Annotated in this window: 104 protein-coding genes, 1 tRNA gene and 2 pseudogenes (1 of these 107 only partly in view); 66 read left to right on the top strand and 41 right to left on the bottom strand. The window is 73.0% G+C overall.

Features of this window, described 5'->3' with window-relative positions; genetic code table 11:
• A pseudogene (locus tag ACIQGV_RS02855) lies at window positions 1-91 on the top strand (lytic transglycosylase domain-containing protein); the annotation flags it as partial.
• A 114-nt stretch (window positions 92-205) separates the two neighbouring features.
• Here the strand turns inward: ACIQGV_RS02855 and ACIQGV_RS02860 are convergent.
• Window positions 206-1,441 carry a cytochrome P450 gene (locus ACIQGV_RS02860; protein ID WP_402489535.1) on the bottom strand — a complete coding sequence of 412 codons (1,236 nt, stop codon included), beginning with the start codon at window positions 1,439-1,441 and terminating at the stop codon, window positions 206-208.
• Between the two features lie 205 nt (window positions 1,442-1,646).
• On the opposite strand from ACIQGV_RS02860, the gene ACIQGV_RS02865 reads away from it, so the two are divergent.
• Window positions 1,647-2,816 (top strand): steroid 3-ketoacyl-CoA thiolase, encoded by a 1,170-nt coding sequence (locus ACIQGV_RS02865; RefSeq protein WP_402489538.1) that lies wholly within the window; start codon window positions 1,647-1,649, stop codon window positions 2,814-2,816.
• Here ACIQGV_RS02865 and ACIQGV_RS02870 read toward each other — a convergent pair.
• Together ACIQGV_RS02870 and ACIQGV_RS02875 are read right to left on the bottom strand one after the other, a co-directional pair.
• The gene (locus tag ACIQGV_RS02870; protein WP_402489541.1) at window positions 2,804-3,067 is read right to left on the bottom strand and encodes a DUF397 domain-containing protein; all 264 of its coding nucleotides are present in this window, start codon (window positions 3,065-3,067) and stop codon (window positions 2,804-2,806) included. The genes ACIQGV_RS02865 and ACIQGV_RS02870 overlap by 13 nt on opposite strands.
• Window positions 3,039-3,875, bottom strand: a complete 837-nt coding sequence (locus ACIQGV_RS02875) for a helix-turn-helix domain-containing protein (protein WP_402489544.1) — start codon at window positions 3,873-3,875, stop codon at window positions 3,039-3,041. The genes ACIQGV_RS02870 and ACIQGV_RS02875 overlap by 29 nt, the downstream gene beginning before the upstream one ends.
• A gap of 93 nt (window positions 3,876-3,968) precedes the next feature.
• Here ACIQGV_RS02875 and ACIQGV_RS02880 point away from each other — a divergent pair, with 93 nt between their 5' ends.
• Entirely contained in the window at window positions 3,969-4,391 is a 423-nt protein-coding gene (locus ACIQGV_RS02880) for an ATP-binding protein (RefSeq protein ID WP_402489547.1), read from the top strand.
• Here ACIQGV_RS02880 and ACIQGV_RS02885 read toward each other — a convergent pair.
• Window positions 4,388-6,424, bottom strand: coding sequence for a bifunctional glycosyltransferase 87/phosphatase PAP2 family protein (locus tag ACIQGV_RS02885; RefSeq protein ID WP_402489550.1), 2,037 nt, complete (start codon window positions 6,422-6,424; stop codon window positions 4,388-4,390). The two genes, ACIQGV_RS02880 and ACIQGV_RS02885, sit on opposite strands and share 4 nt — an antisense overlap.
• A gap of 271 nt (window positions 6,425-6,695) precedes the next feature.
• Here ACIQGV_RS02885 and ACIQGV_RS02890 point away from each other — a divergent pair, with 271 nt between their 5' ends.
• Window positions 6,696-7,922 (top strand): DUF2330 domain-containing protein, encoded by a 1,227-nt coding sequence (locus tag ACIQGV_RS02890; RefSeq protein WP_402489553.1) that lies wholly within the window; start codon window positions 6,696-6,698, stop codon window positions 7,920-7,922.
• A gap of 97 nt (window positions 7,923-8,019) precedes the next feature.
• Complete coding sequence (locus ACIQGV_RS02895; protein WP_402489554.1) at window positions 8,020-8,691, top strand: O-methyltransferase; 672 nt, start codon at window positions 8,020-8,022, stop codon at window positions 8,689-8,691.
• Between the two features lie 14 nt (window positions 8,692-8,705).
• Here ACIQGV_RS02895 and ACIQGV_RS02900 read toward each other — a convergent pair whose 3' ends face one another.
• Window positions 8,706-9,098, bottom strand: coding sequence for a hypothetical protein (locus ACIQGV_RS02900; RefSeq protein WP_402489557.1), 393 nt, complete (start codon window positions 9,096-9,098; stop codon window positions 8,706-8,708).
• Window positions 9,099-9,197: 99 nt separating this feature from the next.
• Between ACIQGV_RS02900 and ACIQGV_RS02905 the strand changes: the two genes are divergently transcribed.
• Window positions 9,198-9,617 (top strand): DUF1992 domain-containing protein, encoded by a 420-nt coding sequence (locus ACIQGV_RS02905; RefSeq protein ID WP_402489560.1) that lies wholly within the window; start codon window positions 9,198-9,200, stop codon window positions 9,615-9,617.
• Here the strand turns inward: ACIQGV_RS02905 and ACIQGV_RS02910 are convergent.
• Together ACIQGV_RS02910 and ACIQGV_RS02915 are read right to left on the bottom strand one after the other, a co-directional pair.
• Window positions 9,614-10,147 (bottom strand): hypothetical protein, encoded by a 534-nt coding sequence (locus tag ACIQGV_RS02910; protein ID WP_402489563.1) that lies wholly within the window; start codon window positions 10,145-10,147, stop codon window positions 9,614-9,616. The genes ACIQGV_RS02905 and ACIQGV_RS02910 overlap by 4 nt on opposite strands.
• A complete protein-coding gene (locus tag ACIQGV_RS02915; protein ID WP_402489566.1) occupies window positions 10,144-10,737 on the bottom strand; it encodes a hypothetical protein in 594 nt (197 codons plus the stop codon). Before ACIQGV_RS02915 ends, ACIQGV_RS02910 begins: the two co-directional genes overlap by 4 nt.
• Before the next feature lie 137 nt (window positions 10,738-10,874).
• Here ACIQGV_RS02915 and ACIQGV_RS02920 point away from each other — a divergent pair, with 137 nt between their 5' ends.
• The gene (locus tag ACIQGV_RS02920; RefSeq protein ID WP_402489568.1) at window positions 10,875-11,375 is read left to right on the top strand and encodes a GNAT family N-acetyltransferase; all 501 of its coding nucleotides are present in this window, start codon (window positions 10,875-10,877) and stop codon (window positions 11,373-11,375) included.
• A 54-nt stretch (window positions 11,376-11,429) separates the two neighbouring features.
• On the opposite strand, the gene ACIQGV_RS02925 is transcribed toward ACIQGV_RS02920, so the two are convergent.
• A complete protein-coding gene (locus ACIQGV_RS02925) occupies window positions 11,430-13,472 on the bottom strand; it encodes a DHA2 family efflux MFS transporter permease subunit (RefSeq protein ID WP_402489571.1) in 2,043 nt (680 codons plus the stop codon).
• A 164-nt stretch (window positions 13,473-13,636) separates the two neighbouring features.
• Here ACIQGV_RS02925 and ACIQGV_RS02930 point away from each other — a divergent pair, with 164 nt between their 5' ends.
• On the top strand, window positions 13,637-15,469 hold the full coding sequence (locus ACIQGV_RS02930; protein ID WP_402489575.1) for a peptidoglycan-binding protein: 1,833 nt from the start codon (window positions 13,637-13,639) through the stop codon (window positions 15,467-15,469).
• 319 nt (window positions 15,470-15,788) lie between these two features.
• Here ACIQGV_RS02930 and ACIQGV_RS02935 read toward each other — a convergent pair whose 3' ends face one another.
• Both ACIQGV_RS02935 and ACIQGV_RS02940 read right to left on the bottom strand, forming a co-directional pair.
• Window positions 15,789-16,460, bottom strand: coding sequence for an HAD-IA family hydrolase (locus ACIQGV_RS02935; protein ID WP_402489578.1), 672 nt, complete (start codon window positions 16,458-16,460; stop codon window positions 15,789-15,791).
• A gap of 184 nt (window positions 16,461-16,644) precedes the next feature.
• Window positions 16,645-17,226, bottom strand: coding sequence for a TMEM165/GDT1 family protein (locus ACIQGV_RS02940; protein ID WP_402489581.1), 582 nt, complete (start codon window positions 17,224-17,226; stop codon window positions 16,645-16,647).
• A 375-nt stretch (window positions 17,227-17,601) separates the two neighbouring features.
• On the opposite strand from ACIQGV_RS02940, the gene ACIQGV_RS02945 reads away from it, so the two are divergent.
• The 3 genes from ACIQGV_RS02945 to ACIQGV_RS02955 all read left to right on the top strand — a co-directional run bounded on the left by ACIQGV_RS02945 (window position 17,602) and on the right by ACIQGV_RS02955 (window position 20,585).
• Window positions 17,602-18,246: an HNH endonuclease family protein gene (locus ACIQGV_RS02945; protein ID WP_402489584.1), complete on the top strand. Its 645-nt coding sequence runs from the start codon at window positions 17,602-17,604 to the stop codon at window positions 18,244-18,246.
• Window positions 18,247-18,322: 76 nt separating this feature from the next.
• Complete coding sequence (locus ACIQGV_RS02950; protein WP_402489586.1) at window positions 18,323-19,972, top strand: alkaline phosphatase D family protein; 1,650 nt, start codon at window positions 18,323-18,325, stop codon at window positions 19,970-19,972.
• Between the two features lie 157 nt (window positions 19,973-20,129).
• Entirely contained in the window at window positions 20,130-20,585 is a 456-nt protein-coding gene (locus tag ACIQGV_RS02955) for a DoxX family protein (protein WP_402489589.1), read from the top strand.
• Window positions 20,586-20,648: 63 nt separating this feature from the next.
• On the opposite strand, the gene ACIQGV_RS02960 is transcribed toward ACIQGV_RS02955, so the two are convergent.
• The gene (locus tag ACIQGV_RS02960) at window positions 20,649-21,197 is read right to left on the bottom strand and encodes a superoxide dismutase family protein (RefSeq protein WP_402489591.1); all 549 of its coding nucleotides are present in this window, start codon (window positions 21,195-21,197) and stop codon (window positions 20,649-20,651) included.
• A gap of 388 nt (window positions 21,198-21,585) precedes the next feature.
• On the opposite strand from ACIQGV_RS02960, the gene ACIQGV_RS02965 reads away from it, so the two are divergent.
• A complete protein-coding gene (locus tag ACIQGV_RS02965) occupies window positions 21,586-22,200 on the top strand; it encodes a DedA family protein (RefSeq protein ID WP_402489594.1) in 615 nt (204 codons plus the stop codon).
• Window positions 22,201-22,255: 55 nt separating this feature from the next.
• Here the strand turns inward: ACIQGV_RS02965 and ACIQGV_RS02970 are convergent, their stop codons facing one another.
• Window positions 22,256-22,486: a DUF2277 domain-containing protein gene (locus tag ACIQGV_RS02970; protein ID WP_402489597.1), complete on the bottom strand. Its 231-nt coding sequence runs from the start codon at window positions 22,484-22,486 to the stop codon at window positions 22,256-22,258.
• 627 nt (window positions 22,487-23,113) lie between these two features.
• On the opposite strand from ACIQGV_RS02970, the gene ACIQGV_RS02975 reads away from it, so the two are divergent.
• From ACIQGV_RS02975 to ACIQGV_RS02985, 3 genes are all read left to right on the top strand, one after another.
• On the top strand, window positions 23,114-23,899 hold the full coding sequence (locus tag ACIQGV_RS02975) for an MBL fold metallo-hydrolase (protein ID WP_402489599.1): 786 nt from the start codon (window positions 23,114-23,116) through the stop codon (window positions 23,897-23,899).
• Between the two features lie 59 nt (window positions 23,900-23,958).
• Window positions 23,959-24,858 (top strand): ketopantoate reductase family protein, encoded by a 900-nt coding sequence (locus tag ACIQGV_RS02980; protein WP_402489601.1) that lies wholly within the window; start codon window positions 23,959-23,961, stop codon window positions 24,856-24,858.
• A gap of 121 nt (window positions 24,859-24,979) precedes the next feature.
• Complete coding sequence (locus ACIQGV_RS02985) at window positions 24,980-25,309, top strand: hypothetical protein (protein ID WP_402489604.1); 330 nt, start codon at window positions 24,980-24,982, stop codon at window positions 25,307-25,309.
• Between the two features lie 74 nt (window positions 25,310-25,383).
• Here the strand turns inward: ACIQGV_RS02985 and ACIQGV_RS02990 are convergent.
• Window positions 25,384-25,455 (bottom strand) — tRNA-Val (locus ACIQGV_RS02990).
• 222 nt (window positions 25,456-25,677) lie between these two features.
• Between ACIQGV_RS02990 and ACIQGV_RS02995 the strand changes: the two genes are divergently transcribed.
• The 4 genes from ACIQGV_RS02995 to ACIQGV_RS03010 all read left to right on the top strand — a co-directional run bounded on the left by ACIQGV_RS02995 (window position 25,678) and on the right by ACIQGV_RS03010 (window position 28,911).
• Entirely contained in the window at window positions 25,678-26,490 is an 813-nt protein-coding gene (locus tag ACIQGV_RS02995) for a DUF4097 family beta strand repeat-containing protein (RefSeq protein ID WP_402491006.1), read from the top strand.
• A gap of 96 nt (window positions 26,491-26,586) precedes the next feature.
• A complete protein-coding gene (locus ACIQGV_RS03000) occupies window positions 26,587-28,005 on the top strand; it encodes a hypothetical protein (protein ID WP_402489607.1) in 1,419 nt (472 codons plus the stop codon).
• Between the two features lie 93 nt (window positions 28,006-28,098).
• The gene (locus ACIQGV_RS03005; protein ID WP_402489609.1) at window positions 28,099-28,692 is read left to right on the top strand and encodes a DUF4383 domain-containing protein; all 594 of its coding nucleotides are present in this window, start codon (window positions 28,099-28,101) and stop codon (window positions 28,690-28,692) included.
• 9 nt (window positions 28,693-28,701) lie between these two features.
• Window positions 28,702-28,911 carry a zinc ribbon domain-containing protein gene (locus ACIQGV_RS03010; RefSeq protein WP_402489611.1) on the top strand — a complete coding sequence of 70 codons (210 nt, stop codon included), beginning with the start codon at window positions 28,702-28,704 and terminating at the stop codon, window positions 28,909-28,911.
• A 28-nt stretch (window positions 28,912-28,939) separates the two neighbouring features.
• Here the strand turns inward: ACIQGV_RS03010 and ACIQGV_RS03015 are convergent, their stop codons facing one another.
• From ACIQGV_RS03015 to ACIQGV_RS03025, 3 genes are read right to left on the bottom strand one after another with little or no spacing between them, the layout of a single operon-like run.
• Window positions 28,940-29,749 carry an HAD family hydrolase gene (locus tag ACIQGV_RS03015; RefSeq protein ID WP_402489614.1) on the bottom strand — a complete coding sequence of 270 codons (810 nt, stop codon included), beginning with the start codon at window positions 29,747-29,749 and terminating at the stop codon, window positions 28,940-28,942.
• A complete protein-coding gene (locus ACIQGV_RS03020) occupies window positions 29,749-32,238 on the bottom strand; it encodes a phosphoribosyltransferase (protein WP_402489616.1) in 2,490 nt (829 codons plus the stop codon). Before ACIQGV_RS03020 ends, ACIQGV_RS03015 begins: the two co-directional genes overlap by 1 nt.
• 14 nt (window positions 32,239-32,252) lie before the next feature.
• Complete coding sequence (locus ACIQGV_RS03025; RefSeq protein ID WP_402489619.1) at window positions 32,253-33,425, bottom strand: HpcH/HpaI aldolase/citrate lyase family protein; 1,173 nt, start codon at window positions 33,423-33,425, stop codon at window positions 32,253-32,255.
• Window positions 33,426-33,612: 187 nt separating this feature from the next.
• Here ACIQGV_RS03025 and ACIQGV_RS03030 point away from each other — a divergent pair, with 187 nt between their 5' ends.
• Entirely contained in the window at window positions 33,613-34,386 is a 774-nt protein-coding gene (locus ACIQGV_RS03030) for a TerD family protein (protein WP_402489620.1), read from the top strand.
• A 113-nt stretch (window positions 34,387-34,499) separates the two neighbouring features.
• On the opposite strand, the gene ACIQGV_RS03035 is transcribed toward ACIQGV_RS03030, so the two are convergent.
• From ACIQGV_RS03035 to ACIQGV_RS03060, 6 genes are all read right to left on the bottom strand, one after another.
• Window positions 34,500-35,237 (bottom strand): Tellurium resistance, encoded by a 738-nt coding sequence (locus tag ACIQGV_RS03035; RefSeq protein WP_402489622.1) that lies wholly within the window; start codon window positions 35,235-35,237, stop codon window positions 34,500-34,502.
• 117 nt (window positions 35,238-35,354) lie between these two features.
• Complete coding sequence (locus ACIQGV_RS03040; RefSeq protein WP_402489624.1) at window positions 35,355-36,500, bottom strand: DUF475 domain-containing protein; 1,146 nt, start codon at window positions 36,498-36,500, stop codon at window positions 35,355-35,357.
• Window positions 36,501-36,550: 50 nt separating this feature from the next.
• Window positions 36,551-37,126, bottom strand: coding sequence for a TerD family protein (locus ACIQGV_RS03045; RefSeq protein WP_402489626.1), 576 nt, complete (start codon window positions 37,124-37,126; stop codon window positions 36,551-36,553).
• Window positions 37,127-37,234: 108 nt separating this feature from the next.
• On the bottom strand, window positions 37,235-37,810 hold the full coding sequence (locus tag ACIQGV_RS03050) for a calcium homeostasis/redox stress adaptation protein (RefSeq protein WP_402489629.1): 576 nt from the start codon (window positions 37,808-37,810) through the stop codon (window positions 37,235-37,237).
• 111 nt (window positions 37,811-37,921) lie between these two features.
• Window positions 37,922-38,380 (bottom strand): peroxiredoxin, encoded by a 459-nt coding sequence (locus tag ACIQGV_RS03055; protein WP_402489632.1) that lies wholly within the window; start codon window positions 38,378-38,380, stop codon window positions 37,922-37,924.
• Window positions 38,381-38,503: 123 nt separating this feature from the next.
• Window positions 38,504-38,941 carry a DUF3052 domain-containing protein gene (locus ACIQGV_RS03060; RefSeq protein WP_402489635.1) on the bottom strand — a complete coding sequence of 146 codons (438 nt, stop codon included), beginning with the start codon at window positions 38,939-38,941 and terminating at the stop codon, window positions 38,504-38,506.
• A gap of 369 nt (window positions 38,942-39,310) precedes the next feature.
• Between ACIQGV_RS03060 and aceE the strand changes: the two genes are divergently transcribed.
• A complete protein-coding gene (aceE, locus tag ACIQGV_RS03065) occupies window positions 39,311-42,058 on the top strand; it encodes a pyruvate dehydrogenase (acetyl-transferring), homodimeric type (protein ID WP_402489638.1) in 2,748 nt (915 codons plus the stop codon).
• Window positions 42,059-42,166: 108 nt separating this feature from the next.
• Window positions 42,167-42,958 (top strand): potassium channel family protein, encoded by a 792-nt coding sequence (locus ACIQGV_RS03070; protein WP_402489641.1) that lies wholly within the window; start codon window positions 42,167-42,169, stop codon window positions 42,956-42,958.
• A 46-nt stretch (window positions 42,959-43,004) separates the two neighbouring features.
• On the opposite strand, the gene ACIQGV_RS03075 is transcribed toward ACIQGV_RS03070, so the two are convergent.
• Complete coding sequence (locus ACIQGV_RS03075) at window positions 43,005-43,289, bottom strand: small hydrophobic protein (RefSeq protein ID WP_402489644.1); 285 nt, start codon at window positions 43,287-43,289, stop codon at window positions 43,005-43,007.
• 247 nt (window positions 43,290-43,536) lie between these two features.
• Window positions 43,537-45,156 (bottom strand): MFS transporter, encoded by a 1,620-nt coding sequence (locus ACIQGV_RS03080; protein WP_402489647.1) that lies wholly within the window; start codon window positions 45,154-45,156, stop codon window positions 43,537-43,539.
• Between the two features lie 65 nt (window positions 45,157-45,221).
• Here ACIQGV_RS03080 and ACIQGV_RS03085 point away from each other — a divergent pair, with 65 nt between their 5' ends.
• From ACIQGV_RS03085 to ACIQGV_RS03095, 3 genes are all read left to right on the top strand, one after another.
• Entirely contained in the window at window positions 45,222-45,848 is a 627-nt protein-coding gene (locus tag ACIQGV_RS03085) for a TetR family transcriptional regulator (RefSeq protein WP_402489650.1), read from the top strand.
• 81 nt (window positions 45,849-45,929) lie between these two features.
• Window positions 45,930-47,147: an alpha/beta hydrolase gene (locus ACIQGV_RS03090; protein WP_402489653.1), complete on the top strand. Its 1,218-nt coding sequence runs from the start codon at window positions 45,930-45,932 to the stop codon at window positions 47,145-47,147.
• Between the two features lie 57 nt (window positions 47,148-47,204).
• Window positions 47,205-48,062: a DUF4429 domain-containing protein gene (locus ACIQGV_RS03095; RefSeq protein WP_402491009.1), complete on the top strand. Its 858-nt coding sequence runs from the start codon at window positions 47,205-47,207 to the stop codon at window positions 48,060-48,062.
• A gap of 171 nt (window positions 48,063-48,233) precedes the next feature.
• On the opposite strand, the gene ACIQGV_RS03100 is transcribed toward ACIQGV_RS03095, so the two are convergent.
• On the bottom strand, window positions 48,234-48,731 hold the full coding sequence (locus tag ACIQGV_RS03100) for a MerR family transcriptional regulator (protein WP_402489656.1): 498 nt from the start codon (window positions 48,729-48,731) through the stop codon (window positions 48,234-48,236).
• A 237-nt stretch (window positions 48,732-48,968) separates the two neighbouring features.
• On the opposite strand from ACIQGV_RS03100, the gene ACIQGV_RS03105 reads away from it, so the two are divergent.
• Complete coding sequence (locus ACIQGV_RS03105) at window positions 48,969-49,790, top strand: serine hydrolase domain-containing protein (protein ID WP_402489657.1); 822 nt, start codon at window positions 48,969-48,971, stop codon at window positions 49,788-49,790.
• On the opposite strand, the gene ACIQGV_RS03110 is transcribed toward ACIQGV_RS03105, so the two are convergent.
• Entirely contained in the window at window positions 49,756-52,029 is a 2,274-nt protein-coding gene (locus ACIQGV_RS03110; RefSeq protein WP_402489659.1) for an MMPL family transporter, read from the bottom strand. The two genes, ACIQGV_RS03105 and ACIQGV_RS03110, sit on opposite strands and share 35 nt — an antisense overlap.
• 96 nt (window positions 52,030-52,125) lie before the next feature.
• On the bottom strand, window positions 52,126-52,779 hold the full coding sequence (locus ACIQGV_RS03115) for a pirin family protein (RefSeq protein WP_402491011.1): 654 nt from the start codon (window positions 52,777-52,779) through the stop codon (window positions 52,126-52,128).
• 62 nt (window positions 52,780-52,841) lie between these two features.
• Here ACIQGV_RS03115 and ACIQGV_RS03120 point away from each other — a divergent pair, with 62 nt between their 5' ends.
• The 5 genes from ACIQGV_RS03120 (at window position 52,842) to ACIQGV_RS03140 (ending at window position 57,739) form a co-directional block, all read left to right on the top strand.
• Window positions 52,842-54,047: a PucR family transcriptional regulator gene (locus ACIQGV_RS03120; RefSeq protein ID WP_402489661.1), complete on the top strand. Its 1,206-nt coding sequence runs from the start codon at window positions 52,842-52,844 to the stop codon at window positions 54,045-54,047.
• An 89-nt stretch (window positions 54,048-54,136) separates the two neighbouring features.
• Window positions 54,137-55,048, top strand: coding sequence for an ACP S-malonyltransferase (locus ACIQGV_RS03125; RefSeq protein ID WP_402489664.1), 912 nt, complete (start codon window positions 54,137-54,139; stop codon window positions 55,046-55,048).
• 25 nt (window positions 55,049-55,073) lie between these two features.
• Window positions 55,074-56,075 carry a ketoacyl-ACP synthase III gene (locus ACIQGV_RS03130; RefSeq protein ID WP_402489667.1) on the top strand — a complete coding sequence of 334 codons (1,002 nt, stop codon included), beginning with the start codon at window positions 55,074-55,076 and terminating at the stop codon, window positions 56,073-56,075.
• A gap of 61 nt (window positions 56,076-56,136) precedes the next feature.
• A complete protein-coding gene (locus ACIQGV_RS03135) occupies window positions 56,137-56,385 on the top strand; it encodes an acyl carrier protein (RefSeq protein WP_103543242.1) in 249 nt (82 codons plus the stop codon).
• An 82-nt stretch (window positions 56,386-56,467) separates the two neighbouring features.
• On the top strand, window positions 56,468-57,739 hold the full coding sequence (locus ACIQGV_RS03140) for a beta-ketoacyl-[acyl-carrier-protein] synthase family protein (RefSeq protein ID WP_402489670.1): 1,272 nt from the start codon (window positions 56,468-56,470) through the stop codon (window positions 57,737-57,739).
• Window positions 57,740-57,872: 133 nt separating this feature from the next.
• Here ACIQGV_RS03140 and ACIQGV_RS03145 read toward each other — a convergent pair whose 3' ends face one another.
• Entirely contained in the window at window positions 57,873-58,367 is a 495-nt protein-coding gene (locus ACIQGV_RS03145; RefSeq protein ID WP_402489673.1) for a DUF3145 domain-containing protein, read from the bottom strand.
• Between the two features lie 265 nt (window positions 58,368-58,632).
• On the opposite strand from ACIQGV_RS03145, the gene ACIQGV_RS03150 reads away from it, so the two are divergent.
• From ACIQGV_RS03150 to ACIQGV_RS03160, 3 genes are all read left to right on the top strand, one after another.
• Window positions 58,633-59,511 carry an SGNH/GDSL hydrolase family protein gene (locus ACIQGV_RS03150; protein WP_402489676.1) on the top strand — a complete coding sequence of 293 codons (879 nt, stop codon included), beginning with the start codon at window positions 58,633-58,635 and terminating at the stop codon, window positions 59,509-59,511.
• 14 nt (window positions 59,512-59,525) lie between these two features.
• A complete protein-coding gene (locus ACIQGV_RS03155; RefSeq protein ID WP_402489678.1) occupies window positions 59,526-60,497 on the top strand; it encodes an aldose epimerase family protein in 972 nt (323 codons plus the stop codon).
• A gap of 308 nt (window positions 60,498-60,805) precedes the next feature.
• Entirely contained in the window at window positions 60,806-62,074 is a 1,269-nt protein-coding gene (locus ACIQGV_RS03160) for a pyroglutamyl peptidase (RefSeq protein WP_402489681.1), read from the top strand.
• Here the strand turns inward: ACIQGV_RS03160 and ACIQGV_RS03165 are convergent.
• Both ACIQGV_RS03165 and ACIQGV_RS03170 read right to left on the bottom strand, forming a co-directional pair.
• Window positions 62,046-62,660 carry a LysE family translocator gene (locus tag ACIQGV_RS03165; protein WP_402489683.1) on the bottom strand — a complete coding sequence of 205 codons (615 nt, stop codon included), beginning with the start codon at window positions 62,658-62,660 and terminating at the stop codon, window positions 62,046-62,048. The genes ACIQGV_RS03160 and ACIQGV_RS03165 overlap by 29 nt on opposite strands.
• Window positions 62,657-63,457 carry an EI24 domain-containing protein gene (locus ACIQGV_RS03170; protein WP_402489685.1) on the bottom strand — a complete coding sequence of 267 codons (801 nt, stop codon included), beginning with the start codon at window positions 63,455-63,457 and terminating at the stop codon, window positions 62,657-62,659. The genes ACIQGV_RS03165 and ACIQGV_RS03170 overlap by 4 nt, the downstream gene beginning before the upstream one ends.
• A 195-nt stretch (window positions 63,458-63,652) precedes the next feature.
• Here ACIQGV_RS03170 and ACIQGV_RS03175 point away from each other — a divergent pair, with 195 nt between their 5' ends.
• Together ACIQGV_RS03175 and ACIQGV_RS03180 are read left to right on the top strand one after the other, a co-directional pair.
• Window positions 63,653-66,235, top strand: a complete 2,583-nt coding sequence (locus tag ACIQGV_RS03175) for a M14 family zinc carboxypeptidase (protein ID WP_402489688.1) — start codon at window positions 63,653-63,655, stop codon at window positions 66,233-66,235.
• A gap of 20 nt (window positions 66,236-66,255) precedes the next feature.
• A complete protein-coding gene (locus tag ACIQGV_RS03180) occupies window positions 66,256-67,407 on the top strand; it encodes a serine hydrolase domain-containing protein (protein ID WP_402489691.1) in 1,152 nt (383 codons plus the stop codon).
• 64 nt (window positions 67,408-67,471) lie between these two features.
• Here the strand turns inward: ACIQGV_RS03180 and ACIQGV_RS03185 are convergent, their stop codons facing one another.
• The gene (locus ACIQGV_RS03185) at window positions 67,472-67,891 is read right to left on the bottom strand and encodes an organic hydroperoxide resistance protein (protein ID WP_402489694.1); all 420 of its coding nucleotides are present in this window, start codon (window positions 67,889-67,891) and stop codon (window positions 67,472-67,474) included.
• 95 nt (window positions 67,892-67,986) lie between these two features.
• Entirely contained in the window at window positions 67,987-68,985 is a 999-nt protein-coding gene (locus tag ACIQGV_RS03190) for an NADP-dependent oxidoreductase (RefSeq protein WP_402489696.1), read from the bottom strand.
• 88 nt (window positions 68,986-69,073) lie between these two features.
• Between ACIQGV_RS03190 and ACIQGV_RS03195 the strand changes: the two genes are divergently transcribed.
• Entirely contained in the window at window positions 69,074-69,517 is a 444-nt protein-coding gene (locus ACIQGV_RS03195; protein ID WP_402489699.1) for a MarR family winged helix-turn-helix transcriptional regulator, read from the top strand.
• 37 nt (window positions 69,518-69,554) lie between these two features.
• Here ACIQGV_RS03195 and ACIQGV_RS03200 read toward each other — a convergent pair whose 3' ends face one another.
• Entirely contained in the window at window positions 69,555-70,217 is a 663-nt protein-coding gene (locus ACIQGV_RS03200) for a hypothetical protein (RefSeq protein ID WP_402489702.1), read from the bottom strand.
• 299 nt (window positions 70,218-70,516) lie between these two features.
• Here ACIQGV_RS03200 and ACIQGV_RS03205 point away from each other — a divergent pair, with 299 nt between their 5' ends.
• The 8 genes from ACIQGV_RS03205 to ACIQGV_RS03240 all read left to right on the top strand — a co-directional run bounded on the left by ACIQGV_RS03205 (window position 70,517) and on the right by ACIQGV_RS03240 (window position 80,776).
• Window positions 70,517-71,674, top strand: coding sequence for a mandelate racemase/muconate lactonizing enzyme family protein (locus ACIQGV_RS03205; protein WP_402489704.1), 1,158 nt, complete (start codon window positions 70,517-70,519; stop codon window positions 71,672-71,674).
• Window positions 71,671-72,675, top strand: a complete 1,005-nt coding sequence (locus ACIQGV_RS03210) for a zinc-binding dehydrogenase (RefSeq protein WP_402489706.1) — start codon at window positions 71,671-71,673, stop codon at window positions 72,673-72,675. Before ACIQGV_RS03205 ends, ACIQGV_RS03210 begins: the two co-directional genes overlap by 4 nt.
• Window positions 72,676-72,803: 128 nt before the next feature.
• Window positions 72,804-73,781: a hypothetical protein gene (locus ACIQGV_RS03215; protein ID WP_402489708.1), complete on the top strand. Its 978-nt coding sequence runs from the start codon at window positions 72,804-72,806 to the stop codon at window positions 73,779-73,781.
• A 36-nt stretch (window positions 73,782-73,817) separates the two neighbouring features.
• Complete coding sequence (gene chvE, locus ACIQGV_RS03220) at window positions 73,818-74,930, top strand: multiple monosaccharide ABC transporter substrate-binding protein (protein WP_402489711.1); 1,113 nt, start codon at window positions 73,818-73,820, stop codon at window positions 74,928-74,930.
• A 32-nt stretch (window positions 74,931-74,962) separates the two neighbouring features.
• On the top strand, window positions 74,963-76,513 hold the full coding sequence (gene mmsA / locus ACIQGV_RS03225; RefSeq protein ID WP_402489713.1) for a multiple monosaccharide ABC transporter ATP-binding protein: 1,551 nt from the start codon (window positions 74,963-74,965) through the stop codon (window positions 76,511-76,513).
• Window positions 76,510-77,751 carry a multiple monosaccharide ABC transporter permease gene (gene mmsB, locus ACIQGV_RS03230; RefSeq protein ID WP_402489716.1) on the top strand — a complete coding sequence of 414 codons (1,242 nt, stop codon included), beginning with the start codon at window positions 76,510-76,512 and terminating at the stop codon, window positions 77,749-77,751. Before mmsA ends, mmsB begins: the two co-directional genes overlap by 4 nt.
• 54 nt (window positions 77,752-77,805) lie before the next feature.
• The gene (locus ACIQGV_RS03235; RefSeq protein ID WP_402489719.1) at window positions 77,806-78,951 is read left to right on the top strand and encodes an aldose epimerase family protein; all 1,146 of its coding nucleotides are present in this window, start codon (window positions 77,806-77,808) and stop codon (window positions 78,949-78,951) included.
• A 157-nt stretch (window positions 78,952-79,108) separates the two neighbouring features.
• Window positions 79,109-80,776: an aminotransferase class I/II-fold pyridoxal phosphate-dependent enzyme gene (locus tag ACIQGV_RS03240; protein WP_402489722.1), complete on the top strand. Its 1,668-nt coding sequence runs from the start codon at window positions 79,109-79,111 to the stop codon at window positions 80,774-80,776.
• A gap of 81 nt (window positions 80,777-80,857) precedes the next feature.
• Here the strand turns inward: ACIQGV_RS03240 and ACIQGV_RS03245 are convergent, their stop codons facing one another.
• Together ACIQGV_RS03245 and ACIQGV_RS03250 are read right to left on the bottom strand one after the other, a co-directional pair.
• Entirely contained in the window at window positions 80,858-81,505 is a 648-nt protein-coding gene (locus ACIQGV_RS03245; protein ID WP_402489724.1) for a DUF4360 domain-containing protein, read from the bottom strand.
• A 180-nt stretch (window positions 81,506-81,685) separates the two neighbouring features.
• A complete protein-coding gene (locus ACIQGV_RS03250) occupies window positions 81,686-83,302 on the bottom strand; it encodes an ADP-ribosyltransferase domain-containing protein (RefSeq protein WP_402489727.1) in 1,617 nt (538 codons plus the stop codon).
• Between the two features lie 139 nt (window positions 83,303-83,441).
• On the opposite strand from ACIQGV_RS03250, the gene ACIQGV_RS03255 reads away from it, so the two are divergent.
• Entirely contained in the window at window positions 83,442-84,119 is a 678-nt protein-coding gene (locus tag ACIQGV_RS03255) for a macro domain-containing protein (protein ID WP_402489729.1), read from the top strand.
• Window positions 84,120-84,177: 58 nt separating this feature from the next.
• Here ACIQGV_RS03255 and ACIQGV_RS03260 read toward each other — a convergent pair whose 3' ends face one another.
• A complete protein-coding gene (locus tag ACIQGV_RS03260; protein WP_402489732.1) occupies window positions 84,178-84,636 on the bottom strand; it encodes an RrF2 family transcriptional regulator in 459 nt (152 codons plus the stop codon).
• 37 nt (window positions 84,637-84,673) lie between these two features.
• Window positions 84,674-85,059, bottom strand: a pseudogene (locus ACIQGV_RS03265) (alpha-L-arabinofuranosidase C-terminal domain-containing protein); the annotation flags it as partial.
• A gap of 305 nt (window positions 85,060-85,364) precedes the next feature.
• Here ACIQGV_RS03265 and ACIQGV_RS03270 point away from each other — a divergent pair.
• The 3 genes from ACIQGV_RS03270 to ACIQGV_RS03280 all read left to right on the top strand — a co-directional run bounded on the left by ACIQGV_RS03270 (window position 85,365) and on the right by ACIQGV_RS03280 (window position 88,635).
• Window positions 85,365-85,964: a toxin-antitoxin system, toxin component family protein gene (locus ACIQGV_RS03270; RefSeq protein WP_402489734.1), complete on the top strand. Its 600-nt coding sequence runs from the start codon at window positions 85,365-85,367 to the stop codon at window positions 85,962-85,964.
• A 62-nt stretch (window positions 85,965-86,026) separates the two neighbouring features.
• Entirely contained in the window at window positions 86,027-87,229 is a 1,203-nt protein-coding gene (locus tag ACIQGV_RS03275; RefSeq protein WP_402491013.1) for an MAB_1171c family putative transporter, read from the top strand.
• On the top strand, window positions 87,226-88,635 hold the full coding sequence (locus tag ACIQGV_RS03280) for an FAD-dependent oxidoreductase (RefSeq protein WP_402489736.1): 1,410 nt from the start codon (window positions 87,226-87,228) through the stop codon (window positions 88,633-88,635). The genes ACIQGV_RS03275 and ACIQGV_RS03280 overlap by 4 nt, the downstream gene beginning before the upstream one ends.
• A gap of 24 nt (window positions 88,636-88,659) precedes the next feature.
• Here the strand turns inward: ACIQGV_RS03280 and ACIQGV_RS03285 are convergent, their stop codons facing one another.
• The 4 genes from ACIQGV_RS03285 to ACIQGV_RS03300 form a co-directional block, all read right to left on the bottom strand.
• Window positions 88,660-89,505 carry an SMP-30/gluconolactonase/LRE family protein gene (locus ACIQGV_RS03285; protein WP_402489738.1) on the bottom strand — a complete coding sequence of 282 codons (846 nt, stop codon included), beginning with the start codon at window positions 89,503-89,505 and terminating at the stop codon, window positions 88,660-88,662.
• Window positions 89,502-90,275 (bottom strand): IclR family transcriptional regulator, encoded by a 774-nt coding sequence (locus ACIQGV_RS03290; protein ID WP_402489740.1) that lies wholly within the window; start codon window positions 90,273-90,275, stop codon window positions 89,502-89,504. Before ACIQGV_RS03290 ends, ACIQGV_RS03285 begins: the two co-directional genes overlap by 4 nt.
• A gap of 175 nt (window positions 90,276-90,450) precedes the next feature.
• The gene (locus ACIQGV_RS03295) at window positions 90,451-91,683 is read right to left on the bottom strand and encodes a PucR family transcriptional regulator (RefSeq protein WP_402489743.1); all 1,233 of its coding nucleotides are present in this window, start codon (window positions 91,681-91,683) and stop codon (window positions 90,451-90,453) included.
• The gene (locus ACIQGV_RS03300) at window positions 91,680-91,838 is read right to left on the bottom strand and encodes a hypothetical protein (protein WP_402489744.1); all 159 of its coding nucleotides are present in this window, start codon (window positions 91,836-91,838) and stop codon (window positions 91,680-91,682) included. The genes ACIQGV_RS03295 and ACIQGV_RS03300 overlap by 4 nt, the downstream gene beginning before the upstream one ends.
• 373 nt (window positions 91,839-92,211) lie before the next feature.
• On the opposite strand from ACIQGV_RS03300, the gene ACIQGV_RS03305 reads away from it, so the two are divergent.
• The 17 genes from ACIQGV_RS03305 to ACIQGV_RS03385 form a co-directional block, all read left to right on the top strand.
• Window positions 92,212-93,360 (top strand): glycosyltransferase family 4 protein, encoded by a 1,149-nt coding sequence (locus ACIQGV_RS03305; RefSeq protein WP_402489747.1) that lies wholly within the window; start codon window positions 92,212-92,214, stop codon window positions 93,358-93,360.
• Window positions 93,357-94,097: a class I SAM-dependent methyltransferase gene (locus ACIQGV_RS03310; protein ID WP_402489750.1), complete on the top strand. Its 741-nt coding sequence runs from the start codon at window positions 93,357-93,359 to the stop codon at window positions 94,095-94,097. The genes ACIQGV_RS03305 and ACIQGV_RS03310 overlap by 4 nt, the downstream gene beginning before the upstream one ends.
• Window positions 94,094-98,371 carry an alpha-(1->3)-arabinofuranosyltransferase family protein gene (locus ACIQGV_RS03315; RefSeq protein WP_402489753.1) on the top strand — a complete coding sequence of 1,426 codons (4,278 nt, stop codon included), beginning with the start codon at window positions 94,094-94,096 and terminating at the stop codon, window positions 98,369-98,371. Before ACIQGV_RS03310 ends, ACIQGV_RS03315 begins: the two co-directional genes overlap by 4 nt.
• Window positions 98,368-99,615, top strand: coding sequence for a condensation protein (locus ACIQGV_RS03320; protein ID WP_402489757.1), 1,248 nt, complete (start codon window positions 98,368-98,370; stop codon window positions 99,613-99,615). Before ACIQGV_RS03315 ends, ACIQGV_RS03320 begins: the two co-directional genes overlap by 4 nt.
• Window positions 99,612-100,352 (top strand): methyltransferase domain-containing protein, encoded by a 741-nt coding sequence (locus ACIQGV_RS03325; RefSeq protein ID WP_402489759.1) that lies wholly within the window; start codon window positions 99,612-99,614, stop codon window positions 100,350-100,352. Before ACIQGV_RS03320 ends, ACIQGV_RS03325 begins: the two co-directional genes overlap by 4 nt.
• Window positions 100,353-100,368: 16 nt before the next feature.
• On the top strand, window positions 100,369-101,283 hold the full coding sequence (locus ACIQGV_RS03330; RefSeq protein ID WP_402491016.1) for a DMT family transporter: 915 nt from the start codon (window positions 100,369-100,371) through the stop codon (window positions 101,281-101,283).
• Window positions 101,280-101,528 (top strand): Trm112 family protein, encoded by a 249-nt coding sequence (locus ACIQGV_RS03335; RefSeq protein WP_402489761.1) that lies wholly within the window; start codon window positions 101,280-101,282, stop codon window positions 101,526-101,528. The genes ACIQGV_RS03330 and ACIQGV_RS03335 overlap by 4 nt, the downstream gene beginning before the upstream one ends.
• A 14-nt stretch (window positions 101,529-101,542) precedes the next feature.
• Complete coding sequence (locus tag ACIQGV_RS03340; protein ID WP_402491019.1) at window positions 101,543-102,343, top strand: FkbM family methyltransferase; 801 nt, start codon at window positions 101,543-101,545, stop codon at window positions 102,341-102,343.
• 156 nt (window positions 102,344-102,499) lie between these two features.
• Window positions 102,500-103,099, top strand: coding sequence for a hypothetical protein (locus ACIQGV_RS03345; RefSeq protein WP_402489763.1), 600 nt, complete (start codon window positions 102,500-102,502; stop codon window positions 103,097-103,099).
• Window positions 103,100-103,199: 100 nt separating this feature from the next.
• Entirely contained in the window at window positions 103,200-104,279 is a 1,080-nt protein-coding gene (locus ACIQGV_RS03350; protein ID WP_402489765.1) for a MerR family transcriptional regulator, read from the top strand.
• 160 nt (window positions 104,280-104,439) lie between these two features.
• On the top strand, window positions 104,440-105,900 hold the full coding sequence (locus tag ACIQGV_RS03355; protein WP_402489768.1) for an acyl-CoA synthetase: 1,461 nt from the start codon (window positions 104,440-104,442) through the stop codon (window positions 105,898-105,900).
• Window positions 105,897-107,237 (top strand): carboxyl transferase domain-containing protein, encoded by a 1,341-nt coding sequence (locus ACIQGV_RS03360; RefSeq protein ID WP_402489771.1) that lies wholly within the window; start codon window positions 105,897-105,899, stop codon window positions 107,235-107,237. The genes ACIQGV_RS03355 and ACIQGV_RS03360 overlap by 4 nt, the downstream gene beginning before the upstream one ends.
• 745 nt (window positions 107,238-107,982) lie before the next feature.
• Window positions 107,983-108,180, top strand: a complete 198-nt coding sequence (locus ACIQGV_RS03365; protein WP_402489774.1) for a hypothetical protein — start codon at window positions 107,983-107,985, stop codon at window positions 108,178-108,180.
• Between the two features lie 388 nt (window positions 108,181-108,568).
• Entirely contained in the window at window positions 108,569-108,904 is a 336-nt protein-coding gene (locus tag ACIQGV_RS03370) for a CU044_2847 family protein (protein ID WP_402489776.1), read from the top strand.
• Window positions 108,901-110,640: a trypsin-like peptidase domain-containing protein gene (locus tag ACIQGV_RS03375; RefSeq protein WP_402489779.1), complete on the top strand. Its 1,740-nt coding sequence runs from the start codon at window positions 108,901-108,903 to the stop codon at window positions 110,638-110,640. The genes ACIQGV_RS03370 and ACIQGV_RS03375 overlap by 4 nt, the downstream gene beginning before the upstream one ends.
• Window positions 110,641-110,661: 21 nt before the next feature.
• Window positions 110,662-111,669 (top strand): AAA family ATPase, encoded by a 1,008-nt coding sequence (locus ACIQGV_RS03380; protein ID WP_402489782.1) that lies wholly within the window; start codon window positions 110,662-110,664, stop codon window positions 111,667-111,669.
• Window positions 111,659-112,272, top strand: the 5' end (the start) of a protein-coding gene (locus ACIQGV_RS03385; RefSeq protein ID WP_402489785.1) for an SAV_2336 N-terminal domain-related protein. It continues 4,168 nt past the right edge of the window; 614 of the gene's 4,782 nt are visible here — the first part of the coding sequence; its start codon is at window positions 111,659-111,661; its stop codon lies beyond the right edge, outside the window. The genes ACIQGV_RS03380 and ACIQGV_RS03385 overlap by 11 nt, the downstream gene beginning before the upstream one ends.

Genomic DNA, 112,272 nt, shown 5'->3' on the forward strand with positions numbered 1-112,272 from the left:
CCAGATCAAGTGGGGCCTGGACTACATGAACTCCCGCTACGGCTCCCCCGTCGGCGCCTGGAACTTCTGGCAGGCCAACGGCTGGTACTGAGCCGGACCCGGCCGGCCACCGGCCTCCCCTCCGCTCACCTGACGGCGGCGGCCCCCGATCCCCGGGGGCCGCCGCTTCGGCGTTCTCCGGGACCTGCCGGACGGGCCCCGGGCGTCAGCGCGCGCTCACCCGCAGCTCCTTCACCCCGTTGATCCAGGCCGAGCGCAGCCGGCGGGGCTCGCCGGCCAGGCGCAGGTCCGGCATCGCGTCGGCGATCGCGTCGAAGATCAGGCCGATCTCCAGCACGGCGAGGGACTTGCCCAGGCAGAAGTGCGGTCCGCCGCCCCCGAAGCCCAGGTGCGGGTTCGGATCACGGGTGACGTCGAAGACCTCCGGGCGCGCGAAGACCTCCGGGTCGTGGTTCGCGGAGGAGTAGAAGATCCCGACCCGCTCGCCCTTCCTGATCACCTTCCCGCCCAGCTCCGTGTCCTGGACGGCCGTGCGCTGGAAGGCCACCACCGGTGTCGCCCAGCGCACGATCTCCTCGGCCGCCGTCACCGGCCGCTCCCGCTTGAACAGCTCCCACTGGTCCGGGTGCGTCAGGAACGCGTGCATCCCGTGCGTGATCGCGTTGCGGGTGGTCTCGTTGCCCGCGACCGCCAGCATGAGGACGAAGAAGCCGAACTCGTCGGAGGCCAGGTTGCCCTCGTCCTCGGCCGCGACCAGTGTCGTGACGATGTCCCTCGCGGGGCACTCCTTGCGCTCCGCCGCCATGTTCATCGCGTACGCGATGATCTCCGCGGCCGACTGCGCCCCGACCTCCTCCGTCACGGCGTACTCCGGATCGTCGTAGGCGATCATCCGGTTCGACCAGTCGAAGATCCTCGCGCGGTCGTCCTGCGGCACGCCGATCAGCTCGGCGATGGCCTGGAGGGGCAGCTCGCAGGCGACCTCCGTGACGAAGTCGAAGTCCCCCTCCCGCGCCGCGGCCGCCGCCACGATCGACCGCGCCCGCTCCCGCAGCCGCCCCTCCAGCGCCCTGATCGACCGCGGGGTGAACCCCCGCTGCACGATCTGCCGGACCCGGGTGTGCTCCGGCGGGTCCATGTTGAGCAGGATCAGCCGCTGGGCGTCGATCCGGTCGCGCTCGATGCGTTCGTTGAAGCGGATGATCGCGGTGTTGAGGGTCGACGAGAAGAGCTCCGGGTGCGTCGACACATGCCTGACGTCGGCGTGCCGGGTCACCGCCCAGTAGCCCTCGTCCTGGAAGCCCGCCACGTTCCCCGGCTGCGGGATCCAGCGGACCGGTTCGGCCCGGCGCAGCTCGGCGAACTCCGGCAGGGGCACTCGGTGGTGCAGCACGTCGGGGTCGGTGAAGTCGAACCCGTCGGGAAGCGCTGGACAGGGCATCGGCGGCTCCAGCCGTACGACCGCTTGTCTGACGGTTCATCAGATACAGGGCGTGGAGAAGGTAGTTCGGCGCCCTCGAACCTGCAAGACCCTTGCGGTGACCGGCATCACATCCGAGACTGCACACAGAACTAGAACACGTACTAGTTCCCAAGGAGAGCACGCCCAGCCACCCCCCGCCCCCTCTCCGAGAGGACCGCACCCCATGGCCGCCGAACCCGTGATCGTGGAAGCCGTCCGCACCCCCATCGGCAAGCGCGGCGGCGCGCTCGCCAACCTCCACCCCGCCTATCTGCTCGGCGAGACCTACCGCGAACTCCTCGCCCGCACCGGCATCCCCGCCGACTGCGTCGAGCAGATCGTCGGCGGCACGGTGACCCACGCCGGCGAACAGACCATGAACCCGGCGCGCACGGCCTGGCTGACGATGGGCCTGCCCTACGAGACCGCCGCGACGACCGTCGACGCGCAGTGCGGCTCCTCCCAGCAGGCGTCGCACATGACCGCCAACATGATCGCGGCGGGCGTCATCGACGTCGGCATCTCCTGCGGCGTGGAGTCCATGTCCCGCGTCCCGCTCGGCTCGGCCTCCAAGCACGGTCCGGGCAAGCCGTTCCCCGACGAGTGGAACGTCGACCTGCCCAACCAGTTCCAGGCCGCCGAGCGCATCGCCCACCGCCGCGGCCTCACCCGCGCCGACGTCGACCGCCTCGGCCTCCTCTCCCAGCAGCGGGCGGCCACCGCCTGGGCCGAGGAGCGCTTCAAGCGCGAGACGTTCGCCGTGCAGGTCCCCACCACCGAGGAGGAGCAGTTCGCCGGGCAGGGCATGTGGCGCCTGGCCGACCGGGACGAGGGCCTGCGCGACACGTCCATGGAGGCGCTGGCCGGACTGAAGCCGGTGATGCCGAGCGCCGTCCACACGGCCGGGAACTCCTCGCAGATCTCCGACGGGGCCGCGGCGATCATGTGGGCGTCCAAGAGGACGGTCCGCGCCCTCAAGCTCCGGCCGAGGGCCCGGATCGTCGCCCAGGCCCTCGTCGGCGCCGACCCCCACTTCCACCTGGACGGCCCCGTCGACGCGACCAAGGCCGTCCTGGGCAAGGCGGGCATGTCCCTGCACGACATCGACCTCGTCGAGATCAACGAGGCGTTCGCCTCCGTCGTCCTGAGCTGGGCCCAGGTCTTCGACCAGGATCTCGACAAGGTCAACGTCAACGGCGGTGCGATCGCCCTCGGTCACCCCGTCGGCGCGACGGGCGCCCGTCTGATCACGACCGCGCTGCACGAACTGGAGCGCACGGACAAGGAGTTCGCGCTGATCACCATGTGCGCGGGCGGCGCGCTGGCCACCGGCACGATCATTCAGCGGCTGTAGCCGCTGCTCCACCTCACGAACGCCGTGAACGCCGTGGGCCCGAGCGTGAGCACCGGGCCCGCGGGGTTCTTGGAGTCGCGGACGGCGACGGCGGTGGAGCATTCGGAGACTTCGAGGCAGCTGCCGCCCTGGTCACCGCTGTACGAGGACTTGCGCCAGGACAGGGTGCCGATCGGCGCGCATTCGACGCACTCGCCGCCCTGATCGCCGCTGTAGCTGGACTTACGCCAGTGAATCGCCTGGTTCCGCATAGCGTTCCTCCATCACTCGCCGGATCAGCTCCGCCGACTCCTTCAAGGAGAGGGCGGCGGCCCGGAGATGATCGTAACGGAGTGAGCAGTCCTTGACGGTGTCTGGATTCGCACTCGGATGGCCGCTGCCGTACCCCTCCGTGTAGACGATGGCCGGGTCGCTGGAGAAGCGGAAGAGGTCGAAAGAGCCTTGCAATCCGGCATGGACGCCCGCCTCGTGCGGCAGGATCTGAACGTTGATCAGAGGGTTTTTCTCAAGAGCCAACAGGGCGGCCAGTTGATCACGCATGACTTTCGACCCACCCAGCCTCGGAAGCAATGCTCCCTCACTGATGACCGCCCAAAAGACCGGCGGCTCCTCCTTCTCGAAGATGCGCTGGCGTGACAGCCGTGCGGCGGTGCGGTCGTCGAGGAACGACTGATCCAGTGCACCAAGAACTGCGCGGGCGTACGCCTCGGTCTGAAGCAGACCGTGCACCAGGTGCGTGTGGAACGTGCAGATCTCCACCGCCCGCCGCTCCAGCTCCGCAACCTGCTGAAACCAAACCGGCAGTTGCGACCGCAGCACCAGGTCCACGAGCCGTGACAGCAGGCCCCCCGTCCCCAGGGCCACGTCCACCCGCTCGCTGAACTCCGGTGTCGGCACCTTCCGGGCGGTCTCGATCTGGCCGATCAGGGACCCCGTGTAGCTGACGATCTCCCCGAGCTGTCTCTGCGTGAGCCCGGCCGCCTCACGGTGTCTGCGCAGCTCGAAGCCGTAGTAGTCGAGCGGCGAGGCCCCCGGGTCGAGGACGTTGATGTGGGTCACGCGAACAGCCCCTCTCACCCCACTCGGTCCACTGCGGGACCCGTTGTGTCCGTTCGGTAGCCCAGAGTAGTCACGCCAGGCCAGCCTCGTCCCGTGAACGAATACATTCCCCCCACGCTCCTGGCCCCCTACAGCCCGCAGTACCGCATGCATCTCACGGCGGGAGCGCACTCCGCGGGCCACGTCCGCCGTATCGCCCGCTCGCTGCTGACGGAGTGGGGCATGGCGGAGCTGGCGGACGCCACGGAACTGGCGCTGACGGAGCTGGTCGCGAACGTCGTACGGCATGTCCCGGGCCGCCGCTGCACCCTGTTGATCCAGCGGCGGCGGGACGGCGTCCGTGTGGAGGTCACGGACGACGGCCCGCACCTGGCCCGGCCGCTCCCCCGCTTCCCGCTGGACGCGGAGTGCGGCCGGGGCCTGCACCTGGTCGGCGCGGTCACGGACAGGTGGGGCGTCGTCTCCGCCCCCGGAACGGGCAAGACGGTGTGGTTCGAGTGCGGACCGCAGGTCTAACGCTCCACGGGAACCCGTCTCTCCTCGTCGTCCGTCCTCCGGGCCGCCCCGGCCGGCCGTGCCCGGGGGCCCTGGAAGACGTACACCAGCGCGAAGCCGGCGGCGACGACGGCCGCGCCGCCCACCGCGTCCAGGACCCAGTGGTTGCCGGTCGCGACGATCGCGCAGACCGTGAACAGGGGATGCAGGAGCCCGAGCGCCTTCATCCAGGCTCTGGGGGCGACGATCGCGATGACCAGGCCGCACCACAGGGACCAGCCGAAGTGCAGGGACGGCATGGCGGCGTACTGGTTGGTGAGCGCCGTCAGGGTGCCGTAGTCCGGCCGGGCGAAGTCCTGGACGCCGTGCACGGTGTCGACGACGCCGAGGTCCGGCATCAGCCGGGGCGGGGCGAGCGGGTAGAGCCAGAAGCCGACCAGGGCGAGCAGGGTGGTCAGGCCGAGCGTGGAGCGGGCCCAGCGGTAGTCGACCGGGCGGCGCCAGTACAGGACGCCGAGGACGGTCAGCGGGATCCCGAAGTGGAACGACGTGTAGTAGAAGTCGAAGAACTCCCGCAGCCAGCCGGTCTTCACGACGGCGTGGTTGACGGCGTGCTCGATGTCGAGGTGCAGGAAGCGTTCGATCGCCAGGATCTGCTCGCCGTGCTCCTCCGCCCGGGCCCGGCCCGCCGAGTTGCTGCCGCCCGCCGCCGCGAGGCGGACCTGCTGGTAGGCGGCGTACGTGACCCGGATGAGCAGCAGTTCGAGGAAGAGGTTGGGGCGGGTCAGCACCCTGCGCAGGACGGGCCGCAGGGGGACGCGCCCGGACCGGGCCGGGACCGCCGGGGCGTAAGAGGTCGGGACGGGCCGGTCGTGGAGGGGCGAGGTGCGGGACAGGAACGGGACGGACGTGGCCGCCGCCAGGGCCGCCAGGAGGATCACGTTGTCCCGCAGCGGGTGCAGCGCGGGCACGTCCGGCAGCATCATCCTCGCGGGCAGGGTCATCACGAGGACGACCGCGACCGGCCACACGAACCGGTCCGAGGCCCGCGTGCCGGCCCGGCCGACGACCGCGAGCAGCACCCACAGCAGCTGGTGCTGCCAGGCCGTGGGCGCCACCACGATCGCCGTGCAGCCCGTGACGGCCACGGCGAGCAGCAGCTGGCCGTCACGGGCGTAGCGCACGGCCCGGCGCACGCCGAGGACGGCCACGGCCGCGCCCAGCGCCAGGAACAGCGCGATCTCCGGCGGTCCGGACAGGCCGAGCCGCAGCAGGGCACCGTGCAGGGACTGGTTGGCCAGGGCGTCCGCCGCGCCGCCCAGGCCCGTGCCGGCCACGTGGTGGACCCAGTAGGTGAGGGAGTCCTGGGGCATCGCCGCCCAGGCCAGGGCGGTGGCGGCGGCGAAGGTGGCTCCGGCGGACTCGGCCGCCCTGCGCCGGCCGGTGCACCACAGCAGCGGCGCGAACAGCAGCAGCGTCGGCTGGAGGGCGGCGGCCAGGCCGGCCAGGACGCCGCTCGCCCGTTCACCGCGTACGGCGAAGCAGCCGAGCAGGACGAGCAGGACCGGGATGATGCTGGTCTGGCCGAGCCAGAGGGTGTTGCGCACCGGCAGCGACAGCATCAGCAGGCTGATCGCGACGGGCGCGGCGAACGGGGAGGCGCGCCGCCCGGCCGGCAGGGCCCGCGCGGCCACCAGGCCCAGCGCGACGACCAGCAGCAGTGTCCCGAAGGTCCAGCCCCAGCCCAGGGTCTGTTCAGCCGAACGAGTGAGGGGCTTGAGGACGAGACCACCGAACGGGGTGCCGGTGAACAGGGTCGAGTCGTAGAGCGAGCCCTCCACGTGGAGCACGCCGTGCGGGCCCACCCAGGTCTCCAGGTCGGTCAGCCGCTCGCCGCGCGGCGAGCCGAGGACGACGGCCATCTGGCGTGCGGCGAGTATCGCGGCGATCAGCCACAGGCCGAGCCGGACCATCCGCCGGCGGTGGCCGGCCGGGCCGACCGCTGTCGCCCCGAAGCCTTCCGCCGGTCGTCCACCGCGCTCCGCATCCGCCACGCCTCGTCGGCCTCCCGCCCCGTACGTCCCACGCACCGCGTTCCCGGGGTGCCTCTCCCGGCCCGCGCGGGCGGCGACACCCCTGCGGGACAGAAACAGGCAACCTGGGACTCACCTGACATCAAGTCTTCATTCGCCCCGAAGACGATAGTCGCGGACAAGTCGTCCCGCTTCTCCGGAAGGGCGGGTACCTCGGGGGCGGGACCGGGAACCGGATCTTCCGTGGCGTCGTCGCAAGCTCGTAGTCGGCTCTACGGAGGGCTCGGGGGAAATGATCGGATCTGTGTTCGGACGGTCACGTGCGCGTGCGCTGGCGACACTGCTGGTGCTGCTCGGCGTCCAGCTCGGCGCACAGCTGGCCGCGCCCGCGTATGCGTGCGGGTGCGGCGCGATGGTGCCGGACGCACGGCAGCGGGTGCGGGTGGACCGCGAGGAGTCCGTGGTGCGCTGGGACGGGCGCCGGGAGCAGATCGTGATGCGGCTGACCGTGGGCGGCGACGCCCGGAAGGCCGCCTGGATCATGCCGGTGCCGCACCGGGCGACGGTACGGCTGGGCGACCCCGGTCTGTTCGACGAGCTGGCCGCCGTCACCGCGCCCGTCCACCGCGACCGGACCTACTTCTGGCCGAGGGACGGGGACTGGCCGTTCGTCTCCGACGGCGACACGGCCGGCGCTCCGCCGCCCGGCGCGGCCGGCGGAGCCGGGGTGGACGTGGTCGGCCGCCGGCGTCTCGGCCCCTTCGACGTGGCCCAGCTGACGGCGACGGACCCGGACGCCCTGGAGCGATGGCTGCGCGACAACGGCTTCACGCTCCCGGACCGCCTCCGTGAGGCGCTGCGGCCGTACGTCGAGCTGCGCTGGGAGTACGTGGCGATCCGGCTGGCACCGGACGCGGCCGGGACGCCCGCGCCCTCCGGCTCCGCCCCCGCTTCCGCCTCTCCTTCTGCCTCCGCCTCCGCCTCGCCGGATCCGTACGGCACGCCGGCGCCCGGCTCGTCGTCCGCCCCGGGAGCCGCGCTCACCGGCGCGCTCGACCCGCTGCACCTCAGCTTCGCCGCCGAGGAGCCGGTGTACCCGATGCGGCTGTCCCGGCTGGCGGCCACCCCGCAGTCCCTGGGGCTGTACGTGCTCGCCGGGCACCGGATGGAACCGCGCTCGCGGATCGGCGGTGAGCGGCCGCGGGTGACCTTCGCCGGGCAGGTCGGCACGGAGGCCACGGGCCCGCTGGCACGGCTGGCGCAGGGCACGCCGTACCTGACCGCTCTCGCGCAGGAGTTCCCGCAGCCGTCCCGGATCTCCGGCGACCACGAGCTGACCCGGGCCGCCGCGGACACCCCGTTCCGCCAGGTGATCCACGACGACCGGCTGCTCAGCGTCGCGGGGGTCCCGGTCTGGCTGCTCACGCTCGGCGGCACGGCGGTGGCGGCCGCCGGAGGCTCCGTGCTGTTCCTCCGCTCCCGCAGGCGCGCGGCCCTCGCGGAAACGCCGGGTGGCTGAAATCAACGGCGCTCGAACGGTGCTGGCACTACGTTCGCCTGAGGTAACCGGTCAGCGCTCCTGACGAACGAGACGCAGCCACGAAAGGCACAGGTGCATGAGCCAGTCAGAGTCCTGGGAAGCGGTCGACGCCTACTTCGCCGCCCAGCTCGCACCGGACGACGAGGCCCTCCTGGCGGCCCTGCGGGACAGCGAGGCCGAGGGCCTGCCGCCCATCGCGGTCTCCGCTCCGCAGGGCAAGCTGCTCCAGCTCCTCGCCCAGGTCCAGGGCGCCCGCACCATCCTGGAGATCGGCACCCTGGGGGGCTACAGCACCATCTGGATGGCCCGCGCGCTCCCGGAGGACGGCAGGCTGGTCTCCCTGGAGTACGACCCGCACCACGCCGAGGTCGCCACCCGCAACCTCGCCCGCGCGGGCCTCGACAAGATCGCCGAGGTCCGGGTCGGCGCGGCCCTGGACTCCCTGCCCCTCCTCGCCGACGAGAACCCGCCGCCCTTCGACCTGGTCTTCATCGACGCCGACAAGGGCAACAACCCGCACTACGTGGAGTGGGCGCTCAGGCTCACCCGCGCGGGCAGTCTGATCGTCCTCGACAACGTCGTACGGGGCGGACGTGTCCTGGACGCCGGCAGCACCGCCTCCGACGTCCTGGGCACACGTGCCGCCCTCGACCTCATCGCCTCCCACCCGCGGCTGAGCGGCACGGCGGTGCAGACCGTCGGCTCGAAGGGCTGGGACGGCTTCGCGCTGGCCCGGGTGCTGGCGTAGGGGGTCCTCCCGGCTCAGACCTCGTGGTAGAAGCCGACGTTGACGCTGCGCGGCGCGGTGCGGTCCTGGACGACGATCTCGCCGTTGCCGCCGCGCGGCAGCCGCACCGTGCCGCCGTACGCGATGGTCTGGGCGTACTCGCCGACCGCGAGCCGGACCTCGGAGGACGGCTCCGCCTGCGAGCCGCGCAGCCAGGTCACCTGCCACACGCCGTCGGCGCCGCAGCCGAACTCCAGGTGCACCCGGGAGACGAACAGCCAGTCCTCCGGCGTCACCAGTCTGCACAGGGACGCGTCCCGGCCGACCCGCAGCACGGCGCCGGGCTCGCTGGGCGCGTCCGCCATGAGCATTCCGGCCGTGGCTCCCGCTTCCGCCCCGGAGACGGTGGCCATGGTCAGTTCGAGCACGTGCGCTCCCCTTGGAAGGTCCTTGAGCAGCGGGCCGGTCGGTACGCCGCGGCCGCATACTAAAACGCCCGGCCGTATCCCGTCCGGCACAATGGGTTCATGACCGAGCGAAAGCCACCGGGGGTCAGCTTCGAGTCCTGGACCGACAGGCAGATCCGCGACGCGGAGGCGCGGGGCGAGTTCGCCCGGCTTCCGGGGGTCGGCAAGCCGTTGCCGGCCGACGTCGAGCAGCCGTACGACGAACTGTGGTGGGTCAAGCGCAAGATGGCCCGCGAGGGCCTGGCGGTCCTGCCTCCCGCTCTCGCCCTGCGCAAGGAGGCCGAGGACGCGCTCGTCGCGGCCATGAAGGCTCCGTCCGAGCAGAGCGTGCGCCACATCGTCGAGGCCGTCAACGCCAAGATCCGCGACATGATGTTCCGCCCGCCGCCCGGCCCTCCCCTGGGCCTGAAGCCGTACGACGTCGAGGACGTCGTACGGCAGTGGCGGGAGGGCCGGGCCCGGGAGACCTCGGGCGATTAGCTCTCGAACCGGCGCGACGGGTCCGTGTGCTGCGGGGGTTCCGCCGTGGGCGGTGCGGGTGTCACCGCCGGTGGCTCCTCCCGGCGTTCCTGGGGCTTCGCGAGCGTCTGCCGGTCCGCCGCCTCGGGGGCGGGGTCCGTGCGGCCGCCGGCACCCGTGCCCGTGAGCGCGGTGCGGCCGTCGCCGTGACCGTTTCCGCGGCCGTCGCCGCCGCCTTCGTGCAGGAGGATCTCCGCGAGTTCGCGGTAGTCCCGCAGGGCGAGGCGGAGCCGCTCGGTGTCGTCGGCCCCGGCGCCCGGCGCGTCACCGGACTGCCAGGAGCTGCGCAGGGTCCGCCGCCGCCGGGTGACGGCGTCGGTGAAGCGCGCGGCGATCTCCTCCAGCGTGCGGTCGGCCTCCTCGACGGCGTGCCGGGGTCCGTCCACGAACTCGGCGACGGCGTGCCGCAGCCGCTGTCCGAGCCTGTCGCGGTCCTCGCTCGCCAGCAGCGGGGCGGTGGTGCCGCCGGCCTGTCCTGTCACCTCGGTCATACCCGGCTCCCCTTCCTGTGCGTCGTCCGGGCCCCCGCCCCCACCAGGTCCTCGAACAGCTCACGCGCCTCGACCATGGCCTCGCGCATCTCCTCGGTGGACCGGCCGTCCCTGCCCTGCCCCTCGGAGGTCTGGGCGAGCCGGTGGACGTGCCGGTAGCCCTCCACGTGCGCCGCGTGGTGCACGGACAGCGCGGAGAGCTGTTCGTCGTAGTGGTGGCTGTCCGGGAAGCCCTTCGCCTCCGCGGCCTCGGCGAGCAGATGGTCCGCCTCGGACACGGCCGCGCGCGGCGCGTCGACGAACAGCTCCTGGGCGGCCGTCCAGCGGGCCTCGAAGCGTTCGCGCCGGGCCGCCTCCAGCGGTTCCGGGTGCAGGTCGCCGTGGCGTTCGACGCGTTCGGCGAGTTCGCGTTCGGCGGCCGCGGTGTCCCCGTCGTGCCGGGCCACCGCCCGGTCGTACTCGGGTCCGAAGCGGCGCCGCAGACTGCGTCCGCCGTGCGGGCGACGGGCCCGCAGGGCCGCGAGGGCGGCGACGGCGACGACCACGACCGCCACGACCACGATCAAAGCGATGATCAGTCCTGTGGACATGTAAGCCTTCCGGGTTGTCGATGCCCGACGGCCCTCCAACGGGGCCGGTTCGATTACCGGGTTGCCCGTGAAGGCGCTGTGAAACGGCCGCCACCCCCGGTGACCGGCCGGTCCCGGCCACCGCCGACAATGACCGTATGACCACGACCGCCTGGACGATCGCCCCGGAACCCGTCGGCTCCCCGGCCGCAGCCCTGCTGTGGCGGGCGTACTACACCGAGGTCAGCGACCGCTGGTACCTGCTGCACGAGGGCCGCCGCACCGACCCCGACGATCTGGAGCGGGAGATGGCGGCCGGGTCGACGGACGGGCTGGTCCCGCCCGCGGGACAGCTGCTGGTGGCACGCCTCGGCGGCGAGCCGGCCGGCATGGCGGGCGTGCGTCTGGCGGATCCGCGCACGGCCGAACTCAAGCGGGTGTTCCTCCTGGAGGGCATGCGCGGCAAGGGCGGGGCGGCGCTGCTGCTGGCCGCGGCCGAGGACGCGGCACGGGCGCTGGGCGCCGGGCGGATGATCCTCGACACCCGCAGCGACCTCGTCGAGGCGCGGGCGCTGTACACGCGGTCCGGCTACGAGGAGACGGAACGGCACAACGACGAGCCGTACGCGGAGCACTGGTTCACGAAGAACCTCCTGTGAGCGCCGCTTCCGCCGGCTCCACCGCCCTCGCCGTTCTCACCGCCCCGGCCGGCTTCACGCGAAACGCGGCTGCGGGTTGTCCTCGTGGGGCTCCTCCCTCTCGGAGCCACACAGTTCGCCGTTCAACTCCTTGACCAGTTGGACCAGATCGGTGGGCCGGTCCGGGCCCCACCAGTCGCCGAGGAGCTCGGCGAGGGACTCCTCCCGGGCCAGGGCCAGCCGCTCGGCGACCTCGCGGCCCGCATCGGTGAGCAGGAGATCGAGCCCCTCGCGCCGGGCCAGTCCACGCTCCTCGACCTGGCGCGCGGCCTCGATGACCACCGTCAGCGGCACCGGGCTGCGCTCCGCCAGCACGGCCGGCTCCACGGACCCGTACCGCTTGATCCGCAGCAGCATCCAGCTCGCCGCGGGCAGCAGGTCGTACCCGGCCCGCTCGGTGATCTTCCGGTACACCTCGCGCCGCCCCTCGCGGGTGCCGAGCACCGACAGCGCCCGGCACACCTCGTCGTACGACGACCGCTCGACGGGATTGCTGGCCAGCGTCTCCGTGACGTCCGGCGCGGTGACCGAGGCCCGCAGCCGGTCCTCCTTGAGGAACCACGCCAGCACGAAGCCCACGAGCGCGACCGGGGCGGCGTAGAGGAACACGTCGGTGATGGCGGTGGAGTACGCGTGCAGGGCGTCGGTCTGCTCCTGCGACGGCAGCGACCGGATGGCGCGCGGGTCGGCGGAGAGCGACTCGGGCGTGACGCCCGCCGGGAGCTGCACACCGCGGAAGGCGTCGGTGAGCTGGTCGGCGAGCCGGCTGGAGAAGACCGTGCCGAACACGGCGACACCGAACGACGCGCCGATCGAGCGGAAGAAGGTCGCGCCGGAGGTGGCGACGCCGAGATCCTCGTAGCCGACGGCGTTCTGCACGATCAGCACCAGCACCTGCATCACGAGGCCCAGCCCGAGACCGAACACGAAGAAATAAGCGCTCATCTCGCCGGTGGAGCTGTGCTCGTCGAGTTCGTGGAGCAGCAGCAGACCGAGCGCGGTGACGCCGGTGCCGGCGATCGGGAACACCTTCCAGCGGCCGGTGCGGCTGACGATCTGGCCGGACACGGTCGAGGACAGCAGCAGCCCGACGACCATCGGCAGCATGTGCACACCGGACATGGTCGGGGTGATGTCATGCACGACCTGGAGGAACGTCGGCAGGAACGTCATCGCGCCGAACATCGCGAAGCCGATGATGAAGCTGATGACGGCCGACAGCGTGAAGGTGCGGATCCGGAACAGCTTCAGCGGCAGCACCGGTTCGGCCGCCCTGCGCTCCACGGCGACGAACGCCACGGCCAGCAGGACGCCGAGCACCGCGAGCCCGATGATCTGGGGCGAGTCCCAGTCCCAGGTGGTGCCGCCGAGGGAGGCGACGAGGACGAGGCAGGTCGCGACGGAGGCGATGAGGAAGGTGCCGAGGTAGTCGATGACGTGCCGGGTCGACTTCGGCGGCAGCCGCAGGACGGTGGCGATCACCACGAGTGCGACGACGCCGACGGGCAGGTTGATGTAGAAGACCCAGCGCCAGCTCAGGTGCTGGGTGAACAGTCCGCCGAGCAGCGGCCCGAGGACGCTGGTGGCGCCGAACACCGCGCCGAACAGCCCCTGGTAGCGGCCGCGGTCACGGGGCGGGACGAGATCGCCGACGATCGCCATGGACAGCACCATCAGCCCGCCGCCGCCCAGACCCTGCACGGCCCGGAAGGCGATCAGCTCCGGCATGTTCTGGGCGAGTCCGCACAGCGCCGAGCCGATCAGGAAGATCACGATCGCGGTCTGGAACAGCCGCTTGCGCCCGTACTGGTCGCCGAGCTTGCCCCACAGGGGGGTCGCGGCGGTGGCGGCCAGCATGTACGCCGTGACGACCCAGGAGAGGTGCTCCAGTCCGCCGAGGTCGCTGACGATGGTCGGCAGCGCGGTGGAGACGATGGTCTGGTCCAGGGCGGCCAGCAGCATCCCCAGGAGCAGGGCGCCGATCGAGACGAGGACATTGCCGGGGACATGCTCCTGATCGGCGGCCGGCCCCCGCTCCGCCCGCAGCGCGTCGGTCATACGGTCCTCCAGGGACTCGCTCGCGTTACCCCTCCCATCGTGGTGGGTGTGTCCCGTTATGGCCTGTCGAGTCCTGTCGGAGCCGGGAATTCCGGGGGCTTGGGGCGGATGCGGTGGAGGGTGTCTGCATAATCACCTGTGTTCGCAAGGGGAGGGACGGACGCGTGTCGGATCAGCAGGGCCATCCGTGCCCCGAGTGCGGGGCGCTCCGTGCCCCGGACAACACCCCGTCCTGCGGCTGCGGCCGCCGGGCCGCAGACGCCCTGCGGGACACCCGCACGGCGGAGGCCGCCGCGGCGGAGGACTTCGACCCCCTCCGCATACGCCCGTACGTCGATCTGAGCCGGACCGGCCGCTCCAGGGGCCCGGGTGCCTCCGGCGGCGGCGCGGACGCGGCACCGGACTCCACGGGTCCGGCTGCGGGCGGCACGAGCGCCTCCGCGCCGGGCACGAGCGGGCCGTCGGGCCCTGCGGGTGCCGCGGGCCCGGTCCCGGGCGCCACGCCCTCCGGCGCGGGTGCCGCCATGAACGGCCCGGGGCAGTTCGCCCCGGGTACCGCCGGACCGGACCCGGCCCCCGCAGGGCCGCTCCCGAGCACCGCCGGCCCGCACCCCGGTGCCGCCGGAACGGGCCCGGGTGCCACGGGGCCGTTCCCCGGGGCCGCCGGGCAGCCGCCGGGCACCGCCGAGGCGGACGCGGAACGGACCATGACCCTCGCCGCCCTGCCCCCGGAGGCCGCCGGACCGAATCCGGGAACCGCAGGCCGGAACACGCACGCCCCCGGACCGGACCCGGCCCCCGCCGGACCGCTCCCGAGCACCGCTGGCCCGCACCCCGGGGCCGCCGGAACGGGCCCGGGTGCCACGGGGCCGCTCCCCGGGGCCGCCGGGCAGCCGCCGGGTGCCGCCGAGGCGGACGCGGAACGGACCATGGCCCTCGCCGCCCTGCCCCCGGAGGCCGCCACCGGACCGAATCCGGGAACCGCAGGCCGGAACACGCATGCCCCCGGACCGGACCCGGCCCCCGCAGGGCCGCTTCCGAGCACCGCCGGCCCGCACCCCGGGGCCGCCGGAACGCACCCCGAGGCCGCCGGCCCGCACTCCGGCACCGCCGGAACAGGCCCGGGCACCGCCGGGGCGGACGCCGAGCGGACCATGTCGCTGGCCGCCCTGCCGCCGGAGGCCGCCGTGAGGCCCGGCCCCGCGAGCGCGCCCCACACGTCCTCGGCCCCTGCCGCACCGCCGGAGGCCACCACCGCCCTGCCCACCCCGCTCGCGCCCTCGGCCGCCGCGCCCAGCCAGCGGGACCTGAGCCTGTTCGAGGCGGCCGGCGGCGAGCCGGGTGCGCCCGCCGCCAGGTCGGGCGGCGGTTCCGGACGGGGCCGCCGACGCCGGACGATCATGCTGGCCTCCGCCGGGGCGGTCGTCGCCGTGGTGGCCGCGGCGGGCCTGGCGAGCGGGATGTTCGCCTACGAGACGCCCTCACGGGACACCGCGCTGCCCGCGGACGTCCGGGACACCGCGCCCGAGACGTCCACCAGCGAGGCGGCCGCGCCGGAACCGTCCCCGAGCCTCACGTCCGCGGGCCCGGCGTCGGCCTCCCCGTCACCGTCGGCGTCGCCCAGCGAGAGCGAGAGTGAGAGCGAGAGCCCCTCTCCGTCGGCGTCCGAGTCCAGCGGTTCGCCCACGCCGTCGCCGTCCGAGTCCAGCGAGTCGCCGAGCCCGTCGGCCTCGTCCGCCTCGGCGGAGCCGGTCGCCAGCCCGGACACCGGCGGCGCGGTGCTCCGCCGCGGCGACAAGGGGCCGGAGGTGACCGAGCTCCAGCAGCGTCTGCGTCAGCTGTGGCTGTACAACGGCGACATCAACGGCAAGTTCAACGAGCCGGTGGAGCAGGCGCTGCGCACCTACCAGTGGGCCCGCGGCCTGCGCGAGTCCGAGCTGGGTGTCTACGACCAGCCGACCCGCGCGATGCTGGAATCGGAGACGTCCGAGCCGTAGAACCGGCCCGCGGCTCGGCCGGGACCCGCCACCGGCTCCCGGCCGGGGTCCGGTGGCACGACGCGCGGTTCCCGCCGGGCCGGCGCCCCACGCCGGAGTCCGAGCACCGCGTCCCCGGCCCCGCACCGGGTCCCGTACGGGAGAAACCGCAGCGGGACCCGCAGCTCGGGCCCGGCATCGGGCCCGGCCCGACCGACGTACCCGCAAGACCCGCACCGGGCCGGATCCGCACCGGATCCACACCCCGGGCCCGGGGCATTGCGCACCGGCCCCGCACCGGTCCCGCACCGGGCACCGGCCCGCCCCCGGACCGAAGGGCCTACGCCCGGGTCTCCGTCACCGTCAGCCGGATCAGACCTCCCGGCCCGGTCTCCACCCGGACCTGCGTGAGGTCGAGGGCGAGTGCGTCGGGGCCGTGGACGCCCGCGCGGGGGCCGATGCCGAGGACGCGCATGCCGGCGGCGTGACCGGCCGCGATGCCCGCGCCGGAGTCCTCCAGGACCACGCAGTCCTCAGGGGCGACCCCGAGCTCGGCGGCGCCCTTGAGGAACCCCTCCGGGTCGGGCTTGCCGGCGCCGACGGACTCGGCCGTGACCCGGACCTCGGGCAGCGCCAGCCCCGCGACGGCCATGCGCGCGGTGGACAGGCCGACGTCGGCCGAGGTCACGAGCGCGTGCGGCAGCCCCCGCAGGGCGGCGAGGAACTCGCGCGCGCCCGGAACCGGCACGACGCCGTCCAGGTCGGCCGTCTCCTGGGCGAGCATGTCCGCGTTGTCGGCGTGGTTCTGCTCCGCGGTCCGGTGCGGCAGCAGCAGGGCCATGGAGGCGTGGCCCTGACGGCCGTGGACGACCTTCATGACCTCGTCGCCGTCGAGCCCGTGCCGCTTCGCCCAGCGACGCCAGATGCGCTCCACGACGGCGTCGGAGTTGACGAGGGTGCCGTCCATGTCGAGCAGGAGGGCGCGGGCGGTGAGCACGGTGGTGGCCGACATCGACTGGCTCCAAGCGCGGTTCAGGGGGTGCGGGGGCGGGCCCCGGGGAGAACAAGGCGGCCCCGCCCGCCGGTCAGGGAAAACAGGCGGGGACCACTTTGTTCCTCCACGGTACAAAACAACTCGGGCATCTCGCCACCTCCCCCCGAAATCTTCACCTTCTGTTCAACTCGCACCGCCCGGCTCAGCCGGTGACGGCCTCCCACAGGCTCCACAGCCCGAGGCCCAGCATCAGCAGGGCGGCGACCTTGGTGATGAGCCGCAGCGGCACCCGCTTCATCAGCGCCTTTCCGCCGACGATGCCGAGTCCGGCGACCGCCCACAGGGCGAGCACCGCGCCGAGGCCCACCGACAGCGGATCGTCGTAACGGGCGGCGAGGTTGGCGGTCATGATCTGGGTGAGGTCGCCGAACTCGGCGACCAGGATGAGCATGAACCCGGCCCCGGCGACCTTCACGAAGGACTGGTTCTCCGGCCGGCGGACCTCCTCCTCGTCCTCGTCCTTCTTCAGCAGCAGCATCGCCGCGCCGCCGAGGAAGAGCACACCGGTCAGGGCGTGCAGAAGCTGCTGGGGCAGCAGCGTGAGCACGCTGCCGGCCGCGACGGCGAGCGCGACATGCAGTGCGAAGGCGGCGGCGACGCCCGCGAAGACGTAGGAGGCGCGGTAGCGGGTGCTGAGGACGAGGCCCGCGAGCGCGGTCTTGTCCGGCAGCTCGGCGAGGAAGACGACGCCGAAGACGAGCGCCGTGACGGACAGGCTGATCAAGGTTCCTCAATCGGTCGGGGCCACCCCGCCGAGAGTGCGTGAACTCCTCGTACGCGACCTCGGCAAGGGCAGCACACGTCACCCGTGCCGTACGCACGGGCGTGCACTGCTTGCCGAAGGTCTCGCTGGCCGGGATCCACGAGGACCCGGCTCCGGGCGCCGGCCCAGCTGAGCTGAGCAGTATGTCGACGGTCCGGCGAAGAGCTACTCCCCTTCTGCGCCTCCCATGGTACGCGAGCGAAAGTTCGATCCCGAACCTTGTCATGTCATGCACGCATCACTAGCTTCTCACCGGGCGCACATCTGTACGCAACACACCCCCGCGAGCATTCCCTCGCTCGCACGCCCGCACCCCCACATCGCAAGGGAGTTCGCATGCCCAGGTTCTACGCGCGTCGACGTCTGGGCGCGCTCGCCGCGCTCACCGCCCTCATAGCCTCCGCGGGCCTGCTCAACGGCCCCGCCGCCTCCGCCGCCCTCCCCACCCCCGTCAGCGGCGCCACCGCCCGCAGCTACCTCGCGACCCTCACCGTCGCGACCGAGAACCGCACCGGCTACGACCGCGACCTCTTCCCCCACTGGATCACCGTCTCCGGCGCCTGCAACACGCGCGAGACGGTCCTCAAGCGGGACGGCTCGAACGTCGTCACCGACTCCGCCTGTGCCGCCACCGGCGGCAGCTGGTACTCCCCCTACGACGGCGCCACCTGGACGGCCGCCTCCGACCTCGACATCGACCACCTGGTCCCGCTCGCCGAGGCATGGGACTCCGGCGCCGGCAGCTGGACCACCTCCCGCCGCCAGGCATTCGCCAACGACCTGACCCGCCCGCAGCTCATCGCGGTCACCGACAACGTCAACCAGGCCAAGGGCGACCAGGACCCGGCCACCTGGATGCCCTCGCGCACCGCCTACCGCTGCACCTATGTGCGCGCCTGGGTCCAGGTGAAGTACTACTACGGCCTCTCGGTCGACTCCGCCGAGAAGGCCGCGCTGACGAACCACCTGGCCTCCTGCTGATCCCGGTCCCGCACGCCACCTCCCCGCGGACCCCTGTCGTTCCGTACCGTACGGGGCGACGCGGAAGGGGGTCGGTGTGGTGGAACTCCGGCTGGGACCACTGCTGAGATACACGGGCGGCTCGTCCGCGACCGTCTGGGTCGAGACGAGCCGCCCGTGCACCACCGAGGTGCGCTGCGCCGACGGCGCCCGCGGCGGCGCGCGCACCTTCCAGATCGCGGGCCATCACTACGCCCTGGTCGAGGTGACCGGCCTCACGCCCGGCACCTCGACGGCGTACGAGGTCCTCCTGGACGGCGCGCCCGTGTGGCCGCCGCCCGACTCGCCCTTCCCTCCCTCCGAGATCCGGCCGGCCGGCGAGGACGGTCCGGTCCGGGTCGCCTTCGGCTCCTGCCGCTGGGCCGCTCCCCCGGCCGACGGCCACGACCCGGTCGGCCCCGACGCGCTCGACACCCTCGCCGTACGCCTGGCGGCCGATCCGCAGGCCGAGCGGCCGGACGTCCTGCTCCTGCTCGGCGACCAGGTGTACGCGGACGAGACCTCCCCGGCGACCCGCCGGTGGCTGGCGGCGCGACGCGACCCGGAGGAGGCGCCGGGCAGCCAGGTCGCGGACTACGAGGAGTACACCCGCCTCTACTACGAGTCCTGGCTCGACCCGGAGGTGCGCTGGCTGCTGTCCACCGTGCCGACCTGCATGATCTTCGACGACCACGACATCGTCGACGACTGGAACACCTCCGCCGCCTGGGTCGCCGACATGCGGGACACGCCGTGGTGGCGCGAGCGGATCCTGAGCGGGCTGATGTCGTACTGGGTCCATCAGCACCTGGGCAATCTCACCCCGGCCGAACTGGCCGCCGACCCGCTCTACGCCGCCGTGCGCGAGACCCCCGACGGCACCGACGCGCTGCGCGCCTTCGCCTGCCGGGCCGACGCCGAGCCGTCCACCGTGCGCTGGAGCTACCGGCGGGACTTCGGACGGGTGCGGGTGCTGATGGTGGACAGCCGCGCCGCGCGGGTGCTCGCGGAGGACGAGCGCGCGATGCTCGACCCCGGCGAGGAGGAGTGGCTGCGGACCCAGGCGCTGGACGCGCCGGGCACGTGCGACCACCTCCTGATCGGCACCTCCCTGCCCTGGCTGCTGCCCTATCTCATGCACTACGCCGAGGGCTGGGCGTCGGCGCTGTGCCGGGGCGAACGGGGTCCGCGCGCGGCCCGCTTCGGGGAGCGGCTGCGGCGGGCGGCCGACATGGAGCACTGGGCGGCGTTCCCGGAGTCCTTCGCGGCGTTCGCGTCGCTGGTCGCCGAGGCGGGCTCGGGGCCGGGGGCGCCCGCGACGGTGTGCGTCCTGTCCGGCGACGTCCATCACGCCTACGCCGCCGAGCCGTCCTGGCCGCAGGGCCCCGGCCCCGACGCCCGGGTGGTCCAGCTGACCTGCTCACCCGTGCACAACTCGGTGCCCCGCACGATGAAGCTCGGCTTCCGGCTGGGCTGGAGCAGGCTCGTGCGGCGGCTGGGCCGCCGGCTCGGCGGGCACGGCGTGGTGCCGCGCTCCCCGATCGACTGGCGCAGGACGGGCGGGCCGTGGTTCGGCAACCAGCTCATGACCCTCACCCTGCGCGGGCGCGACGCCCGGCTGCGGCTGGAACAGGCCCGGGCCCGGCGCGGCGGGGCGCGGCTGGTGACGGTGGAGGAGGTGCGGCTCACGGAGGACCCGGAGGCATGAGACGGCGGGCGGCACGCACGGTGCGGAACGCGTCAAGAGTGGCTAAATGTTGAAGTTGCAAGCATTAGTGAGGTCCCCCTAACGTGAGGGCGTCCGCTCGGCCCGTCCCCGGCCGGTCCGTTCCCCGGACCGGTCCGACCGAAGGAGACCCCCCACCATGACCGAACGACTGAACTCCGCCCAGCCGTACGTCGTCGGCGTGTTCCGCATGGTCGTCGGCCTGCTCTTCGCCTGCCACGGCGCCGCCTCGCTCTTCGGCGTCCTGGGCGGCGCGGCCGGTTCCGGCGGCACCGTCGACGCGGGCACCTGGCCCGGCTGGTACGCGGCCGTGATCCAGCTGGTCTGCGGCACCCTGGTGCTGCTGGGCCTGGGCACCCGCGCCGCCGCGTTCCTCGCCTCGGGCTCGATGGCCTACGCCTACTTCGACGTGCACCAGAGCGCCGCTCTGTGGCCGCTGGAGAACGGCGGCGAGGCGTCGGCGATGTTCTGCTGGACGTTCTTCCTGCTGGTCTTCACCGGCTCCGGCGCCTTCGGCCTGGACCGGCTGTTCGCGCGCCGCTCCGCGCAGCAGGCGCAGCCGACGGCGGAGAGGTCCCCGGCCGTCACCGCCTGATCCGTGGCCACGGCGGCGCCCTTCTCCCCGGGAGGGCGCCGTCCCGCGTCCGGCGGCCGCCCCCTACGCGACCCAGCCGAACGGCACGGTGAAACACCCCACGGGCGCCGCCGCGCCCCCGGTCCCGTCGTACAGGACGACGGAGGACGCCTCGCCCCGCCGGAATCCCCAGCCGTGCCGGGCGGTCGCCGCGGCCGCGCCGTCCCCGCCGGGGGTGAAGTTCAGCCAGACCTCGTTCCCGGCGTGGACATGATCCTCACCGGTGCCCGGCACATGCCGGTAGCGGCCCCCGGCCGCGGCCGGTCCGGGCCCGCACGGCTCCCGGTGCACGTACGCGCCGTAGGCGCGGCCCGGCTCCAGCCCCTCGACCGCCAGCCGTACGGTCGTGGCCCCGAGGGGCTCGGTCTCCTGGGCGACCTCGATCCGGGCCGCGGCCGGGACCAGGTCCATGTCGTAGGTGATCGCCGCCGACGGGACGAACGCGGCGGGCGGGGCGAACCGAGCCTGCGTACTCATCCGGTAGCCGTCCGCTCGAATTCCGCTCGCGCCGGCGGAGCCCGCCGGCGCGAGCAGCGTCGCGGCCGCCGCCGCGGCCCAGAGCGCTGTCCGCATGACCTCCACCGTCCCTCGCCCTCGGTCGCTTCCGCGTCCGTTCCGGTCGACCGCCGGTCGACCGCCGGTCGATCTCCGGTCGATCTCCGGACGACCTGCGGATGATCCTGGCATTCCGGGCTCCACGTCCGGCCGTTCCGGTGCCGCGCCCGGCCGGTTCCCGGCCGATCCAGGGCGATCGCCCCCATCCGTTGCTACGCGACACCCGCCGCGGACGCCTCCCGGCCGGGCCGACCGGGTGAACGCTGTGTGGCGACACACACGCCCCCTGTGAACCCCCTGTCACACCCCCGGCGTACGCTGTATGGCTGTCAAAGGCCCCTTTGCCGCTCCCCGCACACCGGCGCGGCAGGCCGGGTCACGGGGGGAAGTACGGGGGAGTCGTCGCGTGTTCGAGAGTCTGGGGTCACTGACCGGCAGTCCATGGATCTACGCCCTGGTGGGTGCCTCCGTCCTGCTTGATGTGTTCCTGCCCGTACTGCCCAGCGGTGTACTGGTGATCATGGGTGCCACCGCGGCGGCCGCGGGGTCCGGCGCCGCGACCGGCCGGGTCCCCCATGACGTGCCCGACATCCTGGCCCTGACCCTCTGCGCCGCCACCGCCTCGGTCCTCGGCGACCTCGTCGCGTACCGGCTGGCCTGGCGCGACGGCAGCCGGGTGGCCAGGGCCATCTCCCGCTCCCGGCGGCTGTCCCTCGCGCAGGAACGTCTCGGCGCGGCCCTGGCGCAGGGCGGCGGCGCGCTGGTCGTCCTCGCCCGGTTCGCCCCGGCCGGCCGTTCGGTGGTCTCGCTCGGCGCGGGCGCGGCCCACAGCCGGGCCCGCGACTTCCTCCCCTGGTCCGCGCTCGCGGGCCTGTCCTGGGCGGCGTACAGCGTCGCCCTCGGCTACTTCGGCGCGCACTGGCTGGGCGCGGGCTGGCTCGCGACCGGGGTGTCGGTGCTGGCGCTGTTCGGGGCGGGGTCGGCGGCGGCGTATCTGATGCGCAGGCCGCGGGAGGCGTAGGGGCGGGACCACGGGCCCGCCGTACGGGCCCCGTCCGGTCGGCCCGCCCGTGCGGTCAGCCCGCCCGCCGGACGGCCGGGCCGCGTACCTCCAGGCCCGACAGCAGTTCGGCCGTCGCCTCGGCGACGGCCTCCACGGCCTGCTCGAACACCTCACGGTTGTGGGCGGCCGGCGCGCGGAAGCCGGACACCTTGCGGACGTACTGGAGGGCGGCGGCCCGGATCTCGTCCTGGGTCGCCTCCTCAGGCAGCGCGGGCGGGCGGAGGGTCTTGATGCTGCGGCACATGCCCCCAGTCTTGCGCCGGGAAAGCGGCCGCGCAGGCGAACGGCCGGGACAGGGCGACGGGCCGCCTCCGCCAGTCCCCGTCCGCCTCCCGTCCGGCCTCGCCCGCCTCTCCTTCGCCCCGTCCGCTTCCTCTTCGTCCCGTCCGCTTCCTCTTCGCCTTCCGTCCGGCCCCGCCCGTCTCTCCTTCGCCCCCCTTCGCCTCCTCTTCGCCTTCCGTCCGGCCCCGCCCGTCTCTCCTTCGCCCCCCTTCGCCTCCTCTTCGCCTTCCGTCCGGCCCCGCCCGTCTTCCGTCCGGCCTCGTCCGCCCTCCTCTTCACCTTCCGTCCGGCCCCGTCCGTCTCTCCTTCGCCCCCCTTCGCCTCCTCTTCGCCTTCCGTCCGGCCCCGCCCGTCTTCCGTCCGGCCCCGCCCGTCTTCCGTCCCGCCTCGTCCGCCCTCCTCTTCGCCTTCCGTCCGGCCCCGCCCGTCTTCCGTCTGCCCCGATCGACCGTCCGGGGGCCGGGATCCGGGCCGTTTCCCGGGCCGTGCCGGTGCGCTCGCGAGGCCGCGTCCGCCGGTTCTCCGGGCCCTCCCGCGACCCCCTTCCAACGGAGGAAATAGCTCCGGCCGTACGGCACTTGTGCCGATCATGACCACTACGGAGATCACCTACATCGGCGGCCCCACCGCTCTCGTCACCCTGGGCGGCGTACGGCTGCTGACCGACCCGACCTTCGACGAGCCGGGCTCGTACGTCATCGGCACGCGCACCCAGGTGAAGAAGGCGGGACCGGCGCTCGGCAGGGAACAGGTCGGCGTGGTGGACGCCGTGCTGCTGTCCCACGACCAGCACCCGGACAACCTCGACACCTCCGGCCGCGCCCACCTCGCCGAGGTGCCGCTCGTGCTGTCCACGCCGTCCGCACAGGGCCGTATCGGCACCCCCGTGCGCGGTCTCGCCCCGTGGGAGCACGTGGAGCTGCCCCGGCGGGACGTCCCCGGCAGCGCCCTGCGCGTCACCGCCGTGCCCGCGCTGCACGGCCCCGAGGGCTCGGAGCCGCTCGTCGGCGAGGTCACCGGGTTCGTGCTGTCGGGCGAGGGCCTGCCCAAGGTGTACGTCAGCGGCGACAACGCCTCCCTGGACCGGGTCCGCGAGATCGCCGGCCGTGAGGGCCCGTTCGACGTGGCGGTGCTGTTCGCGGGGGCCGCCCTCACCCCCCTCGTCCCGGGCGTTCCGCTGACGCTGACCAGCGAGCACGCGGCCGAGGCGGCGAGGATCCTCGGCGCCCGGCACGTCGTGCCGCTGCACTTCGAGCACTGGGCCCACCTCAGCGAGGACGGCTCCGTGCTGACCAAGGCGTTCGAGGCGGCCGGTCTCGCCGAGCGGCTGCATCTGCTCACGCCGGGCGCTTCCGTGGTCCTGCCGCCTCTGTAATGATCGACAAGGAGGCGGCCACCGTACCGGGGCCGACCGATGAGAAGGAGCCACATCGCATGGCGCACGACAACCTGAGCATCGCCGTACTCGGCCCCGGCGGGGTGGGCGGCCTGCTCGCCGCCCTGCTGTCCCGCGCGGGCCACCGGGTGATCTGCCTGGCCGGCGAGCAGACCGCGAAGACCCTGCGCACCGACGGGATCGGCGTCCGCAGCGGCGTCTTCGGTGACTTCACCGCCGTCGTCGAGGCCGACACCGAGCTGCGCGAGCCGGTCGACGCCTGTCTGGTCGCCGTCAAGCACACCGCCCTCGACGAGGCCCTCGCGCGGGTTCCCGCCGACGCCCTGGGCGACGGTCTGCTCGTGCCGTTCCTCAACGGCGTCGAGCACCCGGCCACCCTGCGCAAGCGCTACCCCGCCGACCAGGTCGCGCCCGCGGTCATCCGCGTGGAGTCCACCCGCGTGGCCCCCGGGAAGATCGAGCACACGAGCCCGTTCGTCCAGATCGACCTCGCCGGGGACCCGGTGCCGGACGGGCGTCTGCACGCCCTCGCGGCAGCTCTCGGCGACGCCGGCCCGGTCACCCAGGTGGTGCCGGACGAGGCGGCGGCACTGTGGGCGAAGATGTCCTTCCTCGCCCCCTTCGCGCTGCTCACCACCCGCCTCGGGCTCCCGCTGGGCGAGGTGCGCACCGCGCACCGCGCCGAACTGACCGCCCTGGTCGAGGAGACCGCGGCGGTCAGCGGAGCGAGCGGCGGCCCGGCGGACCCGGCCGGGGCGCTCGCCCGCTACGACGCGTTCCCGCCGGCCACGAAGTCCTCCATGCAGCGCGACGCCGAGGCCGGCCGGGCGCTCGAACTGGACGCGATCGGCGGCGCGTTGCTGCGTGCGGCGGAGCGTCACGGAGTGCCGGTGCCGGTCGCGGCCAGGCTGGTCGGGGAACTGGCGGCCGGACGCTGATCCCCTTGCGGACGGGTGCCCGGAACAACCCGTTTTCTCGGGCACCCGTTCGAGCCACTCGTTCGCGTGAACCACCCGAAGGAACTCGCACCTCAAAATCGAACAGGCGTAGCATTGCCGTGTGGCGACGACCTACGACTTCCCGAGCGACCTGCTAGCCGGTCAGGAGGAACTGCATCAGGTCCGGGCCGAGCTGTCGGCCCTGCTGAAACGTCTTCCCTGGTCCGTGGAGCCGGTGGACGGATTCAGCGACTCCGGCGGCTGGCGCAAGGTCGAGCGTCCCGCCTCCCCGGGCTGGACGGAGGACGAACAGGCCGAGGTGGAGAAGCTGAGACGCCGTGAGCACGAACTCGCGGTGTTCGTCACCACGCACCGCTTCTGGTCGGAGATCTCCGGCCCCGACCGCGTCGACGCCCGCTCCCGGCTCAAGCACGCACGGGAACCGGACTGACCAGGCCGCGGACAGCGGAGGCACGGACAGCGGAACGGCCCCCCGGAGATCACTCCGGGGGGCCGTTCACGTCGTGGGCGCGGACGGTTTCGAACCGCCGACATCCTGCTTGTAAGGCAGGCGCTCTACCCCTGAGCTACGCACCCCGGAACGAGTCGACAGCCTACATTGCCGGGGAGGGTGCCCCGCAAACCCGTATACGGGACGCCGGCTGCCCCGGAGTCCGGGCCCGGCCCGGAGGCGTTCCTGGGGAAAACCCCACCATGGATCCGGGAGCGGCCCGGATCCCCCGGCCGGTGCGCGGTCCGTACGGTCGGGATGTGGCGCGGACCAGGGACCGCGCAGCCGTCTTCCAGGGGGACATCGTCATGGACCGCTCCGTCACCGCCCGCACCGCACGCACCGCCCGCACCGCACGCACCGCCCTCGCCGCACGCACCGCCCTCGCCGTCGGCGCCACCGCCGTCTGCCTCGCCGCGCTCGCGGGATGCGCGTCCCCGGACGACGACACGGAGCCCGAGCGGCGCTCCTTCGCCCTCCAGGGCCGCACCCTCACCATCGACTCCGACGACTCGGCGCTGGAGATCGTCTCGGTGGACGGCGGCCCGCAGGACCGCGTCGAGGTCACCCGGTGGTTCGCCGGAAAGGTGGTGCTCGGCGACAGTCCGCAGGTCAGCTGGTCCATGACCGACGACCGGCTCAGACTCCGGCTGGACTGCAGCGGGTTCATCGCCGACTGCGAGTCCCGGCACCGCATCGAGGTGCCCCGCGGCATCGCGGTCGAGGTCGAGGACGGGGACGGCAGCGTCCGGGCGAGCGGCTTCGAGGAGGCCCTCAGCATCCGCACCGGCGACGGCTCGGTCCACGTCACCGACAGCAGCGGCCCGCTGGACCTGCACACCGGCGACGGCTCCGTACGCGCCGAGGTCGCCGCCCGCCAGGTCCGCGCCCGCACCGGCGACGGCTCGGTCCAGCTGGAACTGAGCACCGTCCCCGACCTGGTGGACACCCGCACCGGCGACGGCTCCGTCACCGTCGAACTGCCCCGGGCCGCCTACCGGGTGAGCACGCGGACGGGCGACGGAGGCATCGACGTGGGAGTCCCCCGTGACGACTCCAGCACCCACGTGATCTCCGCGCACACGGGCGACGGGAAGATCACGGTCCGCGCCCGGGACTGAAATCGTCCTCCGTTTCGCGAACTGTCGGGCCCGTGTGTTCGTCATTAACCGGTGGGAGAATGACACCGGCAGGGCGCGACAGCACGGGAGAGGGATGTGACGGCGACACCACCGCAGCCGTATTCGCCGTCGAAGCGGCGCGCCCGCCGCCCCGTGCGGCACGCGGTGCGGACCGTCCTCGCCCCGGCCGGCCGGCGGGCGCTCCGGGACACCGTCACCCTCGCCGCGCTGCCGCTGGCCCTCGCGCTGGCCCTGCCCGCAGCCTTCGCCGGGGGCGGCACCCGGCGGTGGTTCGGCGGACGGGCGGAGACCCAGCGCGCCGAGGCACAGGCCGCCAAGGACGACGCGGCGGCCGCGTTCTACGAACTCGACACCGCCCAGAGGGACCTGCGCATCTCGATCGAGACGATCGCCGCCGTCGACGACTCCCCCGCCGCCCGGCGGGCCGCCGCCGACTTCACGGACCTGGGCCGCCGGATCGACGAGGCCAGCCACCGCTACATCCAGGCCGTCGACGCCCACGACCTCGACCGCGACGACCTGGAGGCGTCGGCCGCCGCCCGCGCCCGCACCGAGCTGACCGCCGCCCGGGACGAGCTGGCCCGGGTCAGGCAGGACCTCGACCGGTTCGAGCAGAGCCTCGGCCCGCTGCTCGGCAAGGCAGAGACCCAGCTGGCCCGGCTGGCCCCCGCCGTGGAGCGGGCCCGGCAGGCCCTGCTGGCCGCCTCGAACGCGCTGGACGCGGTGCGCGGCTCGGGCCTGCGCGCGGACGACCTCGCCGCCCGCCTCGCGGCCCTGGCGCCCGAACTGACCCGGCTCAACCAGGGCGCGGGTCAGCACGGGGTGCCGCAGACGCTGGAGCGGGCCGAGCGGGTGTCCCGGGAGGCCGGGGCGATCCGCGCGGAGGCGGAGCGGCTGCCCGAGCGGGCCGCCGAGATCGACCACCGGCTGGTGTCGCTGCGCACCCGGGCCCAGGCGCTCACCACCCGGGCCGAGCAGGTCGAACCGGTGCTCAGCGAACTGCGGCGGCGGTTCGCCGCGGCCTGCTGGCAGGACCTCCAGCCCGTGCCGGAGCAGGCCGGGGAGCATGTACGGCAGGCCGAGCGGAAGCTGGCCGAGGCACGGACCGCGCGGGACGGACAGCGGTGGGCGGACGCGACCGCGCTGCTGTCGACCGTACGGGCCCTGCTGGACAGCACCGACGAGGCGGTCTCGGCGGCCGGGGACCGGCTCGCGCGGCTGAACGCCGTGCAGAAGGACCCGCAGCAGGAGATCGAGCGGACCCGGTTCGCGATCCGGGACGCCCAGCGCCTCGCCATGACCGGGCGCAACACCCCGGAGCCACGGCACGCCCGCCCGCTGGACGACTCGGTGGCCCGGCTGGAGCGGGCGATCGGCACGCTGGAGGGGCGCCACCCCGACTACTGGCACTTCCTGACCGAGACGGAGGCGGTGCGGCAGACCGTGGCGCGGGTGGTGGCACAGATCCGCGAGGAGCGCGGCACCGCCCACTGACCTCCGGGCACGCCGTTTGCGCCATCGGGTGGGCCGGGCGGATATTTGGGGGTACGCAGTAGGCCGCTCACACCGCACCCAAGGGAGGCGGACATGGCCACACACGCGCTCCACTCAGGATCGCGACGGCGGATCAGGCTCGACGAACACCTTCCCGTCGACCATCGGCTGAGCAAGTTCTATCGCGTCGGGGCGGGCCTGATGGGCCTGGCGCTGCTCGCCTTCGGCATCCTCGGGCTGACCAACAACATCGGCTTCTTCGACACCGGCGGCGACACGGTCGTCGGCCTCAACACCAACGGCGCGCTCAGCGTGCTGTCGATCTGCGTCGGTGTGCTGCTGTTCGTCGGCATGGTCATCGGCGGGAACTTCGCGTCCACGCTGAACATGTCACTCGGCATTCTGTTCATCCTCAGCGGCTTCCTGAACATGGCGCTGCTGGACACCGACTACAACTTCCTCGCCTTCGAGATCCAGAACGTGATGTTCAGCTTCGTCGTCGGCATCCTGCTGATGTTCTTCGGGATGTACGGCCGGGTCGGTTCCGCGCTGCCGCACGACAATCCGTACTGGCGGGCCCGCAACCCCGGGCTGGCCGAGGCGGAGCAGAAGGCGCCGGCGCCGGGAGCGGTGACCCGTGCGTCGCTGCCGCCGAAGGACCCCGGCCGGCCCGGTGGAGCCGGTTAACCTGTGCGCATGCCTCGCTACGAGTACCGCTGCCGCACCTGCGGCGACACGTTCGAACTGAGCCGTCCCATGGCGGAGTCCTCCGCCCCCGCCGCGTGCCCCGCCGGGCACGGTGACACGGTCAAACTGCTGTCGGCCGTCGCTGTCGGAGGTGCCGCCTCCGCCCCCGCGGCGGCCTCCGGCGGGGGCGGGTGCTGTGGCGGAGGATGCTGCGGCTGACCCTTCCTCCGGGAAGTCCTCGCTTCCCCTAGGACGTCCTCGCCGCCCTCAGGAACTCCCTCAGGATCCGCTCGCCCGCCAGCACTCCGCGTTCCGGGAGAGCCGTGACCGCCGGGGCCGCCCAGTCGGCCTCGGCGAGTTCTCCGTGGGCCGGGCGCCAGCCCCGGTCGCCGGCCAGCAGCAGGTCGGCGTCCAGGAGGGAGTCGCCCGCCGTCAGCGTCAGGTCCGCTCCCGTGCGCCGGGCGACCTCGCGCACCGCCGCGCTCTTGGTCAGCGGCTTGGGAACGGCGTAGATCTTCCGGCCCTGGAGCGACACCGTCCAGCCGCGGTTCTCCGCCCAGACCGCGAGCTCCTTCACCCACTCCTCGGGCAGCAGCTCCCGCTCGACGACGAGGTAGGCGAAGAGGTCCTCGGCGACCCGGTGCTTGCGCACCCACAGCGGATCGGCGGAGACCGCCAGATGGTCGCGGATCTCCTCCAGGGGCGCGCACTCCTCGGCGAGGCGGGCCGTGACGGCCGCGTGCCAGTCCTCGTCCGTGACACCGTCGACCAGCAGCTGGCCGCCGTTGGCGCAGATCGCGTAGCGCGGGGGCGGGCCGGGCAGGTTGATGCGCTGGTACTGCTTGCGGGTCCGGGTCGTCGTCGGCACGAACACGGCCGCGTCACCGAGTTCGGCGAGCAGCCCGGCCGCCGTCTCCGTCATGAACGACAGCGGCCTGCTCTCGTGCACCTCCACACACAGCAGCCGGGGCGCCCGCGCGTCCGGCATGGTCAGCGCGAGGGCCGCCGAGGAGTAGATCAGCGTACGGTCCAGATCGCTCGCCACCAGCACCGGCATCAGAGCGCCACCGCCTTTCCGTCGGCGCCCGTCGCGCCGCGCGTGTACTTGGGATGGATGAGCCCGACACAGGTGTAGGGCAGGTCGGAGACCTCCTCCACGGGGACCCCTCGCTGGTCGGCGAGCAGCCTCACATGGTCCAGGTCGGCGCCCGCACCGGTGCGGGCGAGGATCTTCCAGGGCACCCGGCGCAGCAGCACCCGGGTGGTCTCGCCGACGCCGGGCTTGACCAGGTTGACGTCGTGGATGCCGTACTCCTCACTGATCCGCTCGACGGCCTTCCAGCCCTCCCAGGTGGGCTCGCGGTCGCCGGACTGCAGCTCCTTCACCGTCGCGTCCACGGCGTCGGCGACCTCCGGGAAACGCGCGGACACCGCGTCGAGGAAGTGCACCGACACATCCGCGCCGGCGAGTTCGCGGTAGAACTTCGCGCCGTGGAAGTCGTCGGGTCCGACCAGGTCGGACCTCAGTACCGTACGCGAGATCAGGCCGGAGACCGTGGAGTTGAGGCAGGCGGAGGGGATGAGGAAGTCCTCGCGGGTGCCGTAGGTGCGGACGCAGGAGCCGGGGTCGGCGAGGACGGCGATCTCCGGGTCGAACCCGGCCGGGCCTCCCCCGGCCTCGAACTCCTCGATCGCGGCGGCCAGTTCCCTGGTGATGGCGCCCTTGCCGGTCCAGCCGTCGACGAACACGACGTCGGCCGGGTCGTGGTGGGCGGCCAGCCAGCGCAGCGCGTTGGCGTCGATGCCGCGGCCGCGCACGATGGAGACGGCGTAGTGCGGCAGGTCCAGGCCGTGCCGGTGCTGCGCCCAGCGGCGCATCAGCACACCGACCGGGGTGCCCGCGCGGGCCAGGGACACCAGCACCGGACGCGGCGACCGCTCGGCGAGCACCAGCTCGGTGACCGCGCCGACCGCCCGGGCGAGCCGGTCCGCGGAGGCGTCCAGGGCGGCGTGGAACAGCTCCTGGTACTGCTCGCTGGGCTGGTACTCCACCGGCAGGGACTCGGCGTAGTGCGCGCCGCCGCTCTGGATGGCCTCCTCGCGCTCCTCGGTCGGCGCCTCCAGCGTGACGTCCGAGAGGTCCTGGAGCAGCCAGCCGACCTCCTCGGGGGCGTACGAGGAGAAGGCGGGGCCGCGGAGGGGCTCGGGGAGCATGGCGGGCCTTTCGGGGAGGTGCAGCGGCTCGGGGACGTACGAGGGCACGACCGCGACCAGAACCTGTGAGGTGTGGGCGGCGAGCTGGGCCGCCAGGCCGTCGGGGGCGTGCAGTGCGGGCGTGTCGCCGGCCGAGTCGACGACGGCGACGACGGTGTCGAAGCCCGCGCCGGCGACGTTGTAGGCGTATCGGTCGCCCGGTCCGTCGGCGGGGTCGTCGTGGGCCGGGAAGACGAGCCGGGTGCGGATGGCGTAGCCCGGGTCGTCGACGGCGAGGACGGGTGAGCGGGTGGTGGTGGAGAACCGGATCTCCGCCGAGGGCAGCCGCTGTTCCAGCGCGTGGGCGAGGCGGAGCGGGGCGTACATCAGCTCCTCGTTGCCGAGGACCAGGACGCGGCGGGCGTCCTCGGGGAGGGCGGCCGCCAGTCGGGCGGCCATCTCGGGGAGGGCGGACTCCAGGCGCTCGCGGTGGGCCGGGGTGAAGCCGTGGCGGCCGCCGTCGGGGAGGCCGGCGGGCCAGTTCAGGTCGACCCGCGTGATCTCGCCGTGGGGCTTGAGGTCGCCGGACGGCTGCGGGCCGTCGCCGGCTGCTCGCGCGGCGCTCTCGGCCTCGTACCGCGCCACCAGGGCCTGGCCCTTCTCCAGCACCCCCTCCGGGAGGCGCACCGTGCCGGAGGCCGTGGCGACGAGGTCCACCCGCGCGCCCATCTCCCGCGCGAACTCCTCCAGGCGTCCCGCGTCCGCCGGGGAGCGCATGTCGACCAGGGCGACGACGACGTACCGCCGGCGCGGGTAGCGCTCGTGGAGGTCCCTGATCGTGTTCAGGACCGTGTTGCCGGTGGAGAACTCGTCGTCGACGAGGACCAGGGGGCCGTCACCGACCAGCAGGGACGGGTCCTCCGGGAGCAGCAGGTGGGAGGTGGCGTGGGAGTGGGACTCCTCGAAGCCGCCCGCGCGGGCCACGCCGTGCACGGGGCGGCGGGTGGAGTGCAGGTAGGGGGTGCCGCCGAGGCCGTCGGCGACGCAGTGGCCGAGGCCGGTGGCGGTCTCGGCGTAGCCGAGCACGACCGCGCGGGCCGCCTCCCCGGGGCCGAGGAGGTCGCGCACCCGGCGGCCGAGCGCGAAGCCGTGGCCGTGGACGACGGACGGGAACTGCGGCACGTGCTTGCCCAGCACGTGGGACACGAGCAGGTGCGCCCGCTTGGGATTGCGGCGCAGGGCCAGGCCCAGCAGCGCCGGCAGGCTGTCGTCGCCCTCCAGGGCGACCCCGAGCCGCTCGGCGACCCAGGTGCCGGACCAGACTCCGTCGTTCTCTGACTCTGAGTGATTCATGAGTTCCTGTGTCTTCAGCCGGGTATCCCGGCGGCGAGCAGCTCCACGAACCCGACGTCCTCGCGGGCCACGCCGAACGCCTCGGCGCGCAGCATGGTCCGCTCGGCCCAGGCGCGGTGCGGCTTCACCTCGTTCATCTTGTTCGTGTACGCCGAGCGCAGCACACCCCCGCCGAGGCGTTCCGGCCGCAGGATGTCCTGGGCGTCGCTGTACTCCTCGTGGCTGACGACGGACAGCGCGTGCACGGGCAGTACGTGGGAGGGGTGGATGCAGGTCTTGCCGGTCAGGCCGTTGGCCTGGTCGAGGGTGATCTCGCGCAGCAGTCCGTCCATGGCGTGTTCGAGCAGCGCCTCGCGCAGTTCCTCGGCCTGTCCCTCCAGGAAGGGGCTGCGGCGCAGCTGGGGCTTGAACATACGTTCCTGCACGCGGAAGTACTCCCAGACCGGGCCGGTGACCGTGAAGCCGGTGCCGTCGGCGCGGGCCAGCATGTTCACCACGTCGGCGATCACGGAGGCCACGATCTGGACGTCGTAGGCGGTCATGTCGGGGGCCCGGCGCAGGCCGTAGGAGGAGCAGAAATCGGTCACGCCGAGACGCAGGGCCAGGACGCGGCCGCGGTACTTGTCGACGGCGCGGGAGATGCCCTCCAGGGTCTCCACGCGGGACTCGCGGTACAGCAGCTCGGGCGACTCCAGCACCGGCATCGCGAACAGGCGGTGCCCGGAGGCCGCCTCGGCGGCGGTGAGCGCCTCCAGGAAGGGGATGCCGCGCTCCTCGGTGAACTTCGGCATGACGAAGCCGGACAGCAGCCGGACCGCGGGCCCGAGGCGGGCGGCCAGGTCGGGGATCTGCTCGGGGGTGCGCACGCGGATGAACAGCAGCGGCGGGTCGTCGGCGTACGGGGTGCGGCGGGCCAGCTCGGTGAACTGGTGGACCAGGTTCTCCTCGCCGCCCGCGACGTCCGCGTCGTCGATGGAGTCCTCCAGGCACAGGACCATCGAGACGACACCGCGGGCCGACTGCTTGACGATGTCGTCGGCGAGCCGGGGCCGGGTGGCCGGGCTGTACAGCGTGGCGCCCAGGGCGGCGGACAGCAGCCGGGCCGGGGAGGCGGCGGTGAACTCGCACGGCTGCTGGTGGAAGAGGCGCTGCCGTACCTCAGGGGCGATGTGCCCGAAATGACGCATGAAGCTCCCCCGTGGTGTCGGAATGGCCTGTGAGGTGTTGATGGGTGGCCGGTAATAGTACGTAGGTCTCGATGTCGCGGGTTCCCGCAGGGCATGAATTTCAGGTAACGGGGGCCCGCACGGCACTACCCACCACCATCACACCCCCGCATTGTCGTGGCCAGGACCGAGAAGGCAGGATGACCGTATGACGCACGCGATGCTGAAGGGGTCGAACGTCCCGGTCGAAGCCACCACGGTGCGTGCCGTGCTGCGCTGGACGCCCGGGCAGGGTGTTCCGGACGTCGACGCCTCGGCGCTGCTCCTCGGCCTCGACGGGCGTGTGCGCTCCGACGAGGACTTCGTCTTCTACAACCAGCCCCGGCACCCCTCCGGGCAGGTGTGGCGGCTCGGCAAGAAGCGGGTCGCCGACGGCCTCACCGACACGATCCAGACGGACCTGACCGGTGTCGAGTCCGGGGTCGGCCGGATTCTGCTGGTCGCTTCGGCGGACGGGGTCACCTTCGACCGCGTACGTTCCCTGCGGATTTCGCTGTACGACGTGTCGGCGGGGGAGAGCGCGGACCCGATGGCGTACTTCGACATCACGCCGCAGACCGGGCAGGAGACCGCGCTGATCTGCGGGGAGCTGTACCGGCGCGGCGAGGGGTGGAAGTTCCGGGCGCTCGGGGAGGGCTACTCCGACGGGCTGAAGGGGCTGGCCACGGACTACGGCATCTCCGTGGACGAGTCGGAGGGCGAGGCCGCGACGACCGTGCCGGAGGCGTCCCAGCCGCTTCCCCCGGAGGCTCCCACGACCGGGGTGCCCCAGCAGCCGGGGTACGGGTATCCGCCGCCGGCCTACGGCTATCCGCAGACCGCGGGGGCGCCGCCTGCGTACGGGTATCCGCAGCCGGTGCCCGCGGCGCCCACGGGGGAGTTCCGGCTGCCTCCGCAGGGGCCTCAGTTCATCGGGCGGTAGCCTGCCGCGCTTCCCGGCCGGGGTGTCCCGCCTTCACGGCTCTCCCCCGTCCGCGGCCGGTCGCACCCGCGGCGGGGCCGCGCATCGGCACGGTCCCGCGCCCCCTGCCGTCCTCACCTCTCGGCCTTCGTCTTGTAGCCCCTGCCCCACTGCAGGCCCCAGCCGTAGAGGCGGTCCAGTTCCGCCTGGAAGCCGTAGACGAACTTGACCTCGCGGCGGACCATGATCTCGTCCTTGACGTTCTCGATGAGGACGACCGCGCAGGAGCGGGCCTGGGGGTGGCGTTCGTCGAGGCTGATCTCGATGCGGGGGCCGTTGCTGGGGTAGAGGGTGACGATCGCGTGGGTGCGGTCGAAGGCGGGGGTCTGGTCGTAGATGTAGGCGAAGACCAGCAGGCGCTTGATCTGGTCGCGGTGGTCGAGGTTGACGTAGATGGTCTCGCCGGACCCGGAGCCGAAGCGGTCGTCGCCGCTGAGCTTGACGTAGGGCGCGGCGTTGACGTCGCCGAGGTAGCCGCCGAGGGGCTGTACGACGCCCTTGGTGCCGTTCTGCAGCTCGTACAGGCAGCCGAGGTCGAGGTCGACGTTGACCATGCTCTGGCTGTGTCCGAGGACCTCGGGCGGCCTGAGCGCCTTGAAGGGGTGGCGCAGCAGGCTCTCCCGCTGGGGGCCGCCGATGTCGGAGGTGCGCATCCGCCAGGCCAGGTTGATGCGCAGATGCCCGGTCGCCGCGCCCTGTTTGGTCAGGGAGACCTGGCTGTGCCGTTTGGTGAGCTCGATCGCGTTGCTCGACGCGCTGCCCGAGTCGAACTGGGCCTCGCGCCCGCCCCGCAGTCCGTCCAGCCAACCCATGTCCGCCCCCTGTGGTCCCCGGTTGTCGAGGTCTCGGTGGAAAAGCCCGGCGGGGCGGCGTCGGAGGACTCGTCCTCGACACCGCCCCGCCGGAAGCGTTCCTCGCCCGTCAGGCTGTCACACCCCGGACGAGACCTCAGTCTTCTCGTCCGAGCCCGCCGCTTTTCCCTCCGCGGCCGCCAGTGCGCGGTTGCGGCGGACGGAGGACCAGAAGGACCAGCCGATCAGGACGACACCGATCAGGCCGGTGATGATCTCGCTGATCTGGTACTGGATCGTGACCAGGAGGATCACCGCGAGGGCGCCGATGGCGTAGTGGGCGCCGTGCTCCAGGTAGACGTAGTCGTCGAGGGTGCCCTGGCGGACCAGGTAGACCGTGAGCGACCGGACGTACATGGCGCCGATGCCGAGGCCGAGGGCCATCAGGACGATGTCGTTGGTGATGGCGAAGGCGCCGATGACACCGTCGAAGGAGAAGGACGCGTCCAGGACCTCCAGGTAGAGGAACATGAAGAACGCCGCCTTGCCGGCGAGGGCCACCGCGGAGCGCGGCTTCCCCGTGCGCTCGGCCTCTTCCTCGGCCTCGTGCTCGCGTTCCTCGTCCTCTTCGAGTTTGTCCTCGAAGTAGCCGGAGAGACCGCCGACGACCATGTAGGTGATGAGACCGGCGATGCCGGACAGCAGCACCGTCTCAGCCTTGTCGGCATGCCCGGCGTGCAGATGCGCCTGGGTCGCGAAGGTCATCGCGCTGACGAGCAGGACGATCAGCGCCACGCAGACCGACAGCATGTCGACCTTGCCGAGCTTGGACAGAGGGCGCTCCAGCCAGCTCAGCCACTTGATCTCCCGGTCCTCGAAGATGAAGTCCAGGAAGATCATCAACAGGAACATGCCACCGAACGCGGCGATCGCCGGGTGAGCGTCGGTGACGAGTTCCTCGTATCTGTCCTTGTCGGTCAGCGCGAGATCGACCGCCTCGATCGGCCCCAGCTGGGCGCTGACGGCGACGATGAGCACGGGGAAGACGAGGCGCATACCGAACACGGCGATGAGAACGCCGATCGTGAGGAAGATCTTCTGCCAGAAGGCATTCATCTTCTTCAGGATTCCGGCGTTGACCACCGCGTTGTCGAACGACAGCGAGATCTCCAGGACCGAGAGGATCGCCACGATGCCGAAGGCGGTCCACCCCCCGTAGAGGACCGCCGCGACCAGGCCGAGCGCGGTGACCGCGAACGACCAGCCGAAGGTTTTCAGAACCACTGGCTACCCAATCCGTACGTGTACGGGATTCCCCCGCGCCGCACTCGGCTTTACGAAACGTTGACTCCGAAGTCTAGAGCGATGCCCCGCAGACCCGACGCGTACCCCTGCCCTACCGCCCGGAACTTCCATTCGCCCTGGTAGCGGTACAGCTCACCGAAGATCATCGCGGTCTCGGTGGACGCGTCCTCGCTGAGGTCGTAACGGGCGAGTTCCTGGCCGTCGGCCTGGTTCACGACGCGGATGAAGGCATTGCTGACCTGTCCGAAGGTCTGGCCGCGTTCGTCGGCCATGTGGATCGAGACCGGAAAAACAATCTTGTCGCACTGGACCGGGACTTTGTGCAGGTCGATGATCAGTGACTCGTCGTCGCCGTCGCCCTCACCGGTGAGGTTGTCGCCGGTGTGCTGCACCGAGCCGTCCGGGCTCGTGAGCTGGTTGTAGAAGACGAACCACTCGTCTCCCATGACCCGCCCGCCGCTGCACACCAGGGCGCTGGCGTCCAGGTCGAAGTCGGCTCCGGTGGTGGAGCGAGCGTCCCAGCCGAGCCCGACCATCACCTGTGTGAGGTTCGGTGCGGCCTTGGACAGGGAGACGTTTCCTCCCTTGGCGAGCGTGACGCCCATGTTGCTGGTCCCTCCCCGAGGTGATGCTTATGTGGCTGTCCTGCGCGTCCGGCGCCGCACGTAAACCGTGCGACGCCGGACAGTGACCTTCTCGGACGACCCGGACGGTCAGACGTTCACACCGAAGTCCTGCGCGATGCCGCGCAGGCCCGAGGCGTAACCCTGGCCGATGGCACGGAACTTCCACTCCGCGCCGTGCCGGTAGAGCTCACCGAAGACCATCGCGGTCTCGGTGGACGCGTCCTCGCTGAGGTCGTAACGGGCGATCTCCGCCTCGCCGGCCTGGTTCACGACGCGGATGAACGCGTTGCGGACCTGGCCGAAGGACTGCTGGCGGTTCTCGGCGTCGTAGATCGACACCGGGAAGACGATCTTCTCGACGTCGGCCGGCACCGCCGCGAGATTGACCTTGATCTGCTCGTCGTCGCCCTCGCCCTCACCGGTGATGTTGTCACCGGTGTGCTCGACCGAGCCGTCGGGGCTCTTGAGGTTGTTGAAGAAGACGAAGTTCGCGTCGCTGGCGACCTTGCCGGTGTTGTTCAGCAGCAGCGCGCTGGCGTCCAGGTCGAAGTCCGTGCCGGTCGTGGTGCGCACGTCCCAGCCCAGACCGATGATGACCGCGGTCAGGCCCGGGGCCTCCTTGGTCAGCGATACGTTGCCGCCCTTGCTGAGGCTGACTCCCACGAGTCCTCCATTGGTGTCCAGGGGCGGGTGCCCCGTCGTGCGTTGGTAACGGATCAAACGAGTCGATCCTAGTGACGGGTTCCCCGACCCTGCAGACCCCGGGGTGAAGAATCAGAGGGTGTCGAGCGCCTTGACGTACTCGTTCAGGTCACGGGCGTCCGGCAGACCGTTGACGACGGTCCAGCGCACGACGCCCTCCTTGTCGATGACGAAGGTGCCGCGCACCGCGCAGCCCTTGTCCTCGTCGAAGACGCCGTAGGCCCGGCCGGCCTCGCCGTGCGGCCAGAAATCGCTCAGCAGCGGGTACTCGAGGCCCTCCTGCTCGGCGAAGACGCGCAGGGTGTGGATGGAGTCGCTGGAGACGGCGAGCACCTGGGTGTCGCGGTCGGCGAACCTCGGCAGGTTGTCGCGCACCTCGCACAGCTCGCCGGTGCACACGCCGGTGAAGGCGAAGGGGTAGAAGAGCAGGACCACGTTCTTGTCGCCGCGGAAGTCGGACAGCCTCACGGTGCGGCCGTGGTTGTCCTTGAGCTCGAAGTCCGGAGCCTTGTCGCCGACCTGGACGGTCATCTCGGGAAATTCCCTTCGGTGGGGCTGTTCGGGTGGGGACAACCCTACGAGGCGGCCGGCGCATGCCGAAGGACGGGCCGAGCGAGACTCGACCCGTCCTCGGTGTTCACGGCCTGGCCGGAGTCACTTCTTGGACTTGGCCGCCTTCGGCGTCACCAGCCTGCTGCCGCTCCAGTCCTTGCCCACGCTGACGCTCTTGGAGGCGGACAGCCCCGCCGTCGTCGCGGCTTCCGAGATGTCGCTCGGCTCCACGTAGCCCCCACGCCCCGTCTTCGGGGTGAGGAGCAGGATCGCGCCGCCTTCCTCGATGTACGTGGTGGCATCCACCAGCGCATCCGTCAGGTCGCCGTCATCGTCACGGAACCACAGCACCACGGCGTCGGCCACGTCGTCGTAGTCCTCGTCCACCAGGTCGTTGCCTGTGGCTTCCTCGATGGACTCGCGGAGCTCCTGGTCGACGTCGTCGTCGTAGCCGATCTCCTGGACCACCTGCTCGGGCTGGAAACCCAGCCTGCCGGCAGGGCTGGTCCGCTCCTCCGCGTGGTCCGCGGTCGCGCTCACGGGTTGCCTCCTGATCATGTCTTGGGAATAACTCAGCCACGCGCGTGCGCGAAGCATTGGCCGTAGTCCACACGGGCGGGGCGGATCGCGCAAGTACCCGGCCGCCGAGACCGCCGAAACGGTGACGATCCTGGCCGTGTCACCGCAACTCCAGGCATGCCCTCGCGGCCGAAGGTGACGCACACCACACCTATCTGCCCGCTTTGGGCGTTTGGGAATCATATCCGGGTACGAGATCCGAACGGGGTTCCAGTGACATACCGGGTCTCTCGGTTACCTATGGGTAGAGATGACGTACGCCTCCCCGAGGTACACGATGGGGAGCGGTGCAGGCAGACCGAACCGGCCCTCCGACAGGTAAGGAACAGCGTGGCTCCCGGATCCGATCGCAATCCGATCATCATTGGCGGCCTCCCGAGTCAGGTTCCTGACTTCGACCCCGAGGAAACCCGGGAGTGGCTCGACTCCCTGGACGCCGCCATCGACGAGCGCGGGCGGGAACGGGCCCGCTACCTCATGCTGCGGCTGATCGAGCGGGCCCGCGAGAAGCGCGTGGCCGTGCCCGAGATGCGCAGCACGGACTACGTCAACACCATCGCCACCAAGGACGAGCCGTTCTTCCCCGGCAACGAGGAGATCGAGCGCCGGATCCTCAACGCCACCCGGTGGAACGCGGCCGTCATGGTCTCCCGCGCCCAGCGCCCCGGCATCGGCGTCGGCGGCCACATCGCCACCTTCGCCTCCTCCGCGTCCCTCTACGACGTGGGCTTCAACCACTTCTTCCGCGGCAAGGACGAGGGCGACGGCGGCGACCAGGTCTTCTTCCAGGGCCACGCCTCCCCCGGCATCTACGCCCGCGCCTTCCTGCTCGACCGGCTGAGCGAGCAGAACCTGGACGCCTTCCGGCAGGAGAGGTCCAGGGCGCCGCACGGCCTGTCCTCGTACCCGCACCCGCGGCTGATGCCCGGCTTCTGGGAGTTCCCGACCGTGTCGATGGGCCTCGGCCCGATCGGCGCGATCTACCAGGCGCGGATGAACCGCTACATGGACGCGCGCGGGATCGCCGACACGTCGAAGTCGCACGTGTGGGCGTTCCTCGGCGACGGCGAGATGGACGAGCCGGAGTCGCTCGGCCAGCTGACCATCGCCGCCCGCGAGGGGCTGGACAACCTCACCTTCGTCGTCAACTGCAACCTCCAGCGGCTCGACGGCCCGGTCCGCGGCAACGGCAAGGTCATCCAGGAGCTGGAGTCGGTCTTCCGGGGCGCCGGCTGGAACGTGATCAAGCTGATCTGGGACCGCACCTGGGACCCGCTGCTCGCCCAGGACCGCGACGGCATCCTGGTCAACCGGATGAACACCACGCCGGACGGGCAGTTCCAGACCTACGCCACCGAGTCCGGCTCCTACATCCGCGACCACTTCTTCGGCGACGACCAGCGGCTGCGCGCCATGGTCGAGGGCATGACCGACGACCAGATCCTGCACCTGGGCCGCGGCGGTCACGACCACCGGAAGATCTTCGCGGCGTTCTCCGCGGCCAAGGCGCACAAGGGCCAGCCGACCGTGATCCTGGCCAAGACGATCAAGGGCTGGACGCTGGGCCCGAACTTCGAGGGCCGCAACGCCACGCACCAGATGAAGAAGCTGACGGTCGACGACCTCAAGGGCTTCCGCGACCGGCTGCACCTGCCGATCTCCGACAAGGACCTGGAGGGCGGGCTCCCGCCGTACTACCACCCGGGGCGCGACTCCGAGGAGATCCAGTACATGCACGACCGCCGCAAGGGGCTCGGCGGGTACGTGCCGACGCGCGTCGTGCGCTCCGAGCCGCTGGCGCTGCCGGACGACAAGGTGTACGCGACCGTGAAGAAGGGCTCGGGCCATCAGTCGATCGCGACGACCATGGCCTTCGTCCGGCTCCTCAAGGACCTCATGCGGGACAAGGAAATCGGCAAGCGGTTCGTGCTGATCGCGCCGGACGAGTACCGGACCTTCGGCATGGACTCGTTCTTCCCGAGCGCGAAGATCTACAACCCGCTCGGGCAGCAGTACGAGTCGGTCGACCGCGAACTGCTCCTCGCGTACAAGGAGTCGCCGACGGGTCAGATGCTGCACGACGGCATCTCGGAGGCGGGCTGCACGGCGTCGCTGATCGCGGCCGGCTCGGCGTACGCCACGCACGGCCAGCCGCTGATCCCGGTGTACGTCTTCTACTCGATGTTCGGCTTCCAGCGCACCGGCGACCAGTTCTGGCAGATGTCCGACCAGCTCGCGCGTGGTTTCGTCCTGGGCGCGACCGCGGGCCGCACGACCCTGACCGGTGAGGGCCTCCAGCACGCCGACGGGCACTCCCAGCTGCTCGCCTCGACCAACCCGGGCTGTGTGGCGTACGACCCGGCCTTCTCGTTCGAGATCGCGCACATCGTGCAGGACGGTCTGCGCCGGATGTACGGCGGCAGCGAGGAACACCCGCACGGCGAGGACGTCTTCTACTACCTCACCGTCTACAACGAGCCCATCCAGCACCCGGCCGAGCCGGAGAACGTGGACGTCGAGGGCATCCTCAAGGGCGTGTACCGCTTCAGCGAGGGCACCTCCGGATCGATCCCGGCGCAGATCATGGCCTCCGGCGTGGCCGTGCCGTGGGCGGTCGAGGCGCAGCGGATCCTCGCCGAGGAGTGGAGCGTACGGGCCGACGTCTGGTCCGCGACCTCCTGGAACGAGCTGCGGCGCGAGGCCGTGGAGTGCGAGGAGCACAACCTGCTGCACCCGGAGGAGGAGCAGCGCGTGCCGTACGTGACGCGCAAACTCACCGGGGCGCAGGGGCCGTTCGTGGCCGTCTCGGACTGGATGCGGTCGGTCCCCGACCAGATCGCGCGGTGGGTGCCGGGGACGTACCAGTCGCTGGGCGCCGACGGGTTCGGCTTCGCCGACACCCGGGGCGCGGCGCGGCGGTTCTTCCACATCGACGCGCCGTCGATCGTGGTGGCCGTGCTGACGGAGCTGGCGCGGGAGGGGAAGGTGGACCGGTCGGTGCTGAAGCAGGCGGTCGACCGGTATCAGCTGCTCGATGTCGCCGCGGCCGATCCCGGCGCGGCGGGCGGGGACGCGTAGGGGCCGCCGGACCGTCCTTCGTCCGGGGCCGCGGGAGCCGGCGGAGCCGCGCGCCGGCCCCGCCCCGCGCCCCCGGGCGGGGCGACGGCGCCGCTCTACGATGCCTGCATGAGTGAAGAATCCGCGCAGGCCCGGTGGGAGCGGCTCTCGCAGCGGCCGCTCCTGGCGCTCGCCGTACTGTTCGCGGTCGCGTACGCCGTGCCGATCGTGAAACCGTCCGCCGGTGCGGCGGTGACCCGTGCCTGTCTGGTGGCCGAGTGGGTCGTGTGGGGCGCGTTCGCCGCGGACTACGTCGTGCGGCTGTCGCTGACGCGGCAGCGGCTGGAGTTCGTGCGCCGGCACTGGCTGGACCTGTGCGCGGTGGTGCTGCCGCTGCTCCAGCCGCTGCGGCTGCTGCGGGTCGTCTCGACGCTGATGCTGGTGGGGCGGCGGGCGCGGATGGCGTCCCAGATCCGGCTGACGACGTACGTGGTCGGCTCGGTGGTCGGTCTGCTGATGTTCGGCTCGCTGGCCGTGCTGTCGGTCGAGCGGGAGGCACCGAACGGGAACATCAGGACGCTGGGCGACGCGGTGTGGTGGTCGTTCACCACGATGACGACGGTCGGGTACGGGGACCACGCGCCGACGACCGGGCTGGGGCGGATCCTCGCCGTAGGGCTGATGCTGTCGGGGATCGCCCTGCTCGGTGTCGTGACCGCGAACATCGCGGCGTGGTTCATAGCGCGGTTCGAGAAGGACGACGCGGAGGAGCGGCGGCAGACCGAGGCGATCGCCGCCCTCACCGAGGAGGTCCGCGCGCTGCGCGCCGAGATGGCCGCGCTCTCGGGCTCCGCCCCCGTCTCCGCGGAGCCTGCGGCGCCCGGTGCCGGACCCGGCCGAAGCCTGTCCGGGACGCCCTAGCCGGGAAACGGGCAGGGCGCCCCGGACAGGCTTCGGGGGGCGGACTCTAGAAGGCGCCCGCCAGCCACAGCACGGCCATGACCGTGTCGATGGCACCCAGGACCAGGGCGATCAGGGCGGGCACCTGACGGGGCGCCTTGCCGGCACGGTCCAGGGCGAGCCAGCCGCAGACGACGGCCGCCGGTCCCAGCACGATGCCGAGGACGAAGAAGCCGGCGACCGCGCAGATGGCTCCGACGACGGCGAGCGTCGCGCGGTCCGGCCCGCTCCGCTGCCACGTCCGGCCGCGTGAGCGGGGGTTCCCGTGCGTTCCGTGTCCGAAGCTCGTCATCGTCAACTCCCTGGACTCTCTGGTCGGTTGGGTTCCGATGACGTTCGGGTAACCGCTCGCACGGGGTTCATGCATCGCCCTCGCGGCGCGCCGCCCCCCTCCGGCAGCGCGCCGCGGGCGCCGGGTGTCCTCCGCACGGGACTCACCCGAGGAACATGCCGTGCGGAGGACTTGACCCACTGTGACCTGCGGCGTGTGCCGGAGGGGAGGGATCTTGAGCGTTGTCACCCTGATGAGGGAAACGCCGTCAGATGTGCGCGGCTCCCGCGCCGGCCCCGGCGTTGGCGCCCCGCTTGGTGAGCAGGGCGACGAGGACGGCCACCCCGGCGACCCCGGCCGCGACGAGCGAGGCCAGGCTCATGCCGGAGATGAAGGTGTCGTGGGCGACGTCCGTGATCTTGCCGACGAGCTGCTCGGGGGTGTTCGGAGCGATGGGCGGGACGCCGACCTGGACGGCCTCGGACGCCTGGTCGAGCTGGTCCGGCGTGAGCCGGGGCAGCCCCGCGTCGGTCCAGTTGCCGCCGAGGTCGCTGTCGACCTTGGAGGCCATCACGGCGCCCAGGACGGCGGTGCCGAGGCTGCCGCCGATCTGCATCGCGGCCTGCTGGAGGCCGCCGGCCACGCCGGAGAGCTCCATGGGGGCGTTGCCGACGATGACCTCGGTGGCGCCGACCATGACCGGCGCGAGGCCGAGGCCGAGGAGGGCGAACCAGAGCGACATCAGACCGCTGCCGGTGTCCCTCTCCAGGGTGGACATGCCGTACATGGCGAGGGCGGTGACGGCCATGCCGCCCGCGAGCGGGACGCGCGGGCCCAGCTTGGTGATCAGGGCGCCCGCGAGCGGGGAACCGACGATCATCATGCCGGTGAGGGGCAGCAGGTGCAGGCCGGCGTCGATGGGGCTCATGCCGTGGACGTTCTGGAGGTAGAACGTCACGAAGAACAGGCCGCCCATGAACGCGATGGCCATCAGGACCATGAGCACGACGCCCGCGGACAGCGCGACCGAGCGGAACAGCGTCAGCGGGATCAGCGGTTCGCTCACCCGCGTCTCCCAGAACGCGAACAGCGCGAAGCACAGCAGGGACGCGCCGACGAACGCCCAGGTCTGCCCGGCGCCCCAGCCCCACTCGGGGGCCTTGATCAGCGCCCAGACCAGGCAGAACATCGCGGCCGACAGCAGGGCGATGCCCAGCAGGTCGAAGGAGCGCGGGGCGTTCTCGGCCCGGTGGTCGAGCAGGATCATGACGCCGAGGACCAGGGCGAGGACGCCGACGGGCACGTTGATGAAGAACACCGACTGCCAGCTGACGTTCTCGACGAGCACGCCGCCGAGGATCGGGCCGCCCGCGGTGGAGGCACCGATGACCATGCCCCAGATGCCGATGGCCATGTTGAGCTTCTCGGCCGGGAAGGTCGCCCGCAGCAGGCCGAGCGCGGCCGGCATCAGCAGCGCGCCGAAGAGGCCCTGGAGGACCCGGAAGGCGACGACGGCCGCGATCGAGGAGGAGAGGCCGATCGCGCCCGAGGCGGCGGCGAAACCGACGACGCCGATGAGGAAGGTCTGCCGGTGGCCGAAGCGGTCACCGAGCTTGCCCGCGGTGATCAGGGAGACCGCGAGGGCGAGGAAGTAGCCGTTGGTGATCCACTGGACGTCGGCGAAGCTCGCGTCGAGGTCCTTCTGGATGGCCGGGTTGGCGATGGCGACGATGGTGCCGTCGAGGGCCACCATCATGACGCCGACGGCGACGGTGAGAAGGGTGAACCACGGGTGCCCGCGCAGCCCCTGGGCAGATGCCGGGTCCGACGGGGTGAGTGACGCCCCGTCCCCCGGCCCCGTCTTGTCGAGGGTGGTCTGACTAGTCATACCCGGAGGCTAGTGACAGCCGCTGACATTTGACAAAAGATTTCAGTAGTCGGTAACTGACAGCCATGGAGACACTGCGCGAGCGCAAGAAACAGCGCACCCGGGACGCACTGGTGCGAGCGGCGTTCGAGCTGTTCACCACCCAGGGTTACGAGCACACCACCGTCGACGAGATCGCCGAGGCCGTCGAGGTCTCCCAGCGCACCTTCTTCCGCTACTTCGCCGGCAAGGAGGACGCCGCCCTCGCGGTCCAGCAGCTCACCGAGGAGCACTTCTACGAGGCGGTCCGCGCCCGCCCGCCGCACGAACCGCCGCTGGAGGCGCTGCGCCGGGCCGTCCTGGAGGGCTGGGACACCATCAGCGACGTCATCGAGTCCGTCGTGCCGCTGGACCTGTATCTGCGGATGTACCGGGTGGTGGAGTCGACGCCCGTGCTGCTCGCCGCGCATCTGCGGCGCTCCGCCGACACCGAGGAGCGGTTCGCGCGGCTGATCGCCGTACGGGAGGGGCTCGACGTGGACGCCGACCCGCGGCCGCGGCTCGCGGTGGCCGTGTTCGGCGCGGTGATGCGGATCACCGAGCGCCGGTGGAGCGCCTGGGAGGACGTCGACGTGGAGGCGATCAGAGAGCTGACCGCGGCGTACCTCGATCAGGTGGGACCGGCGCTCGCGGAGAACTGGCGTACGGACTGACACCCGCGCGGGACCCGTCAAACGTGATCCCTGTCACTCGGTTCACGCGAGACCGTCCCGTTCTCCTAGTGTGTCCTCCCAGTGACTTCCTTCGACACCTCCCCGCAGCTGAACGTCTGGCGCATGCTGCTCGCGCTGGCCGTGGTGTTCGTGATGCTGGCGACCACCGGCTGGACCGCGCTGCGCGGCCAGCGCGCGACGACCGAACTGCAGGCGTCCCTCTCGGCGTGGAGGCACGGCAGCGTCGCCGGACGGCCGCTGCCCGACCCGGACTCCCCGCCCGTCCGGCTGGCCCGGTTCTTCACCACGCTCACCGAGCAGCAGCAGGGCGCGCTCGCGCGGCGCTACCCCCTCGCCGTGGGCAACATGAACGGCGCCCCGGTCGAGCTGCGCTACGCCGCCAACCGCGTCGCCATGGGACAGGCCCGCAGGGCCGAGCTGGGCCGGATGCACGACAGCCGCCTCTCGCCCGAGGGACAGCAGCACGCGGGCCGCCGGATGCACCGCCTGGAGTCCCTGCTGAAACCCGGGCGGCACATCCTCGCCTTCGACCCGGGCGGCTCCGGCCGGGTCGCCGAGGTGTTCGGCGACCTCGACGAGGCCGAGCGGATCTCCGTCGTCGTCCCCGGCGTCGACACCGACCTGCTCACCTTCCAGCGCACCGACCGCACCCACTCCGCCCCGGTCGGCATGGCCGGCGCGCTCTACGACGCCGAGCGCGAGGTGAGCCCCTCGACGCGTACGGCCGTCATCGCCTGGGCCGACTACACCGCGCCCAGCGGCCTCGGCATGGACGCGGCGACCGCGCTGCGCGCCGAGGGGGGCGCGGTCCGGCTGAACGCGCTGGTGCGGGCCCTGCCGGGTGCGGCACCGGTGTCGCTGTTCTGCCACAGCTACGGCTCCGTCGTGTGCGGGGTGGCCGCGCGCTCGCTGCCCTCCCGGGTGGCCGACATCGCGGTGGCCGGCAGCCCCGGCATGCGCGCGGAGAACGCCTCCGGGCTCGGCACCTCGGCCCGGGTGTGGGCGATGCGCGACGCCGACGACTGGATCGAGGACGTGCCGCATCTGGAGCTCGGCGCCTTCGGTCACGGCGCCGACCCGGTGTCCGCCGACTTCGGCGCGCGGGTGGTGTCGGCGCGCGACGCCGAGGGTCACGCGGGCTATTTCGTGCCCGGCACGGACAGCCTCAGGAACTTCGCCGAGATCGGCACCGGCGCGTACCGCTCGGTGGTCTGCGCCGACGATGCGGAGGCGTGCACGGAGGATTTGTCCGGCACGCCGACGGCCGAACGCGCGTAGAGGCGCAGAAACTGCGGTGCACACGGGGAGGGGACGGAGGAGCTCATGCCGCATACGATGAGCCGCATGGGTGATGTACTGGCCGGATTTCATGCCGCCTGGGAGTTCGAGTCCGACTCCGTGCTCATCCGTTACGAACGGGGGATTCGAACACCCAAGCTGTTCCAGGCGCTCAAGGAGCGCCGGGTGCCGCTGGCGGCGTTGCGGGGCGTCACACTGACGCCGGGGCGACGGGGGACCGTGGTGCTGCGGGCCGAGCTGCGGCCGGGAGCCGATCCGCTGCTGGAGGCCGCGGCCGGGCAGCTGAAGGAGAGCAGCGATCCCTACCGGCTGGTGCTGCCGGCCGAGCGGGAGGTGCTGGCGGAGTACTACGCCGACGAGCTGCGGGCCGGGCTGGACGGGGAGCGGACCGAGGACGCGGAGCGCTTCATGGTGGCCGCGCCCGAGGTGCCCCTCCAGTTCAAGGCGTACGACGCGAAGGCGTCCTTCGACGGGTCGACCGTGCACTTCCGGTGGTTCTGGACCGGGGCGTCCTCGGCCAAGTGGAAGGCCGGCGACCAGAGTTTCGCCGTCGACGAGCTCAGCGGCCTCCAGTGGCGCTCCCCCGAGGGTTTCGAGGGGCATCTGCGGCTGCTCACCCGGGACGGCGAGCAGCCGGCGCAGGTCGACCAGGACCCCGCGACGGTGGTGTTCGGGCTGGGCTACGGGCCCGTGCACGAGTCGCTGCCGTTCGCCGCGGCCGTGCTGGCGGCCGTGCGGGGCAAGGGTCCCGGCGCCGCGGTGCCGGCCGCCGCGCGCAGGAACCCGGCCGACATCGCCGAGCGTATCCGCCATCTCGGGGAGCTGCACAGCGCCGGGCTGGTGACCGACGAGGAGTTCTCCGTGAAGAAGGCGGAACTGCTCGCGGAGCTCTAGGGCCTGTCTGACCCTTCGCGTCGTTGCCCGAAGGGCGGCCGCGCGCCGTCAGGTGCGTGCTCTCGGCGTGCCGGCCCCAGGCCCTCGTACCGGACGTACCCGGGTCCGGGGCCGGTGCGGCGAGAGTGCGTGCACGGCGTCGCGCGGCAGACGGGAACGGTCGGACAGGCCCTAGTGCGTCCGGGACACGCCCTGGGAGTCCTCCGGACGCACGGTGCCGCCGTAGACGCCGATCTTGCGGTCCAGGACGGCGAGGGTGTCGTGCAGTTCGGCGATCCTGGCCAGCACGTCCCGGCGGGTGGACTCCAGCAGCTCGCGCCGCTCCCCGTAGGTGGACTCGCCCTCGCGCACCAGCTCGGCGTAGCGGACCATGTCGGCGACCGGCATGCCGGTCAGCCTCAGTTTGCCGACGAGGTCGAGCCAGTCCAGGTCGCGGTTGGTGTAGCGGCGCTGGCCGGTGTGCGAGCGGTCGATGTGGGACATCAGGCCGATCCGCTCGTACCAGCGCAGGGTGTGCGCGGTGAGACCGGTGAAGGCGGCGACCTCGCTGATGGTGTAGCGGTCCTCGCCGTCGGGGCGGGGGTGCCGGGGCGGTGGAGCGGTACAGATGTCCTCGGGGGCTTCGTGGGCTCCTCCGGTGGTCACGGCCGTGGTCTGCAGAACCGTCATGACCTCCACGCTATGGCCTTCGAGTGTGCTCGAAGCAAGCGGAACCCGGGAGAAGACGAAGGGACTTGACGTGATCGTCACGGATGGTGCGCCGGCCGTGACTCCCGTACGACGTGCCGTGCCCGAGGACGCCGCCGAGGACACGCCGGCCGGCAGGCAGGAGGGTTCGCCGGGCTTCCGGGCGCGAGCCGGACCCCATGACGGAGCCGCTGCTGTGCGCCGCATAGGCTCGGGGACATGTCGCTCACGAGCCTCGCGCTGATCGAGAACTGGCCGGTCCCCACCGCCGCGGCGGGTGTCGTACGAGCCGACGGCACGGTCCTGGGCACCCATGGTCCCGCCGGGCGGCGCTTCGCGCTCGCGTCGGTCACCAAGCCGCTGGCCGCGTACGCCGTCCTCGTCGCCTACGAGGAGGGCGCCCTCGAACTGGACGAGCCGGCCGGGCCCGCCGGGTCGACGGTCCGGCATCTGCTGGCGCACACCTCCGGGCTGGCCTTCGACGAGCACCGGGTGACGGCCCCTCCCGGGGAGCGGCGGCTGTACTCCAACGCCGGTTTCGAGCAGCTCGGCGACCATGTCGCCAAGGCCACCGACATCCCCTTCGCCGAGTATCTGCGCCAGGCGGTGCTGGAGCCGCTCGGGATGACGGAGACCTCCCTGGAGGGCTCCCCCGCCAAGGACGGCGTCTCCACGGTCGAGGACCTGCTGCGGTTCGCCGCCGAGGTGCAGGCGCCGCGGCTGCTGGACCCGCGCACGGTGGCCGACGCGATGACCGTCCAGTACCCGGGCACCAAGGGCGTCCTGCCCGGCTACGGACACCAGAACCCCAACGACTGGGGCCTCGGCTTCGAGATCCGCGACGGCAAGGCCCCGCACTGGACCGGTGCCTCCTCCTCGCCCCGCACCTTCGGTCACTTCGGCCAGTCCGGCACCTTCCTGTGGATCGACCCGGCGGCGGGGGCGGCCTGCGTGGCCCTGACGGACCGCGCCTTCGGGCCCTGGGCGGCCGAGGTGTGGCCGGCGCTCAGCGACGCCGTGCTGGCGGAACTGCCCCGCTAGCGGGCTGCTCCGGCTCGGTCGCCAGGGCCTCGTCCTCCCCCTCCGTGTCGATGTGCGGCAGGATGCGGTCCAGCCAGCGGGGGCACCACCAGGCATGGCTGCCGAGCAGCGTCATCACGGCGGGCACCATCAGCAGCCGCACGACGGTGGCGTCGATGAGCACACTGACGGCGAGACCGAGCCCGAGCATCTTGACGACGATGTTGTCGCTGACGATGAAGGCCGCGAAGACGCTCACCATGATCAGCGCGGCGCAGGTGATCACCCGTGCGGTGATCTCCAGCGCGTGCGCGACGGAGCCCTTCGCGTCGCCGGTGCGCAGCCATGCCTCGTGCACCCGGGACAGCAGGAAGATCTCGTAGTCCATGCTCAGGCCGAAGATGATGGCGAACATCATCATCGGCACATAGCTCTCGATGGGCACCTTGCCGTGGACGCCCAGCGCGGGTCCGCCCCATCCCCACTGGAAGACGGCGACGACCACGCCGTAGGAGGCGGTGATCGACAGCACGTTGAGGATCGCCGCCTTCAGCGCCACGAGCAGTCCGCGGAAGACCGCGAGCACGATGATGAAGGCCAGGCCCACCACGACGGCGATGATCACCACCAGCCGTTCGGCGACGATGTCGCGGAAGTCGACCTGCGCCGCCGTGGTGCCGGTGACATAACCCTTGGCGTCGGTGCCGGAGACCGCGTCGGGCAGGGTGGTGTCGACCAGCCGGTTGACGAGGTCGGTGGTGTCCGGGTTCTGCGGGGAGACGGTGGAGTAGACGGTGCCCACCAGGACGTCGCCGTCCTGCGTCGGGTTCAGCGGGCTGACGAACGCGGCCCCCGACACGCCGTTCAGGGTCTTCTGGGCGTTGGAGGACAGGTCCGAGCGCTGGGAGTCCGGGACGGAGGTCTGGTCGATGACGATGGTCAGCGGCCCGTTGGAGCCCGGCCCGAACGCGTCGCTCATCAGGTCGTAGGCCCGCCGGTCGGTGAAGGACGTCGGATCGGCGCCGTCGCCGATGTGGCCGAGCTGGATGGTGAAGACCGGGATGGCGAGGATCGCGATGACGGCGAGACCCGCGGACAAGAACCCCAGCGGACGGTGCTCCACGCGCTGGGCGTAGCGGTGCCAGGTGCCCTTGACCTCGCCGCTCTCGTCCTCGTCGGCCTCGGCGACGGGCTTGCGCACGTGGTAGCGGTCGATCCGGCGGCCGATCAGCCCCAGCAGCGCGGGGACCAGCGTCAGCGCGCCGAGGACGGCCGAGACCACCGTGACGGCCGCGGCGAGCCCGAGTTTGCCGATGAAGCTGACCCCGGACGCGTACAGGCCCATCAGGGCGACGATCACCGTGGTGCCGGAGACCAGGACCGCGCGTCCGCTGGTGGCGGCGGCGTGTCCGGCGGCGCGCACCGGGTCGGCGCCGTCCATGAGGTTCTGCCGGTGCCGGGTGATCAGGAAGAGCGCGTAGTCGATGCCGACGCCGAGGCCGATCATCGTGGCGAGGGTCGGCGAGACGGTGGCGAAGGTGAACGCGGCCGCCAGCAGCCCGAGACAGGCCAGACCGCCGACGACGCCGATCAGCGCGGTGACCAGGGGCAGGCCGGCGGCGATCACGCTGCCGAAGCCGATCAGCAGGACCACGATGGCCACCGCGAAGCCGATCAGTTCGCTGACCCGGTCGTCGGCGGCGGGCCGGGCCAGCTCGCCGAGGGTTCCGCCGTACTCGACGTCGGCCCCGGCGCCCCGCAGGGGCTGGACGGAGTCGTCGACGCCGTCCAGGTAGCTGTCGCCGAGGAGGGAGGGCTGTTCGTCGAAGCGGATGGTGATGTAGGCGGTCTTCCCGTCGGAGGAGACCGGCCCGACCTTGGAGGAGGTGACGTCCAACGGGTTCTGCACGGACAGCACATGGGGAAGTTTCTGCAGGTCGGCGACCGTGGTCGACATCTGCGAGCTGAGCGAGCTCAGGGCCTGGTCGTCGTGCAGGACGATCTGGGCGCTGTATCCCCCGGCCTGCGGGTCGTGCTGCTGGAGGATGTCGAGCCCCTCCTGGGACTGGACGTCCGAGAGCGCGAAGTCGTCGGAGTAGGTGCCGCCGTACAGGTGATTCAGTGCCTGGAGCGCCCCCAGCGCCACCAGCCAGGCGATGATCACGATCACGAAGTGGTGCGCACACCACTCGCCGAGCCTGCGCAGTCCCCCTTTTGAGGCACCGGTCTTTCCCCCCGCGGTGCCGCGGGTGGCCATCATCGGGTCTCTCTCCCTGCCGGAGACGAAGATCCGGCATCTCCATTACACGCCCGCCCGTATGCGTCGGCACGTCGGGCACGGGCAGGAGTTCGGCGCCTAGGGCGCCATCTCCCACAGCAGCAGTTCCGCCCGCGTCACCGCGACCGCGGCCACCGCGTCGGCGTCCGTGATCCGCGCCGCGTCCCCCGCCGCCAGCGTCACGTCGTCCAGCCGCACCTCGCCCCGCACGACGTGGACGTACACGTACGCGGCGTCCGGGACGGCCGTGCGCTCCCCCGCCGCCAGCCGCCGCACATGCAGCATCGCGGCCGCCCGCGGGACGGCGTACGGGGTGGAGTCGGCGATCCCCCGGACGGTCTCGTACGCCGGTTCGCCGCCCGGGTCCCCGGGCGCAAGCCACATCTGGAGGAAGGTCAGCGGGGTGTCGCCGTCGTTGCGCTCGACATGGCGCACCCCGGCCGCCGAGCTCAGCCGCTGCACGTCACCGGGGCGCACCCGGGTCTCGCGGCCGGTGGAGTCGCGGTGGGTCAGCTCGCCCTCGACGACCCAGGTGACGAGTTCGGTGTGGCTGTGGGGATGCTCGTCGAAGCCGGCGCCGGGGGCGAGCCGCTCCTCGTTGCAGGCGATCAGCGCGCCGAAGCGGAGGTTGCCGGGGTCGTAGTGCGGGCCGAAGGAGAAGGCGTGCCAGGTCTCGATCCCGGCTTCGGGCTCCCCGCCGCGGTAGCGCTCTGCCGCGCGCCGTACGTCCATCACAGCCCCACCGTAGACCCCGACAGCGCATGCTCCCGTCCGGATAAGGCAGTCTTGTCCCCGTGCCCGAACCCGTATCCCGCAACCCCGAAGCCGCCGAGCTCTCCGCCCACCCGCATGCGGCGACGCTGAAGCGGCTGGAGAAGTCCTCCGGCTCCCTCGCCGCCCAGGCCATCGCGCGGATGGACGAGACGCTGTCGTGGTACCGGGCGATGCCCCCGGAGAACCGTTCCTGGATCGGGCTCGTCGCCCAGGCCGGTATCGCCGCGTTCACCGAGTGGTTCCGGCGTCCGGACGCGCCCCAGGCGATCTCCACCGACGTCTTCGGCACCGCGCCGCGCGAGCTGACCCGGGCGATCACGCTGCGGCAGACCGTGGAGATGGTGCGCACCACCATCGAGGTCATGGAGAGCGCGATCGACGAGGTCGCCGCCCCCGGTGACGAGCGTCTGCTGCGTGAGGCCCTGCTGGTCTACGCCCGTGAGATCGCCTTCGCCACCGCCCAGGTGTACGCGCAGGCCGCCGAGGCACGGGGTGCCTGGGACGCGCGTCTGGAGTCGCTGGTGGTCAACGCCGTGCTCAGCGGCGAGGCCGACGAGGGCGCCGTCTCGCGGGCCGCGGCGCTCGGCTGGAACTCGCCGGAGCATGTGTGCGTGGTGCTGGGCACGGCGCCCGACGGCGACTCGGAGCTGACGGTGGAGGCCATCCGGCGCGCGGCCCGGCACGCCAAGCTCCAGGTGCTCACCGGTGTGCTCGGGGACCGGCTGGTGGTCATCGCGGGCGGCAGCGACAACCCGCTGGGGGTGGCCAAGTCGCTGATCGGCCCGTACGCGGCCGGACCGGTCGTCGCCGGGCCGGTGGTGCCCGACCTGCTGGCCGCCACCCGGTCGGCGCAGGCCGCGGCGGCCGGGCTCAAGGCATGTTCCGCCTGGCAGGACGCTCCCCGCCCGGTGCTGGCGGACGATCTGCTGCCGGAGCGCGCGATCGCCGGAGACCCGAGCGCCCGCGAGCAGCTGGTGGAGGAGATCTACAGACCGCTGGAGGAGGCCGGATCGGCCCTTCTGGAGACCCTCAGCGTCTACCTGGAACAGGCGAGCAGCCTGGAGGGCGCGGCACGCATGCTGTTCGTGCATCCCAACACCGTGCGCTACCGGCTCCGACGTGTGACCGACGTCACCGGCTGGTCCCCGTCGGACGTCCGCTCGGCGTTCACGCTGCGGATCGCGCTGATCCTGGGGCGTCTGGCCGACGGCGATCTTCCTCTCTAGCTTTTTGTCGGGGGCCCACAAAACCCCCTCGTGTTCTTCGTCCTTGTCCCCACGGGCGGCCGTGCCCGTCCGCAAGAGAGAGTGTGAGAGTGTTCGTACTCGTCGCTCCCGGCCAGGGCGCCCAGACGCCCGGCTTCCTGACCCCCTGGCTCGAACTTCCCGGCGCCGCCGACCGGCTGGCCGCCTGGTCCGATGCCATCGGGCTGGACCTCGCCCACTACGGCACCCAGGCGGACGCCGACGCGATCCGCGACACGGCGGTGGCCCAGCCGCTGCTCGTCGCCGCCGGGATACTGTCCGCCACGGCACTGGGTGCCGTCTCCCCGGCCGCCGTCGCCGGCCACAGCGTCGGTGAGATCACCGCGGCCGCCTTCGCGGGCGTCCTGGACGACACCGCCGCGCTGACCCTGGTCCGCACACGTGGCCTGGCCATGGCCGAGGCCGCCGCGGTCACCGAGACCGGCATGTCGGCGCTGCTCGGCGGCGACCCCGAGGTCTCCGTCGCGCACCTGGAGAAGCTGGGTCTGACCCCGGCGAACGTCAACGGGGCCGGCCAGATCGTCGCCGCGGGCACGATGGAGCAGCTCGCCGCGCTGGCGGAGGACAAGCCCGAGGGCGTCCGCAAGGTCGTCCCGCTGAAGGTCGCCGGCGCGTTCCACACGCACCACATGGCGCCCGCGGTCGACGCGCTCGCCAAGGCCGCCGAGGAGCTCGCCCCGGCCGACCCGACGGTCACCTACGTCTCCAACAAGGACGGCCGCACGGTCGCCACCGGCGCCGAGGTGCTGTCCCGGCTGGTCGGCCAGGTCGCCAACCCGGTCCGCTGGGACCTGTGCATGGAGACCTTCAAGGAACTCGGGGTGACGGCTCTGATCGAGGTGTGCCCCGGCGGTACCCTGACCGGTCTGGCCAAGCGGGCGCTGCCCGGCGTCAAGACGCTGGCCCTGAAGACCCCCGACGACCTCGACGCGGCCCGCGAGCTCATCTCCGAGCACGCCTGACGTTCCCCGAAGGAGCCGACCGAACATGTCGAAGATCAAGCCCGCCAAGGGTGCCCCGTACGCGCGCATCCTGGGCGTGGGCGGCTACCGGCCGACCCGGGTCGTGCCCAACGAGGTGATCCTCGAGACGATCGACTCCTCCGACGAGTGGATCCGTTCGCGTTCCGGCATCCAGACCCGGCACTGGGCGAACGACCAGGAGACCGTCACCGCGATGTCCGTGGAGGCGTCCGGCAAGGCCCTCGCCGACGCCGGGATCGGCGCCGAGCGGATCGGCGCGGTCGTCGTCTCCACCGTCTCCCACTTCAAGCAGACCCCGGCCGTCGCCACCGAGATCGCCGACAAGCTGGGCACGAACAAGGCCGCCGCCTTCGACATCTCGGCCGGCTGCGCGGGCTTCGGCTACGGCCTGACCCTCGCCAAGGGCATGATCGTCGAGGGTTCGGCGGAGTACGTCCTGGTCATCGGCGTGGAGCGGCTCAGCGACCTGACCGACCTGGAGGACCGCGCGACGGCCTTCCTGTTCGGTGACGGCGCGGGCGCGGTCGTCGTCGGCCCCTCGGACGTGCCCGCGATCGGCCCCACGGTCTGGGGCAGCGAGGGCGACAAGTCCGAGACCATCAAGCAGACCGTGGCGTGGACGGACTACCGCGACGGCACCGTCGAGAAGTTCCCCGCGATCACGCAGGAAGGCCAGGCGGTGTTCCGCTGGGCCGTGTTCGAGATGGCGAAGGTCGCCAAGGAGGCGCTCGACGTCGCCGGCGTCTCGCCCGAAGAACTGGACGTCTTCATCCCGCACCAGGCGAACGAGCGGATCATCGACTCGATGGTGAAGACCCTCAAACTGCCGGAGAGCGTCACGGTCGCCCGTGACGTGCGCACCACCGGCAACACCTCGGCCGCCTCGATCCCGCTCGCGATGGAGCGGCTCCTGGCGACCGGGGAGGCGAAGAGCGGCGACACCGCGCTCGTCATCGGTTTCGGGGCGGGTCTCGTCTACGCCGCCACGGTCGTTACCCTCCCCTAGGCAGACCGCCGCTTCAGGCAGACCGCCACACCATCCGCAACATCTACGAAGGAGCGCCGACATGGCCGCCACTCAGGAAGAGATCGTCGCCGGTCTCGCCGAGATCGTGAACGAGATCGCCGGCATCCCGGTCGAGGACGTCCAGCTGGACAAGTCCTTCACCGACGACCTGGACGTCGACTCGCTGTCCATGGTCGAGGTCGTCGTCGCCGCCGAAGAGCGCTTCGACGTCAAGATCCCGGACGACGACGTCAAGAACCTGAAGACCGTCGGTGACGCCACCGACTACATCCTCAAGCACCAGGGCTGATCCGCCGATCAACTCTCTGGGCTGACTGCCCCGCCACCCGGCGGTGGCGCCGCTGATCCCCATACTTGGAGAAAGAATTCCCGTGAGCCCGACCAATCGCACCGTGGTCGTCACCGGTATCGGCGCAACCACACCGCTGGGTGGCGACGCAGCCTCTACCTGGGAAGGTCTTCTCGCCGGCAGGTCCGGCGTGAAGCCGCTGGAGCAGGAGTGGGCGGCCGACCAGGCCGTCCGTATCGCCGCCCCGGTCGCCGTGGAGCCGACCGAGATCATCCCGCGGCCGCAGGCCCGCCGCCTCGACCGCTCCGCGCAGTTCGCGCTGGTCGCGGCCCAGGAGGCGTGGAAGGACGCCGGCTTCACCGGCAAGGCCGGCGAGGACGGCAGCATCGACCCGGACCGGCTGGGCGCGGTCATCGCCTCCGGCATCGGCGGTGTGACGACGCTGCTCGACCAGTACGACGTGCTCAAGGAGAAGGGCGTCCGCCGCGTCTCCCCGCACACCGTCCCCATGCTCATGCCGAACGGCCCGTCGGCGAACGTCGGTCTGGCCGTGGGCGCCCGCGCGGGTGTGCACACGCCGGTCTCCGCGTGTGCGTCCGGCGCCGAGGCGATCGGCTACGCCATCGAGATGATCCGCACCGGCCGCGCCGACGTCGTCGTCGCGGGTGGCACGGAGGCGGCGATCCACCCGCTGCCCATCGCCGCGTTCGGCAACATGATGGCGATGTCCAAGAACAACGACGACCCGCAGGGCGCCTCGCGTCCCTACGACGTCGCCCGCGACGGCTTCGTCCTCGGCGAGGGCGCCGGCGTGATCGTCCTGGAGTCCGCGGAGCACGCCGCCAAGCGCGGTGCCCGCGTGTACGCCGAGGCCGTCGGCCAGGGCGTCTCGGCCGACAGCCACGACATCGTGCAGCCGGAGCCGGAAGGCCGCGGCATCTCGCACGCGCTGCAGCACCTGCTGGACAGCACCGACCTGGACCCGGCGGAGATCGTGCACGTGAACGCGCACGCCACGTCGACGCCGGCCGGCGACATCGCCGAGCTGAAGGCGCTGCGGAAGGTGTTCGGCGACGACGCGGACCACATGGCGGTCTCCGCGACGAAGTCGATGACCGGTCATCTCCTCGGTGGCGCGGGCGGCGTGGAGTCGGTGGCGGCCATCCTCGCGCTGTACCACCGGGTGGCTCCGCCGACCATCAACGTCGAGAACCTCGACCCGGAGGCGGAGGCCAACGCCGACGTCGTCCGCGGTGAGGCGCGCAAGCTGCCCGCGGAGGGCCGGATCGCCGCGCTGAACGACTCGTTCGGCTTCGGCGGCCACAACGTGGTGCTGGCGTTCCGTACGGTCTGAGCCACGCCGATCGCACGACCGCGGCCCGGACCCCCTGGAGGGGGTCCGGGCCGCGGTCGTGTCTTCTGTCGTGTCGTCGCGTGCGGGCCGTGGCCGCTTCTCGCGCCGTTCCCCGCGCCCCTCAGGGCGTTCCTCAGACCACCTGGTGGAGCCAGCGGACCGGGGCTCCCTCGCCCGCGTACCGGAAGGGCTCCAGCTCGTCGTCCCAGGGCTTGCCCAGGAGCTTGGCGAGTTCGGCCTCCAGGTCGGTCTCGCCCTTCTGGGAGCGCGAGAGCGCGGCGCGCAGACGGTCCTCGGGGATGAGGATGTCGCCGTGGATACCGGTGACGGCGTGGAAGATGCCGAGGTCGGGGGTGCAGCTGTAGCGCTCGCCCTCAGCGGTGGGGCAGGGCTCCGCGGTCACCTCGAAGCGCAGGAGGTGCCAGCCGCGCAGCGCGGAGGCGAGTTTGGACGCCGTGCCGACCTCGCCCTGCCAGGAGAACTCCGAGCGCCAGGTGCCGGGCGCGGCGGGCTGCCGGATCCAGTCGAGGTTGACGCGGGTGCCGAGCACCCCGGCGACGGCCCACTCGACGTGCGGGCACAGCGCGCGCGGCGCGGAGTGCACGTACAGAACTCCACGTGTCGTCACCGGGACCTCCGGGCAGAGCGGAACAGGCGGGCCGAGCGGTGGTGGCAGGACAGCCACGCTGATGGCGAGGCTACCGTGCGGCAGGGCAAGGAGTGTGACGTACGGTCTGTCCCGGTGCCCGGAAACACACACCATTCACCCGGCAGGACGCCTGGGCGCGCGCGGACGGCTGCACCGCGCGGGTGCGGGAACTCCCGGACGTTGTCATGGTGAGGAGCTGAGCGGGGGCGACGCGATGTCTGTCGGCCGAGGGGGTCACCAGGGGATGCGGAAGCGAAACCATGTCGTGGCAGCGGTCGTGGCGACGGTGGTCATGGGGTCCGCCGGCTGCGAGGCGGTGGGCGGGGACTCCCCCGGCCCGTCCGAGAGCAGGGCACGGCCGGTGAGGCCGACGCCGGTGTGGGACCGCAGTCCGGAGTCGGTCGCGGCGGTGGGCGACTCGATCACCCGCGGCTTCGACGCGTGCGGGGTGCTGTCGGACTGCCCCGAGGCGTCGTGGGCGACCGGCAGCCGCGAGGACGTGGACAGTCTCGCCGTACGGCTGCTGGGGCCCGCACGGGCCGCCGAGCGCAGCTGGAACTACGCGGCGACCGGCGCCCGGATGGCCGATGTGCCGGGGCAGATGGCCGGTGCGGTGACCCGCTCCCCCGAACTGGTCACGGTGATGGCGGGGGCCAACGACGCCTGCCGTGACTCCCCGTCGGACATGACACCGGTGGCGGACTTCCGGGCGTCGTTCGAGGACGCGATGCACACCCTGCGCCGCTCCCTGCCGAAGGCCCAGGTGTATGTGGCGAGCGTGCCGGACCTGAAGCGGCTGTGGTCGCAGGGCCGTACGAGCCTCCTGGGCAAGCAGGTGTGGAAGCTGGGCATCTGCCCGTCGATGCTGGGCGACGCGGACGCGACGGACGCGGCGGCGACGTTACGCCGGGAGACGGTCCGCAAGCGGGTGGAGGACTACAACCGGGTGCTGCGGGAGGTGTGCGCGAAGGACGAGCGCTGCCGTTTCGACGGGGGCGCGGTGTACGCGTACCGCTTCGGCACGGAGCAGATCAGCCACTGGGACTGGTTCCACCCGAGTGTGGACGGACAGGCCCGGCTGGCGGAGATCGCCTACCGTGCCGTCACCGCGAAGGACGCCTGACTTAGGGTTCCCCCATGGTCGAACACTTCGCAACACTTTCCGACGGCACCCCGGTGCACCGCTGGACCCTGGAGCGCGCCGGCGTGCGGGTGCGGGTCCTGTCGTACGGCGGGATCGTCCAGAGCGTGGAGACGCCGGACCGTGAGGGGCGCCACGCGGACGTGGTGCTGGGATTCGCGGACCTGGAGGGCTATCTGGAGCATCCGGGGCCGTACCTCGGGGCGTTGGTCGGACGGTACGCGAACAGGATCGCGGGCGGCCGTTTCCCGCTCGACGGGGTGACCTACGCGCTGGAGCAGAACGACGCCCCCAACTCGCTGCACGGGGGCGGGCGCGGCTTCGACAAGCGTGTGTGGGACATGACGCCGGTCGGCCACGGCGTCCGGCTGTCCCGGGTCAGCCCGTACGGCGAGGAGGGCTTCCCGGGCCGTCTGGAGGTCTCGGCGACGTACACGCTGGAGCCGTCCGGCGGGCTGCGGATCGCCTACGAGGCGGTCACGGACGCGCCGACGGTGGTGAACCTGACGAACCACAGCTACTTCAACCTGGCGGGTTCCGGGCACGCGGGCGGCCATGAACTGCGGCTGGCCGCCTCGCGCCTCACCCCCGTGGACGCCGGCCTGATCCCGACCGGCGAGCTGAGGGACGTCACGGGCACCCGGTTCGACTTCCGTACGGCCCGCAAGATCGGGCCGGGCTACGACCACAACTTCGTGCTGGACAAGGGCGTGACGGCCGAGCCGGTCGAGGTGGCCGAGCTGCACGACCCGTCGTCCGGGCGGGTGCTGACCGTGGCGACGACCGAGCCCGGCCTCCAGCTGTACACCGCCGAGCACCTCTCCGGCCCGTTCGCGCCCGGTGACGGCGTCGCGCTGGAGACCCAGCACTTCCCCGACTCCCCCAACCGGCCGGAGTTCCCCCGTACGGTGCTGCGGCCGGGCGAGGTGTTCCGCTCGCAGACGGTGTACGGCTTCTCGGCGCGCTGAGCCGGGTTCAGCGGCCGGCCGGGACCGCCGCCACCACCTCGGCCTCGGTCCGTGCCTCGGTGCGCCCGGACATCGCGCTGCTGCCCGTGCCGGACGAGGACGCGCCGGCCCGCGCGGTGTACGCGGCGACACCGACGGGGCGGTCGCCGTCCCCGGCCGCCCGGGTGTTCCCGGACGTTCTGCGGGAGGCGGCGGTGGCGGTCCGGGTGCCCCTGAACGATGGATTCCGATGCGGTGGAGGCGGGTAGGACCCCTCGCCCCGGCGGGCGGAACTCCTCCGCCACCGCAACGGAAGGACCTGAAGTCCCTTGAGTCTCCTACGTGTTCGGGCCGGCACGGCGGCCCTGGTGCTGGCCGTCTCCCTCGTGGCCCCCACCGCCGCGGCCGCGGCCGGGCCCGCGCCCGCCGCCGGTCCGGCGCCCCTCGCCCCGACCGCCGAGGAGCTGCGGCTGGACGGTGCCGTGCCCAGGGAGATCCTGCGCCGGTCCGGATTCGACGCGGTGGCGGCGGAGTTCGCGCGGAGACTGGAGCGGGCGCACTCCGCCGCTCAGGCCCGCCGGATCGTCGTGCGCGAGGGTTCGGCGCTGTGGCGGCGGGCCGTGGACCGGGCGCAGGGGCGCGGCCCGGCGGGCGGGGACCTGAGCCGGGACGACGACCGGCCGCTGTACTGGGCGCGTCTGGGAATGACCCGGCAGGTGCGCACCTGGCAGCCGGCGTTCGGACTGGGCGAGGAGCGGCGGGCCGCCCTGCTGGATGCCCTGGAGCGGACCTCGCGCGGCCGGTCGGACCTGCGCCTCCCGCACGACGGGAAGGTGAAGCGGGTCCTGGTCACCGGCTTCGACCCGTTCACCCTGGACCGGGACATCAGGATCTCCAACCCGTCGGGCGCGGCCGCGCTCGCCCTGGACGGCACGGTGATCGAGACGGGCCGGGGTCCGGCGCGGGTGGAGGCGGCCGTGTTCCCGGTGCGCTGGCGGGACTTCGCGGACGGCACGGTCGAGCGGACCCTGCGGCCGGGTCTGGAGGAGCTGGACCTCTTCGTCACCGTGAGCCAGGGCCGCGTCGGCCGTTTCGACGTCGAGCGGACGAACGGGGCCTGGCGGGGAGGTTTCCCCGACAACGAGAACACCGGCAGCACCGGGACCGTCCCGGTCTCCGACCCCGCCTCGCAGCCGCAGTGGACGTCGACGACCCTGCCGTACGCGGCGATCGTCGCGGCGCCGACCGGCCGCTTCCCCGTCCTCGACAACACCGGCGTGACGGAGATCCCCGCGGGGGGCACCGGGCCCGTCGTCCGGCCGGACGGGCCGACTCCGGGGTCGACCGCGCGGGCCGGGGGCGGCGGGGACTACCTGTCCAACGAGATCGCCTACCGGGCGACGCTGCTGCGCGACCGGCTCGGGCTGCACGACTCGCTGCCGGGCGGGCACGTGCACACGCCGGTGCTCCAGTTCGGGGCCGGGAACACCGGCGAGGTGACCGACCCCGCCTTCGTGCGCAACCGGCTGGACATCGTCGCCCAGGTGCGGGCGATCGTGGGCACGGCCGTCAGTGCGACGGGGCGAACGCGAGGCTGACGCCGAGGCCGGCCAGGACCGAGCCGATGACCTTGTTGAGGACCTTCTGGGCGCGGAGCATCAGGGTGCGCATCCGGTCCTGCGAGAAGAACACGGCGACCGTGCCGAACCACAGCAGGTGGGCCAGCGACATGAACAGGCCGTAGCCCACCTGCTGCACGGCCGGTGTGCCGGGGCCGACGACCTGGGCGAAGGTGGACACGACGAAGAGGGTCGTCTTGGGGTTGAGGACGTTGGTGAGGAAGCCGCTGCGCAGGGCGGCGAGCGGCGTCAGCCCGGTCCCGTCCTCCAGGTCGACCTCCACCTCGCCGCGGGTGCGGAAGGTGCGGACGCCGACGTACACCAGGTAGGCGGCCCCGGTCAGTTTGACGACGGTGAACAGGAAGGTCGAGGACGCGATCAGCAGGCCCACGCCGAGCATCGTGTAGGTGACGTGGACCAGCACACCGGCGGCGACACCGGCCGCGGCGAACAGGCCCGTGCGGCGGCCGTGGAGGTAGCTGTTGCGGACGATCATCGCGAAGTCGGCGCCTGGGGCGACGACGGCCAGGACGGTGATGACGGCGACGGCGAGTATCTCGGTCATGCGCTGACGTTCTCCTCCTCCGACTCGTCCGCTTCCGACGAGTCCTCCTCGGTCTCCTCGCCGAGCAGCTCGCGGGCCATGAGAGTGGCGCCCGCGACCGCGCCCGGCATCAGGAAGACCGCCACGAACGGAACCAGGAAAGCGAGGCTCAGGGGCGTTCCGAAACCCCAGACCAGGGTCTTGCGGGAGCGCAGCAGCGCCAGGCGGTCGCGCAGTTCGACGCCGCGGCGCTGGAGGGCGACGGCGGTCAGCTCCTCGGTGAGGAAGAAGCCGGTGACGAAGAAGCCGAGGACCGGGACGACGGTCTGGCCGGCGACGGGGACGAACCCGAGCGCGAAGAGCAGCACGCCCCAGCACAGGGCCCGTACGACGATCCGCAGGCTGTCCCGGCCGGAGATCCACAGCTCGCGCCAGAGCGGCAGGCCCGACTCGGGCGCGGTGCCGTCGGGCGACACGTCCCGGTCGACCTGCTCGGAGAGGCTCTCGTAGAACGGCTGGCCGATCAGCAGGGTCACCGCGGTGAAGGTGAGCACGGCCAGCAGCAGGCCGAGCGCGTACAGCACGACGGTGAGGAACCCGCGGAACAGTCCGAGCCAGGGGCTGGACCAGTCGTCGGCGAACGGCGTCGCCCAGGCCACGAAGTCGTCGCCCCACACGGCGAGCGCCACCAGGGCGGCCAGGTACAGCACGAGCGTGATCAGCCCGGGTACGAGCCCGAACTCGTACTGCCTGCCGTGCCGGGCCACCCACTTCTGGCCTTTGATCAGGTACTTGAAACCCGCCCCGAGATCGCGCATGACGGCACTCTATCGGGCCGGAAGCAGCTGTCCGGGGGCCGTCCCGGGGGCCGGCCGGCGCGGCCGGAGGTGTCCCGTACGGGCGCTGTGTCCGGGCCGTACGGGGCGTCGGCGGCGCCGACTCCCTCTTGTTGCGGTTGAGTCGAGCCGGTACATCTCGCCGTACCGATCCCAGGAAGCCCGGAGGAGGTACGCGTGCGCATCACCGGTGAGCGCCCTGCGAGACCCGTCCTGATCGTCGTGCTCGCCCTGTCGGCGAGTTCTCTTCTGCTGAACGGCCCGGCCCGGGCGGCCCGGCCCGCCGCCGACGCCCCCGGCACCGGCACCGGCCACGAGCCCGTCGTCCGTCATGAGCCCGCACTGGACACCTCGGCCGCCGCGCCGCCCGCCGCGACGGCCCGCCGGGCCCTCGCCCCGGACGGTCCCGGCCTCGCGGCGGCCGACGCCTCGCTCGGCTATCCCCGCCGGCAGGTGCTCCCGCCCGAGCCGGAGAACCCGGCCGACCGGTCCCTGAAACTGGGGCTCGTCCCGTACCACGGCATCGCGCCCCGGCTGAACGCCCTCCAGGCGCTCGGCGACCGGGTCAGCGTGGAGCAGACCGGACGTTCGGCGGGCGGGCACCGGCTCTATCTGGTCACCGTCACCGCGCCGGAGTCGCCCGCGAGCACCCGCGAGCAGCGGCGGATGCGCGAGCTGATCGAGAACGCGCCCGCCGCGGCGGCGAAGGACCCGCGGATCAAGTCGTCGTACAAGACACCCGTCTTCTTCAACAGCAACATCCACGGCAACGAGTGGGAGGGCACCGACGCCGCCCTGCGGCTCGTCGAGCAGCTCGCGACCGCCGGCGACGCGAGGACGCGCGGCCTGCTCGCGCACAGCAGGCTGTACTTCAACATCACCGCCAACCCCGACGGCCGGATCGCGGGGACGAGGACGAACGCGGGCGGCTTCGACCTCAACCGGGACTTCGTCACCGCCTCGCAGCCGGAGACCCGGGCGATGCGCCGCATCGAGCTCGACAAGCAGCCGGCCGTGATGCTGGACCTGCACGGCTACGTCAACGGCACCCTCATCGAGCCCGCCACTCCCCCGCACGGGGAGAACTACGAGTACGACCTGTTCCTGAAGAACACCTACGCCAACGCCCTCGGCATGGAGGCCGCCGTCGACGGCCTGGGCCACACGCCGGAGCGCGACGGCGTCGAGCCCGCGCAGATCCCGTTCCGCGACCAGAAGGAGGGCTGGGACGACTGGCCGCCGGTCTTCACCCCGCAGTACGCGGCCTTCCACGGCACGGTCGCCGCGCACACCGTCGAGATCCCCCTGCAGGTGAACAACGCGGCCTACGACACGCTGCCGACGGCGGAACTGCGCCGCCGCTCGGCGGTGAACGTCGCCGTCGCGGGCGCCGCGATGCGGGCCACGCTGGAGTTCGTCCGCACCCGCCGCGTGTCCCTGGTCGCCGACCAGATCGAGGTGTTCCGGCGCGGGGCGGCGGGCGAGGCACAGGTGCCGGTCTCCGAGCGGACGGTGCCGGGTGTGCCGGGCATCGGCGCGGAGGACGTGTACACCGCCGACTTCCCGCGCGCGTACGTCGTCACCGGCCGCACCATCGCCGCCGCCCGGCTCGTCGGCCATCTGATCGCCAACGACGTCCGGGTCGCCCGCGCGAGCGATGCCTTCCGGCTGGCGGGGCGGACGTATCCGCGGGGCTCGTACGTCGTCGACATGCACCAGCCCAAGCGAGGTCTGGCGAACGCGCTGCTGGCCGACGGACGGGACATCAGCGCCGACGTGTCGGTGATGTACGACATCTCCGGCTGGAGCCTCGGCCGGCTGTGGGGCGCCACGGTCGAGCCCGTCCGTTCGGGCGGCCTGCGGGGCCTGCCGCTGCAGAAGGTCACCGAGGCCGCCGCGGTGGGACGGGTCGCCGCGCACGGCGACCTGCGCCTCGGCCTGGACGACCCGCAGGAGGTCGCGGCGCTCAACTCCCTGCTGGCGCAGGGCGTACGGGTGCGGTGGGCGGCGGGCGGACCGGCCCGGGGCGTCGTGGTGCCCGGCTCGGCGCGCAGGGCGGCGGCCGGGGCGGCACGGACGTACGACGTCGTCCTGACGGAGTCGCAGAGCGCGGGCGGCGCCGTGCTGCACCGGCCACGGGTGGCCGCGGCGGCCACGGCCGGTGAGCTGTTCGCGCTGCGCGAGATGGGCTTCGAGGTGACGCCCGTGTCGACGGCCCGGCTGAACGCGGGCTTCGACTGGTCGGGCACGGACGTGCTGTTCGTGTCGGCCGGGCTGGACCACGGCGCGCTGGACCCGGCCGCGCGCGGTGCGCTGGAGGTTTTCCTGGCCGCGCACGGGCTGGTCGGACGCGGGGCCGCCGGAGCCGCGCTGAGCACGGCGACGGGGCTGCTGGAGGCCACGGCCGTGGAGGGCGACGGCGACGCCAACGGCGTGGTCCGGGTGCGCAACCGGGGCCCGCTGACGTCGGGCGCGCCGACGACCGGGTTCGTCTACGCGCCGGTCTGGTTCACCGGCCTGGGGCCCGAGGTACGGGTCGAGCAGTCCTACGCGGGCGGCGGCCTGCTGCTCTCGGGCCACTGGCGGGCTCCGGGGAACGGCACGGGCGGGCCCGCGGACGCGGCGGGGCACGCCTCGGTCATCAGTGGCCCGCACGCTGTTCTGTTCGGGACCGAGCCGCTCTTCCGGGCGCACCCGAAGGGGGAATTCCCCCAGGTCGCCCGGGCATTGTTGATCATGGGACAGTCCGGCAGAGGCTGATGCGAGGTTGAGGAGAGCGGATGACGCAGCAGATCCACGGCACCGTCGCCGACGGCTACGAGGCGGTGCGTGAGGAGTTCGCCGCGTTCGTGGCGGGGGAACGCCCGGACTACGAGGGCCAGCTGTGCGCCCATGTGCACGGCAGACGCGTCGTCGACCTGTGGGCCGGCGAGGGCGCGGACGGCGGCTCGCTCTACGGCGTGTTCTCCACGACCAAGGGCGCCGCGTACCTCGTGGTGGCGCTGCTCGTCCAGGACGGCACCCTCGAACTGGACCGGAAGGTGACCTACTACTGGCCGGAGTTCGGCGCCGAGGGCAAGGGCGCGGTGACGCTGCGGGAGCTGCTGGCGCACCGGGCCGGTGTGGTGGGGCTGGACGCCGGGTTCAGCCGGAGCGAGCTGGCGGACGAGCGGGTGGTCGCCGAGCGGCTGGCCGACCAGCGGCCGTTCTGGCGGCCCGGCACCGCCTTCGGCTATCACGCGCTGGTGATCGGCGCACTCGCCGGCGAGGTCGTGCGGCGGGCCACCGGCCGCACGGTCCAGGAGCTGTTCGAGGAGCGGGTGCGGGCGCCGTACGGGCTGGACTTCCGGCTGGGTCTGCCCGAGTCGCTGGAGCCGCGCTTCCGCGACGTGCAGCCGATGGCGCCCACGCCCGGGCAGCAGGCCGAGCTGGACGCCGCGCCCACGGGGCCGCACACGCTGACCGCGATCGCGTTCAACACCCATGCGCCGGACGCCGGGACCCTGGTGGAGCACGCCAACTCCCGGCTGGTGCGGGCCAAGGGCCCCGCGTCGGCGGGCGGGGTGGCGGCCGCGCGCGGGATCGCCGGGATGTACGCGGCGGCGATCAGCGAGGTGGACGGGCGGCCGCCGCTGCTGAAGCCCGACACGATCGCGGAGGTCGGGCAGATCCACTCGGTCGGCCACGACCTGGTGACCCGGACCCACAACGCGTTCGGGGTCGGTTTCCAGGCGCCGGCGGTGACCCGGTACCCGTTCCTGGGCGCCGGCACGTTCGGCCACAGCGGCGCCGGCGGCTCCCAGGGCTTCGCCGACCCGCGCTCCGGTCTGGCCTACGGCTACACCCGCCGCCGCTGCGCCTTCCCGGGCGGTGCGGCCGCGGAGAACGAGCGGTTCGTGAAGGCCGCCCACGACGCGGCGACGCGGGCCTGACCGACGGACGGAGGCCGCACCCCACGTCCCAGGGTGCGGCCTCCGCTGTGTGCAACGAGCGGACTCAGGCGAGCGTCACGGTGATGTTCCCGCGGGTCGCCTTCGAGTACGGGCAGACCTCGTGGGCCTTCTTGACGAGGCTGCGGGCGGTCTCCGCGTCCACGTTCGGGATGGCCGCGGAGATCTCCACGATGAGGCCGAAGCCGTCGTCGCCCCGGCCGATGCCGACCTTCGCGGTGACGGTCGAGCCGGAGACGTCGGCGCCGTCCTGGCGGGCGACGACACCGAGGGCGCCCTGGAAGCAGGCGCTGTAGCCGGCGGCGAACAGCTGCTCCGGGTTGGTGCCGGTGCCGCTGCCGCCCATCTCGACGGGCGGGCCGACGACGACGTCGAGCCGGCCGTCGTCGGTGGCGACCCGGCCGTCGCGGCCGTTCTCCGCGGTGGCGACGGCGGTGTACAGGACGTCGGACTGCTGAATGGGCATGCGGTGGTCTTCCTCCTCGTCCGCCGCGACTCGCGCCCACGATCGACGGCGGTTCCGGAAAGAAGTTACCGCATGCCGGAATGTGAAAGAAGGCGTTACAGCTTGACGATCATCTTGCCGGTGTTGTCGCCGCGCAGGACGCCGAGGAACGCCTCCAGGTTGTTCCCGATGCCCTCGACGACCGTCTCGCGGTACTTCAGCTCGCCCGAGGCGACCCAGGGACCGACCTCCTGGACGAACTGCGGCTGGAGGTCCTGGTGGTCGTTGACCAGGAGGCCCTCGATGCGGCCGCGGGTCTGGATGAGCCGGGCGAGGTTGCGCGGGCCGGGGGCGGGCTCGGTGTTGTTGTAGACCGAGATCATGCCGCAGACGGCGATCCGGCCGCCCTGGTTCAGGGAGCCGATCGCGGCCTCCAGGTGGTCGCCGCCGACATTGTCGAAGTACACGTCGACGCCGTCGGGCGCGGCCTCGCGCAGCTGCTCGGCGACGGGGCCGTTCCGGTAGTTGAACGCCGCGTCGAAGCCGTACTCCTCGACCAGCAGCTTGACCTTCTCGTCGGAGCCGGCCGAGCCGATCACCCGCGAGGCGCCCTTGAGCCGCGCGATCTGGCCGACCTGGCCGCCGACGGCCCCGGCGGCGCCGGAGACGAACACCGAGTCGCCCTCCTTGAAGGCGGCGGTGCGCAGGAGGCCCGCGTAGGCGGTCAGACCGGGCATGCCGAGCACACCGAGGTAGGCCGGGAGCGGCGCGGCGGCGGGGTCGACCTTGACGGCGTGCCGGGGGTCGACGGCGGCGTACTCGCGCCAGCCGAAGAAGTGCAGGAGGTGGTCGCCGGCCTCGACGCCCTCGACGTTCGAGGCGACGACCTCGCCGACGGCGCCGCCCTGCATGACCTTGCCCAGCTCGAAGGGGGCGACGTAGGACTTGGCGGCGCTCATCCGGCCGCGCATGTACGGGTCGACGGAGAGGTACTTGTTCCGCACCAGGACCTGACCCTCGCGGGGCGTCGGGACCTCGGTCTCCACCAGGGCGAAGTCCTCGGGCCGGGGCCAGCCGACGGGACGGCTGAGCAGATGCCATTCGCGGTTGATCATGGGGGTGCCTTTCCGAATACTTCAGTACCTGAAACAACCATGCGGCTGAATATTTCAGGTTGTCAAGTAATACGGGTAGGCTTGGGGCATGGCCACTCCTCACCAGACCCGCCCGGACGACCTGACGATGGAGGTCGTCGACCTCATCGGCTCGGTCGTGGCCCGCTATCACGAGGAGTTCGAGGAGGCGGCCGCCGGGCACGCCCTCACCGGCGCCCAGGCGAAGCTGCTCACCCTGCTGTCCCTGGGCGAGCTGCCCATGCGCCGGCTCGCCCAGAAGCTGAAGTGCGAGCCGTCCAACGTCACCGGGATCGTCGACCGCCTGGAGGCCCGCGGCCTGGTCGAGCGCCGCCCCGACCCGGCGGACCGCCGGGTGAAGGTCGCCGCGGTCACGGCCGAGGGCCGCACTGTCGCCCGCGGCCTGCGCGAGTCCCTCCGCTTCGCCCGTGAGCCGCTCGCCGCGCTCGGCGACGAGGAACGGCTGGCCCTGCGGGACCTGCTGCGGCGCATGGTGGAGTCGGACCCGGCCTGACCCCGGCCGGCCGGGACCACCGGCCGCCCGCCCCGCCTCAGGTGCACCACCACAGGAAGCGGTCGCAGGTCTTCGTCGGGGACGGGGCCGGGTGCGGGACCGCCGTCGACGGAGCGGCGGTGGGGGTGTCCGCGGGGGCCGGGTTCCCGGCGGGGGTCGTGCGGGTGGGCGCGGGGGCTCCGGTCGCGGGGCCGGGGTCCGCACCCGGAGCCGGGGAGCCGTCGGCACCGGCCGGACTCGCGGACACGGACGGGGACGGGGACGGGGACCCGCTCGGCGACGCCGGGGCCGACGGCGAGGCCGTCGAGGGGGACGCGCCCGGGGAGGCCGCGGCGGCCGGGCCCGTCGGACCGGAGGGCGGCCCGGCCGGCCCACCGCCGGCCTCCTCGGACACTCCGCCGTCCACGTCCTCACCGCCCTCGGCCGCGGCCGGCGGCGGGGCCGAGCCCGGCGCGTCCGGCCCCAGCCCGGCCAGGCCCAGTCCGCCCGCGGCCAGCAGGAAGCCCGCCGCGACCAGGACGGTCCGGCGACGGCGCCTGCGGTGCGCGGCGGCCTTGCGGTCGCGGCGGCTCTCCCCGGGGCGCCGGGACGCCGCACGGCCCTGCGGGGCGGGGCGGTCCGGGCGGGGACCCTCGGCCGCGTCCTCGCGGACGGCCGGATCGTCGTACGACGGCTCCGCGGGGAGCCGGTCGGCGGGCACGCCGCATCCCGGGCACGCCAGGGCGCCGTTGAGGTGCCGTCGGCACGGGTGGCAGTAGTCCATGACGCCGGAAGACTAAGTTCCGTACACAGCCCGTTCCTAGGCATGCCGGTGAAGGTTTCGTGGGGAAGCGGCCGCGTCGGCGGATCAGGTCGAGCGACAACGGTTTCGAAAGGACCGGAACCGTTGTCCGCGCGACCCATTGACACCCCCGCCGCCCCGTCCTTACTGTCACGCCAGCATTTCGAACGAGTGACGAAATATCGAACAGAGTCGACGTTTCACGAGGGGCAACTGCCGTGCGCATCACCGGAATCAGCACACACGTGGTCGGGACGCCGTGGCGCAACCTGACCTACGTACAGGTGCACACCGACGAGGGCGTCACCGGCGTCGGCGAGACCCGGATGCTGGGACACACCGACGCCCTCCTCGGCTACCTGAGGGAGGCCGAGGCCAACCACGTTCTCGGCTCGGACCCGTTCGCGGTCGAGGACCTCGTCAAGCGCATGAAGTACGGCGACTACGGCCGGGCCGGCGAGATCGTGATGTCCGGCATCGCGGTCGTCGAGATGGCCTGCTGGGACATCAAGGGCAAGGCCCTGGGCGTGCCCGTGTGGCAGCTGCTCGGCGGCCGCGTCACCGACAGGGTCAAGGCGTACGCCAACGGCTGGTACACCACCGAGCGGACGCCGGACGCCTATCACAAGGCCGCCCGGGGCGTGATGGAGCGCGGGTACAAGGCGCTCAAGATCGACCCCTTCGGCACCGGCCACTTCGAACTCGACCACGAGCAGAGCCTGTACGCCGTCTCGCTGATCGAGGCGGTGCGCGACGCCATCGGGCCGGACGCCGAGCTGATGCTGGAGATGCACGGCCGGTTCTCGCCGGCCACCGCCGTCCGGCTGGCGAAGGAGCTCGCGCCGTTCAGGCCCGCCTGGCTGGAGGAGCCCTGCCCGCCGGAGAACCTCAAGGCGCTGGAGAAGGTCGCCGCGAAGACCGACATCCCGGTCGCCACCGGTGAACGCATCCACGACCGGATCGAGTTCCGCGAGCTGTTCGAGAGCCAGGCCGTGGACATCATCCAGCCGGACGTCGGCCACATCGGCGGCATCTGGGAGACCCGGAAGCTGGCCGCCACCGCCGAGACCCACTACATGCTGGTCGCCCCGCACAACGTGGGCGGTTCCGTGCTGACCGCCGCCTCCCTCCAGGTCGGGTTCACCTCCCCCAACTTCAAGATCCTCGAACACTTCAACGACTTCGCCGACGCGGACATCAAGAAGGTCGTCAAGGGCGCGCCGCAGGTCGTGGACGGCTACTTCCACCTGTCCGACGCCCCCGGGCTCGGCGTCGAGCTGGACGTGGACGCGGCCGCCGAGTTCCCGCAGCAGCAGGCCCGTTTCGACCTCTGGGCCGAGGGCTGGGAGCAGCGCAGGCCGAAGGACACCCAGTGAGCTCCCAGGTCGTGGTCGAGGCTCCCGGCGTCCACCGGGTCGAGGAGCACACGCCGCGCGAACCCGGCCCCGGTGAGGCGCTGGTCCGGATCCACGCGGCCGGCATCTGCGGCAGCGACCGCGAGGTGTACCAGGGCAACCGGCCCGAGGGGTACGTCCGTTACCCGCTCACGCCCGGTCACGAGTGGTCCGGGACCGTCGATTCGGTCGGTGCCGGGGTGCCGCCGGCTCTCGTGGGCCGCAAGGTGGTCGGCGAGGGGTTCCGCAACTGCCAGGTGTGCGACCGCTGCCACGCCGGTGAGACGACGCTGTGCACCGACGGGTACGAGGAGACCGGGTTCACGCAGCCCGGCGCCATGGCGGCGACCCTCACCCTGCCCGCCCGGCTGCTGCACGTCCTGCCCGGGGACGCCGACCTCACGGCGGCCGCCCTCCTGGAGCCGGCCGCCTGCATCGCGGCGGCGGCGCTGAAGGCGAACGCCCGCCCGGGCGAGCGGGTCGCCGTCGTGGGCACCGGCACGCTCGGCATGTTCGCCGTGCAGTTCCTGCGGGCGTCCTCGCCGGGCGAGCTGCTGGTCGTCGGCACGCGCCGGGACCGGGAGGCACTGTCGCGGCAGTTCGGCGCCACCGATTTCCGCACCAGGGACGAGCCGCTGACCGGCGGCTTCGACGTCGTCGTCGAGACGGCCGGGTCCGCCGACGCGGCCCGCACGGCGGCGGGTCTGCTGCGGCGCGGGGGCCGGCTTGTGCTGACCGGCATCCCGGCACCGGGCGCCGACGGGCTCGACCCGACCGATCTCGTCGTACGGCAGCTGGAGGTGCACACCGTCTTCGGTGCGCCGCCGGACGCCTGGTCGCACACCGTGCGGGTGTTCGCGGCCGGGCTGCTGGACCCGGTGCCGCTGGTGACGCACGAGCTGCCGCTCACCGAGTTCCCCGGGGCCATCGAGCTGGTGGGGTCCGGCGACCCGAAGGTCGGCAAGGTGCTCCTGCGGCCGTAGCGGACCCCGCCCCGGCGTGCGCCGGTACGGGGGTCTCCTGACGGCCGCCGTACCGGCGCACCACCACGGGCTTTCCTGTACCCCGAGACACGAACCACGTCCGAAATACCGAACACTAAGGACAGCCAGTGACCGACGCTTCCGCCACGGCGGCCCGGCGACCCGGCGAGCAGGCGCTCGCCGCGCTCGGCCTGGGCGCGCCCGTCCTCGACCCCGCCGACGCCTCGCCGCACACGTTCCCCGGCGGCGGCCGCTGGCGCACCGAGATCCCCTCGTGCGAGGGCCCCGAGGCGCTGGCCGTCGTCCTGAAGGAGTCCTCGCGCCTGGACGTGCCGGTCCACCGGATCAGCCAGGGCAGCGGCGTGTGGATGCTCACCGACGCCGAGATCACCGAGATGGCCGAGGCGACCGCCGAACGCGGCATCGAGCTCTGCCTGTTCACCGGCCCGCGCGGCACCTGGGACATCGGCGGCTCCGTGCGCACCGACTCGCGGGGGGCCGGACTGCGCGCCCGGGGCCACGACGCCGTCGCCGGGTGCGTCGAGGACGCCGTACGCGCCACCGAACTGGGCGTGAAATGCCTGCTCGTGGCCGACGAGGGGGTGCTGTGGACCCTGCACCGGGCGCGCGGGGCCGGGATCCTCCCGGCCGACACCACGCTGAAGGTGTCGGCGCTGATCGGCCCGGTCAACCCGGCCGCGTACGCCGTGTACGAACGGCTCGGCGCCGACTCGGTGAACGTGCCCAGCGATCTGACCCTGGATCACCTCACCGAGATCCGGCGGGTGTCGGGCGCACCCATGGACATGTACATCGAGGCGCCCGACGACCTCGGCGGCTACGTCCGGATGTACGAGGTCGCCGAGCTGATCCGGCGCGGCGCCCCGCTCTATCTGAAGTTCGGTCTGTCCAAGGCTCCCGGGATCTACCCGTACGGGACCCATATGCGGGATCTGACCCTGGACACCGCCCGGGAGCGGGTGCGGCGCGGCCGTCTCGCCCTGGACCTGCTCGCCCGGCACGGCGCGGACGGCGACATGGCGCCGCTCGGCTCCCGCCTGCCCGGGACCCTGCACCGCTTCCCCATCAGCTCGCCCCAGGCGTGACCCCTCTCCACGACGAGAAGAACGAGGACTGATCCCATGCGCAACCGCAGAGCCGCACTCTCCGCCCTGGCCACCGCCGCCTGTCTCGCCCTCACCCTCACGGCCTGCGGCCAGAACTCCGAGGGAGGCGGCGAGGAGGGCAAGGGCGGCAGCGAGGGCGCCACCATCGGCATCTCGATGCCCACCAAGTCCTCCGAGCGCTGGATCGCGGACGGCGACAACGTCGTCAAGCACCTCCAGGACAAGGGCTACAGGACCAAGCTGGTCTTCGGCGAGGACGACCCCGACCAGCAGGTCTCGCAGATCGAGAACCTCATCACGCAGGGCGTGAAGGCGCTGATCGTCGCGGCCATCGACAACAAGTCGATGAACAACGTCCTCCAGCAGGCCAAGGACGCCGGCATCCCGGTGATCTCCTACGACCGCCTGATCCTCGGCACCGGGAACGTCGACTACTACGCCTCCTTCGACAACGAGAAGGTCGGCGAGCTCCAGGGCGGCTACATCGTCGAGAAGCTGGGCCTGAAGGACGGCAGCAAGAAGGGTCCCTTCAACATCGAGCTGTTCGCCGGCTCCAACGACGACAACAACACCCGCTACTTCTTCCAGGGCGCGATGAACGTCCTCCAGCCCTACATCGACAAGAAGCAGCTCGTCGTCCGCTCCGGCCAGACCGGGCTCACCCAGGTCACCACCCTGCGCTGGGACGGCGGCACCGCGCAGAAGCGCATGGACGACATCCTCACCTCCGCCTACAAGAGCCAGCGCGTCGACGCGGTCCTCTCGCCCTACGACGGCATCTCCATCGGCATCCTGTCGGCGCTGAAGTCGGACGACTACGGCTCGAAGAGCAAGCCGCTGCCGGTCGTCACCGGGCAGGACGCCGAGGTCGCCTCGGTGAAGTCGATCATCGCCGACGAGCAGTCGATGACCGTCTACAAGGACACCCGCGAGCTCGCCAAGGTCGCCTCGAACATGGTCGACGCCGTCCTCAAGGGCAAGAAGCCCGAGGTCAACGACACCAAGACCTACGACAACGGCTCCAAGGTCGTCCCGGCCTATCTGCTGGAGCCGGTGAGCGTCGACAAGAGCAACTACCGGGCCGCCGTCGTCGACTCCGGCTACATCAAGGCGAGCGACCTCGACTGACCTCCGCCACCTAGGGATTGGAAGGCACGACCATGGCGGGACCCGTCCTGGAAATGCGCTCGATCGTCAAGACCTTTCCCGGCGTCAAGGCGCTGTCGGACGTCACGCTGTCCGTCCGGCAGGGCGAGGTCCACGCCATCTGCGGGGAGAACGGCGCCGGGAAGTCGACCCTGATGAAGGTCCTCTCCGGCGTCCACCCGCACGGGACCTACGAGGGGGACGTCCTCTTCGAGGGAGAGGTCTGCTCCTTCAGGGACATCCGGGCGAGCGAGCGGCACGGCATCGTCATCATCCACCAGGAGCTGGCACTGGTGCCGTACCTGTCCGTCGCCGAGAACATCTTCCTCGGCAACGAGCACGCCTCGCGCGGCTTCATCGACTGGAACGAGACCCTCAGGCACGCCGCGGACCTGATGCGCAGGGTCGGCCTGGACGAGCACCCGGAGACCCGGGTCGCCGACATCGGGGTCGGCAAGCAGCAGCTCGTGGAGATCGCCAAGGCGCTGTCCAAGCAGGTGAAACTGCTGATCCTGGACGAGCCGACGGCGGCCCTGAACGACGAGGACAGCGGCAAGCTGCTGGAGCTGATCCTGGAGCTGAAGAACCAGGGCATCACCTCGATCATCATCAGCCACAAGCTCAACGAGATCCGCCGGGTCGCCGACTCGGTGACGATCCTGCGCGACGGCCGGACCATCGAGACCCTCGACGTGAAGGCCGAGGAGACCACCGAGGACCGGATCATCAGCGGCATGGTCGGCCGCGACCTGGAGCACCGCTTCCCCGAGCGCACCCCGCACGAGCCGCAGGAGGGCCGCGCGCCCGCCCTGGAGATCCGGGGGTGGACCGTGCACCACCCGATCGACCAGCAGCGCAAGGTCGTCGACGACGTGTCGATCGACGTGCGGCGCGGCGAGATCGTCGGCATCGCGGGCCTGATGGGCGCCGGCCGCACCGAACTGGCGATGAGCGTGTTCGGGCGGACGTACGGGCGCTACGCCTCGGGCACCGTCCTGAAGGACGGCGAGGAGATCCGTACGAGGACCGTCCCCGAGGCGGTCGCGCACGGCATCGCCTACGTCACCGAGGACCGCAAGCACTACGGCCTCAACCTCATCGACACCATCAACCGGAACATCTCGCTGAGCGCGCTCGGCAAGGTGGCCCGGCGCGGTGTGGTGGACGAGCACGAGGAGCGGCAGGTCGCCGAGGGCTTCCGCCGGTCCATGAACATCAAGGCGCCCACGGTGTTCGAGCCGGTGGGCAAGCTGTCCGGCGGCAACCAGCAGAAGGTCGTCCTCAGCAAGTGGATCTTCGCGGGTCCCGATGTGCTGCTCCTGGACGAGCCGACCCGCGGGATCGACGTCGGCGCCAAGTACGAGATCTACACGGTCATCGACCAGCTGGCCGCCCAGGGCAAGGCGGTCGTCTTCATCTCCTCCGAACTGCCCGAGCTGCTCGGCATGTGCGACCGCATCTACACGATGGCCGCCGGCCGGCTGACGGGCGAGTTCTCACGGGCCGATGCCTCGCAGGAGTCGCTGATGCGCCGGATGACGAAGGACAAAGAGGTAACGCGATGAGCACCGATGTGACCGCCGAGAGCCCGGCCCCCGCGCCGCCGGGCGGGAGCGGGGCCGCAGGCGACGGGCTGCTCCGGCCGGCGCTGGAGGGGATGCGCCGCAACATGCGGCAGTACGGCATGCTGATCGCCCTCGGCCTGATCGTGGTGCTGTTCGCCGTGTGGACCGACGGTGATCTGCTGCTGCCGCGCAACGTCTCCAACCTGGTGCTGCAGAACAGCTACATCCTGATCCTGGCGATCGGCATGATGCTGGTCATCATCGCCGGCCACATCGACCTGTCGGTCGGCTCCCTGACGGCGTTCGTGGGCTCCATGGCCGCGGTGTTCATGGTGCGCAACGACATACCCTGGCCGCTCGCCGTCGTGCTGTGCCTGCTGATGGGCGCGGTCGCGGGCGCGGCACAGGGGTTCCTCGTCGCCTACGGCGGCATGCCCTCGTTCATCGTCACCCTCGCGGGCATGCTGATCTTCCGCGGTCTGACCGAGATCTTCCTGGAGGGGCAGACCCTCGGCCCGTTCCCGGAGGGGCTCCAGAAGGTCGCCAACGGCTTCCTGCCCGAGGCCGGACCCGAGACGAACTACCACAATCCGACGCTGTTGCTGGGGCTCGCCCTGATCGCGTTCGTGGTGTTCCAGGAGGTCCGTGACCGCCGCCGCCAGCAGGAGTTCTCGCTGGAGGTGCCGCCGCGCAACCTGTTCCTGCTGAAGCTGGTCGCGCTGGGCGCCGCCGTGCTGACCCTCACCCTGCTGCTGGCCAGTTACAAGGGCGCCCCGATCGTCCTGCTCGTCCTCGGTGCGCTGCTGGTGGGCTTCGGCTACGTCATGCGCAACGCCGTGATCGGCCGCCACATCTACGCCATCGGCGGCAACCTGCCCGCGGCCAAGCTGTCGGGCGTGAAGGACAGGAAGGTCACCTTCCTGGTCTTCCTGAACATGGGCATGCTCGCGGCCCTGGCGGGTCTGGTGTTCGCCGCCCGCTTCAACGCGGCCTCGCCCAAGGCCGGGCTGAACTTCGAACTGGAGGCGATCGCGGCGTCGTTCATCGGCGGAGCGTCGATGAGCGGCGGAGTCGGGACCGTCCTCGGCGCGATCATCGGTGGCCTGGTGCTGGGCGTGCTGAACAACGGCATGAACCTCGTCGGCATCGGCACGGACTGGCAGCAGGTCATCAAGGGCCTGGTCCTGCTGGCCGCGGTCGGCTTCGACGTGTGGAACAAGCGCAAGATCGGTTCGTAGCAGGCAGGGCCCCACCGGGAGGTGGGGCCCTCTTCACTTCTCGGGAGCCGCCGCATGGAACTGAACAGACGCACCCTCCTCACCGGCGCCGCCGCGGCCGGGGTCACGGCCGCCGCCGGCGGCGCCGCGCACGCCGCGGGAGGCAGGAAGCCGGTGAAGTCCCTCTTCGGGACGCTCGCCGACGGGACGAAGGTGTACCGCTGGTCGCTGGAGAACGGCGGCACCCGGCTGAAGGTCCTCTCCTACGGCGGGATCGTGCAGTCGCTGGAGATCCCGGACCGGCGGGGGCGGTACGCCAACGTCTCGCTGGGTTTCGGCAGCCTCCAGGACTACGTGACGAAGAGCCCGTACTTCGGGGCGCTGATCGGGCGCTACGGCAACCGGATCGGCGCGGGGCGCTTCACCCTGGACGGCAGGACGTACCAGCTGTCCGTCAACGACGACGCCAACAGCCTGCACGGCGGCGCACAGGGATTCGACAAGCGGGTGTGGGACGTCGAGCCGTTCACCCGGGGCACGGACGTCGGGCTGCGGCTGTCGTACACGAGCGCGGACGGGGAGATGGGCTACCCGGGCACGCTGCGGACGAAGGTGACGTACACGCTGACCCGCTCCGGCGACTGGCGCATCGACTACGAGGCCACCACGGACAGGGCGACGGTCTGCAACCTCACCAGCCATGTCTATTTCAACCTGGCCGGTGAGGGCAGCGGCCCGGTGTACGGCCACGAGCTGTCGATCGCCGCCTCCCGCTACACGCCGGTCGACCCGGGGCTGATCCCCACGGGCGAACTGGCGGAGGTCGCGGGCACCCCGTTCGACTTCCGCCGCGCCAGGACCGTCGGCGAGGACATCCGCGTCGCCCACCCGCAGCTGCTGCACGGCAAGGGCCTGGACCACAACTGGGTGCTGGACAAGGGCGTCACCGGCCGGCCCGAGCACATCGCGACCCTGCGCGACCCCGCCTCGGGCCGCACGATGCGGATCGCCACGACCGAGCCGGGGCTCCAGTTCTACTCCGGCAACTTCCTCGACGGCAGCCTCGTCGGCACCGGGGGCTCCGTCTACCGCCAGGGCGACGGGCTGTGCCTGGAGACCCAGCACTTCCCGGACTCGCCGAACCGGCCGTCCTTCCCCTCGACGGTGCTGCGGCCCGGGCAGGTCCACCGCTCGACGACCGTCCACTCCTTCAGCGCGTGACCCGCCGGGCCCGGTCCGCCGGGCCCGGTCCGCCGGTGGTGATCCTTCGGGGCGAACGCACAAGTTCTCCACACGTGTTGAACGACGCCCCACCCGCCTCCGTATCTAAGGGCGGCCCGTGCTCCCCCGCACGGGCCACCCAGAGACGGAGGTTCCCTTGGCCGGCAACGTCACCTCGCTGTTCCGCAGCACCTCGGCGCACAGCCCGTCGATGGCGGCGCTGGCGCGCGAGGGCGGCGACGGGGCCGGCCCGGTGGACTTCTGCATCCCCTGCAACCCGTACTTCCCCACCCCGGAGATGTTCGACTCGATGGCCGCGCACCTGCGCGACATCATCACCTACTACCCGAGCAGCGCGGACACCATCACCTCGGAGCTGTGCAGTCTGCTCCAGCTTCCGCCGCAGTGCGTGGCGATGGGCAACGGCTCCACGGAGCTGATCACCTGGATCGACCATCTGCTGGTCCGGGAGTCCCTCGCCATCCCCGTCCCCACCTTCGGCCGCTGGACCGACCAGCCGATGGAGACCGGCAAGCGGGTCGACATGTTCCCGCTCCAGGAGGCCGGCGGCTTCGCGCTGGACCTGGCCCAGTACGCCGAGTTCATCCGGGCCCGGGGCACCCGGGTCGCGGTGCTGTGCAACCCCAACAACCCCGACGGCGGCTATCTGCACAAGCACGCGGTCGTGCAGTTCATGGACGCCATGGCCGATCTGGACCTGGTGGTGATCGACGAGAGCTTCCTGGAGTTCGCCGACGCGGAGGCGGAGCCCTCGGTGGTCCAGGAGGCGATGCTGCGGCCCAACGTGATCGTGCTGCGCAGCCTCGGCAAGAACTTCGGCCTGCACGGCATCCGCTTCGGCTATCTGGTCGCCAACCCCGCGCTGGCGGGCCGGGTCCGCTCGATGCTGCCGAAGTGGAACCTCAACTCCTTCGCGGAGCACGTGGTGTTCATGCTGAAGGAGCACGGCCAGGAGTACCGGCAGAGTCTCCAGCAGGTGCGCCGCGACCGCATGGAGATGGCCGGCGCCCTGTCCGAGCTTCCCGGGCTCACCGTCTACCCCTCCCAGGGCAACTTCCTCTTCGTGCGCCTCCCCGTCGGCGCCGAGGGCACCGTGGTCCGTGACCGGATGCTCACCGAGCACCGGATCCTGGTCCGCGAGTGCGGCAACAAGATCGGTTCTTCCAGCCGCTTCCTGCGGCTCGTGGTGCGCCCCCAGGTCGACGTGCGTCGCCTGGTGTCCGGCCTGGAACAGGTGCTCTACGGGACCAGGAGGGGAGCCGCCGTGCCCGAGCTGAGCACCGGGACCAGCTACAGCTCGGGCACGGCGGCGGTCGATCGTCTGGTGGGCGCCACCAACGGGGCCGGGCTGTCGATGCAGATGGCCGCGGCCCCTCAGCCGATCGCACCCCAGCAGACGGCTCCCCAGCCGATGGCACCTCAGCCGATGGCACCTCAGCCGATGGCTCCCCAGCCGATGGCACCTCAGCCCATGGCGCCGCAGCCGATGGCGCCGCAGCCGCTCGCCGGTCCCGTACCGCAGCCGGTGCCGCAGCCGGTGCCGGTGCCTGTGCCGGTGCCTGTGCCGGTGCCGCAGCCGGCACCCATACCGCAGCCGGCACCCATACCGCAGCCGGCACCCGTGCCTCAGCCGGCGCCCGTGCCGGTGCCGCAGCCGCTCGCGGCTCCGGCCGGGCTCACTCCTCCCGGCGTCCCCGCGCAGGGCGGCCTGACCGCCGCCCAGGTCAGAGGCACCAACGGCCTCTCCCCCGCGCCCGCCACGGGCTGGCAGAACAGCCCCAGCTGGCCTGCGGCGGCCGGGTAGACACGACGGTCGCACCGGCCCGGCCTCCCGAGCCGAGGGGGCCGCCCTGCCGGGGAGGCACACGGGCGGCCCTCTCCTGTGTCACCGGCCGGGGCACTCCTTCCACGCCACGTGGTAGACGGTGCTGATGTCGCCGTCCGTCGAGTCCATCGTCATGAAGCTGACCTTGTCCGGCGCGGACGAGCCCGCGTTGACCCGGATCTCCGTGTTGATGTTGAAGTTGCGCTGGACCCCGCAGGGCGCCCAGACGAGCTGCGCCCAGTCGGTGACGTCGGTGGCCTGCCAGTTGTCGTTGTAGGCACCCGCGAAGTTGTGGTTCTTGAACGCCGTCTGCGACGAGCCCTGGAAGTAGTACGAGGCGCGCTGCACGGCGCTCGCGCCCGGCTGGAGTGCGGCGAAGCCCCGGTAGTCCGCGCTCGCGATGGCGTAGGTGAAGCCCTGCGGGACATGGACGATCAGGTTGAGCTGGCAGTTCCTGCGGAACGCCGTGGGATCGGAGTTGCCGCCGGCCTGGGCGAGGTAGTCGCTGTACGTCACCGTGAACGCGGTGTTGTCCTCGGAGACGGCGACGGCCGCGGTGCCGGCGGGACAGCCGGAGCCGTTGACCGTGGCGACATTGATGACGATCTTGTCCGGGGGCGGGTCGACGAACCCGGACGGGTTGTGCGCGGGTACCGCGGTCGTGACGAGAGCGGCGACAGCACCGCCCAGGAGCAGGCCACTAGCCATGGTCTCTCCCTTTCGTTCGGATCGGTGGGGGGTGGACGCCCCGGTCCCGCACAGCCCGACTCCGTGAAGAATCAATGAAGCTGGTGTGAAGACCGAGGCGTTCGCATCGTAGGGAGACGGCCGGAACGCGCCCAGCGCGAACTCCGGCCATTCACCCCGGCCCGTTCACACGGATCCGTTTCAGGACACGAGGGGCTGCTCCTGCGACTCGGCCAGCTTCACCGTGCACAGGCCGCCGCGGGTGGCCGTCACCTCCGTCACCTCCAGCTGGGTGCCCGGCAGCAGGATGAACTCCTCCTCGCCCGTGAACGCGGAGAAGTCGCGGATGCCGACCGCCCGGGAGGGTGTCACCTCGAAGAGCGTGCGTCTGCCGCGGCTGCCGAGGAACGACCGCGCCACACCGGGCTCCGAGGTGCACGAGGAGACGCCCCACCAGGTCACGGTCCGGCCGACCGGGTACTGCGCCCGCAGATCCAGCGACACCCCGCGCCACAGCGGCCGGGTGCGGACGGGGAGCCCCGACACGGCCGAGAACAGCAGCCGCAGATAAGGGAGGTAGGGGACGAGCCTGCTCCGGTCCGGGGAGCGCAGCACGGCGTTGATCTCGCGGTAGAAGGCGGACTCGCAGGTGTAGAGGTAGAGCGCGGCGATCGCGTCGGCCGTGAGGGCGCCGCCCGCCTCGTCCGCCCGCCGCTTGCCGAACTCGTGCGACCGTTCCACGTGCGGGGCGAGTCCGGACAACAGCCCGGCGACGGGGCCGACGGCGTCACGGAAGTCCATGAGCGGGGTGTCGAACACACCGGTCACGGCGGGGAGGGCGAGTCCCTCGTCCTTGACGCTGGAAAGCCGCTCCAGATAGAGCTGGTGCAGCTCCATGGTGGACGCGATGAACGCGCCCATCCGTTCGGAGACGTCCCCGCGCGTGCCCCCGGACTGCGCCGCGAGGGCGTCCCAGCCCTTGCTCGGCAGCCAGTCGATCTGCTCCGCGCCCACCGACGCCAGGGCGTCGTTCACCATCGAGAAATGGCCGCCGTCGCAGAAGATGTCGCCCTGGGCCGCCGGGTTGGGGTGGTCGATGTGCCGGACCTCGACCTCGGGGTACTTCTTCTCCAGCCGCAGGACGACCTGTTTCAGACTGCGCGCGTGCGCGCCCCACCAGGCGAAGACGACACCGCGGTCCTCCTCGTCGGCGGTCTGCTTGGCCCTGAGGATCTCCTCGACGATCCGCTCGGCGACGGGCCGCCAGAACAGGGTGTGCCGGTCGGACCCCCGCGCCTCGGCGGTGCCGGCGGTGAGGGCCGCGTTCAGCAGCAGCACGCCCTGGGTGAGCATCGCCTGGAACCACTCCGGCGGCTGGACGGTGTCCCGCTCCTTCAGCAGCGCGCGGATGTCGGCGATCGGTGTCTTCTTGGGGATGCCGTACTTCCACATCGCCGCCGCCTTGATGATGCAGCGGATGCTGACGACCCGGCCGAACTGGCTGTCCTTCCAGTCGTGGAAGGTGTTGTCGAACATGGCGATGCCGGTCGCGCTCTCCGGCCGCGGGTAGGGGTTCTGGCCGAAGACGACGACCTTCCACTTGTGCGGCGGGTTCGGCTTGAGCGCCTGGAAGGTCAGTTCCCTGACGGGGACGACGTCCGGGCCGCGGTCGGGGCCGATGAACGAGGCCGCGTCCGGCTGCGCCTCGATGACCGGCTTCAGCAGCGGGAGCCACGGCTCACCGCCGCCCTGGAACAGCTCGGTGAGAGCCAGCGGGTCGTCGGGGCCGGGCTGCGCGGAGGCGTTGGCTTCGATCATGGCCGGGAGGCTAGCAACGGGGTCTGACAACGGGTCCGGGGCGCGGTCCGGCGGCGCGGTCGTCCAACTGCGTTGTCAGTGGCGGGCAGTAGCGTCGTCGGAGGTGGAAGAACCGTCCGTTCTCACAGGGGAGTGCCCTATGACCGTGAACCGCGAGCAGGCCCCGCTCAAGGTGGTGCTGACCGATGTCAACGCCCAGGTGGTGCAGGCGTGGCGGGCGGCGTTCGCCGACACTCCCGGGATCGAGATCCGCAAGGGCTCGATCCTGGACGAGAAGACCGACGCCTGGGTCAGCCCGACCAACGCGCGGGGCCGGATGGACGGCGGGGTGGACGCGGCCGTCAAGCGGTACCTCGGGGCGGGCATCCAGCTGCGTGTGCAGCGCGCGATCCGCGACGAGTTCGCCGGCTCGCTGCCGGTGGGCAGCGCGGTGTGCGTCCCCTCCGGCGCGGTCAGTCCGCGGTTCCTGATCTCGACACCGACCATGGAGCAGTCCTCGCAGAACGTGAGCGAGACGCTGAACGTGGCGCTGGCGTGCGCCGCCGCCTTCCAGGCGGTCCACCGGCAGAACGAGCGGGAGCCGGGCAGCATCCGGTCGGTGGCGCTGGTCGGCATGGGCGCCCGGACCGGCCGGGTGCCCGCCCGGGTGTGCGCGAACCTGATGTGGACGGGCCACACGCTGTTCCACGACCACCGCTTCGAGGACTACGACGACCTGCGCCGCACGATCGTCGCGCAGCTGGACGACCTGGAGAACGCGCCCCAGGAGACACGGGTGCGTATCGCGCCGCCCGAGCGTTCCGCCGGACGCCGCTGACCGCCGGACGCCGCGGGCCGTCGCCCGCCGCGGGCCCGCCGGACGGCCGCCGCCGGGCTCACGGGTTCTCCCACGCCGCCGGTTCCGCCGCCAGGTCGCGGACCGGTTCCGGGAGGGCGTTCGCCGCGATGTCGGCGATGGTGACGCCCTCCAGGATCCTGCGGACGTTGGCGCGCAGCGCGATCCACAGGGGCAGCAGGGGCCGGGCGGAGCCGGTGTAGGTGAGGCCGGTCGGGCGCTCGCCCCTGACCGACACGATCGGGCCGTCGACCGCCCTGATCACATCGGCGACCGTGATGCTCCCGGCGTCGCGGGCCAGGCGGTAGCCCCCGCCCCCGCCGCGCCGGCTGTCGACGATCCCGCCGCGCCGCAGGTCGCCGAGGATGCCTTCCAGGAACTTGTGCGGGATCTCCTGCGCGGCGGCGACCGTCTCCGCCTTCACCGGGTCGCCGCCCTGCCGTACGGCGAGCTCCAGTACCGCCCGTACCGCGTAGTCCGCCCGCGCCGAGATCCTCATACGGTCATTGTCCGGTGTGCCGCGGCACGGCGGCGCACCGGCCGGTGCCGTCGAGGGTGTCGCGTGCGTCCGGACCGGCGTCGGCCAGGGCGCTGTGCCCGACGGCCCGTGTCACCCCGTGTCACCCCGAGGCCGCCGAGGGCGACCTCCAGCGGGAGGGATTCCGTACGGCTGCGGTTGACCGCGAAGACGGTGACCGTGCCGTCCTCGGCACGCACGGCGGTGGCGTGCAGCAGGTCGGCCTCGCCGTACTTCTCGGTCCGGTACGCCGGCAAGTCGACGCGTACGTCGAGGACCTCGCCGCGGCCGTACGCGGACACCTGGGCGAACGGGAAGAGCGTCGTCTGCCGCCAAGGCCGGTCCGCCGGGCCCGGTCATGATCGGGGCGATCACGTTGACGAGCTGAGCGAGGCAGGCGGCGGTCGCCTCGTTCCGGCGCCGGCGGAGGACGACGGCGACGGCCGGGGGCGGGCCCGCCGCCGGTCCGCCCGTGCCGACGGGCGGATGCCCGCGCCCCGGGCCGGGTCGTCCCCTCGGCTGCCCTCACATCCGGGGCCGGACGTTCGAAATGCCGGATATCGGCCGTGACTTCGAACGAGACCGTGGAATCTCGATGCGCACACGTCAATGGTCGGGACGAGGGCAGCGGTCGTCCGATGGGCATGGCGCGGGCAGTTCTCCCCGCGTAGTCTCGAACGGCCCGCCCTACGGCGGCGGAAGGGGGCGCGATGGACATCGCGGGGGCGCGAAGGAAGGCGGCCCGGATCACGGCGGCGCTGTGGCGGCCGAGGTCGGCCTCCGCCATGCGCGCACTCGCCCGCGACCTGTCCACGGCGCTGCGGGCCAGACCGGGACCGCCCGCCGACGTCCGCGACCTGTGCCGCGTCCTGTGCGAGGAGATGAGCGCGCTGCGCGGCGGACGCCCGGTCGAGCTGCGCTTCGAACGGTTCCCCGACGAGATCGAAGTCACCGGTCTCTGTGTGGAGTTCCGCGACTTCGACCTGGTCATCGTCGAGGAGCGGGCCGAGGCCAGCCAGCAACTGGTCATCCTCGGGCACGAGTTGTGGCATCTGCACGCCGGCCATCGCCATCACCACGGTGTGGACGGGGCGGCCGCCGTCCACGCGCTGGCCGGCTGGGACGGCTCCGCGCTGACCGTCGCCGCCCGCAACGGCTCCCGCGAGGCGGACGAGGCCCAGGCCGACGACTTCGGACACCGGCTCGCCACCGTCTTCCGGCACCTGCTGTCCGGCCCGGACACCCGCGCACCCCTCGACCCGGTCCAGCGGTCCATGGGCTACCGGGGCCGCGGAGGGACGGCTCGGTGACAAACGTCCTCGGCGGCCCGGCCGGCCCGGCCCGGTCGGCGGCGGACCTCGCGCACCTCGCGCTGGAGCCGTCCCGGCTGCTCACCGACCTCAACGTCTCGGTGTGGCTGCCGATCCTGCTGCTCGCCGCCGCCCTGGCGATCAAACTGCCCAGCATCGTCAGGATGTGGCGGGACCCGCTGCTGCGCGCCGTCGGCGGTCTGCTGCTGTTCGGCTGCGCGGTCTTCGTCTTCGCCGCCCCCTCGACCATCGCCTGGACCAACCGCGTCACCGGCGTGCCGAACTTCTCGGCGCCCTGGGTGTACTCGCTGCTCACCGCGCTGTGCGCGTCCTGGCTGCTGCTGATCGTCGCCTGGCGCAACGGCACCGACCGCTCGGCCGCCACCCGCCGCGCGACCCGCCAGGTCGTCACCGCCTACGCGGGCGTCGTCGTCACCCTCTGGGTGCTCTTCGCCCTCGCGGACGTCCCCGTGGAACGCATCCGCGACCTGGACACCTACTACGCCAACACGCCCTTCATACGCGAGCAGATCCTGCTCTACCTGCTCGCCCACACCCTGGCCTGCAGCATCACGGCCCGGCTGATCTGGAACTGGATCCGCACCGACGGCCTCGACGCGTGGCTGCGCTGGGGACTGCGCCTGCTGGGCGTCGGCTACACCACCAGCCTGCTCTTCGACTTCTCCAAACTCATCGCCGTCGTGGCCCGCTGGACCGGACACGACCTGGACTGGCTCAGCACCTATGTGGCCCCCGCGGCCGCCTGTGCGTCGGCCGCCCTGGTCGCGGTGGGCTTCATCGTCCCGCACGCCGGGCAGTACCTCCAGGAGCACCGGCGGCTGCGCATCCTGCGCCGGCGGCTGCGGCCGCTGTACCGGCTGACGCGCTCGGTGACCGGCAGCCGCGAGCCCTTCAACCCGCGCGCCACCGGCGAACTGCGCCTCATCCGCCGGGAGACCTTCATCCGCGACGCGCTGCTGCAGGTGTCCCGCCACCTAGACGAGGACCTGCGCGGCCGCTCCCACGACGCCGCGCTCGCACTCGGTTTCCCGCCCGTGCGGGCCCAGGCCCTCGCCGCCGCCGTGACCCTGCTGGACGCGGTGGAGGCCCGGCGCCGGAGCCCGGCGGCGGAGAGCTCCGGCTCGCCCGACACCGCGTACCTGATGCGCGAGATCCAGGCCGTGTCGCAGGCCCTGCGCCGCTCCGACGAGCTGAAGGCGGTACGTGCCCGGGCGGCCGCCCCCGCAGAGAGTGCCCGTGCATGACCGAACGCTCCACCCCCGACGGCAGAACCGCCGTGGTTCTCGGGGGCTCCCACACCGGCATGCTCGCCGCCCGGGCCCTGGCCCCCTTCGCCGGCCGGGTCGTCGTCGTCGAGCGCGACGACCTGCCGGACGGCCCCGTGCCCCGCAAGGGACTTCCGCAGGCCCGGCACGCCCACATGCTCTGGTCGGGCGGGGCCCGGGCCCTGGAGGAACTGCTGCCGGGCGTCACCGGCCGGCTGTGCGCCGCCGGGGCCCACCGGATGCCCGTCACCACGGGCATCGTCGCGCTGTCCGCGCACGGCTGGTTCCGGCGCTGGCCCGAGTCGCACCACATGCTCCTGGCCGGCCGCGACCTGCTGGACGCGACCGTCCGCGCCGACGTCCTCGCCCGCGGACGGACCGAACTCCTCTGCGGCACCGAGGCGACGGGTCTCACCGGCACCGCGCACGCCGTCACCGGGGTGCGGGTCCGCGCCCGTGACGGGGGCGGGGAGCGGGTCCTTACGGCGGACCTGGTCGTCGACGCCACCGGCCGCGGCTCGACGGCCTCCGCCTGGCTGCAAGACCTCGGGCTGCCGGCCCCCGAGCGACGCGAGGTCGACTCCGGACTGGCCTACGCCAGCCGTCTGTTCCTCGCCCCCGAGGCGGCCCGCACCGGCTTCCCCGTCGTCAACGTCCTGGCCGACCCGCAGGCGGGCGGACCCGGCCGGGCGGGCTTCCTGCTGCCGATCGAGGACGGCCGCTGGATCGTCACCCTCTCCGGCACCCGCGGCGGCACCCCCTCCCCGCACCCCGCCGACTTCGCCCGCTACGCCCGCGAGGAGCTGCGGCATCCGCTGATCGCCGACCTGATCGAGCGGGCCGAACCGCTCACCGGGGTGTCCTTCTCCCGCTCCACCGCCAACCGCCGCCACTTCTACGAGCGGATGCCGCGCTGGCCGGACAACCTCACCGTCCTCGGGGACGCGCTCGCCGCGTTCAACCCGGCCTACGGCCACGGCCTGACCGCGGCCGCGCAGAGCGCGCTCGTCCTGCGGGACACCGTGCGCCGGCACGGCTGGGGCACACCGGGGCTGGCCCGCCGCATCCAGCGGGCGGTGGCCCGGCCGGTGGGGGCGGCATGGGACCTGGCCGTCAGCCAGGACGTGTTCTATCCAGGCGCCTCGGCCGCCGGTCCCACCCTGCGGGAGCGGCTCGTGGCGGCGTACGTCGGACGGCTGATGCACACCGCGACGGGCAACGGCCGCATCGCCCGCCGGGTGACGGACGTGACCTCCCTGGAGCGTGGCGGGGAGGTGCTGCTCGCGCCGAGCGTGGCGCTGGCGGCGGCGGTCGGCCCCCTCAGACCGGCGCTGGAGGGGCCGCCGCTGACCGCGCGGGAGCGCAGGGCCGTGGGCCTGCCGTAGCGGCGCGGCGACCGGGTCCGGGGCTCAGCCCGCGAACGCCGGCTGCGCCAGCCCCTTCCCGGCGCCCGCGACCACCAGCACCGACCCCGACAGCGGATGCGGCGCGGCGAGGCCCGTCCGGGCCGTGGTGATGTACAGGTCGGTCAGGTCCGCCCCGCCGAACGCGCACGCGGTGGGCCTGCGCACGGGGAGCGGGACCACCCGGTCCAGCGCGCCGCCGGGGGTGTAGCGGCGTACGGCACCGCCGTCCCAGAGGGCGACCCACACACACCCCTCGGCGTCCACCGTCAGTCCGTCGGGGAAGCCCGCGCCCTCCTCGATCACGGCGAGGGTCCGGCGCCCGGACACCCGGTCGCCGGCGACGTCGAACACGTCGACACGGCGGGTCGGTGAGTCGACGTAGTACATCAGCCGTCCGTCGGGGCTCCAGCCGGTGCCGTTGCTGACGGTGACCGCGTCGAGGACGGCCTCCACCGCGCCCTCGCCCGTCACCCGGGACAGCGTGCCGCCGCCCGGCGCCTCGTCGTAGCGCATGGTGCCGGCCCACAGGGAGCCGTCGGGCGCGACCGCGGCGTCGTTGGCACGGCGGCCGGGGACCGGCTCGCGGTGCAGCCAGCGGAAGGTGTCGTCGGGGTCGAGCAGGCCCACGCCGTCGCGGAGGTTCAGCACGAGCCCGCCGCCGGTGCGCGGCTTCGCCGCACCGACGTGCTGCTCGGTGCGGCGCACGGTGCGCCGGCCGGTCGACGGGTCGTAGGTGTGCACCCGGGAGCCGAGGACGTCGACCCAGAGCAGCCGGCCGGCCGCGGTGTCCCAGGTGGGGCCCTCGCCGAGCGCGGCCTCCGCGCGCACCGCGACCTCGTACGCCGTCACACCGCGCTCCGGTGCCCGAGCCGCTCGGACAGCTCGGCGGCGCCCTTGGCGGCGAGCTCCTCCAGCTCGCCGCGGCGCTCCTCGCTCCAGCGGATCATGGGCACGGAGACGGACAGCGCGGCGACGACCTGTCCGGTGCGGTCGCGGACCGGGGCGGCGACGCAGGAGACGTCCGGGTTGGACTCACGCCTCTCGACGGCGAGCCCCCGGGCGCGGATCTCGGCGAGGGCCTCGCGCAGGGCGGCCGGGTCGGTGATGCTGTTCGGGGTCATCGCGGCCAGTTCGGCGCCGTCGGGGACGCGCGCGGCGAGCTCCTCCTCGGGAAGGGAGGCCAGCAGCATCTTGCCGACGGAGGTGCAGTGCGCGGGCAGCCTGCGGCCGGCCGCCGACACCATCCGGACGGCGTGGGTGGAGTCGACCTTGGCGATGTAGATGACGTCCGTGCCCTCCAGGATCGCCACGTGCACGGTCTCGTCGCAGGTCTCGGCGACCGAACGGGCCACCTGCTGGCCCTCGGCGGCGAGGTCGAGCTGCTCGGCGTAGCGGCTGCCGAGCTGGTAGGGGCGTACGCCGAGCCGGTAGCGTCCGGGCTGGCCGGGCACGGGGACGATGTACTGGCGGGCGGCGAGCGTGGTCACCAGCTCGTGCACGGTGGTGCGCGGCAGCTGGAGCCTGCGCACGATGTCGGGGGCGGAGAGCGTGCCGTCCCCGTCGAGGAAGAGCTCGAGTATGTCGAGAGCCCGGGTCACGGCAGGCACGAGGCGTCCCACGTCGGCCCCCTCCCTTGGAGTTCTGGAAGGCTGTGTTCGAAATTTCAACAGCCGATCGGAATGACGAACACAGGGTACTCAGAGCGGGTTTCGCCGGGCAATGCCCCGGCGGCACCGGCTGCCGCACGGGGAACCCGGGCGGGTGCCCGGCCGCCGGCGGCCCGGGTTCGCGCGGTCACGCCGCCCCGCCCAGCCGGCCCCGCAGACGCTGGGCGCGCAGGACCAGTTCGAGCTCGAAGCGGCGGTCCGGGTCGTCGATCTCGTCGCCCCACAGCTCACGGATCTGGCGCAGGCGGTAGCGGACGGTCTGGGGGTGGACACCGAGGCGCGCGGCGACCTCCGGGGCGCCGCCGCGGGTCTCCAGCCAGGCCAGCAGGGTCTGTGCGAGCCGGCGTCCGTGGGCGGGCCCGCAGTGGGCCAGCGGCGCCAGGCATCTGAGCGCCAGGTCGTCGATCAGCTCCTCCGGCTGGAGCAGCACGAGCGCCTCGGTGTGCTCGGTGCAGAACAGCACCTCGCCGGCCGGCAGCAGCCGCCGCTCCATCAGCCGTACGGCGGCCTCGGCCCAGCGCAGCGACTTCGCCGCGTCGGCGAGCGGCACCGGCGGCCCGATCGCGCCCGCCCAGCCGGCCAGGGCCCGGTGCAGCAGCTCGCGCCGGCCGGCCGCGTCGGGCTCGGGCACCACCATGCGCGGCTGCTCGTACTCCAGGTCCAGCAGCATCTCCTGGCCGACCGCGGGCGCGACGGACTCGCGGGCCGGGCGCAGCAGCACCCCGACGGCGACCCGGCCGGGCAGCGGCCAGCCGGCCCGGGCGGCGCGTTCGGAGAGGGCGTCGGCCCCGTCGGTGCGGTGCCGGTCGGCGAGGAGCTGCTCCATGAGGCGGCGCTGGAGGCGCAGGCGTTCCCCGGCCTGGCGGGCGGCGGCCTCGGCGTAGCCGCGCACGGACCGGTCGACGAGGCCGTCGAGGTACTCGTAGCCGGCGTCGACGAGTTCGTACATCGCGGGCGGCGGGATCCGCACGCGCTGGCCGATGTCGGCGAACCGGCGCCAGGCCAGCCGTACGCCCATGCGGTAGACGGCCTGGAGGGAGTCCAGGCTGCGGCCGCCCAGGCCCTCGCCGCGGCCGAAGTCGTGGAAGACGTCGGGCGGGACGCCGGGGCGCCCCTCGGAGCTCTCCAGGTGCTGGACGAACGCCTCGATGGCGCGGCGGATGCCGACGAGGGCCATGGGCTCGCCGTTGTCGTCGAGGACGACGGGCAGATGGGGGTACTCGCGGCGGATCTCGCGCATGATCTCCTGGGCGAGCTCCGGCGCCTCGGCGAGGGCGATCGCCGCGAACCGGCGGACCTGGAGGCGCGGGACCTCGTGCCAGGCGGAGCGGGGGGCGAGGACCGCGGGCCGGGCGGTCACGGCGCGCTCCCCTCGCCCGTCCGCTCATAGGTGATCAGCGGGGTGCCGGGCTGCTCGGGGGTGGCTTCGAGCAGGGCGACGGCACCGAGGGCGGCGCCCACGGCGAGCGCGGCGGCCGTCACGACGGTGATGCTTGCGGCGAGCAGTCTGGACATCGCAGGGTCAGCCTCTCGGATCCGGAAGGTCGTCCCACCCCGGCGTCCCACCCCTGCCTCGAGGACGCCCAGTGTCGACACGGCGTTGACACACAGTCAAGAGCCAGGCATGTGGTTTGCAGAACAGTGGGGGTATTTGTTCGGATTTCACCGGGCCACTCCCACTCCGGCTCACGAAATGACACTCCGTCAGCTCCGGTGGCCGCCGAAATTGTCACCCCGGTGAGTAGCCGTCGTGAACGGCTGGGCGAAAACTGTCGAACCCCACCCCGCACAGGCCGTCCACACACCCCTCGTACGAACGGCTCAGTCCCCCCACAGCCCCACGTTCCTCCCCACGCTGAGTTCCGCACCCCGACGAGTTGGAGCACCGATGCCCCAGCACGTGCCGTCCTCGCTGCGCACCGCCCTCCCCAGGGCGCAGCACCCTTCGGCGCCTCCCCCAGTACCGCGCCGGATCGTCTTCCTCGCCCACCGCGACCTCGGGAATCCGTCGGCCGGCGGCTCCGAGCTGCTCGTCGACCGGCTCGCCGACGGTCTCACGCGCCTCGGCCACCAGGTCACGCTGCTGTGCGGCGGCCCCGCGGCCCACCGCGACTACCGGGTCGTCTCCGCGGGCGGTGCCTACGGGCACTATCTGCGCGCCCGCTCCGCCTTCGCCCGTCAGGTCGGTGAGACCGATCTGCTGGTGGAGGTGTGCAACGGGATGCCCTATCTGTCGCCGCTGTGGCACCGGGGGCCCACGCTGTCCCTGGTCAACCATGTCCACACCGACCTGTGGAAGATGCGTTTCGGCGGGCCGCTGGCGCCCGCGGCCCGCATCGGGCGCCGGCTGGAGCACTGGGCGCTGACCGGGGCGCGGCAGGACGGCCTGCTCGTGGCCGTCTCGCCGTCCACGGCGCACGCGCTGCGGGCGATCGGCGTGCAGCGGGAACGCATCCGTGTGGTGCACAACGGGGTCGAGGAACCCGGTCCGCACACCGGACGGTCGCCCGAGCCGCTGTTCGTGGCGGTGGGGCGGCTGGTCGAGTACAAGCGGATCGATCTGCTGCTGCGGCTGTGGGAGCGGGTGCGTCCGGTCACGGGCGGGCGGCTGGTCGTCGTCGGCGACGGCCCCGAGCGGGAGCGCCTGGAGCGGCTCGCGGGCGGGAGCGTCTCCTTCGTGGGGCATGTGTCCGAGGCCGAGAAGCACCGGCTGCTGTGCGCGGCGTGGCTGCTGCTGCACCCCTCCGCCGTGGAGGGCTGGGGGCTGGTGGTCACCGAGGCGGCCGTCCGGGAGACGCCCGCGGTCGCCTTCGACGTGCCCGGGCTGCGGGACTCCGTCGTGGACGGGGAGACCGGGGTGCTGGCCTCGGGCGAGTCCTCCTTCGCCGCCGCCTGGTGCACGCTCGCGCTGTCCGCGCGGCGCCGCGAGGCGATGGGGAAGGCGGCCCGCGACCGTGCGGCGCGGTACCGCTGGGACGGGACCGTGCGGCAGTTCCGCGCGGTCGCCGCGGAGGCGGCGCGGGGCTGGACACCATGACGGGCACCCGTCCCCGGGACCCCTCCGTCAGGCGGTCCCTCACCCTCTTCCGGGCCTTCCTGCGGGAGCAGGACGACCCCGGGTCCTGCTACACGCTGCTCGCGCGGGACGCCGTCGACCAGGTCGAGGCGTACGGCGGGCCCGTCGGCGGACGCACGGTCGTGGACGTCGGCGGGGGCGGCGGGTACTTCACCGAGGAGTTCCGCGCCCGGGGCGCGCACGCCTACCTCTTCGAACCGGACGCGGGGGAGCTGGGCGAGAAGCCGCCCGTGGGGGCGGTCGTCGCCGACGGGTACCTGCTGCCGCTGCGGGACGCCGCCGCGGACGTCGTCTTCTCCTCCAACGTGCTGGAGCACGTGGCCGATCCGCAGACGTTCCTCAGCGAGCTGGTCCGGGTGACCCGGCCCGGCGGGCTGATCTACGTGTCGTTCACCAACTGGCTCTCCCCGTGGGGCGGTCACGAGTGGGCGCCCTGGCACTATCTGGGCGCCGAGCGGGCCCGGGCGCGGTACCGGCGCCGCACGGGCCGGACGGCCAAGCACACCCTCGGCGAGAACCTCTTCGCCGTGCACATCGGGCCGACACTGCGGCAGGTGCGCGCCCGGGACGACGTCGAGGTCGTCACGGCACGCTCACGGTACTGGCCCTTCCTCACGGAGACCGTCGTCAGGGTTCCCGGTCTCCGTGAACTCGCCACCTGGAACCTCCTCCTCATCCTCCGGCGGTGTGCCCCATGACGACGACGGTCCAGGCTCCTCCCCCGGCTGCCGTCCCCACCGGCCCGCCCGCTCCTGGCCCGCCCGACGGACCCCGGTCACGGCGCTGGCTGCTGGGGTTCTGGGCCGTGGCGCTCGTGCTGTTCCTCGCGGTGCACCCGGGGCGGCAGACCTTCGACACCAAGCTGGGCGTGACCACCGACCCGGGCCGGTTCCTCGCGGACCTCGGCCAGTTGTGGCACGACCGGGGCGGCTTCGGCGGCATCTCCGACCAGTACGTCGGCTATCTGTGGCCGATGCTGCCGTTCCACTGGCTGTGCCGCACGGCCGAGGTGCCGGTGTGGCTGGCCGAGCGGCTGTGGATGTCGCTGGTGGTGACCGTGGCGTTCTGGGGCGCGCTGCGGCTGGCCGAGCGTCTCGGCATCGGCAGCGGGGCCTCGCGGCTGCTCGCGGCGGCGGCGTACGCGCTGTGGCCGGTGTTCACGGTCGTCGTGGGCTCCACGTCGGCGGCCGCGCTGCCCGGCGCGTTCCTGCCGTGGGTGCTGCTGCCGCTGGCGGACGAGCGGTACACGGTCCGGGTCGCCGCCCTGCGCTCGGCGCTGGTCGTGCCGTTCATGGGCGGTGTCAACGCGGCCTCCACCCTGGCCGGTCTGCTGCCGGTCGGGCTGTATCTGCTGTCCCGGCCGCGCGGTCCCCGGCGGCGCGGGCTGATCGCCTGGTGGGTGCCCGCGCTGGCCGTGGCCACCGCCTGGTGGTGGATCCCGCTGCTGCTGCTCGGCGCCTACGGCGAGAACTTCCTTCCGTACGTGGAGAGTTCACAGACCACGACCCAGACCATGTCGGCCGTGGAGGCGCTGCGCGGCGCCGGGAACTGGGTGGCCTATCTGAACTTCGGCGAGGCGTGGCTGCCGGCCGGGTGGACCGTGGCGGCCGCGGCCGGCACCGTGCTGTGCTCGGCCCTCGCGGCCGGGCTGGGGCTCGCCGGGCTGGCCCGCCGGGATCTGCCGGAGCGGCGCTGGCTGGTGCTGACGGTGCTGGTGTGCTCGCTGGTGCTGCTCGCCGGGTACGGCGGCACGTTCGGGGCGCCCTTCCACGGGGCCGTGCAGGGCTGGCTGGACGGGACGCTGGCGCCCTTCCGCAACATCTACAAGTTCCAGGCCGGCGTGGCCCTCGCCCTCGTGCTGGGGCTCGCGCACCTCGTGGCGGTGGCGGCCGAGCCGCGCGGGGCCCGGGCGGTGCGCGGCCGGCGGCTGCTGCCGCTCGCCGCGGCGGTGCTGGTGCTGCCGGGGCTGATGTGGCCGTATCTCAACGGGTCGATCCTGAACCCGGGTTCGTTCCGGCAGATCCCCGCCTACTGGAAGGCGACGGCCGACTGGCTGGAGACGTACTCGCCCGACTCGCGCGCCCTGGTCGTCCCGGCGACCGCGCACGGCGTGTACACCTGGGGCTCGACCATCGACCAGCCCCTCGACGTCGTGGCCGGTTCGCGCTGGGCGCAGCGCGACTACGTGCCCTTCGGCACGCCCGGCAACCGGCGCGCGATGGACGCCGTCGAGCAGGCCCTGCTGACCGGCGGGGAGGTGCCGGGGCTGGCCGACCATCTGAGCCGGGCCGGGCTGTACTACGTGGTCGTCCGCAACGACCTCGACCCCGACCAGATCGGCTGGACGCCGACCACGACCGTGAAACGGACCCTGGAGCAGTCGGGCTACGAGCGGGTGACCGGGCTCGGCCCGGTGACCACCGTCGGCCGGATCGCCGACGGCACCCCGCTCCAGGTGGAGGGCCTGTACCCGCGGGTGCGGGCGGTGGAGATCTACCGGCCGGCCGGGGACGTGCCCAGGCCCGGGCAGGCCGCGCTGACGGCGGTCGCCGACACGGCCGAGGTCTCCGGCGGGCCCGAGGCGCTGCTGCCGCTCGCGCGGGAGCTGCGCGGCCGGGCGACCGTGCTGACCGGGGACGGCCGTCCCGGGCTGGGCACGCCCTCGGTGCGGGTCACCGGCGACGGACTGCGCCGCGCGGACACCCGGTTCGGGCTGGTCAACGCCAACACCTCGTACACGTACACCCGTGACGAGCGCAACGCCCCGGAGTCCTTCCAGGACCCGGGGGAGAAGCCGCACCAGATCCTGCCGGTGACGGGCCCGGACCGTCAGACGGTGGCGGAGCTGCGCGGCGCCCGTTCGGTGACCGCGTCCTCGTACGGCAGCTGGTTCTTCCATCTGCCGCAGTTCGACCCGGTCAACGCCTTCGACGGGGACCCGGCGACCGCGTGGGCGGAGGGCTCGGACGGCTCGCCCGACGGGCAGTGGCTGCGCATCGGCTTCACCCGGCGGTACGACATGCCGTCGTCCTTCGAGGTCACCCCGCTGCCGCAGGGCAGTGTGCGGGCGGCGCCGACCCGGGTGCGGGTGGAGACCGAGCGGGGCTCGGCGACGAGTTTCCTGCGGCCGGACGGCTCGGCCCAGAGCGTGAAGGCACCCGCCGGGGAGACGGACTGGATGCGGCTGACGATCACCGGCTCGGCGGAGCGGCGCACCGGGCTCACCGGCGCGGGCTTCGCCGAGGTGACCCTGCCCGGTGTGACCGTGACCCGGCTGCTGCGGCTGCCCGCCGACTCCCGGGAGTCCGGCTCGGCCGCGGACGTCGTCTCCCTGCACCGCACGGCCGACCCGGCGGGCGTCTCCCCGACCGGCACGGAGGCGGGCCTGCACCGCATCTTCGACGTGAACACGGCCGGCTCCCACCAGGTCCGGGCGAGCGCGGTCCCGGTGCCCGGTGAGCAGCTCGACCGGCTGCTGTACGAGGTGGCGCCGGAGCAGGCAGGCCGGATCACCGCCACGGCCGACTCCACCGCCCGGCTGGGGGCGGGCCTGTCGGCGCGCAACCTCACCGACGGCGACCTGACCACGGCGTGGGTCGCCGGGGACCGTCCCACGGTCCGGCTGCGCTGGCCGGACAAGCAGCCGGTGGACGAACTGGTGCTGGCGCCCGCGGGCGGTCTGACGACCCGGCCCACCCAGGTGCACCTCAGCTCCCCGGACGGCGCGGCGGTCGCCGCCGTCGACGAGAACGGCTGGGTGCGCTTCCCCGCGATCACCACCGACCGGCTGGACATCACCGTCACCGGGACGGCCCCGCTCACCCTGCACAACCCGGTCGTCGACGAGGACCTCCAGCTCCCGGTGGGGCTGACCGAGGCGTACGTCCCCGCCCTCGACCGCTACCGCTCCCCGCAGCCCGACCCGGGACGCACCTTCTCGCTGCCGTGCGGGAAGGGCCCGGCCGTCGCGGTGGACGGACGGCTGTACGAGACGGACGTGCGGGGACGGGTGCGGGACCTCACCCGGCACGGGGCGGTCGAGGTGACGCTGTGCGACGGCGGCACGCCCCTGTCCGGCGGTCTCCCCCTGTCGCGGGGCACGCACCGCCTGGAGTCGGGCGACGCGGGCCCGCTGCTCCTCACGGACGTCACGCTCACCCGCGGCACCCTCGCCGAGCCGTCCTCCGCCGGGCGCGAGCTGCGGATCCGGGACTGGCTGGGCGACCGCCGCGAGGTGACGGTCGGCTCCGGCGCGGCCTCGTACCTGACGACGTACGAGAACCACAACGACGGCTGGAGGGCCACGCTGGGCGGCGAGGAGCTGACCCCGGTCCGGCTCGACGGCTGGCAGCAGGGCTGGCGGATCCCGGCCGGGGCCGGCGGCACGGTCACCCTGGTCTACGAGCCGTCGGCGGCCTACGAGGCCGCGCTGATCGGCAGCGGGGCCGGGATCGTCCTGCTGGCCGGCCTGGCGCTGTGGCGGCGGCGTGACCCCGCCCCGGACGGGCCGCGCCCGGTGCCGTCCGCGCCGGGCCCGTGGCTGGGCACGGTGGCGCTGACGTCGGTCGCCGTGGTGATCGCCGGCTGGTTCGCCCTGCTGGTCCCGGCGCTGGCGCTGCTCGCCCGCCGCCGGCCCGCCCTTCTCGTGCCCCTCGCCCTCGGCTCGCTCGCCGTCGCGGGTGCCGCGGCGGCGACGGGCGCGGGCCGGCCGGTGGCCGAGGGCGCCGGGGCGTTCGGGGCCGTGGCCCAGCTGTGCGCGCTGCTGGGGCTGTTCGCGGCGCTGGTGAGCGTGCGGGAGCACGGTCCGGCACCCTCGGGCGGCGACGACGGCCCCACCGCACGGCTGCCGGCGGTGCCGCCGCTGCCCCGGCGTCACCGGGGCGAGCCGGAGCCCTTCCCCCGCTCCGAGTCGGGGCCGACGGTCTCCGCGCGCGGGCGGGGCGGGTCCGGGCCGAAGGGAGAGCAGACGTGACCGTGCGGGTTCCCTTTCCCGTGGTGGACGAGATCGCCCGGCACTGCCTCCAGGAGGCGGAGCCGGAGACGGTCCACATCGAGGTCCGTGTCCCGGGCCGGATCGACCCGGCCCGGCTGCGCAAGGCGTTCCACGAGGCCCTGCGCCGGCATCCGCGCGTCCTGATGCGGCAGGCGCCGGGACGCTGGTCCGACCGCCGCTACGCGTGGGAGCTGACCGAGGACGCGGACGTGGAGGTGGTGACGTTCCCGGAGCCGGGCCCGAACGCCCTGCGCGACGCCCGGAACCGGTCGCTGGCCTGGGCGCCGCCGCTGTCGGCGTCGCCGCCGGTCCGGCTGGCCGCGGTCCGGGACGCGGACGGCTGCGCCCTCCTCCTCACCGTCAACCACACCGCCCTGGACGGCCCCGCCTGTCTGCGGGTCCTCGCCACCGCCGCCGAGCTGTACGGAGGCCGGGACAACTCCCCCACGAGACCGCCCGTACGCACCCCCGACACCACGGCGCCGCCGCCCGCGCCCTCCCCCTGGGCCCGCCCCGCGCGGGTCGCGGCCGGGACGCCCGGACCCTCCCCCGGCAACGGGATGCTCCTGTGCGAACTGCCGCTGCCGCACCGCCCCCGGGGCGCCCCCTACACGGTGAACGACCAGCTGATGGTCGCCACCGCGCTCACCCTCGCCCGGTGGAACCGGGAGCACGGCGCCCGCCCGCGGCCCCTGCGGATCACCATGCCCGTGGACGACCGCCCGAGGGACGCCACGATGCCCATCGGCAACGGCACCCGTCTCGTCGAGGTCACCCTGGCGCCCGAGGAGCTGCGCCTGCCCGTGCCGGAGCTGCTGAGCCGCACCGCGGCCCGCACCCGCGCCCTCAAGGCGCAGCCGCGCCCCCAGCTGGGCCACGGGGCCGCCCTGCTCACCAGGCCGGTCACCCCGGTGGCCTGGCGGGCGGCCCTGACCCGGGGGCTGCGCCGGGCCGCGGCACCCTGGACGTCGACGGTGCTGCTCAGCAACATCGGCCGGATCCCCTACCCGCTGGACTTCGGCGAGGACGGCGGCCGCGCCCGCGCGGTGTGGTTCTCCGCCCCCGCCCGGATGCCGCGCGGCCTCACCGTGACGACCGCGTCCACCGCCGGCCGGCTGCATCTCGCGCTGCGCTGGTCGCACACCCTGCTCGGCCCGGAGGACGGCGCCCGTCTGCGCGACCTCTTCGCGCACCGTCTGCACACCACGGAGGTCACCGGATGACGGCCACCGCCCCGCCGCCCGGGGACCTGCGCGACTTCTACGAGAACCCCGCCGTGCCGGTCGCCTCCGGCAGCGCCCGCTCGCTGCGCCAGGCCCGCATGCTGGCGGCCGCCCTCGGCCCGGCCGCCGGCCCCGGAGGGCCCCGCACGGTCCTGGACATCGGCTGCGGCGACGGCACCGCCGCCGCGACCGCGGCCCCGCTGCTGGCCGGCCATCACCTGGTCGGCGTCGACTGGTCCCAGGACGCCCTCGGCCGGGCCCGCACCCGGCTGCCGTACGCCGTGCGCGGTGAACTCACCGGCGGCGGGCTGCCGTTCCGGTCCGGCGCGGCGGACGCGGTGCTGTTCAGCGAGGTGATCGAGCATCTCGTCGACCCGGACGCCGCCCTGGACGAGCTGCGCCGGGTGCTGCGCCCGGGCGGGCATCTGATGCTGTCCACCCCGAACCTGGCCGCCTGGTACAACCGCGCCCTGCTGCTGGCCGGGGTGCAGCCGGTGTTCTCCGAGGTCAGTCTGCGCGCCGTGCACGGCCGGCCGGGCCGGGAGGTCGTGGGGCATCTGCGGCTGTACACGGCCCGCGCGCTCACCGCGTTCGTCGCCGCGTCCGGCTTCGAGGTCGTCCGGCTCGCGGGCGCCCCCTTCCACGGCGTGCCGGGGCCGCTCCGGCCGCTCGACCGGCTGGCCTGCGCCAGGCCCTCCCTCGCCTCGATCCTGCTGCTGCACGCGCGAAGGACGTAGCGCCGTGTGGTGGGGTGTGGCCGCGGCCCTGCTGGCGAACGTGCTGTACAGCAGCGGCTTCGTGCTGGAGAAGCGGGCGCTGGCGCGGATGCCCGAGGTGTCCGTGCGCCGGCCCGCCAGGCTGCTGCGGCTGGTCCTCGGCAGCCCGCTGTGGATCGCCGGGTCGCTGGCGCTCGCCTCCGGGTTCGCCGCGCAGCTCGTCGTCTACCGGACGCTGCCGATCGCCGTCGCGCAGGGCATCTTCGTCTCCGGCCTGGTGCTGCTGGTGCTGCTGTCGGCCCGGCTGCTCCAGGAGGAGACCAGCGGCCGCGAGCGGTACGGGCTGGCCGCGATCCTCGCCGCGCTGCTGATGGTGGTGCTGTCGCTGGACGAGAACGACCGCAGCGGCGACACCGTCAGCCGGGCGGCTCCCTATCCGCTGGTGCTGCTGGTGTGCGTGCCGTCGCTGGCGGGCGGGGTGTGGCTGTACCGGTCCGCCGAGCGCCGGGCCGCGCGCCGCCACCGGATGCCGACGACGGGCGTCGAGTACGGCGTGGCGGTCGGCCTGCTGTACGGCGTGAGCTCGCTGGCCGTCAAAGGCGTCTCCGGCTACCTCTCGGCGGGCGGGCCGGCCGCCGCCATGGCCGGGGTGCTGCGCTCCCCGTACCCCTATCTGCTGCTGTGCACCGGCGCGTTCGGCCTGGTGATGTCGCAGGCGGCGCTCCAGCGCTGCCGGGCGTCCCTGATCGTGCCGGTGTGCACCACGGTGACCTGTCTGTACACGGCCGTGCTGGGCTCGGTGTCGTTCGGCGAGACCCTGCCGGACCAGCCGGTCAGGCTCGCCCTGCGGCTGGGCGGCATCTGTCTGGCCGTCACCGTGCTGCTGTCCATGCCCAAGCACGACCCCGCGACCCGTCCCACCCTCGGTGCCAAGGAGTTGACCCCGCCGTGAAGCCCGACGACCCGCTGCTGAAGATCCTCGCCTGCCCGCTCGACAAGGGCCCGCTGCGGCTGCTGCTGCCGTCCGGCGGGCCCGCGGCGGCCGAGGCGCTGTACAACCCCCGGCTTCGGCGCCGCTATCCGATCCTCGACGGTGTCCCGCAGCTGCTGCCGTCCTCCGGTGAGCAGGTGTCCGAGGACGAGCACGAGGAACTGCTGCCGCGCCTGTCCGGCGAGCACCCCGGGACGGCGCCGTGAGCGCGGCCCCGACGATGGCCGCCCGGCTCGTCCCGCATCTGCCGCCCCGGCTGGTGGCGGCCGTCGCACAGGCCGTGTACCCGCGCTTCGAGCCGGAGCTGGCACGCCTCGGCGACTTCTGCCCGCCCGGCTGCGGCACCGCCGTGGACGTCGGCGGCTGGTACGGCCCCTGGACCCGGCGGCTGAGCGGCCGCGCCCGCAGCGTGCTGACCCTGGAGCCGGTGCCGCATCTGGCCCGGCTGCTGTCGGCGACGGCCCCCGGCAACGTGCGGGTCGTCGAGGCCGCCGCCGGGGACCGGCCCGGCACGGCCCGGCTGTGGCTGCCGCCGGACGACCCCGGCGACCGGGGCGTGTCCTCGCTGGTGCGGCGGGACATCCACGCCCGGGCCGTCCCGGTGCGGGTGGTGGCGCTGGACGACCTCGGCCTGCGGGAGGTGGGCTTCGTCAAGGTCGACGTGGACGGCAGCGAGCTGGCGGTGCTGCGCGGCGCGACCGCGCTGCTGACCCGGGACCGGCCGGCCCTGTTCGTGGAGCTGGAGTCCCGGATCCAGCCGGTCGCGCCGGTGGTGACGTATCTGCGGATGCTCGGCTACGACGGCTGGGTGCTGCCCGGCGGCACCTGGGTGCGTCTGGCGTCCTTCCCGCTGGAGGAGCACCAGGCGCACACCGCCCACGTCGCCTCCCACGGCCTGCTGCGCCGTGTGACGCCCTTCCGGGACCGCCCTCGCTACGTCAACTCGGTGCTGTTCCTCCCCGACGGCCGCCGCCCCGCCGGGACACGGGTGCGCGACGATGGGACCCATGCCGTCAGCTAGGGCCTGTCGTTTGGATCATGTCGGCGTCGCGGGGTCCGGTGCGCGCATCTGCGGCGTTGCCGTCGGTTGCCGACGCTCCGCGTCGACGCCCTCCTCCGCCTTGCAGCTGCACGCACCGGACCCCGCTCAGGGCCGGCCGAAAAGTACTGTCCCTGCATGACCGACCTGATCCAAACGACAGGCCCTGGCCGTCCCACCCCGCTCGATCTCCAGCTGGTGCTGCTGCGCCGGATGGCCGACCACAACCCCGGCCTGGTGGAGGACGCCCGGCGGGAACTGGGCGTGTCGGCCGCCGAAATGCGCGAGGCGAACAAGCGCTGGCAGGCGGCGGTCCGCTCGCCCCGGGCGAGGTCCGCCGCCGCGCGCTGGTCCTCGGTCCTCGGACCGCCCGAGTCCACGGCCGCCCGCCGCGTCGGCGGCCTGGACTGCGAGGCCCGGCGGTGGCCGGTGCCCCTGTGGCCCGGCCTGCGCTTCGAGGTGCTGGCCGGGCCGGACGGGACGGTGTGGAACGAGTGGCTGGTGCGCGCCCCCGGAGCGCGGGGGCCGGAGCTGAGGACCCTGGAGGACCTCACCCCCTGGTCCTGCACGGTCGACGAGGCCGCCCGCGCCTTCGCCCCGGCCCGCCCTCTGGAGGGCACGGCCCCCACCCGGTGGGGCCTGGCCTTCACCGCGCCGGACGGCGACGGCGTACGCAGGGAGGTCGTGGCCGAGTTCACCTGGGGACTGCTGCAGCGGACCGCGCTCAGGGAGCCGTAGCCCGGCCGCCGGGGCACGAGCGCACACACGCCGTTTGACCTTCACCTTCGGTGAAGCCCCAGCATCGGTGGCGGAAGGACGAGGACGAGTCGAGGTACTCATGGACATGCTGACGATCGGTGCCTTCGCCAAGGCGTGCCGGCTGTCGCCGAAGGCGCTGCGGCTGTACGACGAGCTGGAGCTGCTGCGCCCGGCCCGGGTGGACCCGGACACCGGCTACCGCTACTACACGGCCGCGCAGCTGGAGCGGGCCAGGCTGGTGGCGTGGCTGCGGCGGCTCGGGATGCCGCTGGCGCGGATCCGCGAGGTGTGCGACCTGCACTCCGGGGACCCGGCCGCGGCGGCCGCGGAGATCCGCGCCCACTGGGCGCGCGTCGAGGCGGAGACGGCCGTACGGCGGGACCTCGCCGCGTTCCTCGTCGATCATCTGTCGACCCCTTCACGGGAGGACACCGCCATGCTGGAACTCCGTTACGCCGCCCGCTCCGACCGGGGCCTGGTGCGCCCCGCCAACCAGGACGCCGCCTACGCGGGCCGCCGGCTGCTCGCGGTCGCCGACGGCTACGGGCCGCGCGGCGAGGGCGCGAGCGACGCCGCCGTGCGGGCCCTGGCCGCGCTGGACACGGCCGAGGCCCCGGCCGGGGGCGTGCTGGAACTGCTGGAGGACGCGGTGCGCGAGGCCACCCGGGCCGTACGGGAGGCGGCCGGGCCCCAGAAGGCCGGGGCGGAGGCGGGCACCACGCTCACGGCCATGCTGTGGACGGGCTCGGCGCTCGCCCTGGCGCACATCGGCGACTCGCGGGCGTACGTCCTGCGTGACGGCGCCCTGTTCCGCATCACCCAGGACCACACGGTCGTCCAGTCGCTGCTCGACGAGGGCCGCCTGACCCCGGAGGAGGCGGAGTCCCACCCTCAGCGGCTGCTGCTGCTGAGGTCGCTGTCGGGGACGGGCGAACCGGTGCCGGACCTGCGCCTGCACGAGGCCCGTCCCGGTGACCGTTACCTGCTGTGCTCCGACGGGCTGCCCACCGCCGTGCCCGACGACCGTGTCCGGCAGCTCCTGACGGACGCCGCCTCCCCCGACGAGGCGGTCCGCGCCCTGACCGACGCGGCGAACGCGGCGGGCGGCCCGGACAACGTCAGCTGCGTGGTCGCGGACGTGGTCCGTCCGACGGCCTGACCCGGACAGGACCGACGGGACCGGACGGGACCGGCCGAGCGGCGGAGCGCGCCGCTCGGTGACCGGTGTCACGGCCGGGCTCCGACGGGTCCCGGCCGGACGTGGGGTAGGTAAGGGGAAGCTGTTCCGGACGGTTCCCGAAGGTCAAGGAGTGCCCCGCGTGTCCTCCCTCTTTCCCGCGCTCGCAGACTTTCCCGCGCTCGACGACGGATCCGGCGAACGTGAGGCGCTCCGGTTCGGGGAGCGGTCCCTGACCTACGCCGGACTCGCCGCCGCGGCCGGTGCCGTGGCGCGGCAGGTGCGCGGCGCGGGCCGGGTCGCCGTGTGGGCGACGCCCGAGCTGGAGACGGCGGTCGGCGCGGTGGGCGTGCTGCTCGCCGGGCTCCCGCTGGTGCCGCTGAACCCGAGGTCGGGCGAGAAGGAGCTGGCGCACATCCTCGCCGACAGCGCCCCGGACCTCGTCCTCACCGCGCCCGGCACCGTGCTGCCCCCGGCCCTGGCCGCGTCGGCCCGCGCCGAGGTCGACGTGCGCGCGGAAGGGGCCGTCCCCGCCGGGCCGGCCGGGGACCTGGACCCCGCGCTGGTCGTCTACACCTCGGGGACGACCGGCCCGCCCAAGGGCGCCGTCATCCCGCGCCGGGCCGTCGCCACGACCCTGGACGCGCTGGCCGACGCCTGGCAGTGGACGGACGCCGACGTGCTGGTGCACGGGCTGCCGCTGTTCCATGTGCACGGGCTGGTGCTCGGCGTCCTGGGCCCGCTGCGGCGCGGCGGCTCCGTGCGGCATCTGGGCCGGTTCGGCACGGAGGGCGTGACGCGGGAGCTGGCGTCCGGCGCGACCATGCTGTTCGGGGTGCCGACGATGTACCACCGGATCGCGGAGGCGCTGCCCGGCGACCCTGAGCTGGCGAAGGCGCTGTCGGGTGCGAGACTGCTGGTGTCGGGCTCGGCCGCGCTGCCGGTGCACGACCACGAGCGGATCGCGGCGGCGACCGGCCGCCGGGTGATCGAGCGGTACGGCATGACGGAGACCCTCATGAACACCAGCGTCCGTGCCGACGGCGAGGCCCGCGCCGGTACGGTCGGCGTGCCGCTGCCGGGCGTGGAGCTGCGTCTGGTGGAGGAGGACGGCTCCGCGATCACGGCGTACGACGGGGAGACGGTCGGGGAGATCCAGGTGCGCGGGCCGAACCTGTTCACCGAGTACCTCAACCGGCCCGACGCCACGGCCGGGGCGTTCACCGCGGACGGTTTCTTCCGCACCGGCGACATGGCGGTGCGTGAACCGGACGGCTCTGTGCGGATCGTCGGCCGCAAGGCCACCGACCTGATCAAGAGCGGCGGCTACAAGATCGGGGCGGGGGAGATCGAGAACGCGCTGCTGGAGCACCCCGGGGTGCGCGAGGCCGCCGTCACCGGGGAGCCGGACCCGGATCTCGGCGAGCGGATCGTGGCCTGGATCGTCCCGGCGGACCCGCAGGCTCCGCCCGCGCTGGAGGAACTGGCCGGCCATGTGGCCGCGCGGCTCGCCCCCCACAAGCGGCCCCGGGTCGTGCGTCATCTCGACGCGCTGCCGCGCAACGACATGGGCAAGATCATGAAGCGGGCGCTGACCTCATGACCGGACGGCTCACCGCACGGCAGGCGATCGCCCTGGTCGCCGACGAGGCCACGTTCGCCGAACTGCCGCCGCCCGGGCGCAAGTCCGTGCCCGACGGCCCGCTCGGCTGGCAGGGCTACGACGCCGCGCGCGCCCGCGCCGCCGAGCGCACCGGGGAGTCGGAGTCCGTGGTGTGCGGCACCGCCCGGATCGCGGGCGTCGCGGCGGTGCTGGTCTCCTTCGAGTTCGGTTTCCTCGGCGGCTCGCTCGGCGAGCGCACCGGCGACCGGCTGGAGGCGGCGTACGTCCACGCCCGCGCGCACCGGCTGCCGGTCGTGCCGCTGATCGCGACGGGCGGCAGCCGGATGCAGGAGGGCATGATCGCGCTGACCCAGCTCCAGCGGGTGGCCCGGCAGTCGGTGCTCACCCGCGAGGCCGGGCTGCCGCAGATCGCCGTCCTGCGGGATCCGACGACCGGCGGCGGCTGGGCCACGCTGGGCGCGGGCGCCGACGTCGTCCTGGCGCTGCCCGGCGCCCAGGTGGGCTTCGCCGGTTCCCGGGTCCGCCCGGCCGACGCCGACCCGGCCGCCTACACCGCGGAGGCCCAGGTCGCGGCGGGCGCCGCCGACGCCGTCGTACGGCCCGGGGAGCTGCGGGGCGAACTGGGCCGCTGGCTGCGGCTGCTGACGTCGCCCGCGGCCGCGCCGGCGCCCCCGCCGCGGCCGCTGCGGGCCCTCGGTCCGCCCGCCTCCGGCTGGGACGCGGTCCGGCGGGCCAGGGCACCCGAACGACCGCGCGCCGCTGCCTACCTGGACGCCTACTTCACCGACCGGGCGGCGATCAGCGGCGACCGCTGCGGCGGCACGGACGCCGGGATGCTGTGCGGCTTCGGCGAGCGCGAGGGCGGCACGGTCGCCTACGCCGCCCAGTGCGGCACGGCCACCCGCCCCGCCGGCTACCGCACGGCGACCCGGCTGATCCGGCTCGCGGACCGGCTCGGCATCCCGGTGCTGACCCTGGTGGACACCCCGGGCGCCGCCAACGACGCCGACGCCGAACGGCAGGGGGCGGGCGCGGCGATCGCGGAGCTGTTCGCCGCGGTGGCGGGCGCGCGGACTCCGGTGACGACGCTGGTGATCGGCGAGGGCGGCTCGGGCGGGGCGCTCGCGCTGGCCGCGCCCGGCAACACCTGGGCCACGCCGGACAGTTACTTCTCCGTCATCGCCCCGGAGCCGGCGGCCGCGATCCTCAAGCGCCCGCCGGAGGAGATCGAGGCGACGGCGGGGCAGCTCCGGCTGCGCCCGCAGGACCTGGCCGAGCTGGGCGTGGTCCGGACACCGCCGCCGCCCGCCCCCTGACCCCGCCGGCCCCGCGGGCACCCCGGACGCACGGCGCCGCCCCGCCCCGGACCCACGCCGCCGCCCCCGCCCCGGACGCACGGAGGCGGCGCTCCTCCTCCGGGGAACGCACGGCGACACCGCCCTCCCCGGCCCGGGAGGCAACACCCGGCCCGGGAAGGGCAACACCCGGCCCGGGAAGGGCGACACCCGGCCCGGGAAGGGCGACACCGACCCGGGAAGGCGAGACCGGCTCAGGAAGGGCGACACCGGCCCAGGAAGGCGAGACCGGCTCAGGAAGGGCGACACCGGCTCAGGAAGGCGAGACCGGCTCAGGAAGGGCGACACCGGCCCAGGAAGGCGAGACCGACTCAGGAAGGGCGACACCGGCCCAGGAAGGGCGACACCGACCCGGGAAGGCGAGACACCGGCCCGGGAAGGGCGACTGCCGGTCAGCCCGGTGTCCCAGGCGGCCGCGCTGCCGATCTGGGCATTGCTTTCGGCCATGTCGGCATGGACCTGTCCGTCGAGCCACACCGCGCGGATGCCGTCCTGCCGGGTGAACGCCCGCCAGAACTCCCGCCCCCGGCCTGCCTCGACGGCGGCCCCGTGCACCCTGGCCGGGGTGCGGGCGCGCACGGCCCCGCGCGGCACGGCGGCCCGCGCGCCCCTGTCGTAGGCCACGATCAGCGGCAGCTCGCCGGCCCGGTCGTCGGTCGGTCCCTGCCGTATCAGCCCGCTGACGTCGAACAGCCGCTCGTCCGGCGTGCCGGCCCGCAGATACCGGGAGGGCCTCGTCCGGTACGACGGTGACGCGCCCGCCGGTGGTCTGCGTGCGCACGGCTCCGGCGGCGTCCTCGGGCCGTCGCACGGTGACGGTCCTCTTCCCGCCGCCCATGTCGGTGACGGCCACCCGGTCGCCGGTGACGAGCGTGACGGTCCGCGCGGCACGGGCGGCCGGTGAGACCGGTGAGACCGGTGGGACCTGCACGGTCTGTGTGGCAGACGCGGCCTGCGCGATGTGCCCGGCCGCCGGGAGTCCGCCCGGTGCGCCCGCGGACACCGCAGGCGACAGCGTGCGCGCGATTCCGGCCGCCGTCGCGACGGCCGCGCGCCCGGCTGGTCCTGTGGCCGTCCCCACCTCTCTCGGCCGGGTGGTGGGAGCAGTGTGATGTGCCGTGTGCCACAAGGAAGTCGACCGGGAGCGGCGGATCCTCGGTGTGGCGGGTTTCCGCCACTGCCGCGCCGCGCACCGGCGGCGCGGCGGGACAACGTGAAGTGTCCTCCGCAACAATGGAGTTCTCGAGGTCACGCAACACACGCACGCAGCACACGGGGGGCAGTACGGCGTCATGGACGGCCTGGTGGAGTTCAAGACCGAGGACGGCGCGCTGATCGTCGTGGAGGCGGCCGAGGGCGACGGGTCGGGAGCCCGGCTGGTCTCGCGCGGCGACGGACCGGCGCAGGCGGCCCGCACCTTCGAGGGATCGCTCGCCGGGGTGCGCGCGGCCGCGGAGTCCGCGCTGCGGGTGTTCCGGGACGGCTCGCTGCGACCGGACGCGGTGGAGCTGGAGTTCGGCGTGAAGCTCAGCGCGGAGACGGGCGCGATCATCGCCAAGGGCGCCGCGGAGGGCCATCTGGTCGTCAGACTCAGCTGGTCGCCGGGGCAGGCCGACGGGTCCGCATGAGCAAGGCCGCCTGGCACACCCGTATCGAGTGCGGCAGGGAGGTCGGGGCGGGCTTCCTGGTGTCCGCGCGCCAGGTCCTCACCTGCGCCCATGTCGTGCGGTTCAGCGACACGGCGGAGGTCGTCGTGTCCTTCCCGGGCCGCCGTGACCTGGGCGGTGTCCGCGCCTCGGTCGCCATGCACGGCGGCTGGCGGGGCGGTGCCGCCGACCCCGGCGACCTGGCCGTGCTGGAGCTGGAGCGGGAGGTGCCGGTCGGCCCGGCCGTGTTCGCCCCGCCCGGCGCCGAACAGGGCGGCGAGCTGGTGGCGTACGGCTTCCCGCAGGGCTACGACGAGGGCATGCTCGCCTCCTACCGCGCCCTGCCCGGGCCGCTGATCTCCGGCGAGTGGGTCCAGCTGGAGGCGCTGACCGCGCACGGGCAGCCGCTGGCGGCCGGATTCAGCGGGGCGGCGGTCACGCTCGCCGACGGCGGCGTCGTCGGGATGGTGTCGGCGGTCGCGGGCGCCCGGGACGTCCGCGTGGGCCGGATGCTGCCGACCGAGGTGCTGGCCCGCTACTGGCACGGCCTGGGCGAACTCGTGCCGACCCCGGGCCACGAGGCGCGGGCGCTGCGCCGGCTGTACACACTGGTGCGCCGGGCCGCCGGGGCCCGCCCGGACCTCGAACCCGACCGGCTGTACGTCGACGCGGTGGGCCCCTTCGGGCCGCCCGTGCCGCCTGGCGGGTTCGCCTCGCTGGAGCGGGCCGCGGGCTATGTGCAGTGGGAGGTCCCGGAGCCGGAGGCGGTGACCCGGTTCGCCGACCGCCTGGCCGCACTGCTGGACGGGACACCCCCCGACGGCGGCGCGGACGGCCGCGCGGACGGCGGCCCGGTTGCCGGTACCGACGACGGCCCGGACGCCGGTCCCGACGACGGCCCGGACGCCGGTCCCGCGGAGACGGCGTGGTCGCCGATCGTCGTGGAGATCGAGCACAGCGGCGCGGGCGCCGGCCAGGTCACCGTCGAGGTCTTCGCCTACCGCGACGGCCACCGCCGCCCGGTGGGCACGCGCCGGCTGCCCCGCACGGGGGTGCGCGCGTATGTGCAGGAACGCATCGACGAGGCATTCACCCAGCTCGCGCCGGACGCCGACGAGCTGATCACCTTCGTGCTGCCGCGGGAGTGGCTGAACGAGCCGGTGGCCCGCTGGGAGTGCAGCCCCGACGACCCGACCCCGCTGGGCTGCGCCTACCCGCTGGTGGTGGCGGACCGCTCCCGGCACCGCAGCGGCCGGCTGCGCCACCAGCTCACCAAGAAGTGGCAGAAGCTGGACGCCGGTCCCACGACCCTGCAACGCGTCGACTGCGACACCCGTGAGCGCCCGCCGAGCCTGCGCAAGCGGCTGCGGGACCACGACACGGGCCTGACCGTGTACGGCGCCCCGCCCGCCGCCGTACGGGAGCATTTCGAGGTCGGCCTCAACGTCCCCGTGCCCGTGCTGCTGTGGCCGCGCACCGGCTGCCCCGGCCCGGCCCACCCCGGTCCCTGCGCGGGCGGCTCCTTCCTGGACGCGCTCGCCGGGTCCGTCACCGGTGTGCCGCCCGCGGACCTGCCCCGGCACGTCCTGACCCTGCGCGAGACCGCGGAGGCGGACGACGACCCGGACGGGCACTGGGCCCGTGACATCCAGCTGATGTGGGACGACCCGCGCTGCTTCCCCGAGCCGACCGCCTGTCTGCACTCGCCCGTCGCCTGAGACCCACGGAGAAAGAACCCCATGCCCCTGTGGCCTGTCTACACCGGCTCGAACGAGCCGCACGACGGCATCCTGAAGCTGCCCGCGCCCCCGCCGTGGCGGGCCTTCGACGGCGGCCCCGTCCTCGACGCGCCGGCCGACGCCGACGACGCCTCCGCCGGCTCCCCCGACCGCACCCACCGCGCGCAGACCTACCGGGCGACCGGGCAGACCGTCCAGCTGGTCAACGCCGCTCTCTACCTGCGCCGCCCGCTGCTGGTCACCGGCCCGCCCGGCACGGGCAAGTCGTCCCTGGCCCACGCGGTGGCGCGGGAGCTGCGCCTGGGCCCGGTGCTGCGCTGGAACATCACCAGCCGCAGCACCCTGCACGACGGCCTCTACCAGTACGACCCGCTGTCCCGTCTGTACGCGGCCCGCCAGGCGGCGGAGGGGCCGGGCGAGTCGGGCGTCGAGAACCATCTGCGTCTCGGCCCCCTCGGCACCGCGCTCCTCCCCCATGCCCGGCCCCGCGCCCTGCTGATCGACGAGATCGACAAGAGCGACCTCGACCTGCCCAACGACCTCCTGCACGTCCTGGAGGAGGGCCAGTACGAGATCCCGGAGCTGGTCCGCGCGGCCCGCCACACGCCGGTCGCGGAGGTGCTGGCCGACGGCACCGACCAGCGGGTGCCGGTCGTCCGGGGCCGGGTCCGCTGCCGTGCCTTTCCCTTCGTCGTGCTGACCAGCAACGGCGAACGCGAGTTCCCGCCCGCGTTCCTGCGCCGCTGTGTCACCCTGCGGCTGAGCCAGCCCGACGACCGCCACCTCGCCGACATCGTCCGCGCGCACCTCGGCGAACCCGACGAGCACGCCCGGCACCTGATCGAGCGGTTCCTCTCCCGCGTGGGCGGCGGCGACCTGGCCACCGACCAGCTCCTGAACGCCATCTACCTGGCCCGCGCCTCCGACCTCGGCGCGGACACCCTCGACGAACTGGCCGCCCAGCTGATGCCGTACCTGGGGAGCGCCCCGCAGACCGATGCCTTCTGACCTTCCGCGGCCGCCCGGCGACGCCGCCGGCCGCCCGGAGCCGCTGGCCCGGCTCGCCGACGTGCTGGCCGAGGCCGGCTCGGGCGTCCGCCCGACCCCGCGCGAGCTGGCCGAACTGCTGTGGCTGGCCGCCCGGATGGACGACGGGGAGCGGGCGGGACCGCAGGAGGCGGCGGAGGGGGACGTCCGGCCGCCGCACCACCCCGGGCCGCCCCGGCCCACGGCCCCGCCGGGCACACCCGGGCCTCCCCCGGACCCCGGGCCCCGGGCGTCCCCGCCGGAAGAGCCCCCACGGGCCCCGCTGCACCTGCCCTCGCCCCGTGCCGCGAAGGCACCGGCCGGCCCGTCCGGGCATGTGTCCCTGCTGGCCCCCGCGCCCCCGATGCTGCGCCACCCGCTCGGCCTCCAGCGCGCCCTGCGCCCGCTGAAGCGCCGCACGGACGCGCCCGCCGGGCGGGAGCTGGACGAGCGGGCGACCGCCGAACGGATCGCCCGGCTCGGCGCGGACCCCGAGTGGTGGCTGCCCGTCCTGCGTCCCGCACAGGAGCGCTGGCTGCGGCTGCATCTGGTCCACGACACCGGCCCGACCATGCCGGTGTGGCG

The organism is Streptomyces sp. NPDC093094, from assembly GCF_044754345.1.
Lineage (GTDB): Bacteria > Actinomycetota > Actinomycetes > Streptomycetales > Streptomycetaceae > Streptomyces.

Excerpts from the sequence above, each read along its gene's own strand:
- ACIQGV_RS02925 (WP_402489571.1), bottom strand. The coding sequence starts at position 13,472 with ATGACCGACGCGCTGCGGGCGGAGCGGGGGCCGGCCGCCGATCAGGAG.
- ACIQGV_RS03300 (WP_402489744.1), bottom strand. The coding sequence starts at position 91,838 with ATGTCCAGACTGCTCGCCGCAAGCATCACCGTCGTGACGGCCGCCGCG.
- ACIQGV_RS03345 (WP_402489763.1), top strand. The coding sequence starts at position 102,500 with ATGACCGACCTGATCCAAACGACAGGCCCTGGCCGTCCCACCCCGCTC.
- ACIQGV_RS03015 (WP_402489614.1), bottom strand. The coding sequence starts at position 29,749 with ATGCCGGTGCTGGTGGCGAGCGATCTGGACCGTACGCTGATCTACTCC.
- ACIQGV_RS02920 (WP_402489568.1), top strand. The coding sequence starts at position 10,875 with ATGACCACGACCGCCTGGACGATCGCCCCGGAACCCGTCGGCTCCCCG.
- ACIQGV_RS03325 (WP_402489759.1), top strand. The coding sequence starts at position 99,612 with ATGACGGCCACCGCCCCGCCGCCCGGGGACCTGCGCGACTTCTACGAG.
- ACIQGV_RS03250 (WP_402489727.1), bottom strand. The coding sequence starts at position 83,302 with ATGATCGAAGCCAACGCCTCCGCGCAGCCCGGCCCCGACGACCCGCTG.
- ACIQGV_RS03030 (WP_402489620.1), top strand. The coding sequence starts at position 33,613 with ATGACGCACGCGATGCTGAAGGGGTCGAACGTCCCGGTCGAAGCCACC.
- ACIQGV_RS03255 (WP_402489729.1), top strand. The coding sequence starts at position 83,442 with ATGACCGTGAACCGCGAGCAGGCCCCGCTCAAGGTGGTGCTGACCGAT.
- ACIQGV_RS03305 (WP_402489747.1), top strand. The coding sequence starts at position 92,212 with ATGCCCCAGCACGTGCCGTCCTCGCTGCGCACCGCCCTCCCCAGGGCG.
- ACIQGV_RS02915 (WP_402489566.1), bottom strand. The coding sequence starts at position 10,737 with ATGTCCACAGGACTGATCATCGCTTTGATCGTGGTCGTGGCGGTCGTG.
- ACIQGV_RS03080 (WP_402489647.1), bottom strand. The coding sequence starts at position 45,156 with ATGACTAGTCAGACCACCCTCGACAAGACGGGGCCGGGGGACGGGGCG.
- ACIQGV_RS03195 (WP_402489699.1), top strand. The coding sequence starts at position 69,074 with ATGGCCACTCCTCACCAGACCCGCCCGGACGACCTGACGATGGAGGTC.
- ACIQGV_RS03100 (WP_402489656.1), bottom strand. The coding sequence starts at position 48,731 with ATGACGGTTCTGCAGACCACGGCCGTGACCACCGGAGGAGCCCACGAA.
- ACIQGV_RS02910 (WP_402489563.1), bottom strand. The coding sequence starts at position 10,147 with ATGACCGAGGTGACAGGACAGGCCGGCGGCACCACCGCCCCGCTGCTG.
- ACIQGV_RS03095 (WP_402491009.1), top strand. The coding sequence starts at position 47,205 with ATGAGCCGCATGGGTGATGTACTGGCCGGATTTCATGCCGCCTGGGAG.
- ACIQGV_RS02960 (WP_402489591.1), bottom strand. The coding sequence starts at position 21,197 with ATGCGGACAGCGCTCTGGGCCGCGGCGGCGGCCGCGACGCTGCTCGCG.
- ACIQGV_RS03070 (WP_402489641.1), top strand. The coding sequence starts at position 42,167 with ATGAGTGAAGAATCCGCGCAGGCCCGGTGGGAGCGGCTCTCGCAGCGG.
- ACIQGV_RS03270 (WP_402489734.1), top strand. The coding sequence starts at position 85,365 with ATGGACATCGCGGGGGCGCGAAGGAAGGCGGCCCGGATCACGGCGGCG.
- ACIQGV_RS03105 (WP_402489657.1), top strand. The coding sequence starts at position 48,969 with ATGTCGCTCACGAGCCTCGCGCTGATCGAGAACTGGCCGGTCCCCACC.
- ACIQGV_RS02935 (WP_402489578.1), bottom strand. The coding sequence starts at position 16,460 with ATGTCGGCCACCACCGTGCTCACCGCCCGCGCCCTCCTGCTCGACATG.
- ACIQGV_RS03235 (WP_402489719.1), top strand. The coding sequence starts at position 77,806 with ATGGAACTGAACAGACGCACCCTCCTCACCGGCGCCGCCGCGGCCGGG.
- ACIQGV_RS02905 (WP_402489560.1), top strand. The coding sequence starts at position 9,198 with ATGACCGAGCGAAAGCCACCGGGGGTCAGCTTCGAGTCCTGGACCGAC.
- ACIQGV_RS03150 (WP_402489676.1), top strand. The coding sequence starts at position 58,633 with ATGCGGAAGCGAAACCATGTCGTGGCAGCGGTCGTGGCGACGGTGGTC.
- ACIQGV_RS03115 (WP_402491011.1), bottom strand. The coding sequence starts at position 52,779 with ATGGACGTACGGCGCGCGGCAGAGCGCTACCGCGGCGGGGAGCCCGAA.
- ACIQGV_RS03165 (WP_402489683.1), bottom strand. The coding sequence starts at position 62,660 with ATGACCGAGATACTCGCCGTCGCCGTCATCACCGTCCTGGCCGTCGTC.
- ACIQGV_RS03360 (WP_402489771.1), top strand. The coding sequence starts at position 105,897 with ATGACCGGACGGCTCACCGCACGGCAGGCGATCGCCCTGGTCGCCGAC.
- ACIQGV_RS02890 (WP_402489553.1), top strand. The coding sequence starts at position 6,696 with ATGATCGGATCTGTGTTCGGACGGTCACGTGCGCGTGCGCTGGCGACA.
- ACIQGV_RS03130 (WP_402489667.1), top strand. The coding sequence starts at position 55,074 with ATGTCGAAGATCAAGCCCGCCAAGGGTGCCCCGTACGCGCGCATCCTG.
- ACIQGV_RS03340 (WP_402491019.1), top strand. The coding sequence starts at position 101,543 with ATGGCCGCCCGGCTCGTCCCGCATCTGCCGCCCCGGCTGGTGGCGGCC.
- ACIQGV_RS03025 (WP_402489619.1), bottom strand. The coding sequence starts at position 33,425 with ATGCGTCATTTCGGGCACATCGCCCCTGAGGTACGGCAGCGCCTCTTC.
- ACIQGV_RS03085 (WP_402489650.1), top strand. The coding sequence starts at position 45,222 with ATGGAGACACTGCGCGAGCGCAAGAAACAGCGCACCCGGGACGCACTG.
- ACIQGV_RS03075 (WP_402489644.1), bottom strand. The coding sequence starts at position 43,289 with ATGACGAGCTTCGGACACGGAACGCACGGGAACCCCCGCTCACGCGGC.
- ACIQGV_RS03260 (WP_402489732.1), bottom strand. The coding sequence starts at position 84,636 with ATGAGGATCTCGGCGCGGGCGGACTACGCGGTACGGGCGGTACTGGAG.
- ACIQGV_RS02955 (WP_402489589.1), top strand. The coding sequence starts at position 20,130 with ATGACCGAACGACTGAACTCCGCCCAGCCGTACGTCGTCGGCGTGTTC.
- ACIQGV_RS02995 (WP_402491006.1), top strand. The coding sequence starts at position 25,678 with ATGGACCGCTCCGTCACCGCCCGCACCGCACGCACCGCCCGCACCGCA.
- ACIQGV_RS03045 (WP_402489626.1), bottom strand. The coding sequence starts at position 37,126 with ATGGGCGTCACGCTCGCCAAGGGAGGAAACGTCTCCCTGTCCAAGGCC.
- ACIQGV_RS03010 (WP_402489611.1), top strand. The coding sequence starts at position 28,702 with ATGCCTCGCTACGAGTACCGCTGCCGCACCTGCGGCGACACGTTCGAA.
- ACIQGV_RS03055 (WP_402489632.1), bottom strand. The coding sequence starts at position 38,380 with ATGACCGTCCAGGTCGGCGACAAGGCTCCGGACTTCGAGCTCAAGGAC.
- ACIQGV_RS03155 (WP_402489678.1), top strand. The coding sequence starts at position 59,526 with ATGGTCGAACACTTCGCAACACTTTCCGACGGCACCCCGGTGCACCGC.
- ACIQGV_RS02980 (WP_402489601.1), top strand. The coding sequence starts at position 23,959 with ATGGCGCACGACAACCTGAGCATCGCCGTACTCGGCCCCGGCGGGGTG.
- ACIQGV_RS03310 (WP_402489750.1), top strand. The coding sequence starts at position 93,357 with ATGACGGGCACCCGTCCCCGGGACCCCTCCGTCAGGCGGTCCCTCACC.
- chvE (WP_402489711.1), top strand. The coding sequence starts at position 73,818 with ATGCGCAACCGCAGAGCCGCACTCTCCGCCCTGGCCACCGCCGCCTGT.
- ACIQGV_RS03135 (WP_103543242.1), top strand. The coding sequence starts at position 56,137 with ATGGCCGCCACTCAGGAAGAGATCGTCGCCGGTCTCGCCGAGATCGTG.
- ACIQGV_RS02945 (WP_402489584.1), top strand. The coding sequence starts at position 17,602 with ATGCCCAGGTTCTACGCGCGTCGACGTCTGGGCGCGCTCGCCGCGCTC.
- ACIQGV_RS02870 (WP_402489541.1), bottom strand. The coding sequence starts at position 3,067 with ATGCGGAACCAGGCGATTCACTGGCGTAAGTCCAGCTACAGCGGCGAT.
- ACIQGV_RS03350 (WP_402489765.1), top strand. The coding sequence starts at position 103,200 with ATGGACATGCTGACGATCGGTGCCTTCGCCAAGGCGTGCCGGCTGTCG.
- ACIQGV_RS02975 (WP_402489599.1), top strand. The coding sequence starts at position 23,114 with ATGACCACTACGGAGATCACCTACATCGGCGGCCCCACCGCTCTCGTC.
- ACIQGV_RS03375 (WP_402489779.1), top strand. The coding sequence starts at position 108,901 with ATGAGCAAGGCCGCCTGGCACACCCGTATCGAGTGCGGCAGGGAGGTC.
- ACIQGV_RS03185 (WP_402489694.1), bottom strand. The coding sequence starts at position 67,891 with ATGCCCATTCAGCAGTCCGACGTCCTGTACACCGCCGTCGCCACCGCG.
- ACIQGV_RS03170 (WP_402489685.1), bottom strand. The coding sequence starts at position 63,457 with ATGCGCGATCTCGGGGCGGGTTTCAAGTACCTGATCAAAGGCCAGAAG.
- ACIQGV_RS03315 (WP_402489753.1), top strand. The coding sequence starts at position 94,094 with ATGACGACGACGGTCCAGGCTCCTCCCCCGGCTGCCGTCCCCACCGGC.
- ACIQGV_RS03035 (WP_402489622.1), bottom strand. The coding sequence starts at position 35,237 with ATGGGTTGGCTGGACGGACTGCGGGGCGGGCGCGAGGCCCAGTTCGAC.
- ACIQGV_RS03005 (WP_402489609.1), top strand. The coding sequence starts at position 28,099 with ATGGCCACACACGCGCTCCACTCAGGATCGCGACGGCGGATCAGGCTC.
- ACIQGV_RS02865 (WP_402489538.1), top strand. The coding sequence starts at position 1,647 with ATGGCCGCCGAACCCGTGATCGTGGAAGCCGTCCGCACCCCCATCGGC.
- ACIQGV_RS03245 (WP_402489724.1), bottom strand. The coding sequence starts at position 81,505 with ATGGCTAGTGGCCTGCTCCTGGGCGGTGCTGTCGCCGCTCTCGTCACG.
- ACIQGV_RS02970 (WP_402489597.1), bottom strand. The coding sequence starts at position 22,486 with ATGTGCCGCAGCATCAAGACCCTCCGCCCGCCCGCGCTGCCTGAGGAG.
- ACIQGV_RS03370 (WP_402489776.1), top strand. The coding sequence starts at position 108,569 with ATGGACGGCCTGGTGGAGTTCAAGACCGAGGACGGCGCGCTGATCGTC.
- ACIQGV_RS03020 (WP_402489616.1), bottom strand. The coding sequence starts at position 32,238 with ATGAATCACTCAGAGTCAGAGAACGACGGAGTCTGGTCCGGCACCTGG.
- ACIQGV_RS03190 (WP_402489696.1), bottom strand. The coding sequence starts at position 68,985 with ATGATCAACCGCGAATGGCATCTGCTCAGCCGTCCCGTCGGCTGGCCC.
- ACIQGV_RS02895 (WP_402489554.1), top strand. The coding sequence starts at position 8,020 with ATGAGCCAGTCAGAGTCCTGGGAAGCGGTCGACGCCTACTTCGCCGCC.
- mmsB (WP_402489716.1), top strand. The coding sequence starts at position 76,510 with ATGAGCACCGATGTGACCGCCGAGAGCCCGGCCCCCGCGCCGCCGGGC.
- ACIQGV_RS03280 (WP_402489736.1), top strand. The coding sequence starts at position 87,226 with ATGACCGAACGCTCCACCCCCGACGGCAGAACCGCCGTGGTTCTCGGG.
- ACIQGV_RS03380 (WP_402489782.1), top strand. The coding sequence starts at position 110,662 with ATGCCCCTGTGGCCTGTCTACACCGGCTCGAACGAGCCGCACGACGGC.
- ACIQGV_RS03110 (WP_402489659.1), bottom strand. The coding sequence starts at position 52,029 with ATGATGGCCACCCGCGGCACCGCGGGGGGAAAGACCGGTGCCTCAAAA.
- ACIQGV_RS03180 (WP_402489691.1), top strand. The coding sequence starts at position 66,256 with ATGACGCAGCAGATCCACGGCACCGTCGCCGACGGCTACGAGGCGGTG.
- mmsA (WP_402489713.1), top strand. The coding sequence starts at position 74,963 with ATGGCGGGACCCGTCCTGGAAATGCGCTCGATCGTCAAGACCTTTCCC.
- ACIQGV_RS02860 (WP_402489535.1), bottom strand. The coding sequence starts at position 1,441 with ATGCCCTGTCCAGCGCTTCCCGACGGGTTCGACTTCACCGACCCCGAC.